General features: G+C 42.0%; 103 protein-coding genes, 1 other RNA gene and 2 riboswitches (1 of these 106 running past the window's edge). Of the genes, 38 read left to right on the plus strand and 66 right to left on the minus strand.

Annotated elements, in window-relative coordinates; genetic code table 11:
* The 4 genes from ACTUJY_RS07445 to ACTUJY_RS07460 all read right to left on the minus strand — a co-directional run.
* On the minus strand, positions 1-4,502 hold a 4,502-nt coding region (locus ACTUJY_RS07445; RefSeq protein ID WP_463615443.1), incomplete at its 3' end, for an Ig-like domain-containing protein.
* 54 nt (positions 4,503-4,556) lie between these two features.
* Positions 4,557-5,318, minus strand: coding sequence for a DsbA family protein (locus ACTUJY_RS07450; RefSeq protein ID WP_463615444.1), 762 nt, complete (start codon positions 5,316-5,318; stop codon positions 4,557-4,559).
* Between the two features lie 234 nt (positions 5,319-5,552).
* Positions 5,553-6,455, minus strand: coding sequence for a hypothetical protein (locus ACTUJY_RS07455; RefSeq protein ID WP_463615445.1), 903 nt, complete (start codon positions 6,453-6,455; stop codon positions 5,553-5,555).
* A 9-nt stretch (positions 6,456-6,464) separates the two neighbouring features.
* Positions 6,465-12,308, minus strand: a complete 5,844-nt coding sequence (locus tag ACTUJY_RS07460; RefSeq protein WP_463615446.1) for a carboxypeptidase-like regulatory domain-containing protein — start codon at positions 12,306-12,308, stop codon at positions 6,465-6,467.
* Positions 12,309-12,596: 288 nt separating this feature from the next.
* Between ACTUJY_RS07460 and ACTUJY_RS07465 the strand changes: the two genes are divergently transcribed.
* The 3 genes from ACTUJY_RS07465 (at position 12,597) to ACTUJY_RS07475 (ending at position 19,057) form a co-directional block, all read left to right on the plus strand.
* On the plus strand, positions 12,597-16,112 hold the full coding sequence (locus tag ACTUJY_RS07465; RefSeq protein WP_463615447.1) for an FG-GAP-like repeat-containing protein: 3,516 nt from the start codon (positions 12,597-12,599) through the stop codon (positions 16,110-16,112).
* Between the two features lie 6 nt (positions 16,113-16,118).
* Positions 16,119-18,179: a multiheme c-type cytochrome gene (locus tag ACTUJY_RS07470; RefSeq protein WP_463615448.1), complete on the plus strand. Its 2,061-nt coding sequence runs from the start codon at positions 16,119-16,121 to the stop codon at positions 18,177-18,179.
* A 236-nt stretch (positions 18,180-18,415) separates the two neighbouring features.
* The gene (locus ACTUJY_RS07475) at positions 18,416-19,057 is read left to right on the plus strand and encodes a hypothetical protein (protein ID WP_463615449.1); all 642 of its coding nucleotides are present in this window, start codon (positions 18,416-18,418) and stop codon (positions 19,055-19,057) included.
* Between the two features lie 114 nt (positions 19,058-19,171).
* Here the strand turns inward: ACTUJY_RS07475 and ACTUJY_RS07480 are convergent, their stop codons facing one another.
* The 5 genes from ACTUJY_RS07480 to ACTUJY_RS07500 all read right to left on the minus strand — a co-directional run bounded on the left by ACTUJY_RS07480 (position 19,172) and on the right by ACTUJY_RS07500 (position 25,676).
* Complete coding sequence (locus ACTUJY_RS07480) at positions 19,172-19,834, minus strand: class I SAM-dependent methyltransferase (RefSeq protein WP_463615450.1); 663 nt, start codon at positions 19,832-19,834, stop codon at positions 19,172-19,174.
* Between the two features lie 252 nt (positions 19,835-20,086).
* Positions 20,087-22,681 carry a bifunctional aconitate hydratase 2/2-methylisocitrate dehydratase gene (acnB, locus tag ACTUJY_RS07485; protein WP_463615451.1) on the minus strand — a complete coding sequence of 865 codons (2,595 nt, stop codon included), beginning with the start codon at positions 22,679-22,681 and terminating at the stop codon, positions 20,087-20,089.
* 238 nt (positions 22,682-22,919) lie between these two features.
* Positions 22,920-23,495, minus strand: coding sequence for a nucleotidyltransferase family protein (locus ACTUJY_RS07490; protein ID WP_463615452.1), 576 nt, complete (start codon positions 23,493-23,495; stop codon positions 22,920-22,922).
* Positions 23,496-23,644: 149 nt separating this feature from the next.
* Complete coding sequence (locus ACTUJY_RS07495) at positions 23,645-24,820, minus strand: acyl-CoA dehydrogenase (RefSeq protein WP_463615453.1); 1,176 nt, start codon at positions 24,818-24,820, stop codon at positions 23,645-23,647.
* A 235-nt stretch (positions 24,821-25,055) separates the two neighbouring features.
* Positions 25,056-25,676 carry an SGNH/GDSL hydrolase family protein gene (locus ACTUJY_RS07500; RefSeq protein ID WP_463615454.1) on the minus strand — a complete coding sequence of 207 codons (621 nt, stop codon included), beginning with the start codon at positions 25,674-25,676 and terminating at the stop codon, positions 25,056-25,058.
* Between the two features lie 97 nt (positions 25,677-25,773).
* On the opposite strand from ACTUJY_RS07500, the gene tsaA reads away from it, so the two are divergent.
* Positions 25,774-26,508 carry a tRNA (N6-threonylcarbamoyladenosine(37)-N6)-methyltransferase TrmO gene (gene tsaA, locus ACTUJY_RS07505; protein WP_463615455.1) on the plus strand — a complete coding sequence of 245 codons (735 nt, stop codon included), beginning with the start codon at positions 25,774-25,776 and terminating at the stop codon, positions 26,506-26,508.
* Positions 26,498-27,583: a phospholipase D-like domain-containing protein gene (locus tag ACTUJY_RS07510; protein WP_463615456.1), complete on the plus strand. Its 1,086-nt coding sequence runs from the start codon at positions 26,498-26,500 to the stop codon at positions 27,581-27,583. The genes tsaA and ACTUJY_RS07510 overlap by 11 nt, the downstream gene beginning before the upstream one ends.
* 228 nt (positions 27,584-27,811) lie before the next feature.
* On the opposite strand, the gene ACTUJY_RS07515 is transcribed toward ACTUJY_RS07510, so the two are convergent.
* Complete coding sequence (locus tag ACTUJY_RS07515; protein ID WP_463615457.1) at positions 27,812-28,927, minus strand: TolB family protein; 1,116 nt, start codon at positions 28,925-28,927, stop codon at positions 27,812-27,814.
* 96 nt (positions 28,928-29,023) lie between these two features.
* The gene (locus tag ACTUJY_RS07520) at positions 29,024-29,851 is read right to left on the minus strand and encodes a winged helix-turn-helix domain-containing protein (protein ID WP_463615458.1); all 828 of its coding nucleotides are present in this window, start codon (positions 29,849-29,851) and stop codon (positions 29,024-29,026) included.
* Between the two features lie 90 nt (positions 29,852-29,941).
* On the opposite strand from ACTUJY_RS07520, the gene ACTUJY_RS07525 reads away from it, so the two are divergent.
* A complete protein-coding gene (locus ACTUJY_RS07525; protein WP_463615459.1) occupies positions 29,942-30,436 on the plus strand; it encodes a DUF4019 domain-containing protein in 495 nt (164 codons plus the stop codon).
* A 406-nt stretch (positions 30,437-30,842) separates the two neighbouring features.
* Here ACTUJY_RS07525 and ACTUJY_RS07530 read toward each other — a convergent pair whose 3' ends face one another.
* From ACTUJY_RS07530 to ACTUJY_RS07545, 4 genes are all read right to left on the minus strand, one after another.
* On the minus strand, positions 30,843-32,288 hold the full coding sequence (locus ACTUJY_RS07530; RefSeq protein ID WP_463615460.1) for a bifunctional 2-methylcitrate dehydratase/aconitate hydratase: 1,446 nt from the start codon (positions 32,286-32,288) through the stop codon (positions 30,843-30,845).
* A gap of 296 nt (positions 32,289-32,584) precedes the next feature.
* Complete coding sequence (prpC, locus tag ACTUJY_RS07535) at positions 32,585-33,730, minus strand: bifunctional 2-methylcitrate synthase/citrate synthase (RefSeq protein ID WP_463615461.1); 1,146 nt, start codon at positions 33,728-33,730, stop codon at positions 32,585-32,587.
* 1 nt (position 33,731) lies between these two features.
* Complete coding sequence (gene prpB / locus ACTUJY_RS07540; protein WP_463615462.1) at positions 33,732-34,622, minus strand: methylisocitrate lyase; 891 nt, start codon at positions 34,620-34,622, stop codon at positions 33,732-33,734.
* 137 nt (positions 34,623-34,759) lie between these two features.
* Positions 34,760-36,277, minus strand: a complete 1,518-nt coding sequence (locus ACTUJY_RS07545; protein ID WP_463615463.1) for a fumarate hydratase — start codon at positions 36,275-36,277, stop codon at positions 34,760-34,762.
* 221 nt (positions 36,278-36,498) lie between these two features.
* Between ACTUJY_RS07545 and pabB the strand changes: the two genes are divergently transcribed.
* From pabB to ACTUJY_RS07560, 3 genes are all read left to right on the plus strand, one after another.
* Positions 36,499-37,866 (plus strand): aminodeoxychorismate synthase component I, encoded by a 1,368-nt coding sequence (gene pabB, locus ACTUJY_RS07550; RefSeq protein ID WP_463615464.1) that lies wholly within the window; start codon positions 36,499-36,501, stop codon positions 37,864-37,866.
* A complete protein-coding gene (locus tag ACTUJY_RS07555; protein WP_463615465.1) occupies positions 37,863-38,483 on the plus strand; it encodes a CoA pyrophosphatase in 621 nt (206 codons plus the stop codon). The genes pabB and ACTUJY_RS07555 overlap by 4 nt, the downstream gene beginning before the upstream one ends.
* Before the next feature lie 132 nt (positions 38,484-38,615).
* The gene (locus ACTUJY_RS07560) at positions 38,616-39,995 is read left to right on the plus strand and encodes an L-serine ammonia-lyase (RefSeq protein ID WP_463615466.1); all 1,380 of its coding nucleotides are present in this window, start codon (positions 38,616-38,618) and stop codon (positions 39,993-39,995) included.
* Here ACTUJY_RS07560 and ACTUJY_RS07565 read toward each other — a convergent pair.
* From ACTUJY_RS07565 to ACTUJY_RS07575, 3 genes are all read right to left on the minus strand, one after another.
* On the minus strand, positions 39,992-40,654 hold the full coding sequence (locus ACTUJY_RS07565; protein ID WP_463615467.1) for an esterase/lipase family protein: 663 nt from the start codon (positions 40,652-40,654) through the stop codon (positions 39,992-39,994). The genes ACTUJY_RS07560 and ACTUJY_RS07565 overlap by 4 nt on opposite strands.
* A 261-nt stretch (positions 40,655-40,915) precedes the next feature.
* Entirely contained in the window at positions 40,916-41,890 is a 975-nt protein-coding gene (locus ACTUJY_RS07570; RefSeq protein WP_463615468.1) for a LysR substrate-binding domain-containing protein, read from the minus strand.
* A 296-nt stretch (positions 41,891-42,186) separates the two neighbouring features.
* On the minus strand, positions 42,187-43,104 hold the full coding sequence (locus tag ACTUJY_RS07575; RefSeq protein ID WP_463615469.1) for a 5'-nucleotidase: 918 nt from the start codon (positions 43,102-43,104) through the stop codon (positions 42,187-42,189).
* Positions 43,105-43,363: 259 nt separating this feature from the next.
* Between ACTUJY_RS07575 and ACTUJY_RS07580 the strand changes: the two genes are divergently transcribed.
* From ACTUJY_RS07580 to ACTUJY_RS07590, 3 genes are all read left to right on the plus strand, one after another.
* On the plus strand, positions 43,364-44,992 hold the full coding sequence (locus ACTUJY_RS07580) for a response regulator (protein ID WP_463615470.1): 1,629 nt from the start codon (positions 43,364-43,366) through the stop codon (positions 44,990-44,992).
* A 1-nt stretch (position 44,993) separates the two neighbouring features.
* Complete coding sequence (locus tag ACTUJY_RS07585) at positions 44,994-45,683, plus strand: sensor histidine kinase (RefSeq protein ID WP_463615471.1); 690 nt, start codon at positions 44,994-44,996, stop codon at positions 45,681-45,683.
* A gap of 104 nt (positions 45,684-45,787) precedes the next feature.
* The gene (locus ACTUJY_RS07590; protein WP_463615472.1) at positions 45,788-46,552 is read left to right on the plus strand and encodes a hypothetical protein; all 765 of its coding nucleotides are present in this window, start codon (positions 45,788-45,790) and stop codon (positions 46,550-46,552) included.
* Between the two features lie 25 nt (positions 46,553-46,577).
* On the opposite strand, the gene ACTUJY_RS07595 is transcribed toward ACTUJY_RS07590, so the two are convergent.
* A complete protein-coding gene (locus ACTUJY_RS07595; RefSeq protein WP_463615473.1) occupies positions 46,578-47,069 on the minus strand; it encodes an STAS domain-containing protein in 492 nt (163 codons plus the stop codon).
* Positions 47,059-48,276, minus strand: a complete 1,218-nt coding sequence (locus ACTUJY_RS07600; RefSeq protein WP_463615474.1) for a SpoIIE family protein phosphatase — start codon at positions 48,274-48,276, stop codon at positions 47,059-47,061. The genes ACTUJY_RS07595 and ACTUJY_RS07600 overlap by 11 nt, the downstream gene beginning before the upstream one ends.
* 387 nt (positions 48,277-48,663) lie before the next feature.
* On the opposite strand from ACTUJY_RS07600, the gene ACTUJY_RS07605 reads away from it, so the two are divergent.
* Positions 48,664-48,969: a PilZ domain-containing protein gene (locus tag ACTUJY_RS07605; RefSeq protein WP_463615475.1), complete on the plus strand. Its 306-nt coding sequence runs from the start codon at positions 48,664-48,666 to the stop codon at positions 48,967-48,969.
* A gap of 219 nt (positions 48,970-49,188) precedes the next feature.
* Here the strand turns inward: ACTUJY_RS07605 and ACTUJY_RS07610 are convergent, their stop codons facing one another.
* From ACTUJY_RS07610 to ccmA, 13 genes are all read right to left on the minus strand, one after another.
* Entirely contained in the window at positions 49,189-49,899 is a 711-nt protein-coding gene (locus ACTUJY_RS07610) for an MlaA family lipoprotein (protein ID WP_463615476.1), read from the minus strand.
* A gap of 94 nt (positions 49,900-49,993) precedes the next feature.
* The gene (locus ACTUJY_RS07615) at positions 49,994-50,758 is read right to left on the minus strand and encodes an HvfC family RiPP maturation protein (RefSeq protein WP_463615477.1); all 765 of its coding nucleotides are present in this window, start codon (positions 50,756-50,758) and stop codon (positions 49,994-49,996) included.
* Positions 50,751-51,602, minus strand: coding sequence for an HvfB family MNIO-type RiPP peptide maturase (locus ACTUJY_RS07620; RefSeq protein ID WP_463615693.1), 852 nt, complete (start codon positions 51,600-51,602; stop codon positions 50,751-50,753). Before ACTUJY_RS07620 ends, ACTUJY_RS07615 begins: the two co-directional genes overlap by 8 nt.
* 6 nt (positions 51,603-51,608) lie before the next feature.
* Entirely contained in the window at positions 51,609-52,049 is a 441-nt protein-coding gene (locus tag ACTUJY_RS07625) for an HvfA family oxazolone/thioamide-modified RiPP metallophore (RefSeq protein ID WP_463615478.1), read from the minus strand.
* 252 nt (positions 52,050-52,301) lie between these two features.
* Positions 52,302-53,543, minus strand: a complete 1,242-nt coding sequence (gene ccmI / locus ACTUJY_RS07630) for a c-type cytochrome biogenesis protein CcmI (protein ID WP_463615479.1) — start codon at positions 53,541-53,543, stop codon at positions 52,302-52,304.
* Entirely contained in the window at positions 53,543-54,010 is a 468-nt protein-coding gene (locus ACTUJY_RS07635) for a cytochrome c-type biogenesis protein (protein WP_463615480.1), read from the minus strand. The genes ccmI and ACTUJY_RS07635 overlap by 1 nt, the downstream gene beginning before the upstream one ends.
* A complete protein-coding gene (locus ACTUJY_RS07640; RefSeq protein WP_463615481.1) occupies positions 54,010-54,552 on the minus strand; it encodes a DsbE family thiol:disulfide interchange protein in 543 nt (180 codons plus the stop codon). The genes ACTUJY_RS07635 and ACTUJY_RS07640 overlap by 1 nt, the downstream gene beginning before the upstream one ends.
* On the minus strand, positions 54,552-56,498 hold the full coding sequence (locus ACTUJY_RS07645; RefSeq protein ID WP_463615482.1) for a heme lyase CcmF/NrfE family subunit: 1,947 nt from the start codon (positions 56,496-56,498) through the stop codon (positions 54,552-54,554). The genes ACTUJY_RS07640 and ACTUJY_RS07645 overlap by 1 nt, the downstream gene beginning before the upstream one ends.
* A gap of 17 nt (positions 56,499-56,515) precedes the next feature.
* On the minus strand, positions 56,516-56,971 hold the full coding sequence (gene ccmE, locus ACTUJY_RS07650) for a cytochrome c maturation protein CcmE (protein ID WP_463615483.1): 456 nt from the start codon (positions 56,969-56,971) through the stop codon (positions 56,516-56,518).
* A gap of 15 nt (positions 56,972-56,986) precedes the next feature.
* Positions 56,987-57,163, minus strand: coding sequence for a heme exporter protein CcmD (locus ACTUJY_RS07655; protein WP_463615484.1), 177 nt, complete (start codon positions 57,161-57,163; stop codon positions 56,987-56,989).
* A complete protein-coding gene (locus tag ACTUJY_RS07660) occupies positions 57,160-57,897 on the minus strand; it encodes a heme ABC transporter permease (protein ID WP_463615485.1) in 738 nt (245 codons plus the stop codon). The genes ACTUJY_RS07655 and ACTUJY_RS07660 overlap by 4 nt, the downstream gene beginning before the upstream one ends.
* Positions 57,898-57,906: 9 nt before the next feature.
* The gene (gene ccmB / locus ACTUJY_RS07665; RefSeq protein WP_463615486.1) at positions 57,907-58,569 is read right to left on the minus strand and encodes a heme exporter protein CcmB; all 663 of its coding nucleotides are present in this window, start codon (positions 58,567-58,569) and stop codon (positions 57,907-57,909) included.
* The gene (gene ccmA, locus ACTUJY_RS07670) at positions 58,570-59,199 is read right to left on the minus strand and encodes a cytochrome c biogenesis heme-transporting ATPase CcmA (protein WP_463615487.1); all 630 of its coding nucleotides are present in this window, start codon (positions 59,197-59,199) and stop codon (positions 58,570-58,572) included.
* Positions 59,200-59,283: 84 nt separating this feature from the next.
* Between ccmA and ACTUJY_RS07675 the strand changes: the two genes are divergently transcribed.
* The 4 genes from ACTUJY_RS07675 (at position 59,284) to bfr (ACTUJY_RS07690) (ending at position 62,594) form a co-directional block, all read left to right on the plus strand.
* Complete coding sequence (locus tag ACTUJY_RS07675; protein WP_463615488.1) at positions 59,284-61,227, plus strand: flagellar hook-length control protein FliK; 1,944 nt, start codon at positions 59,284-59,286, stop codon at positions 61,225-61,227.
* Between the two features lie 2 nt (positions 61,228-61,229).
* The gene (locus ACTUJY_RS07680; RefSeq protein WP_463615489.1) at positions 61,230-61,514 is read left to right on the plus strand and encodes an EscU/YscU/HrcU family type III secretion system export apparatus switch protein; all 285 of its coding nucleotides are present in this window, start codon (positions 61,230-61,232) and stop codon (positions 61,512-61,514) included.
* A gap of 133 nt (positions 61,515-61,647) precedes the next feature.
* Positions 61,648-62,112 carry a bacterioferritin gene (gene bfr / locus ACTUJY_RS07685; protein WP_463615490.1) on the plus strand — a complete coding sequence of 155 codons (465 nt, stop codon included), beginning with the start codon at positions 61,648-61,650 and terminating at the stop codon, positions 62,110-62,112.
* Between the two features lie 14 nt (positions 62,113-62,126).
* Positions 62,127-62,594, plus strand: coding sequence for a bacterioferritin (bfr, locus tag ACTUJY_RS07690; protein WP_463615491.1), 468 nt, complete (start codon positions 62,127-62,129; stop codon positions 62,592-62,594).
* A gap of 54 nt (positions 62,595-62,648) precedes the next feature.
* On the opposite strand, the gene ACTUJY_RS07695 is transcribed toward bfr (ACTUJY_RS07690), so the two are convergent.
* From ACTUJY_RS07695 to ACTUJY_RS07720, 6 genes are all read right to left on the minus strand, one after another.
* Positions 62,649-63,233 (minus strand): Slp family lipoprotein, encoded by a 585-nt coding sequence (locus ACTUJY_RS07695; protein WP_463615492.1) that lies wholly within the window; start codon positions 63,231-63,233, stop codon positions 62,649-62,651.
* Positions 63,234-63,405: 172 nt separating this feature from the next.
* Positions 63,406-63,747 (minus strand): hypothetical protein, encoded by a 342-nt coding sequence (locus tag ACTUJY_RS07700; protein WP_463615493.1) that lies wholly within the window; start codon positions 63,745-63,747, stop codon positions 63,406-63,408.
* A gap of 152 nt (positions 63,748-63,899) precedes the next feature.
* Positions 63,900-64,640: a tRNA (adenosine(37)-N6)-threonylcarbamoyltransferase complex dimerization subunit type 1 TsaB gene (gene tsaB / locus ACTUJY_RS07705; protein WP_463615494.1), complete on the minus strand. Its 741-nt coding sequence runs from the start codon at positions 64,638-64,640 to the stop codon at positions 63,900-63,902.
* Positions 64,637-66,553 carry an ATP-dependent DNA helicase gene (locus ACTUJY_RS07710; RefSeq protein ID WP_463615495.1) on the minus strand — a complete coding sequence of 639 codons (1,917 nt, stop codon included), beginning with the start codon at positions 66,551-66,553 and terminating at the stop codon, positions 64,637-64,639. The genes tsaB and ACTUJY_RS07710 overlap by 4 nt, the downstream gene beginning before the upstream one ends.
* Positions 66,553-67,023, minus strand: a complete 471-nt coding sequence (locus ACTUJY_RS07715; protein WP_463615496.1) for a hypothetical protein — start codon at positions 67,021-67,023, stop codon at positions 66,553-66,555. The genes ACTUJY_RS07710 and ACTUJY_RS07715 overlap by 1 nt, the downstream gene beginning before the upstream one ends.
* A 13-nt stretch (positions 67,024-67,036) precedes the next feature.
* Positions 67,037-67,345 (minus strand): hypothetical protein, encoded by a 309-nt coding sequence (locus ACTUJY_RS07720; RefSeq protein WP_463615497.1) that lies wholly within the window; start codon positions 67,343-67,345, stop codon positions 67,037-67,039.
* Positions 67,346-67,507: 162 nt separating this feature from the next.
* On the opposite strand from ACTUJY_RS07720, the gene ACTUJY_RS07725 reads away from it, so the two are divergent.
* From ACTUJY_RS07725 to lon, 5 genes are all read left to right on the plus strand, one after another.
* A complete protein-coding gene (locus ACTUJY_RS07725) occupies positions 67,508-68,104 on the plus strand; it encodes an RNA polymerase sigma factor (protein WP_463615498.1) in 597 nt (198 codons plus the stop codon).
* The gene (locus tag ACTUJY_RS07730) at positions 68,104-68,478 is read left to right on the plus strand and encodes a hypothetical protein (protein WP_463615499.1); all 375 of its coding nucleotides are present in this window, start codon (positions 68,104-68,106) and stop codon (positions 68,476-68,478) included. Before ACTUJY_RS07725 ends, ACTUJY_RS07730 begins: the two co-directional genes overlap by 1 nt.
* Positions 68,459-68,857, plus strand: a complete 399-nt coding sequence (locus ACTUJY_RS07735) for a hypothetical protein (protein ID WP_463615500.1) — start codon at positions 68,459-68,461, stop codon at positions 68,855-68,857. Before ACTUJY_RS07730 ends, ACTUJY_RS07735 begins: the two co-directional genes overlap by 20 nt.
* Entirely contained in the window at positions 68,850-69,314 is a 465-nt protein-coding gene (locus tag ACTUJY_RS07740) for a DUF3106 domain-containing protein (protein ID WP_463615501.1), read from the plus strand. Before ACTUJY_RS07735 ends, ACTUJY_RS07740 begins: the two co-directional genes overlap by 8 nt.
* Before the next feature lie 405 nt (positions 69,315-69,719).
* A complete protein-coding gene (gene lon / locus ACTUJY_RS07745) occupies positions 69,720-72,119 on the plus strand; it encodes an endopeptidase La (RefSeq protein WP_463615502.1) in 2,400 nt (799 codons plus the stop codon).
* Between the two features lie 348 nt (positions 72,120-72,467).
* Here the strand turns inward: lon and ACTUJY_RS07750 are convergent, their stop codons facing one another.
* The 9 genes from ACTUJY_RS07750 to ffs form a co-directional block, all read right to left on the minus strand.
* Positions 72,468-72,734 (minus strand): hypothetical protein, encoded by a 267-nt coding sequence (locus ACTUJY_RS07750; protein ID WP_463615503.1) that lies wholly within the window; start codon positions 72,732-72,734, stop codon positions 72,468-72,470.
* 61 nt (positions 72,735-72,795) lie between these two features.
* Positions 72,796-73,767, minus strand: coding sequence for a ferrochelatase (gene hemH, locus ACTUJY_RS07755; protein ID WP_463615504.1), 972 nt, complete (start codon positions 73,765-73,767; stop codon positions 72,796-72,798).
* Between the two features lie 25 nt (positions 73,768-73,792).
* Complete coding sequence (gene adk, locus ACTUJY_RS07760; protein WP_463615505.1) at positions 73,793-74,446, minus strand: adenylate kinase; 654 nt, start codon at positions 74,444-74,446, stop codon at positions 73,793-73,795.
* Between the two features lie 239 nt (positions 74,447-74,685).
* On the minus strand, positions 74,686-76,581 hold the full coding sequence (htpG, locus tag ACTUJY_RS07765; RefSeq protein WP_463615506.1) for a molecular chaperone HtpG: 1,896 nt from the start codon (positions 76,579-76,581) through the stop codon (positions 74,686-74,688).
* A gap of 312 nt (positions 76,582-76,893) precedes the next feature.
* A complete protein-coding gene (locus ACTUJY_RS07770; protein ID WP_463615507.1) occupies positions 76,894-77,229 on the minus strand; it encodes a hypothetical protein in 336 nt (111 codons plus the stop codon).
* Between the two features lie 146 nt (positions 77,230-77,375).
* On the minus strand, positions 77,376-77,975 hold the full coding sequence (gene recR, locus ACTUJY_RS07775) for a recombination mediator RecR (protein WP_463615508.1): 600 nt from the start codon (positions 77,973-77,975) through the stop codon (positions 77,376-77,378).
* Positions 77,975-78,295, minus strand: a complete 321-nt coding sequence (locus ACTUJY_RS07780) for a YbaB/EbfC family nucleoid-associated protein (protein ID WP_463615509.1) — start codon at positions 78,293-78,295, stop codon at positions 77,975-77,977. The genes recR and ACTUJY_RS07780 overlap by 1 nt, the downstream gene beginning before the upstream one ends.
* A gap of 3 nt (positions 78,296-78,298) precedes the next feature.
* A complete protein-coding gene (gene dnaX / locus ACTUJY_RS07785) occupies positions 78,299-80,254 on the minus strand; it encodes a DNA polymerase III subunit gamma/tau (RefSeq protein WP_463615510.1) in 1,956 nt (651 codons plus the stop codon).
* 140 nt (positions 80,255-80,394) lie between these two features.
* Positions 80,395-80,491, minus strand: an RNA gene (gene ffs / locus ACTUJY_RS07790) — signal recognition particle sRNA small type.
* 602 nt (positions 80,492-81,093) lie between these two features.
* Here ffs and ACTUJY_RS07795 point away from each other — a divergent pair.
* From ACTUJY_RS07795 to ACTUJY_RS07820, 6 genes are all read left to right on the plus strand, one after another.
* Complete coding sequence (locus tag ACTUJY_RS07795; protein WP_463615511.1) at positions 81,094-81,621, plus strand: hemerythrin domain-containing protein; 528 nt, start codon at positions 81,094-81,096, stop codon at positions 81,619-81,621.
* A 182-nt stretch (positions 81,622-81,803) separates the two neighbouring features.
* Positions 81,804-83,780 carry an FAD-dependent oxidoreductase gene (locus ACTUJY_RS07800; RefSeq protein WP_463615512.1) on the plus strand — a complete coding sequence of 659 codons (1,977 nt, stop codon included), beginning with the start codon at positions 81,804-81,806 and terminating at the stop codon, positions 83,778-83,780.
* 51 nt (positions 83,781-83,831) lie between these two features.
* Positions 83,832-85,103, plus strand: coding sequence for a cytochrome c3 family protein (locus ACTUJY_RS07805; protein WP_463615513.1), 1,272 nt, complete (start codon positions 83,832-83,834; stop codon positions 85,101-85,103).
* A 23-nt stretch (positions 85,104-85,126) separates the two neighbouring features.
* On the plus strand, positions 85,127-85,690 hold the full coding sequence (locus ACTUJY_RS07810) for a Tll0287-like domain-containing protein (RefSeq protein WP_463615514.1): 564 nt from the start codon (positions 85,127-85,129) through the stop codon (positions 85,688-85,690).
* A gap of 166 nt (positions 85,691-85,856) precedes the next feature.
* Positions 85,857-86,294: an ATP-binding protein gene (locus tag ACTUJY_RS07815; RefSeq protein ID WP_463615515.1), complete on the plus strand. Its 438-nt coding sequence runs from the start codon at positions 85,857-85,859 to the stop codon at positions 86,292-86,294.
* A gap of 52 nt (positions 86,295-86,346) precedes the next feature.
* Positions 86,347-86,655 carry an STAS domain-containing protein gene (locus ACTUJY_RS07820; RefSeq protein WP_463615516.1) on the plus strand — a complete coding sequence of 103 codons (309 nt, stop codon included), beginning with the start codon at positions 86,347-86,349 and terminating at the stop codon, positions 86,653-86,655.
* An 84-nt stretch (positions 86,656-86,739) separates the two neighbouring features.
* Here the strand turns inward: ACTUJY_RS07820 and ACTUJY_RS07825 are convergent, their stop codons facing one another.
* The 5 genes from ACTUJY_RS07825 to ACTUJY_RS07845 form a co-directional block, all read right to left on the minus strand.
* On the minus strand, positions 86,740-88,458 hold the full coding sequence (locus tag ACTUJY_RS07825) for a sodium:solute symporter family protein (protein ID WP_463615517.1): 1,719 nt from the start codon (positions 88,456-88,458) through the stop codon (positions 86,740-86,742).
* A gap of 12 nt (positions 88,459-88,470) precedes the next feature.
* The gene (locus tag ACTUJY_RS07830; protein ID WP_463615518.1) at positions 88,471-88,737 is read right to left on the minus strand and encodes a DUF4212 domain-containing protein; all 267 of its coding nucleotides are present in this window, start codon (positions 88,735-88,737) and stop codon (positions 88,471-88,473) included.
* 211 nt (positions 88,738-88,948) lie between these two features.
* The gene (locus ACTUJY_RS07835) at positions 88,949-89,758 is read right to left on the minus strand and encodes a DUF4097 family beta strand repeat-containing protein (protein ID WP_463615519.1); all 810 of its coding nucleotides are present in this window, start codon (positions 89,756-89,758) and stop codon (positions 88,949-88,951) included.
* 170 nt (positions 89,759-89,928) lie between these two features.
* Positions 89,929-90,783 (minus strand): metallophosphoesterase, encoded by an 855-nt coding sequence (locus ACTUJY_RS07840; RefSeq protein WP_463615520.1) that lies wholly within the window; start codon positions 90,781-90,783, stop codon positions 89,929-89,931.
* Positions 90,780-91,424 carry a DUF3592 domain-containing protein gene (locus ACTUJY_RS07845; RefSeq protein WP_463615521.1) on the minus strand — a complete coding sequence of 215 codons (645 nt, stop codon included), beginning with the start codon at positions 91,422-91,424 and terminating at the stop codon, positions 90,780-90,782. The genes ACTUJY_RS07840 and ACTUJY_RS07845 overlap by 4 nt, the downstream gene beginning before the upstream one ends.
* Positions 91,425-91,628: 204 nt before the next feature.
* Positions 91,629-91,718, plus strand: a riboswitch (cyclic di-GMP riboswitch).
* 82 nt (positions 91,719-91,800) lie between these two features.
* Here ACTUJY_RS07845 and ACTUJY_RS07850 point away from each other — a divergent pair.
* Positions 91,801-94,119: a hypothetical protein gene (locus ACTUJY_RS07850; protein ID WP_463615522.1), complete on the plus strand. Its 2,319-nt coding sequence runs from the start codon at positions 91,801-91,803 to the stop codon at positions 94,117-94,119.
* Between the two features lie 71 nt (positions 94,120-94,190).
* On the opposite strand, the gene ACTUJY_RS07855 is transcribed toward ACTUJY_RS07850, so the two are convergent.
* The gene (locus tag ACTUJY_RS07855) at positions 94,191-94,610 is read right to left on the minus strand and encodes a hypothetical protein (protein WP_463615523.1); all 420 of its coding nucleotides are present in this window, start codon (positions 94,608-94,610) and stop codon (positions 94,191-94,193) included.
* Between the two features lie 415 nt (positions 94,611-95,025).
* On the opposite strand from ACTUJY_RS07855, the gene ACTUJY_RS07860 reads away from it, so the two are divergent.
* A complete protein-coding gene (locus ACTUJY_RS07860; RefSeq protein WP_463615524.1) occupies positions 95,026-95,556 on the plus strand; it encodes a hypothetical protein in 531 nt (176 codons plus the stop codon).
* A 28-nt stretch (positions 95,557-95,584) separates the two neighbouring features.
* The gene (locus ACTUJY_RS07865; protein ID WP_463615525.1) at positions 95,585-96,829 is read left to right on the plus strand and encodes a S8 family peptidase; all 1,245 of its coding nucleotides are present in this window, start codon (positions 95,585-95,587) and stop codon (positions 96,827-96,829) included.
* An 84-nt stretch (positions 96,830-96,913) separates the two neighbouring features.
* On the opposite strand, the gene ACTUJY_RS07870 is transcribed toward ACTUJY_RS07865, so the two are convergent.
* Both ACTUJY_RS07870 and ACTUJY_RS07875 read right to left on the minus strand, forming a co-directional pair.
* The gene (locus ACTUJY_RS07870) at positions 96,914-97,519 is read right to left on the minus strand and encodes a hypothetical protein (RefSeq protein WP_463615526.1); all 606 of its coding nucleotides are present in this window, start codon (positions 97,517-97,519) and stop codon (positions 96,914-96,916) included.
* 343 nt (positions 97,520-97,862) lie between these two features.
* Positions 97,863-99,224 (minus strand): phenylacetate--CoA ligase family protein, encoded by a 1,362-nt coding sequence (locus ACTUJY_RS07875; RefSeq protein WP_463615527.1) that lies wholly within the window; start codon positions 99,222-99,224, stop codon positions 97,863-97,865.
* A gap of 1,127 nt (positions 99,225-100,351) precedes the next feature.
* Between ACTUJY_RS07875 and ACTUJY_RS07880 the strand changes: the two genes are divergently transcribed.
* The 3 genes from ACTUJY_RS07880 (at position 100,352) to ACTUJY_RS07890 (ending at position 102,867) form a co-directional block, all read left to right on the plus strand.
* Positions 100,352-101,176 carry a transposase gene (locus ACTUJY_RS07880; RefSeq protein ID WP_463615528.1) on the plus strand — a complete coding sequence of 275 codons (825 nt, stop codon included), beginning with the start codon at positions 100,352-100,354 and terminating at the stop codon, positions 101,174-101,176.
* Positions 101,177-101,216: 40 nt separating this feature from the next.
* Positions 101,217-102,197, plus strand: coding sequence for a transposase (locus ACTUJY_RS07885; RefSeq protein ID WP_463615529.1), 981 nt, complete (start codon positions 101,217-101,219; stop codon positions 102,195-102,197).
* Between the two features lie 355 nt (positions 102,198-102,552).
* Positions 102,553-102,867 (plus strand): hypothetical protein, encoded by a 315-nt coding sequence (locus ACTUJY_RS07890; RefSeq protein ID WP_463615530.1) that lies wholly within the window; start codon positions 102,553-102,555, stop codon positions 102,865-102,867.
* Positions 102,868-103,280: 413 nt separating this feature from the next.
* Here the strand turns inward: ACTUJY_RS07890 and ACTUJY_RS07895 are convergent, their stop codons facing one another.
* The 8 genes from ACTUJY_RS07895 to ilvY form a co-directional block, all read right to left on the minus strand.
* Entirely contained in the window at positions 103,281-103,508 is a 228-nt protein-coding gene (locus ACTUJY_RS07895) for a hypothetical protein (protein WP_463615531.1), read from the minus strand.
* 32 nt (positions 103,509-103,540) lie between these two features.
* Positions 103,541-104,353 carry a DUF6615 family protein gene (locus tag ACTUJY_RS07900; protein WP_463615532.1) on the minus strand — a complete coding sequence of 271 codons (813 nt, stop codon included), beginning with the start codon at positions 104,351-104,353 and terminating at the stop codon, positions 103,541-103,543.
* Positions 104,354-104,431: 78 nt separating this feature from the next.
* On the minus strand, positions 104,432-104,767 hold the full coding sequence (locus tag ACTUJY_RS07905) for a hypothetical protein (RefSeq protein ID WP_463615533.1): 336 nt from the start codon (positions 104,765-104,767) through the stop codon (positions 104,432-104,434).
* A gap of 92 nt (positions 104,768-104,859) precedes the next feature.
* The gene (locus tag ACTUJY_RS07910; protein WP_463615534.1) at positions 104,860-105,195 is read right to left on the minus strand and encodes a hypothetical protein; all 336 of its coding nucleotides are present in this window, start codon (positions 105,193-105,195) and stop codon (positions 104,860-104,862) included.
* A 92-nt stretch (positions 105,196-105,287) separates the two neighbouring features.
* Entirely contained in the window at positions 105,288-105,698 is a 411-nt protein-coding gene (locus ACTUJY_RS07915; RefSeq protein WP_463615535.1) for a hypothetical protein, read from the minus strand.
* An 84-nt stretch (positions 105,699-105,782) separates the two neighbouring features.
* Positions 105,783-106,046 carry a hypothetical protein gene (locus tag ACTUJY_RS07920; RefSeq protein WP_463615536.1) on the minus strand — a complete coding sequence of 88 codons (264 nt, stop codon included), beginning with the start codon at positions 106,044-106,046 and terminating at the stop codon, positions 105,783-105,785.
* A gap of 432 nt (positions 106,047-106,478) precedes the next feature.
* The gene (locus ACTUJY_RS07925) at positions 106,479-106,898 is read right to left on the minus strand and encodes a DUF4304 domain-containing protein (protein WP_463615537.1); all 420 of its coding nucleotides are present in this window, start codon (positions 106,896-106,898) and stop codon (positions 106,479-106,481) included.
* A gap of 320 nt (positions 106,899-107,218) precedes the next feature.
* Positions 107,219-108,112, minus strand: a complete 894-nt coding sequence (ilvY, locus tag ACTUJY_RS07930; RefSeq protein WP_463615538.1) for an HTH-type transcriptional activator IlvY — start codon at positions 108,110-108,112, stop codon at positions 107,219-107,221.
* Between the two features lie 158 nt (positions 108,113-108,270).
* Here ilvY and ilvC point away from each other — a divergent pair, with 158 nt between their 5' ends.
* The 4 genes from ilvC to ACTUJY_RS07950 all read left to right on the plus strand — a co-directional run bounded on the left by ilvC (position 108,271) and on the right by ACTUJY_RS07950 (position 113,872).
* Complete coding sequence (gene ilvC / locus ACTUJY_RS07935) at positions 108,271-109,746, plus strand: ketol-acid reductoisomerase (RefSeq protein WP_463615539.1); 1,476 nt, start codon at positions 108,271-108,273, stop codon at positions 109,744-109,746.
* A 120-nt stretch (positions 109,747-109,866) separates the two neighbouring features.
* Positions 109,867-111,645: an acetolactate synthase 3 large subunit gene (locus ACTUJY_RS07940; protein WP_463615540.1), complete on the plus strand. Its 1,779-nt coding sequence runs from the start codon at positions 109,867-109,869 to the stop codon at positions 111,643-111,645.
* Positions 111,642-112,142, plus strand: a complete 501-nt coding sequence (gene ilvN, locus ACTUJY_RS07945) for an acetolactate synthase small subunit (protein ID WP_463615541.1) — start codon at positions 111,642-111,644, stop codon at positions 112,140-112,142. Before ACTUJY_RS07940 ends, ilvN begins: the two co-directional genes overlap by 4 nt.
* A gap of 173 nt (positions 112,143-112,315) precedes the next feature.
* A riboswitch (cyclic di-GMP riboswitch) is annotated at positions 112,316-112,415 on the plus strand.
* 155 nt (positions 112,416-112,570) lie between these two features.
* Positions 112,571-113,872 (plus strand): HD-GYP domain-containing protein, encoded by a 1,302-nt coding sequence (locus tag ACTUJY_RS07950; RefSeq protein WP_463615542.1) that lies wholly within the window; start codon positions 112,571-112,573, stop codon positions 113,870-113,872.
* 99 nt (positions 113,873-113,971) lie between these two features.
* Here ACTUJY_RS07950 and ACTUJY_RS07955 read toward each other — a convergent pair whose 3' ends face one another.
* Entirely contained in the window at positions 113,972-115,054 is a 1,083-nt protein-coding gene (locus ACTUJY_RS07955) for a CNNM domain-containing protein (protein WP_463615543.1), read from the minus strand.
* A 90-nt stretch (positions 115,055-115,144) separates the two neighbouring features.
* Positions 115,145-115,343 carry the end of a phosphoadenylyl-sulfate reductase gene (locus tag ACTUJY_RS07960; RefSeq protein ID WP_463615544.1) on the minus strand. 539 nt of this gene lie beyond the right edge of the window, so the window shows 199 of its 738 coding nt (coding positions 540-738); the start codon falls outside the window, past its right edge — the gene reads right to left on this strand; it ends in the stop codon at positions 115,145-115,147.

Below are 115,343 nucleotides of genomic sequence, written 5' to 3' on the forward strand. Positions count from 1 at the left end.
TAAAGTCGAAGGTTGATGCGAGTACTGCCTGGTAAGTCATTGAGAGGTGTAAAGGTTGCCACAGTACCATTCACACTCCAATCACCTGCAATGTTGCCACCGTTGGTGTATACCCGAACGTTACTCTCCGAGACTCTTTGGGCGAAACGGATCGGATCCAGTGGTTCATTGTATTCCACACGGATCGTACTGTTGGCAGCGACTTCCGTACTGTTATGCGCTGGCGTAACAGAAACCAAGGAAGGTCGAGTGGTATCGTCACTGTCACTGGTGGTAAAGCTCAAGGAAGCTGCAGACATGATTTGCCCAGTTAAACTGCACACACCATCCAGCTCCAGCGTGTATTGCGTATTGGCCGCCAAACTTTCAGACGGGTTAAACGTAATCGAGCGTCCATCACTGCTTAAGGAAACACTGCCTTCGATGGTATTCACACCATCGGTCAAACGCACGGTTTCTGTGGTCACACAAACCGAACTGACCACTCGATCCAGCCGCACAACAACCGATGCATTGCGCGCCACAGCATCCTTCACCTGCTCAATACTGCTACCCGTAATACTGGCTTCGCCTGTTTCGGTATCGTTGCCAGTGTAGAAATAGAGGTTATCGTATGGAAATCGATTCCCACCCAAATCATACAATCCGGCACCGTAACTGATAACCGTTCTAAAACGATGCCCTGTAGGTAATAATGTTTTGGGAGTAAGCGTTATAAGAGTGGCGTCTTCACTGATGTTTAAATCAACGTCAACCCCTCTGCCCTCGGTTTCATTTATTAAATAAAATGAGCCGTTATTCAAAGAAGTAAGATCGATGGCCTCATTCACCTTATAAGTGACAACGCCATTACGTGGAAACTCTCTTTGGTTGCTGACTGGAGAACGAAGCAACACAGCTCCTCTTGTTACATCGTTGGCATTACCAGTGGTAAACGAAAAGGATTGATTACGTGCGAGTAAATTGCCGGCAAAATCTTCGATATTTTCAATATGCAGCTGATATTCAGTATCTGCGGTTAACGCAACTCTTGGCTTAACAGTTACTGTAGAACGATCTGCGTTTAAAGTATTTTCTGTTAGGATTTCATTGCCATTAAGTGTCAATCGAATGTTCGCAATTGTCAGAGAGTTAATCGATTCTGAAAAGCGGACTTTAATTTTACCGTTCAACGGAAATTGTTCCTGACCATCGATAAAACTTGTGGTCACAATTGCCGGCGCTGTACTGTCCTGCTCAAAACTGGTTGTAAAATAATGATAAACAGTATTCATAGAATTACCGAACAGGTCTTTCAAACCATTGTTCAGTACTATTTGATGTCTGCGTCCTACTCGAAAACTGATCGCTGGCACAAATTCGATACTTTGCCCGTCTTCTAACAGGTTGATATTTCCCGCAATTCTTTCATTAGTCGTAGTATCTACAATATAAAACGAATCCGCAGTAATTGAATCGGGATCCATACGTTCATTAAACACCACACTCAATTTTGTATTTACGGGTATACCAGAACTGTTGTTAGTAGGCGTAACAATCGAAACATAAGGCTTTTCAGTATCCACTGTATTTCCGGTAGTAAAAGAAAAGCTAAAATCATTTGCCAACGGATTTCCAGCGGCATCTCTTACACCCACTACTCTTACAGTATACTCGGTATAATCTTTTAAAAGTTCATTGGGGAAAATGACGATGTCACTATTGTTATTGACTAACCTAATTCTTCCGGACACTTCAATTGAATCTTGCTCCAATAATTTCACCGAAACAGAGCTTACTGATTTTTCCCTTAAAGGTTCATTAAACGCAATTTGAATTGGAGCATTCTCAGCGATGTCGATGGCGTCAGACGCTGGAACAGTTAAAACAACCGTTGGAGCCTCGGTGTCTGGGTTATTAGGATCGGTGTCATTTTGAATTTCAATGCCATCGCTAATTCCGTCAGCGTCAGTATCCGGATTAGTTGGGTCGATACCACGATCCACTTCTTCACCATCAAGTACACCGTCATCATCCGTATCCGCATCATTAATATTCGTATTCCAATCTAATTCTTCTTCATTGCCGAGACCATCTTCATCGTCATCGGGTTGCACCTCTATCCAATGGACAGCAGAATTAGACCAGTTACCTCCTAAATCGATCGCGCGCGAGAAAATTTGAAAAGAACTGATGTCCTTTGCTACTTGATAATCGATTGAATAAGGAAAAGTGGTATCTTCACCCACTTTTTCGAGATCAATATAAAACTCAACTTTTGCTACTGCTATATCATCCGAAGCGTTCGCTGATAATTTTATTTTCTCTTGCTCAATCACTACAGAATTGGCTTTAGGGTTCACCAATTCTGTGGTGGGTGATATACCATTGTTATCAGAAATATCACGATATTGCGCAATGAATAATTTTGTATTGCCAGTTCTACCGTAGTCACTTCCAACGACAAAAGTTAACTCGGTAATATAGGCAAATGCGTTATCGACCGCTATTCCCGTTCCGGCATAATCGCCCAAAGAGCTTAAGTCTATGGTTCCTTGGAATATTGGTGTTTGGGGATTTTTCTTATTGACATAGGCAACAACATTAGGAAATAACTGCTCTGCAAAAAAAGCAAACCCATCAGTCACCGCAACACTTCTAGGAACTATCTGTCGCGAGCCACTAACAAACTCTAAAGTTTGTTCATCGGTAACGCGATAAGACTGCCACCCAGTCGAGTATGCAGCAATAAAGACGAAGCCATTATCAAGCTCAATGTCTTTTATGTTGCCAACATTAATTGTGTCCAAAAACAGAGGGTTGTGACCTTCGGAAACGTCGTAAAGCGTCAAGCTGGATTCGGTTCCAACGGCCAATAAATTACCTTGTGCCGATACCGAAACCGCTTTCGACTGCGCTTTAATAACATTACGAGAAAAGGGTTTAGAGACATCGGAAATATTTATAATTTCAACACCACCGACTTCATCAGCAACATAAATCAAATCGTCTTTAAGTGTCAGATCCCTTGCTACACCAGCAGTATCTACTGTCGCTACCATCTGCGGAGAAGCGGGGTTAGATACGTCTAATATCACTAGTCCGTTATCAGCATCGGCAATATAAACAATGTCACCTTTAATTTTAACGTCAATAGCAATACCGGCAGTATCAAATGCCCCAATAATTTCGGGTGAGGCACGATCGGACACATCAACTACTTGTAACCCCTGTTCACCGCTCGCTACATAAGCATAATCACCTTGCACATCCACGTTATTGGCATAACCAGGAATAGTGATTGCCGAAAGCGCGACAGGATCAAATTGCGTCACACCGACATTAACGTTAAATGATTTTCCACTGTTTGTAACAACGATCTGAGTCGTACCTTCTTGCCCAGCAAATACTTGTCCATCACTTAGTCCGAAACTGACAATTGATATGTCATTCGAGGTGTAATTAGTTCCCGTCGTACGCGAGGTTAAATTCATTTCGCTTCCATCGAGCATATGACCAGTTACTTGCAACTGAGCACTGCTTTCACCATCAATGGTGTTGTAACTTAAAAAGATATTTTCAGGTGTTACAGTAATAAAATTGAGGCCTGCAGAAATACTGCCACTGTTAGCATCGTTAGGATCTGTACCGGTTAACACTTCCAAACCGTCGTTGAGGCCATCACCGTCAGTATCAAATAACAAAGGATCGGATATGACGCCATCTTCACCAGCTACTAATTCTTCACCATCATTAATACCATCGCCGTCGGTGTCCGAGACTACAGGGTTAGTGCCCAAGTTGTATTCTTCGAGTGCTGTTAGACCGTCGTTATCTTGATCTTCGAATGCATCCACAGGATCATCAGGGTTAAGGCCATATTCAACTTCGATTCCATCTGGTATTCCGTCGCCATCCGAATCTCCCGTCAAGTTAACAAAAACGGTGGTCGTCGTTACAACACCATCAATACGTACAGTAAGTAGCGCGACGCCAGAAGAATTGGCCTTTAAAAGTCCAGCAGAGTCGACGGATGCAACCAGAGGGTTGGTTGAGGTGTAATTCACACCTTGCGAGGCTTCTCTTAAAACCGCTTCATCGCCATTCGGGTATGTCACAAAAGGTAGCAGCTGTACCTGATTTTGATCCGCCGTTAGTTCAATTCGAGAACCGTTTAACAAGCGCACACTGGTGGGAATATTAGAGACCGCTTTGTAAAACTTTCCAACATTCACTTTTCCATTAGTGACGACCGAAAAATAATCGGTTTCACCCGACTCGGTTTTTCCATTTCGAGTACAAGTTGCCCGAGCTCTAATTTGCCCCATAAAGGAAGGAACATTGGGTAAAGCAAAACGACCATTTTCATCAGCTTGCACCGTGCGGTTAAGAATATTGACCACACAGTCCGGACCAAGTATCAGTTCTTCTTTGGCAGCATTAGCACTTAATGAAGTAGCACCAAATAAAGCTACTGATGCCAATGCCAATTTGAGTTTCAATTTACCCAATTTCAAATACATTATGAATTCCCTGAAGTTGTTCTTATCGCTATTTTATTATCGATTACTTGATTATTATGACTCTTTTGACAAAGCGTTAATCACTCGCTCAAAAGCTTGATACGATTGAGCACCACTTAGTGGTATTGCATCAACTAATTTATCACCTTTTATTTTACCGACGAAAAACTTAGGTGTACCGGTAACACCAGCACGTTGCCCTAGCACCATGTCGGCATCGACTTTCTCTGCAACCTCTTTATTATTTCTGCAGGTATCAAATTGCGGTTTATCTAAATTAAATTTGGATGGAACTGTATCGAACAGTGAAGCGTTAAGCTGTCGTGAGTTTTCGAACAAATACTCATGCACCTCCCACTGCTTGCCCTGTTTACCTGCGCACTCAGCGACTATAGCTGCGTCACGAGCTTGTGCATGAAAGCCTAACGGAAAATGGCGCACAAAATATTGCACCTTACCAGTTTCCACAAAGTGCTTTTTCAACTTTGGATAAACCTGTTTTGCGTGCCGAGCACAATAAGGGCACTGAAAATCGGAAAATTCGACTATGGCAAGTTTTGCTGAGTCTTCGCCTAGCGCAGTATGCTTTTCAATCGGTAAAGAAGTTAATTGACGAGCGGGGGCTCGACCACCCACTTTACCAATATCATCTTTAATCGACTTTAGCTCATTTCGTAATGACTGAACTTCTTTACGCAGCTCAGTTAACTGAATTAGCACTTCATCAGCCGCCCATGACTCTGTTTTTTTCTGCTCGGAGCAGGATATTAGAAAGCAGCTTAAAACTAGACAATAAATCAATTTAATATAACTCATAACAACTCTATTCTAATAACAACAATGCGTATAAAAACACTCAATAAATCCAATTACTATTATTTAACAGTATGGCTTTTTTCAAAATCACAATAACAAACACTTCGATTAATTACCTTTTAAGTTTGCCAAAAAGTAAACCTAAACTTTACTTAAACTCGTAATTAAACCTCGTACGTCTTTCCTATTATTAAATAACTTACAACCACTTTACCTGATAAATTTAAACGATCTTTAAATCCCCTCAAGTATTTTTAAAACAGGTTCAGATAGCAAAATATCATTTACCGGTGAATAGTAATTAACATCAAAATCAAAACCCTCATTTGACTTGAAAAAGTAAACCAAATATTTATCTTTGCCTTTATTTTCAAGAATCAAATTTTGATTTTCCGAAATATCATAAAATACAATAACTACTTCACTTGAGTTAATATAGTAAAGCGGCTTTCCATTAATCTGCTCTGAAACATCAAGATTAATTATTTTCTTCAACGTATTGTTCGATAAGTCCTTAATTAACCCAAAGTCGTCTATAGCAACTCCAACTCCATTAAATATTTCATTCAAGCCATCACTTTTATTAAAGCTAAAGCTTCTACTATATTCAAAATCCGAGTTTTTACGAAGTGCGTTATAGTTCATACCCAAAAATCCGTTAATTGGATTTTTTGAGTTAACTTGATTTATAAAGTATTTCTCACCAACTTTTTCCAGTTTAAAATGAAATTTTTTCGATGAGTTATTTGCATAATAAATATCCATAATTATATTTACAAAACCATCATAGGCTAAGGAGCTTACAACTTTAGTTGACACTGCATTTTTGAATAAAGCTATAAATGACTTTTCAATGATTTCAAATGTCATATTCGACTGCTCGACATTTAACAATTTGAAAGCTTCTTTTGACTTTTCAGATTTAGCTAAATTGACAAACTCATCAACTATTTTCGCTGCAGCAGCTTCGCTATTTTTTTGACGTTTAAAAGTAAGGTATACCCCAGAGTTATAATACTTCTTATCTTTTATTAATGGCAAAGGTACTCTAATCGATTCAGTTAAAAAAAGTGTACCGAAAGCGATTAAAGAAATTAAAAGCCCTAGAGTGACAAATAAAACAGTTTTTCTAGTCATAACGAATACCTATAAACACTTTCTGAACGCACCATCAACAAATTTATACTCGTACTTAAATCCAAACATCGTATCACCATCAATATCCTTGCCAGTAAACTCTAGTTTTCCAACTAGATCTATACCGTTAAAGCAAGCACCAGAGCCCTCTAAACCACTTTGACAGTTGTAACTTACCGAACCACCAACTGAACCCGATGCTTCTAAAATTCCTGCCACAGTAGCGCATCCTTCCATATCCCAAAAAGAATCAATTAAAAAGCATGAGTTTGCAGAAATTCCACCTTTGGCACCCAATTTTAAAGAAGGTGTTAAACTTGCGACTAAACAATAATCTTCATTTTGACAATTATTGACAGATGCTCTCACGCTACCATTAACAGAAAGCTCTCCGAACACTCCGATTCCGGCGAAAAATTCCACATCTGCATAAAAGTCGCCGGCCCAAGACTCAAACCATATTTCTCTTTTAAAAGTCTGTGCAGGAGGTGGTGGAATAAGTTGTACATCAATTGCTATTTTACCCGCAACTGACGAACTTGCCGTCCAAGCACCGGTTCTTAATGAAGGCTCTATTATACCTAAGTCCTTATTACAACAAGCTTTGAGAGTCGCCTCTACTGGATTAACCTCTACCGACAATTGAGCATTAACTCCGGGTATAGCACTTACTAGTGATTCAATTTTTTCAGGTAAGCTTTGTGGAATTTCTATCGATAAAGAAACCTTTTCTTCGTTATATTGAGATAAGTCAATGTCTCTAACCCCCCCCATTCCATCACACTCTTTACATTGATTATCTTTATCCGGCCCCTCCTGAGGTACTGCTCCAACAGGAAGGTTTTCCTCTTTTTCTACCTGCTCACCTTTGTATAAATCAATAAACTTACATTCATATTTAGTAGTTTTACATGCTTCTTTTTGCTCGAAGCTAGAGTCGTAATCTTCGGCTGCATAATAACTATTGTCAGGACTATCTATCCCGCGACAAGTTGGTTTTCGACAATCAAACGGAACATCTTCAGGAAGATCGTAAGAGTCAAACACAAGTTCAGCTGTAGGCGGCTCAAAACCCGTGCATTCATAACTTGCACAGTTTCCTGGCTCGTCACTTTCTGGTGTTTGCCAACTGGCTAATACGTATTCATTCTCGGTACCGTTACAAACTGCCATTTTACAATCATTAAAATCAAAATCCGGCTCCGGGTCATTAAAAGGTTCTTCCGAACCATCGCATTTAAGTTGCTTACAGTCACCAACAACTTGTGAGGATTCCGGCATCGGCTCTTCAGGCGCATCTTCGTGATTGCCATCGCAGAACAAAACTTTACAATCATCTGGTAATTGTTCTCGTCTCTCAACATGGTCAGTAACAGGCTGCTTACCATTGTTACACTCCATGCAATCCTCTTCAGGCGTTTCGGAGTTATCGTATACGTAACCAGGAACAGGAAAACAAACGTGATCTTGACAGTCATTTGGCTGATCCTCTTCGGGATCATGATAAGGCGACTCACTGCCGCCACATGTTTCTAAAGCACAGTTCCCAACGACCTGATTTTCAGGTTGCAATGGTTTATCTTCATCAATTTCGCACCCTGCATCACAGTCCGAACTCGGAACCGCACAATAATCATCACACTCACCCGGTCCAGAACAACATCCGTCGCCACCCGGTTGTGCACCACAGTGCCATCCAGCTTTAACGACACCTACACCTGGGTTCGATTGAATGGTTAAACCATCTTGACTTACGGTTCCTAGACCAATCGCGACAAACTCTTCCAAGTCGTGATCATAAGAAAACATTTCCACTTGCGCACCTGCAGGGTGTGCATCCACATTCGGTAAAGTTAAGCGAGCTGGAGGATCGAACATCGCTCCAGTCGGCTGAATGGTGACGATAAATTGAGGTTGCATGCCATTTGGCGGAGCCATAGGAACTTTCGCACTATTCACCACAGTAACCGAAAGATAACCTTCTTTAGAGCCATCTGGAAAAGTGACGGAGCCGGCTGGTACTTCTAATTTAAAGCCAGGCACTTCTTTTAAAGTCAGCTCTACATCTTCTTCACCGGCGTACACCATGCTATCGGTGTTCAACTTCACCATATATACGGGAGCAGGCAAAGGATTATCCACTCCAGATACCGTTACCAGGTTATAACTTAAGCTGGGGTATTCTCCTTCTGCCGTGGTAGTCGACCCATCAACAATTAAATGCACCGGACCAACGGGTACGTTTTCAATTTTAAACAGGCCTTCTTCATTAGAAACCGCCGTACGGTTGGTACCTTCAACCAACACGGTTACGCCCGGTAATGGTTTATCTTGATTGTCCAAAACGGTACCACTAATAGAGGTTTCACCGGGGTTTCCTAATACAAAACCCGAAGCGGTGAAAGTTGCCGTTAAGGTTTGTCCTTCAGGAGCGTCGATAAGAGTGGCTTTGACCCGCTGCTTATCAAGCCCGGTAACTCCACCAAGCGTATAATGCGCGGAAGCGCGACCATCACTATCAGTGGTCACCGTGATGCTTTGCATATCGTTTTGGAAATGACCGCCGCCTTCAAGCATTTCAAACTGAACACGTGAGTTGGCAATAACATTACTCCCTGCATCAGTTACCGCAACGACAAACGGTGCTGGCAAAGGCTCGTGGATACCGCCGCGTTGATTATTGCCCGAATTAACGCTCAGTTTGTTACCTAAGTTAGGTGATGCACTGGCCAAAAATAAAGCATCGTCTTTAAAACCAACTACACGCACGCGAACTTTATGATTACCTACACCGGCACGTTGCCCTAACTGGTATGTCACACTCGCCTGTCCATTTTCATCGGTTATTGCAACAAATCCTTGACCTTTCAAATCATCTTCCGGCATTAGAATTCCAGAGCCTTGAACCACACGATAAACCACCGGTTTATTTGCCAAAGGCTGACCATCTGCATCAAGTACTTCAACCACTAATGGATGTTCGAGTGTTTGATTGATAATACCTTTTTGATCTTGGCCACTAAGAATGGTAACCGTGCCACCTACATTCGGTTCAAAATAAAGATTGATGCTTTCCTGAGATTGATTCCCTGCTTGGTCTCGACCAATAATCTCTATGGTATTTTCACCCTCTTCTAGCTCAATATCACGAGCCATATAACTTCTATTTTTAATTTCTGCCGAAACGCCATTTACAAGAACAACCGCTTGGTTTTCTTCAATGGTACCGCGAACTATGTCATTAACCAGCCCAGTTATGGTCACGGTTGGTTCGTAAACCGTTTGTCCATCGGTATGTGACTCTACCGTTAAATATGGCGGGGTTAAGTCGAGCGAAATGGAAATAGAAGCCGTAGATACAACGCCTGTGGTATCAACCATTCGAGCAACAACAGTATTGTGCCCTTCTTCCAAGGTCACAAAACCACTGTAACTTTCACCATTCAATGGAATGTCGACACCGTTGAGAGTAAGAGCGACAGCAGATGGATCAACCGTCCCCGAAACCAGCACTGGACTCACACCAACTGTGGTCAATGTTTTAGGAGTTTCTATAGTAATACTGGGTAATTTATGACGATTAGGATCATCTGGGAACGCATCCGACTCATTATCAAAGCCGTCACCATCACGATCGGTATCGACATTGTCACCAATACCGTCCTGATCAAGATCACTCGACTCGGTGTTGTCTTCTGGAAAGGCGTCTTGATCGTTAGGTACGCCATCACCATCGCGGTCAGCGTCTGAATTATCGCCCAGACCGTCACCATCTAGATCGCTCCATTCAGTACCATCGTGTGGAAAAGCATCTTCAGTATCGATCACACCATCTCCGTCGGTGTCTCTTTGCGTCGGATCGCAACCATCTTCAGCGACAGGCGTGCCAGGTACAGTGTTAGGACACTGATCGTCAGTATCAACCACGCCATCATTATCAGTGTCTTGCGGTGCTAATGGACAGCCTTGCTCATTCACTGCTTCGCCCGGTGGGGTGTTAGGACATTGATCTAACGCATCATTAATACCATCGTTGTCACTATCCAATTGAGTTGCCGAACAACCTTGCGCGTTAACGGATTCACCAGCATTTGTATTTGGACACTGATCCAACGCGTTATTCACTCCGTCATTGTCGTCATCCAATTGCGAGGGTGAACACCCTTGTGCATTAGCTGTTTCATCGGCTGGCGTTGAATCACACTGATCAAGGTGGTCCAAAACAGAGTCACCATCAAGATCCGTAAATAATGTAATGGAATGCGTGCTTGTCCTTCCTGCAAAATCTTCGATGGTTACCTTTACTGAGTTTTGCCCTTTGACCAAGCCCTGGTTAATTTCGCAATTGCGTACACTGCCTGTTCCATTACAATGAAAGTCTACTTGATTGCCATTGATGAGAGTTTTTGTTTGGCTGAAATCTATACCAACATCGTCATTTGCAGTAAAACTTAACGATGCAGTTAGCTGGTTTAGCGTTGAATTGTCTGTGGGCGCCGTAATTTGTAGTGATGGAATGGCTAAATCGATATTAATTTTATCGAGAAAAGTTTGAACATTATCAGCTTTATCTGATGCAGTAGCACGAACTTCAACATCGCGGCCAGCATGGTTAATGGTTATTGGAGCCGTACACTCTGCAACACCGCTTAAAGCATCATGACATTGAAAGCTTGCCGTTACTGCCTCGGTAATCCAGCCCTTACTGTTCGCCGCAGTGGAATAATTAACCGCTATACTTGGCGCTGTTTTATCCAATTGAACATTCATATTCAATGCAGTCGAATGATCGGCATTATCAATAGCTTCCACCGACAAATTGCTTGTTCCTTCCTGAGTGATAACTTGAGCCGACGGGCAACTTTTTACGCCACTCAAGTCGTCATTACACGCGAAGCTAACGGAGATATCTTGATTGTGCCAGCCCAACGTATTGGCTGACGGTGTAATACTTTTAGTAATCGTTGGTGGTGTAAAATCCAAGCTAAACGCTTGAGAGAGCGTTTTCGTATTTCCAGCTTTGTCACTGACTGACTTATTGATCACCTGATTCTGACCTTCATCAACCAAAACTTGAGAAGGTAAACAATTGTCAATACCGCTCAACTCATCTGAACATAAAAAGTTCAATGTCACTGGAGCATTAAACCATCCCAATGAATTAGCGTTAATTGAAGTGTTATAAGACAAACTAGGAGCCGTTAAATCTATATTAACGGAAGTTGTAATTGTAGCTTCGTTACCTGCTCTATCCTTAGCCGTTCCAATAACGGTTTGATTAAGTCCTTCATTTGTGAGCGTACTTGGGCTGCTACAAAATGCGACTCCACTTTGCGAGTCCGCACATTGAAAGGACACTTGTACGGATGAGTTATTCCAACCAAAACTATTCGCTTCAGGATGAGTTATTGAAGTGATTGAAGGCGCTGAATCTTCATAACCAACGATAAGTAAAGTGACCAACCCACCAGGCTTACCTTTCAATGTCACATTTACCGTATTATTTGAAGCTAATGCAACGGGAACTTCCAAATAAGAAACTTTTTTATTGAAGTTGGATGAACTTGCTACCGTTTGCCCGTTGAAAACAACCGTGGAAGAGCTCACTTTTTCACCAGTTACATCGCTGTCTTCCATCCCTCCGTTATAAATTTTCAATAACGCGCTGTCGGGAAGTCCACTTAAGTTGAAAGTGCGTGTTTCCGTTATGGGTTTGCCACTGCTTCTACTGAAACTCTCCGCACCCCAAATGGTATATTCACCAGCTAACAATGGCTTAGTAACACAGATTAACGACAAAAATAATAAAACTTTATTTGCGAATTTCGCACATCCCCTGAAAATGAATTGCACTACTCAACTCCTAATAATTCCCATATTTTCAATAAGTTGGCTATGTAATATCAACCAATATTTTTCGAGCTATTATATTATTGGCTTGAGATTATAATGAATTGTTACATTAATATCCATTATTAGATACAATACGCTTATTAATTAAACAAATAATGGTAGTCTTGACTCATTTACGTTATGGAATTACTTTGATCGATAAAGTAGTATTCTTATATTTTTCAGAATGTTGTACTTTCCGTTTATCGTAATCAAAATAGATACTATCAATTTATTAAACATATTTTTATGAAATGGTCGATTCCAGCTGTTTTTGTCACTTTATTCCTACTTTGCTTTCATTTACCCAATAATAAGTTTGAGATTAAGAATACAACATTCACAACCACCGAAACCGCGCTTAACCCAACTAATATCGAGTTCGAAGAACAGTCTTTAGACTGGAATTTATTTACTGTCCATGAGCAAGGGACTCCATTCATTTCTGGTATTACTGATGCCTTAAGCGGAGGCGTTTGTGTATTCGATTTTAATAACGATGGTTGGGAAGATATATTTATCATAGGGGGAAGTGGAAACCATCGATATTTTGGGCGGCCATCTTGGTGGTCACATCGTAAACAAGGAAACTCATTATGGATAAATATAAACGGCTCAAGATTCGAAGATATTACTGAGTTTGCCAACATTAAAACGCATAAATGGCCTATGGGTTGTGCTACAGCAGATTTCGATAATGATGGTGATGAAGATTTAGTCGTATCATATATAGGTAAAATTCAATTATTGTCAAACTCAGGCAATGAGAAATTTGTCGATGTAACCTCAACTTCGGGGTTCATTCAAAATCCAAAAGTCTGGTCAATGTCAATGTCGGTTGCCGATTTTAATAAAGACGGTTTGCTGGATATCTATGTTGCCAATTTCATCGATTACGAAAAGCACAAAAAAACATTTGAACTTCATAGTGGCTTTACCGGTGATACCGATCCCAAATTTAGCCCAGAGTTATTTGATAGCCAACCGAATTACCTTTTTAAGAACAAAGGAAATTTAAATTTTGAAGAGGTTGCTTCTCAATATGGTGTGGATGATAAATCCGGCCGAAGTAAATCAGTGCACTGGGGCGACCTTAACTTAGACTCTTTTCCTGATTTAATAGTTGCGAATACTAAAGGCACAGTAAGCCGATTTTTTCTTAATGATCTAAATAAGACAGGAAAATTCATTGATATTTCAGAATCCATACTGCTAAGCAGCACCGTTGGTTCGAACCATATCGCAATAGCCGACGTTGACAATAACGGTAAGAGTGAGCTATTGGTCTCAACGACACAAGGCTTACCTCCAAAGTTAATAAGAAATAAAAATAACAATGATTTTAATAAATTAAACTTTATTGATGCCGCTTGGGAAACCGGGTTGTTCAATTCGAGTAAGTTTTATTCAAATAAATGGGGCTCTTTACTCAAAGATTTTAATAATGATGGGTATAAAGATATTTATTTCGCTACCGGTTTAGGAAGCGTCGACGAAGACTCTAAATTTCATACCTCATTACAAAAAGACTTAGTCTGGCTGAACGATAATGGTTATTTTAAATCAGTTGACAATAAGGCGTTTAATTTAACGAGCACACGAGGCTTTGCCAGTGGCGATTTTAATAGAGATGGGAAGTTAGACATAGTCACCACGCAAAATAATGGCCCAGTCCAGCTTTTTATTAATCACTCTAAGCTCCATACTAATTGGATACAGGTTGTATTAGACTCCACAAAAAATCCTGCCATTGGTTCAGAAATTGTATTTTCATCTGGAAGTTTTTATCACTCGCTAGTTTTAAACGCGGAAACTGGATACCTTTCGCAAAACTCTAATGTCATTCACATTGCAGTACCACAATCGGTGCATAATGTGGATATTAATGTTCTTTGGCCCAATGGAAAAAAAGTAGCGTATGAATCAATCGGGTCAAACCAACGTGTAAAACTGTTTAAAGATGGAAAGGTGGTATCATTTAATCGAACGCGAAGTAAAAGAAACAAGTCTTTGACACTTCACTATATTGAACACACATTTCTCGAGGAATTAATAGCTCGCGCTAAGGAATCTAATGATTCAGAACTTCAAAGCTTAATTTTTGAGTCTATTTATCAGAAATATCTAACGAGCTCTACTGAACAAAAAGTAGAAATACTGAAAGTCACACCATTATTAAACCCTCTTTATGCACATAAACTTGCAAAACTTGGAATTAATGAAGCCAGCAAAACTTTAAAGAACGTTGCACTTGATGCACTGTGGAAAATGGAGTCCGACCTTACGATCCCTTGGTTATTGGCTCTTTTCCAGTCACTAGATGAAGAACTAAAATGCCGTGTAGGTGAAATTTTCGAACACTTTTTTAGAGAAGAAGAAGCGGTCATTAAATCGAAGTACCTAGCCGTCCCGGAATTACTAAAAATCCTCAACGCTAGCAAAGATTCTGAAATCGTTAGCATTTGCCTGATAAAAGCGCTTGGTGAGTCTGAAAGCTATCGAGCGTTAAAGCCAATGATTAAATTAGCATTGGATGAAACTCAATCTTCCGCAGTAAGATATGAAGCAATATGGGCAATTGGACAAATTAAAGAGTCCGAGTCGATACCTCATTTACTGAACATTGTAAATTCAGTCACATCTTCTCCAGAACTGATTTCGGTTTCATTAGCATCCTTAAATAGATTAGGTTACCAAGAAACGCACTCGATACTTCGTAAAACATTAAGGTTCGACTTTGATGATACCATTAAAAAGTCGATTCAAATTGGTTTGCACATTGTTAGAACCCCCAAGCTTCTGACAGAGCTAAACGCTGACTACTTGCAAAAGCATTACTCAGCTTTAATCCATAAGATACTTAACAAATCAATCGATAATGACATTTTGCTAACTGATGCGCTTAGCTTACTTTTCCAATTGAATCATAAAGAGCTGAAACCCATTTTAAGCAAACTAAAACATCATAATAACACTTCAGCATCCCACATCGCACAAATACTTTTAGCAATATCTACTCCTAAAAGTAAGATCAACTTAAAACAACTGGGATTTTTTAATACCCCTATAGATTTTCAAATAGAAGTTTTAAAACACCTAATTAAAAACCAGCACATTTTTACTTATGAAGAGGCTCAGTTATTTGTTAGCAATCAAAGTTTGAAAAAGTTAATACATAAACTGCCTATAACACTTAGTCGTAAAATAAACTTTGAAAAAATAGATATTTCCATACTAGAAGCATGCACAGACAAAAAGCTCACTATAACCAACCCAAATATGATTACTATTAACAACTGGGACAATTCATTCGCTTACTTAGATTGCTGGCCAAACCTTTACGAATTAGAAAATCACCTAACGCAAGATATGTTCAGCAAGTTACTTAACAGCGAAGACATTAATGCATCATCCTTCGCATTAAAAGCGCTACTTAATATCAACACACAAGAATCCAAACTTCGAGTACTCAACCACATCAAAGAAAACCATACTTCTCCGGCGATAAAAAACGAAATACTGTTAGAGTTAATTAGGCGAGACTCAAAGCTTGGACTGGAGCTCGTTTTTATGTTAGCCAACACAGAGTCAGGTGATGCCCAAATGAAGGCTATCGAGATACTTTCACTACACAGCATAAAAAAGTCTCATGTGGAATTTTTAATCGGCTCTTTAAACAACTTATCAAACTCCTCCGATTTATACTGGAAAATAGTAAAAAATCTATCGATCAACAATCAAATAAACATACTAAAATATTTATAATGCATCATGAAACCTAACGTTCAAAAAAGTTTATTAGAAAAAGAAAAACGCTCGAGTTCTATTTATTACTCATTATTTTTTATATTATTTATAAGTGGACTAATACTTTACTCTACAACATCACTATCAATCTTGAGACAAGTAACCACGCTAGCCCATATTTTATGCGGATTAATATTCTCGTATTATACAATTAAATTTATCTCAGCCCACTTTTTACGTACATTAGGACAAAGAAAGAAGTCAATTATAATTTCGGGCTTAATACTCGTTTTCTCTATCACTCTGACATTATTATCTGGCATATGGATTTCCTTTTTCGGAGTGACCGAAACACTAAGCTGGATTTCCGACATTCATCATTACAGTAGCTATTGTGCTTTGATTTTAATTGTGATTCACATCATTCTCCATCTTTTCAAAGCAAAGACTAAACTTTCGAGTCATGAAGCTTATTCGACTAAAGATAAACTAGAGCGCTTATTTCCATCCTTTACATACAATACCATTAAACTAACAGCTCTTATTGCATCCACCTTTGTTGTAACTATTATTGTCAGCACTATTGCGTCCAACTTTAAGAGTTCAAACATCCCAACTTTACCTAAAGTATCAAACTATAACTATCCGTACGGCGAGCATCCTTTCAGGCCAAGCCAAACAGAAACCTCTACTGGAACATTTGTTACCGACAACGAAATAGCAGGATCTTCACAATGTGCCGATTGCCATGAAGAAATTGCAGAGCAATGGAAAAGCTCGATACATAAACAAGCGGCATCTGATCCGACTTACGTAACAAACATTTCGCTTCTGTCTCAAAATAAAGGAATAGAAGCTGCAAGGTACTGTGAAGGATGTCATGCACCCGTTGCACTCTTAACTGGGCAGCTATCAAAAGGAGGAACTCACGGAGGCATTGAAAATACAGTAGCTTTTAATGAAGGTGTCGGTTGCTTAAGTTGCCATAATATTTCTTCAGAAACTCATTTAAAAGGTGTAGGCAGTTACGAATTTTCACCCCACGAAAAGTACTTGTTTGAGAGAAGCGATAACATTTTTCTCAGATCGATACACAATTTGTTGGTAAAAGTTAATCCCAAACAACATAAAAATGACATGGCACGTGATATTTTGAAAAAACCAAAAATGTGCGCAACATGCCATGTTCAGTTTATGGATAAAGATATGAATAACTGGGGATGGGTTAAAATGCAAGATGAATATTCCGCTTGGCTAAATAGCCCCTATTCTCAGCAACATGATCAAATTTTTGCAAATAGCAAAGTAACTCGCTGTCAGGATTGTCATATGCCTTTGGTTGCAGGAAATGATCCTTCTGCAGATGAAAATGGAATGATTCGTTCGCATCGATTTCTAGGTGCGAATACCGCAATACCCAAAATCAATAATGATATAGAACAACTACAGCAAACGATTGAATTTTTGCAAAATGGAAAAATGAGGTTAACCATTGAGCCACCATACAAAAAAGATGCGACTCAATCAGGACAGCAAATTGACGAAGCCATCAGAAACAATGTTGAGCGCCCAGCATTGGTATATTTAAACGAAGAAGTTTCAATTAAAGTAGTCGTATCAAATCTAGGTGTTGGACATAACTTTCCAGGCGGCACATTAGACATAAACGAAGCCTGGATTTATTTTCTAGTACAAGATGCTACAGGTTCGACAATATACGAAAGTGGGCACTTAGAACCAGACCACAGTGTTGAACCTGATGCTTACTTTTACCGTTCTTTGCCAGTCGATAAAAAAGGAGAGTTAGTTTGGAAGCATGACTTATTTAATCGAATTGGCGAAACGTATAAAAAAGTTGTTCCTGCTGGCCAATCAGATGTCGTTTATTTTAGTTTTGATATTCCACCTTGGGCTAAAAGCCCATTAACGATTAACTCTATCTTAAAATATCGAAAGTTTAATAACCGATATGCTCGCTGGGCTCTAAAAGATAAATACCAAGAACTACCTATTGTTGACATGGCTCGCGACACAATTAAAGTTCCAGTAAAAAAGAAGCCTAATGCATTAACAACAAACCAATAAAGAAATAACGCCATCAACTTGTTTTGTTTTACGTATTGGCGTTTTTTCATGCGTGCAATTATTGTTCAAGTTTTGCACCAGCATATCTCTTATTTGAGATTGCCCCATTAAAAGCGTTGTACTTGAACGGACTATACGTATAATCAACTTCGACTATATCAATCTTTATTCGAGATACATTAAGTTTAAACTCGATTGATATATGATCAGTTTAAAATTTTAAAATAGGAAATCTAATGAAAAAAAAATTATCTTTAGTAGCGGGCGCAATAATTAGTGCGCTTTCCATGCACACAGCAGCTAACGCAACCGAGCATACGAACCACTATAGCCAGGTAGAAAAAACGGCAAGTGAATTTCGTACCACTATCAATTGGTATAACGGCACAAATGCAATGTACATATCAAGTACATTTGAATGTGTCGATAAAGAAACCATTCATGAGTTCCACAGAATTTACGCGAACTCTTCTAATGGCCAATGGTTTGGAAACGACTTTGATTACGAATTTGTAATACTGAGCCCAAACCCCGAAGTTCCCTATATCTATAGCCCTTACAAATATTCATTTAATACCGATATGCTTCATTATGATGATGGTACTGTCATCCCATCTGGATTTGCAGTCGAAAATTATCGCCCCTATACTGCCTTAACAGGTAGAGCCGAAAGAGTGGTCATACCGTCTTGGCCCGACAACGCAGGCTGGGGAATTGCTAGTTACGTTTCCGCTGATTTAAAATGTAACGAAATGTCGACTGATAAACCGGATATCATTTTACCTCCACCACCTCCTGAGTGCTACGATGTGCGTTCATCTGAGCAAACTCAAACTCGCTATACGAACAGCTTTCGCCCACCTCGTGAGTGCTATTAATGACACTGTTTAAATAAGCCTGTACAACAAGCTTGCTTTTTAAAAAGTAAGCTTGTTGTACTTAGCCGACTGTAAATATTTAGCGATTCCGCAGCTAAATAATGCGGTTAAGTACTAACTCTCTTTACTCTTCTGAATCAAAAACGAATGAAACAACTGCTCCGAATGCCATGGCGTAATATGAACATATTTTTGTTCTTCAATTAACTCAAATTGTTTGCCTAGTAATATCATAATGCGTTCAGGATCAAATTGCTGGATCGGCAAACCGCTACACTTTTCAGGACCACCCACAGCAAACGTAGAAATAACGGCGTAACCACCAGAATATAATGTATCAGCAATACACTTTTGATACGCTAATTGCTGCGAGCTTTCAGTTAAAAAGTGTAGCACCGCGCGATCATGCCAAATATGAAATTGACGTGGGGGTTTAAACTGCGTGATATCACCATCCCACCAATCCACTTTACTCCCTAAATCCCCCATGTTCTTTTTATTATTGATTAATGCCTGTTTGGAAATATCGATAACGGCACAGCGATCCAACTGTGAATGCTTTTGCTGTAAGTGAAACATGAGTCGTGAAGTGCCACCACCTACATCAATCACACTGGGAGACTCAAACTCAGCAATCACTTTTTCTATAAAAGCTAATGATTCTTTTGGAACTTCCTGATGCCAACTGAGTTGTTGCTCTTCTTTGTTCTGATAAACGTTCTGCCAATGAGTTTCAGCTGAAAAGTGTGGCGCTTTATTTGGTGTTTGCTTCGACATAGTTGAATAGGCGTTCGATACACTGAACATCATTATGAGAAGAGCGCTAGATAATTTCAACGAAAAATGAGCGGCAAATATACGTTACAACAAAAGGAAAATTATGGAAGACTATCAAAAAATGTAAATGGCACGGATGGATTCCCTGCGATTTTCCGATTATCCATCATGGTTTTCATATTAAATACGTTTCGATACACCAATAAAAAACCCGCTTCGGCGGGTTTTTTATGCGAATGGCAATAACTAAAACTAAGCGTCTACCGTTACCTGGTTCACCACAGGAATCGTTACCGTATTCGCTTTAGCTTTGTACTCTTCCATTTGATGGAAATTCATGTACTTATAAATATCATTCGCCATGCTGTCGATGTCTTTCGCATAGACCATGTACTCTTCAACTGACGGTAATTTACCCATAACCGCTGCAACAGAAGCCAATTCGGCTGACGCCAAATAAACATTTGCGCCCTGTCCTAATCGATTTGGGAAGTTTCTCGTTGACGTAGAAACCACCGTAGAGTTAGGAGCGACACGCGCCTGGTTCCCCATACACAATGAACATCCGGGCATTTCCATTCGCGCACCAGAGCGACCATAAATGTTGTAATAGCCTTCTTCCATTAACTGGTGCTCATCCATTTTGGTGGGAGGAGCCAACCACAAACGAGTTTGCAACGTACCCGGCTCTATTTTGTCGAGTAATTTACCGGCCGCTCGGAAATGCCCGATGTTGGTCATACAGGAACCGATAAAGACTTCGTCAATTTTGTCGCCCGCCACTTCACTCAATAAACGAGCGTCATCCGGATCATTCGGCGCACATAAAACAGGCTCTTTTAAATTCGCAAGATCAATTTCGATCACGGCTTCGTATTCAGCATCGGCATCCGCTTGCATTAGTGATGGATTCGCTAACCACTCTTCCATCTTCTCAATACGTCGACTGATGGTTCGCTCATCGCCATAGCCGTTAGCAATCATCCACTTAAGTAAAACAATGTTCGACTGTAAATATTCAGAAACAGAGTCTTCAGAAAGTTTAATGGTACAACCCGCGGCAGAACGTTCAGCCGACGCATCCGACAATTCAAATGCTTGCTCAACGGTCAGATCTTCCAAGCCTTCAATTTCCAAAATGCGACCAGAAAAAATATTTTTCTTGCCAGCTTTTTCTACGGTGAGTAGCCCTTCCTTAATGGCATAATAAGGAATCGCATGCACGAGGTCACGCAATGTAATACCAGGTTGCATTTCACCTTTAAAGCGAACCAAAACCGACTCTGGCATATCCAATGGCATAACGCCTGTCGCAGCAGCAAAAGCCACCAAACCGGAGCCCGCTGGAAACGATATACCCATTGGGAATCGCGTATGCGAATCACCACCTGTACCTACGGTATCAGGCAATAACATTCGGTTTAGCCAGCTGTGAATGATGCCGTCGCCAGGACGCAAGGAAACACCGCCACGGTTACGAATAAAGTCAGGAAGTGTGTGCTGTGTATCCACATCAACCGGTTTGGGATAAGCCGCTGTATGACAGAAGGATTGCATAACCAAATCGGCAGAAAAGCCTAAGCAAGCTAAATCTTTCAACTCGTCGCGCGTCATTGGACCCGTAGTGTCTTGCGAACCAACCGTGGTCATTTTGGGTTCGCAGTATTGACCAGGACGAACGCCTTCAACACCACACGCTTTACCCACCATTTTTTGAGCCAACGTGAAGCCTTTACCGGAATCAACAACATCGCCCGGTTTACGGAAAAAGTCAGCTTCCGGTAAACTTAAAAACTCACGTGCTTTCGCGGTTAAGCCACGGCCAATGATCATTGGTATACGACCACCCGCTTGAACTTCATCCAACAGCACATCCGTTTTTAAACTGAACGTTGCAATTTCTTTTCCGTCTTTTTCAACTCGACCTTCGTAAGGGTAAACATCAATGACATCACCCATATTCATATCGGTAACGTCAACTTCGAAAGGCAGCGCACCAGCATCTTCCATCGTATTAAAAAAGATAGGCGCAATTTTACCACCTAAACAAAAACCACCCGCTCGCTTGTTCGGTACATAAGGGATATCGTCACCGGTACACCAAAGCACAGAGTTAGTGGCCGATTTACGTGAAGATCCTGTGCCGACAACATCACCCACATAAGCAACGGGATGCCCCTTCTTTTTCAAGTCTTCAATAATTTCTAATGGGTTGCCGTCGATTCCATCACGTGGATTTTTTAACATTGCTAACGAATGGAGAGGAATATCGGGACGTGACCAGGCGTCTTGTGCAGGAGATAAATCGTCAGTATTGGTTTCGCCAGGTACTTTAAAAACAGTCAATGTGATTTTATCAGCCAGTGCGGGCTTACTTTTAAACCATTCGGCATCGGCCCAGGATTGAATCACAGCTTGTGCAACATCGTTGCCGGCTTTGGCTTTATCGGCAACGTCGTGGAAGGCGTCGAACATCAACAAAGTATGCTTTAGCTCTTCACCTGCTAATGGAGCCAAATCTTTATCATCCAACAACTCGACTAAAGTAGCGATGTTGTAACCACCAAGCATGGTTCCCAATAGCTTTACCGCTAACTTTTTATCAACTAAAGGAGAAGTTGCCTCTCCTTTCGCAATGGCCGATAAGAAGCCGGCTTTAACATAGGCGGCTTCATCAACGCCTGGAGGTACACGATTTGTAAGCAGCTCAACCAGAAACGCTTCTTCTCCGGCCGGTGGATTTTTCAGCAACTCGACTAACTCATTGACTTGCTCAGCGCTGAGAGGCTTGGGCGGAATACCTTGAGCGGCGCGCTCTTCAACATGCTTACGATAGGCTTCTAACACGTGCTGTTCCTCATTTTTAACTACATTTGTCGATAAAGATGTAGATGACTTCTAAACCAGTTTAGACGTGAACCATAGATTTTCACGTCAACTTGATGAAATTTGGGTGCATAATTATACCGGATCTGGGAGGGAGAATAAATTGCTTCCAGGTGCTTAACTTATTCTAAATATTCAGTTTTTTGATGAAAAATCGTTCAGGACTGCACCAAAAAGCACCAATTGGTCGTCATCATCATTAATTTTCTCGCAACACCGCCATATCCGCTGCGGTATCCACACTGAAGGCGGCTTCCTTACAAGGAACAGAGCGTAAATCGGCCAGGTGTTGATTAATCAACTCGTCGAGCTCTTGTTCTGATTTTAACGCGGTCAATTCATAAAAAAATCGACGTGGGAATATCGCAGGTATGGTAAAGCGATCCTCACATTCCGTAGCAATGATGCAATTGCTTTCTTTTTCTGCTTTCTCAATCATTCTTTTGTAGTGCTCAACAGGAATAAGTGGCTGATCACAGTACATTAGCAATACTTTGCCACTGTTAAACTCGTGTTTGATAGCCAAGCCCACGGAGCTATTAATCCCCTCTTCCCAATTGGCATTATACAAATTGTTAACTTTAAAGTGAGTTAGCTCGGCATCGATTCGATGGTGATTGGCGCCGGTTACCACCGAGACATTATCCGATAACTGGCACGCCTTATTACAGGCATGAGCGATTAAGGTCATTCCATGAAAATTTATCATCTGCTTAGAAACGCCCAGCCGACTCGAAGGCCCAGCAGCTAAGATCACAATGGACAAATCAATCATAAATCTCCGTTTTTATAATCAATCAGTATATTGATCAAAGCATAGCAGATAGTTTAAAAAGCGCAGCAAACAATTGGATTGCGCCAAAAAGAGAAAGTAAAGAAAAGAGAACTCCCGGGGTAAGAAACTCCGGGAGAGATGAAACTCTTTTAAAACGCGGCCAACCCTGTTTGCGCACGCCCTAGAATTAACGCGTGAATATCGTGCGTCCCTTCGTATGTATTCACGGCTTCCAGGTTCATCATATGGCGGATCACATGAAATTCGTCATTGATGCCATTGCCACCGTGCATATCTCGCGCCGTTCGCGCGATTTCGAGTGCTTTGCCACATGCATTGCGTTTTACCAATGAAATCATTTGCGGTACAAAACGTTTTTCATCGATCAAGCGCCCGACTCGCAGTGAAGCCTGCAGCCCTAAAGTGATTTCGGTTTGCATATCCGCCAGCTTTTTTTGCACCAACTGAGTCGAAGCTAATGGTTTACCGAATTGTTTACGATCCAAAGTGTATTGACGTGCCGCATGCCAACAAGCCTCAGCAGCGCCCATAGCTCCCCAAGAAATCCCATAACGAGCCATATTCAAACAACTGAATGGGCCTTTTAATCCGGTCACCTCTGGGAACATGTTTTCTTCCGGTACGAACACTTCATCCATTACGATTTCGCCAGTGATAGACGCTCGCAAAGAAAACTTGCCTTCGATTTTTGGAGCACTGAGTCCTTTCATACCTTTTTCAAGCACAAAACCGCGAATTAAATCGTCTTCGGTTTTAGCCCAAACCACAAACACATCGGCGACTGGCGAATTAGTGATCCACATTTTAGTACCGGTTAAAACATAACCACCATCTACTTTCTTCGCACGTGATTTCATGCTGGCCGGATCGGAGCCCGCATCCGGCTCGGTTAAACCGAAACAGCCTATGTATTCTCCGGTCGCTAACTTAGGTAAATACTTTTCGCGTTGCGCTTCAGTACCAAACTTATGGATAGGATACATAACCAGCGACGATTGCACGCTGCACGCAGAGCGGTAGCCAGAATCGACTCGCTCCACTTCGCGAGCAACCAAACCGTAGGCAACGTAACTGGTTCCGGCACAACCGTAGCCATCTATGGTAGAGCCTAACAAGCCTAGCTCGCCTAACTCTCGCATAATTTCCACATCGAAATGCTCATGGCGATTGGCTTCCATTACGCGGGGTAATAATTTCTCTTGCGCGTATTGATGCGCCGAATCGCGGATCATGCGTTCTTCTTCGGTTAACTGATCATCCAATAACAGAAGATCGTCCCAATTCGATAAAACTCCACCTGACATAGTGTGCCTTCCAGTAATGATTAGATTTGTTGTGATTATAAGGTTCTGAGTTATTGTGTGATACTCAGACCAGTTCGTTTTATAGTGCGCCGTATTATATGTTAATTCAGCAGCAAATTCGAAGGGCAAAATCCACTGTGCGTGAACACAAGCGGTTTCGACAGCCTATTGATTTAAAACGCTTTTCCAAAGCGTTTTATGCTGTAATGCAATATTAACGAGCGCAATGTCGTCTTTAACGACTTAATAATAAAGTATCTAATTTATGCCGAACCTTTTTGTAAATGAACTCGTGTCCCGCTTCATTTGGATGCAATCCATCGGTTGCTAACATAGCATCAACATCAAACTCTCCAATCAGATCAATCATTGCGACTTCGTTTTTACAAGCCAAATTCTCCAACTCACAATTATAAAGCGCAATATCTCGACTAAAACGCAATTGCTGATAAACATTAATCTCACCATCATCGGCATTTGCTATAGGTAAAATATTCAGCAATAAGGGTACCGCATTCATTTGCTGACAAATCGATAAACAATGTTGAATGTGCGAACCAAAAATACCCAATGGCACTCGGTTTTTATCTTTGTGGATCACCAAATCATTAATGCCGTACTGCAGTAAAACCAGGGTATTTGCCTGCCGAAAATAACGCCCTTCAATTTCAAATTGAAAACGACGCTTTAGTCCATCGGTTGTCTCACTGCCAACACCAAGGTTATAAACACTGACTTTCTGTTCAATTGATGTCCGTGTTTGCATCATAAATTGTTTTAACCGATCGGCCCAACCTCCGTAAGGATCCGACTCTCCTAAAGTAATGCTGTCGCCAAAACATAAAACTCGATTCATCGTACCATCTGTACTCCATTATTCGTGTGCAAATAAACTGGACGAATAAATATCTATCTGCAATCATTTTAGACATTGAAAATGTACCATTCACTTTATGACTATTCTGTTTGAAACTATAGGTATTCTTCACTCACCCTACAAAGAAAAATTTGCGATCCCTCGTCAGCCCGGACTGGTCACAGAAATAAAAGCAGAGTTGGAGCTTATTCCACCTTTCAATCAAAAGGAAAGTTTAAAGGGCATTGAGCAGTTTTCACACCTGTGGATATTATTTCAGTTTCATCAAACCGCGGACAAGTCATGGTCGCCTTTAGTTCGACCTCCACGCCTGGGTGGCAACGAAAAACTGGGAGTGTTCGCTTCGCGCTCAACCTTTCGCCCAAATCCTATTGGCATGTCGGTTTGCAAACTGGAATCGGTTGATTTTCAACAACCCAACCCGAGATTAATTTTATCGGGTGTGGATATTCTTGATCAAACACCTATTGTAGATATTAAACCTTATTTACCTTACGCCGACGCCATATCCGACGCTCACGCAGGTTACGCACAAAAAGTGCCAGATGTATCCAAGTCCGTTGAGTTTTCAAGACAAGCACAACACCAGCTGATACAACTGGATAAACAGTACCCAAAACTTGAAAAGATTTTAACTCAAATATTATCGCAAGATCCACGACCGGCTTATAAGCGATTTCAAGCGGATGAACGCATCTACGGTTTCAAACTTTATGATTTGAATATTCAGTGGCATGTAACGCAAGAAACCATTCAAGTATTAACTATCGATGTTTTAGAGCAAACAAAAAACGAGTCCCATGACAACTAATGATCAACATACCGATGAATCATTTGTTGTTTACGACGAAGGCGATACTTTGTATCGCGCCATGCTCGATGCGATTAAAAACGCAACGTCTTCCATTTCTATGGAAAGTTATATTTTCGCGGCCGATGAAGTCGGCTGGATGTTTGCTGATGCGCTAGTCCGAAAAGCACAGCAAGGTGTGTTGGTTCGTTTACATATCGACGCTGCTGGCTCAAATTTAACGTTTAGTCGACAATTAAAAAAACACCTGAAAAAGAATGGCGTTAAACTCAAATTCTTTCATCATTGGCAATGGCGACGACCACTCAGGTACAACCGGCGCAATCATCGAAAGCTCTTAATAGTTGATGAAGCCACCGCTTTTTTAGGCGGATTTAATATTCATCGCGAAAATTCATTGGAATACTTTGGAGAAGCGCGTTGGCGTGATACACACATACAATTGACTGACGGCATTGTGTCAAAGCTTCAACTCAGCTTTGACAGTTTTTGGTCGGCTCGCACTCACAAAAACTGCAACGTATTAGAAGATAGATTTGATATTATTTCAAATAATAACAGACGATTACGCCGTGTATTTAAACGTCGCATTCATCAAATGCTGCTATCGGCTAAAACATCCGCATTTATTACCACACCCTACTACGTTCCCGACTTACGATTACAACGCTTATTGATCGCAGCAGCTAAACGAGGTGTCGACGTTCGCTTGCTGGTACCTTTTAAATCAGATTTCAAGCTCACCAGTTGGGCAGCGCAAGCAGCTTATACGGAACTGTTAGCCGGCGGGGTTCGCATTTTTGAATATCAGCCGCGTATGCTTCATTCGAAAACCATTGTGGTCGACAATGAAAAAATTATGATTGGTTCCGCTAATTTTGACTATCGTAGCTTCTTTCTTAATTACGAGCTTACTTTGTTTTCGTCACTGCCATCACTGGCTAAAAAACTCACCTCATTGTTCGAAGATGACCTGACTCACTCTGATGAGGTTGAATACGAACTTTGGAAGAACCGACAGCGCTTGCGTTATATTTTTGAGTTTATTGGTTGGTTTATGCGACGTTGGTTGTGAGCTATTTGTGCTTCTATTTTAGTTCTTAATTGCACAATTATGTGTAGGATGGGTGGAGCATTGCGTAACCCATCTCTTTAATTCATTAAAATGATGAGCTAGCAACTACCCACACTACTTTAGATTGAACTAATACTTTAATTTCCAATGTTTAGCTGCAACTATGAGGTAATTAAAATGGTGTAAAGCCCTCCAAATCGGATACGCAATTCAATTGCAATACTTATTTTACTTCTGATATTTCCAAATACTTCCCTTCGCTTCTCGATACTCGCCATAAATCACAGAAGTTGCATCTTCAGAAACATCAAACAAACTCGCATTCTTTTTATCGTATGGAAAAAGTAATTCAACCATTTCACCGTTTCTAAGATATTGGTACACCCCAGGAGAATCCATCGATAATCTTTCGATGTAAATTCCATTTTTATGTAACTGCCACCATGAATAATCATCACGCTCTTCTTCTGAAATTATTAGCTTTTTAGTATTTAACAACAACTGCTTCCGCCACACTCCTTTGTCATGATACTTAGTATAAAAAAGTGCCTGTGAGGCATCATCCAACTGACCATAATAGCCACCGGAAAACGTCAGTCGCTGTAAGTTATTTCCGTTACTATCAACGGCCCAAATATCCCAATCGCCGCTCTTATAACTACCAAATGTTATTAATTTTTCCTCTGTACTAAATCGAGGAAAAGTAATTGATTGACTGGACTCAAATATCAATTCGGTATGGCCGGTTTCATATGCTACAGACCATATTTGGTTACTAGTACTCTCCCAAACGATGAGTTTCCGTTCGCTTTTCGACCAATCCAAAGACGTAAAATTGAACGATTCTTTAAAAGAAGATAAAGGCTTTTGATTACTACCGTCCAAATTAGAAACCCAAATTTGCTGTTTACCACTTCGATCAGAAATAAATCCGAACTTACCTTCGCCATCCAGGAATATTGGAAAACTATCCTTTGCGTCGGACTCTGATAACTTGAGCAAACTCTTGTGTGTATTGTCATGTACCCAAATACTCGAAAATTTGGCGGATTTTACCACCGCGATGCTGTTATCACTCGGTATAAACGTTGCGTTTTTAAAGTGCTCACCGTTCAAAACAGTATTTAAGTCTCCAGACTTAGTGTCCAATGAGGCCAATTTGTTCTTCCAAACAAGTAATAGCTTGGATGTTTCCAAAGACCAACTAAGTGACTTAACACCCCATTCAGAAATATGAAATTCTTTTAGATCTTTGCTGACTGCATCGAGTACAAATACCTGCTGCTTATAAGGACTCCACCGAATAAACGCTAATTGATTGGAAAGATAGCTAAAATCAAACACTCTGTCTCCCCAACTACTATTAGCAGGAAAAGAGAGTTGCTCTTTCGAACCTGAACGAAAATCAATTTGATTTAGTTGAAATGGGGACTCTGCGCGTTACTTTTCGGCTAGGTAGAGGATATTCCCATCTTTCCCCCACCGAATCATTGAGGGTGGAAATTTGGGATTACAGTTAACAAGTTCTTTTGGTTTGAACTGATTAAGCATCAAATCATCTATTTGAATCTGCTTGATACTACAGTAATCTTTGTCCGCACTTATATAAGTGATTTGTTCAGAATTTGCGCTAAACGTTGGGGATAGAAACTTTGAAGTATTTACAGACGGATACTGCCAGGTATTTTTTGACTCAAGTGATGTTAAATGTAAGCCTGCATACTCTCCTTCTTCGTTTTTGTGCGAATAAACCATATATCGGCCATCTCTAGAAATTGAAGGCTCGTATTCAGTACCAACTTCATTAGTTAATTTAGCAGTTTCTGAAAATGTGTATTCAGACTCAATTTTTAGAAAAAAATACAAAGCAATTGCTAAAAGAGCTAAGAATAATCCAACTAATGCAATCATTTTGTGATTATCTAGAGAGCTATTTTGGTTTAACAGGAAGCTTTCTTCTTCAACCGATTCTTTGAAGCGATATCCTCGCTTATTTATCGTTTCGATATATTTGGGCGACCTAGCGGTATCTTGAAAAACCTTTCTAAGTTGCGCAATCACCCGATTTACCGACGAATCACTTATTATCGCACCTTTCCAGGCTAGCTCTATCAGCTTATCTCTACTAACAACTTGCCCTCTGCATTCGAGCAAAACCACCAATACTGCCATTGCTTTCGGCTCAAGACTTGTAATTTCGTTTTTATAATGTATTTGATTACTTTCTGGACAGATGATTCTTTGACCAACTTGAAACTGCTTTGTCATTATTTTCATATAATTGAACGTGTTGGTACGAATAATACCTAAAACCTGCTTAAATAACGAGCATCAGAATGCTTTCCGAACATTTTCATCATGACTAAAACCATTCTTTTAACTGAATATTTACCCCGCAATATTGCAATCACTCAATTTAGAATCGGAGACGTTATGAAAAGTTTATTTTTATTCGTGTACTTAAGTATTGCTTTCACTACTATCGTTAAAGCAAACGCTCAGGTCGACGACCACACTACGGCTTATCAAACCGTAGTTTCTTGGCAAGAACTTTGGGATTCCAATAATGGAGCTAGTTCAAATCAATATGTTTCTGAGGAAATGATTTCAGCGGTTCCTTTAACAGAAATTATACAATCTCTGACCGAACGACGCGTAAAGCTGGGATCAATTGAGAAACGAAAACTGATTAAGTCTGTGCCTCACGGTAAAATATATAGCTTTCCAAAAGCTGAATATGTCGCCTTCCATTTTATAGCAGATTACGAAAACCAAAAAAACGTAAAAGAAGTGGTCCGTGTCATAAAGGAAAAAGGGAAGTGGTTGATAATTAGCGATTTAATGCAAGATTAAATGCTGTCTTTCGTCAATGTATAAAGTTTAGACTTTAGCCACCTTATCGCGAGCTACCCTGTTAGTCTCGCGAAATTATCCGTCATCGGTCCTTCAGCCCAGAAGCTATCGCCTATTGCCGAATCATTGTCTTTATAACTGCGCAAACATAGGTATTTTTGAGTGAGTATTTCAGTAGTTTTATGAACCTTTCATACACTCCTGACTTATCTTCTTAATAGTATTCGCGGTGTGATTCGATATACTTCCATTCATCGTTTTTATTTTTTTAGGTATTTCCGTTAAAATTAGATCGCCTGTATATCTCATGAAATATTCCTTAAAGTACAAACTCTATTTGTAGGATGGGTAAAGCAGTACGCAACCCAACTTTTAAATACTTAAAAGATGGGTTAGCGCCTATTCTTTAAATAACCAACAAGTCCATAAACTCATTAACAGGAGTTGCCTCCAACTCTTCCGGATCCATGAAAAGGTCAATGATTTGTTGACCATGTTTCCGAGGAAAACGCGTAAACACATTGCGTTTAAATTTATCGACTAAAACAGGAATGCCTTCTTCGCGGCGATTACGATGACCAATAGGATATTCCACTTCAATAATATCGGTACTTGAACCATCGTTAAAAAAGACTTGAATGGCATTCGCTATACTGCGTTTGTCTGGATCATGGTATTCATTAGAATATTTTTTATCTTCAGCAACCACCATTTTTTCTCGCAAAGCGTCTATGCGTTGATCGCTGGCAAATTCATCTTCGTAATAATCCGCTTTTAGATCACCGTACAGTAAACCGACAGCAACCATATATTGTAAACAGTGATCGCGATCAGCGGGATTATAAAGAGGTCCTGTTTTACTAATAATGCGAATGGCAGATTCCGTTGTTGCTATTTCAATGCGCTCAATATCATTAATGCGTTCCTTAACCAAAGAGTGTAACCGAACCGCACATTCCACTGCGGTTTGCGCATGAAATTCCGCAGGAAACGAAAGCTTAAACAATATATTTTCCATCACGTAACTGCCGTAAGGCCGCTGAAACTGAAACTCGTTACCTTTAAACAGCACGTCGTAAAAGCCCCACCCTTTAGCAGTGAGGGCGCCAGGGTAACCCATTTCACCGGTCATGGTAATCAGCGCCAAACGAACCGCACGGCTGGTTGCATCACCCGCCGCCCAGGATTTTCGTGAACCGGCATTTGGGGCATGTCGATAAGTTCGAAGCGCTTGTCCATCTACCCAAGCTTGCGAAACCGCATCGATAATTTCGTCACGGCCACCACCCAACATGTGAGTTACTACTGCTGCTGAAGCAACTTTTACCAAGACGACGTGATCGATGCCAACACGATTAAAGCTGTTTTCAAGCGCCAACACACCTTGAATTTCGTGAGCTTTCACCATGGCTTTTAACACATCGCCCATGGTTAAAGATTCGTAACTGTTTGCAATATTTTGGCGCGAAATAAAATCGGCAACAGCAAGAATGGCCCCTAAATTATCCGATGGATGTCCCCACTCGGCGGCAAGCCAGGTATCGTTAAAATCCAACCAACGAACAATACACCCAATATCAAAAGCCGCTTTAATAGGATCTAGCTCAAACTGTGTGCCAGGAACACGAGCGCCATTGGGAACCAAAGTTCCCGGTACAACTGGCCCAAGGTGCTTAGTGCATTCCGGATACCGCAACGCCAACAAACCACAGCCGATGGTATCCATTAAGCAATAGCGCGCTGTATCAATGGCTTCGTCACTATCAATAACATAGTCGGTTACATAGTCAGCAATATCCGTTAAAACCGGATCCGGATCGGGGCGGGTATTTATATCAACATTTGCGCTCATAGTTGTTCTCGGTATTTTTATGAGCTTTTAAAATGGACCGAGATGCGAGAATTGTCCAGAGGTTATCTCAAAATTGGGATTGAATGAAAGAAAGTTGCGAGTTGCGAGTTGCGAGTTGCGAGTTGCGAGTTGCGAGTTGCGAGTTGCGAGTTGCGAGTTGCGAGTTGCGAGTTGCGAGTTGCGAGTTGCGAGTTGCGAGTTGCGAGTTGCGAGTTGCGAGAATTATGAAGTTTCACTCTGCACTGTCAAGTGAAACTTCTTGGTTTTAGTTCGCGACTCGAAACTCGTAACTGCTTTTAACGATTTTCGATATCTACCCACTCTAAATCTTCTGGACCAACATAGTTCGCACTTGGACGAATGATTTTTCCGTCCACTCGCTGCTCCATAATATGTGCGGCCCATCCAGTAATACGCGACATAACGAAAATAGGTGTGAACATTGAAGTAGGAATACCCATTTGGTGATACGACACAGCTGAAAACCAATCAAGATTCGGGAACATTTTCTTTTCTTCCCACATCACCGTTTCCAGTCGCTCAGCAATGTTATACAGGTTCATGTCACCCTGCTCTTCCGACAATTGCTTAGCCACTTTTTTGATCACTTCGTTTCGAGGATCAGAAACCGTATAAACCGGATGACCAAAACCAATCACAATTTCTTTGCGAGAAATACGTTCTTTAATGTCTTTTTCAGCTTCGTCCGGATTCGCATAGCGCTTTTGTATTTCTAACGCCACTTCGTTGGCACCACCGTGCTTAGGACCACGTAACGCACCAATAGCACCACAAACGGATGAGTACATATCGGAATTGGTTCCAGCTATGACACGGCTGGTAAACGTTGATGCATTAAACTCATGCTCAGCATACAAAATTAATGAAATATGCATGGCTTTTTCCCAGGACTCGCTGGGCTCTTCGCCGTGCAATAAATGTAAAAAGTGTGCGCCAATGGAGTCGTCATCGGTTTCCACATCGATGCGTTTACCGTTGTGACTGAAGTGATACCAGTAAAGCAGCATTGAACCAAAAGACGCCATTAAACGATCAGCAATGTCTTTCGCATCGGCTTCGTTGTGATCGTCTTTTTCAGGTAAAACCGTTCCCAGAACAGAACAACCCGTACGCAGAACATCCATAGGATGCGCAGCAGCTGGAATGCATTCTAAAGCATCTTGAACCGCTAAAGGTAAACCACGCAGCGATTTCAACTTTCGTTTATAATTTGCCAACTCCGCTTTGGTTGGTAGTTTGCCATGGATCAACAAAAAAGCGATTTCTTCGAATTCCGCTTTTTCGGCAAAGTCGAGGATGTCATAACCGCGATACGCCAAATCGTTACCGGTTCGGCCAACAGTACAAAGTGCTGTATTACCTGCAGCGACACCCGAAAGCGCCACCGATTTTTTTGCTTTAGGAAGAACCTGCTCTGCCATATTATTTCTCCTTATTCTGTGCGAACAGTGAATCGAGCTTTTGCTCGTAGCTGTGGTAATTGAGGAAGTCGTACAACTCTTCGCGGGTTTGCATAATGTCAATTACATTGCGTTGATGACCTTCATTTTTCAACGCTTCGTAAACTTGCAATGCACCTTTGTTCATAGCGCGATAAGCGCCACAACAATAAAGCACAATGTCCACGCCTACTTCACCCAATTCCGGGGTTGAAAACAACGGTGTTTTACCAAATTCGGTAATGTTCGCCAAAATAGGCACTTTCACCGCTTCTTTAAAAACTTTGTACTGTTCTAAAGTATTGATCGCTTCCGGGAAGATCATATCCGCACCGGCTTCAACACAGGCTAACGCTCGCTCAATCGCAGCATCCATACCTTCTACTGCTAAGGCGTCGGTTCGTGCCATGATCACAAATTGATCATCCGTTTTTGCATCAACCGCGGCTTTAATACGATCGATCATTTCATTTTTAGAAACAATTTCTTTTCCAGGTCGGTGACCACATCGCTTTGCCGCAACTTGGTCTTCAATATGACAAGCCGCTGCCCCCGCTTTGGTTAAAGATTTAACGGTACGAGCAATATTAAATGCGCCACCCCAACCGGTATCCGCATCCACCAACAATGGCAAATCACACACATCGGTAATGCGCCGCACATCAATAAGCACATCTTCTAAAGAACTGATCCCAAGATCAGGCATACCCAATGAATTAGCGGCCACACCACCACCAGACAAATAGATCGCCTGATGGCCAACACGTTTCGCCATATGTGCAGTATAGGCATTGATGGTCCCAACCACTTGCAGTGGCTTGTTATTTGCCACAGCTGCGCGAAATTTTGCGCCTGCGCTTTGTATTTTTGTCATAGTTTTTCTCTTTATGTGCTGTTCTAAATCTGGTTTCTTTAACAATCTCAGAAAAGGTTACTTTTCATTTTTTAAACCATGAACTCTTAGTCCTGACACCGTCTAATCATGTTCAAACCAAAAAACAAATGGCAGCGTTAACTGGCTGCCATTTCTTCAATTTTCACTTTCCAGGTTGCAGGCCCGGTTTTATGTACGGACTCTCCAGCAGCATCTACTGCTACCGTCACGGGCATATCTTGTACTTCAAACTCGTAGATGGCTTCCATTCCCAAATCTTCGAATGCGACAACCCTCGATTTTTTGATCGCTTTCGATACCAAATAAGCGGCACCACCTACAGCCATTAAATAAACGGCTTTATGCTTTTTAATAGCATCAATGGCAATATCGCCACGTTCGGCTTTACCAATCATACCCATTAAACCAGTTTTATCGAGCATCATTTCGGTGTATTTATCCATGCGTGTAGACGTAGTTGGGCCGGCGGGACCAACCACCTCGTCACGCACAGCATCGACTGGACCAACGTAATAGATAAACTTGCCGTTAAAATCGACGCCTTCGGGTAGCGATTCGCCTTTGGCAAAAATATCCTGTATGCGCTTATGGGCAGCGTCTCGGCCGGTAAGAATTTTTCCAGAAATCAGCAAGGTTTCTCCAGGTTTCCAGCTGGCAACTTCTTCGGGTGTGATACCGTCCAGATTTACTTTTCGTACACTTTCACCAACTTCCCAGGTGACTTCTGGCCAGTCGTCTACCGACGGCTGCTCCAGCTCTGCCGGACCACTGCCATCCAAGGTAAAATGAGCATGGCGAGTTGCTGCACAATTGGGAATCATCGCAACGGGCAAAGATGCGGCGTGTGTTGGACAATCTTTGATTTTGATATCGAGCACCGTGGTTAACCCGCCTAATCCCTGCGCTCCGATCCCTAACTTGTTTACTTCTTCAAATATTTTAAGGCGCAACTCTTCAACCGGCGATTGTGGGCCGCGCTCTTGCAGTTCCTGAATATTGATAGGGTCCATTAATGATTCTTTTGCCATTACCATGGCTTTTTCAGCTGTTCCACCAATCCCAATTCCAAGCATACCGGGTGGACACCAGCCCGCTCCCATTTTCGGCACCGTTTCCAGAACCCAGTCCAAAATCGAGTCGTTTGGATTGAGCATGACAAATTTTGATTTGTTTTCCGAACCACCGCCTTTTGCGGCAACATCAACCGTCACTTTCTCGCCTGGAACCATATCAATATGAACCACAGCGGGTGTGTTATCACGAGTGTTTTTTCTAGGGCCAACAGGATTTTCAACCACCGAAGCGCGTAATGGATTATCGGGATTAGCATAGGCGCGGCGCACACCTTCATCGACCATTTGTTGTACCGTCAAATCGGAATCCCACTGCACCTGCATTCCTATTTTAACGAAAACAGTAACAATACCTGTGTCCTGGCAAACGGGACGATGGCCCTCGGCTGACATACGAGAATTAATAAGTATTTGGGCGATAGCGTCTCTCGCGCCAGGGTTTTGCTCTTTGAGATAGGCTTCGTGCATTGCGTCTACAAAATCCTTAGGATGATAATAGGAAATAAATTGCAATGCGCTTTCAACGCTGTCGATAAAGTCGGCTTTTTTAATGACCGCCATGGAATTCCTCCGATTAACAGGGGGTGCTGTGTGCGGCTGATCCAATATGAGCCCCTTAAACCTTGAACAGGAGCTTTTAACATATTGCACCGCACAACCTTACAATAATAATAAAAAGGGTTCAATAATCAGGTAAGAAACTTTGGTATTATAGCCGATTCAACTTGTCCGGGTCAGCTACCGGGCATTGAGTCGCACAAGAAAAGTAGAGAATTCTTCGTATGCAGTTTTTTGAGTTTGACTACCTTGGTCATAATTCAGGCAAATTATTTTTCGATAAAGTGGTTAACAAGCCCTACGCTCTGTTTTTGGACAGTGGCAACAGTCAGAATCACAATGGCCGTTACGACATTATTTTAATTGAACCTGAGCAAGTATTAGTCAGCAAAAATGATCGGCATTTCGTTTTAAACAATAACGATAAATCAGAAACGCTTATCGACAATTGCTTCGAAGAGTTAAACGGTTGGTTAAAGTCAGGAGCCAATCCGAATGCCGACAAAGATTTACCTTTTACCGGTGGTCTTGCCGGAGCATTCGCTTACGACTTAGGAAGACAGCTTGAAGAGTTACCGCAATTAGCAAAACGTAATTCTAAACTACCTGACCTTGTAGCCGGACTGTATCTTTACCCTTTAATAATCGATCATAAAAAGCAAACCGTACGTTTATACTCTTTCGGAAACGATACAAACAAATTCACTCAGTTAATAAAGCTTTTCCAGAAACAGATTACTCCAAAACAACGCAAAACATTTAAGCTTCAGAGCGGTTGGCAGTCGAACATGAGTGCGGAAAGTTATCGAGAAAAGTTCAATCATGTAAAGGAATATATTCGCGCTGGCGATTGCTATCAGATCAATTTAGCTCAAAAGTTTTCTTCCAACTTTTTAGGCGATGATTGGTTCGCTTATCAATATCTATCGACCATTAATCAAGCCCCATTTTCGGCTTACTTTAATTTTGTCGATGGCAATTTACTGTCGGTCTCACCAGAGCGATTTATTTCGATAAATAACCATAAAGTAATCACACAACCGATTAAAGGCACGCGTCCTCGAAGTGAAGATGCCACTCAAGACGCCGTGTTTAAAACAGAATTGCAAAACAGTGAAAAAGATCGTGCCGAAAATCTGATGATTGTCGACTTATTACGTAATGACTTGGGGCGAACCGCTGTTGCCGGAAGCGTAGAGGTTACTGAATTATTTGGCTGTTATTCGTTTCCTTCCGTACACCACCTTATCTCAACGGTTCAATCGACAATTGACGCCAATACGACCACATTGGACGTATTTAAAGCGGCATTTCCTGGTGGCTCGATCACTGGAGCACCAAAAATACGAGCCATGGAAATTATCGAACAGTTGGAGCCGGATCGCCGACATTTTTATTGTGGCTCTGTTGCTTATTTCAGCTTTAATGGCAATATGGACAGTAGTATTTTGATCCGAACACTGATTACGGACCATAATAGTATTTATACCTGGGCTGGTGGAGGCTTGGTTGATGATTCAGATTGCGAGCTCGAATACCAGGAAACCTTCGCCAAATTAAGCAAGATATTAACCCCTATGGCTGAGTTATGATTTTATCTGCGAATCGATTGTTATCCCTGTTTGAACAGCCCATTGAACAACCGCAAACTGCCGATATTGCGTTGGAGTACAAAGAAGATCTGCTCACTCCTGCCGGGGTGCTGGTGCCATTAATCGAGCGCAAGTTGAGTAAGGGTTCTGGCTTTCATGTACTGCTAACACGTCGTGCCCAACACTTAAAAAATCACGCTGGTCAAATCAGCTTTCCCGGGGGCCGACATGAGGACCACGACAACAACCTGCTCGATACTGCCTTGCGTGAAACCTATGAAGAAGTTGGCATTACACCGTCTCAGGTGCAGGTAATCGGCGAATTACCGCCTCATGAAACCATAACCGGCTACCGCATGACACCCTATGTGGGCATCATTCAAAGTGACTATCAACTCAAACTGGACCCTCAAGAAGTGGATGAAGCCTTTGAAGTACCGCTTGGCTTTATTTGCAACCCGAACAATCAAAAACTGCAGAGTGCCTACTTTCAAGGACAAAAACGCTACTACTATTGCTTTCAATATCAGGAGTTTAAGATATGGGGCGCAACGGCCCGAGTTCTCGTAGAGCTGTCGAAACACATTCGCAAAATAGCGGACACATTCGACCACTGAAAATAGATCTTTTTATTACTGGTCCGATATTTCATTCCTCCTTTAAAATAGTATTCAAAATAAAATATTTTCTGGTCAAATTATGGTCGAATTGACTGTCTGTTTGATCGACACAAAGTCAAGGTGAACACATTGTCTATCAGTACGTTTGAAATTTTTACTATTGGCATTGGCCCCTCCAGTTCTCACACTGTGGGTCCTATGCGTGCTGCACGACGTTTTATAACAGGGTTAAAAAAGCAACAGCAATTAGAAAAAGTCGCTCGCATCAAAAGTGAACTTTTTGGCTCCCTCGGCCAAACTGGAAAAGGTCATGGCAGCGATGTAGCTGTATTAATGGGGCTTGAAGGAAATCGTGCTTCACAGCTCGATCCCGATATTGTGCCCGATCGTATGGAGGCCATTCGCAATGAAAAAGCCATGCGACTTAATGGTGAGCACACCATTCCCTATAATGAAAAAACGGATTTGATCTTCCACCGTCGAGAAGTACTTCCCAAACACGCCAATGGCATGCGATTCAGTGCTTTTGATACTGAAGGAAACCTCATTAAGTCAGGCGTTTATTATTCCGTTGGCGGTGGCTTCGTGGTAAATGACGACGTATCTGCCGACGATCCTTTTGTTGAAGACACTACCGCTCTTAAATACCCCTTTAAAACCGCGACCGAATTATTACGGTTAGTTAATGAGCATGGACTTTCCATTTCCAGCTTAATGTTAGCCAATGAAAAAGCTTGGCGCAGTGAACAAGAAATTCGTGATCAACTTTTACACATCTGGAATACCATGCGTGCCTGCGTTGATCGCGGTTGTCAGCGCGAAGGCATTTTACCCGGTGGATTAAAAGTGAAGCGTCGTGCGCCTTCTCTGTTCCGCAAACTCAAAGCAAGCCAAAACCAAACGGATGAATTATCGGTAATGGACTGGGTAAACCTTTACGCATTAGCGGTCAACGAAGAAAACGCCGCCGGTGGTCGTGTTGTAACAGCACCCACCAATGGTGCAGCCGGCATCATTCCTGCCGTACTTTTTTATTATGTTCAACACTATTGCAAAGGCCAACCAGAAGAAGACGCCATTGTTCGCTTTTTATTAACCGCCGCGGCTATTGCTATTTTATACAAAGAAAACGCCTCTATTTCCGGTGCCGAAGTCGGTTGTCAGGGTGAAGTGGGTGTGGCCTGTTCGATGGCAGCAGGTGCATTAACGGAAGTGCTCGGCGGTACGCCTGAACAAGTTGAAAATGCCGCCGAAATTGGAATGGAGCATAACCTTGGCTTAACCTGTGACCCGGTAGGCGGTTTGGTTCAGGTTCCTTGTATTGAGCGTAATGCCATGGGCGCCATTAAAGCGATTAATGCCTCTCGATTAGCACTGCGTGGCGATGGCAGTCACAAGGTTTCGTTAGATAAAGTAATAAAAACCATGCGTGAAACCGGCGCCGATATGAAAACCAAATACAAAGAAACCGCACGTGGCGGTTTGGCGGTCAATATTATTGAATGTTAACTGGCGTCATTTTGAGCCGATATCGTAAATAACTGCTCACAGGTATCAATCATGACCTGTGAGCTTTCATTTTCAGCAATATCAAAGTCTCCGTTTCGCAAAAAGTTTAAGATTTGCTGATGCACTCGGCGATCAAAATTAATCAACGTATGATTGGTAGGGATCACCAGTAAGCTTTTCATCTCTTTCAGGCAACTGCTTTGTAGCGAAACTTTGCCATCATCATCTCCTGGTAACCACTCTGAAAACCTTGGGTTGATGGATCGATTACCGGCAATAACACCAATTTCTGCAGCAACAGGTTTTAATTGGTTCACGTAGGAGCTGTCATCTGCAGACAGTTCATGAAACGATTGAAATAGGTTTTCAGCGAGCATTTGATTTGCTAGAAAATGGTCAACAACTTCACTGCCTTGATTGGGCGGCGCCAGCATAACGACGCGTTGTAGTTTTTCGATTTCCCGTTCTTGCAAATAACTTCGAACCAGAATCCCCCCCATAGAATGAGTCACAATATTAATTTTACCATCGGATAATTGACGACACTGCTCCAAAGCCGAAGGTAACGTGTCAGCTGCCAACTCTTTTATTGACTTTGAAGTAGACGCATAATCCTGATTAACAACGTAATAGCCGTTTTTTTTCCAGAAATCGCTCAATAAACCACATAGACCAGGCGCTTCTCGCTAGCCCATGCAATAAAATGACACAGTCTGGCTTTTCAGTCACTGCAGACTTTGAATTAGCCCAAGTTGTTTCGGTAACAAAAATAGAAAGGAATAGTAAACTAAAAACAATGCGTAAAAGAACTCGTTGCATAAAAAGCTAATGAATAATCCGACAAGACCATCATTAAAACGCAAGCAACACCTTTATGTCAGTGTTAGCTTGATAGGTATTAAAACGTAATACGAAGCGTATTAGCGCTCCGGTAGTATGTCATCACTGACCAGGTTGTGCATTTCATTAGACGACCGACATCGTGCAACTTTTTTCAACATTTCGTCATTCATATGCGGGGCTAACATTTGCACAAAGTCAGTCACATACTTACGAAAGAAAAAGTTTTTATGGAATACTATTTTGGCGCGTAATGGTGAAAAAAGATGATCAGCATTTATCAGCTTTAGGTCGCTGTCTTTATCGGGGTTATAGGCCATTCGTGCAATCAACCCGACTCCCATCCCCATACGAACATAAGATTTAAGAATTTCCGAATCGGTTGCCGTAATGACAAAGTCAGCTTCCAACCCTGCGTCTTTAAACACCCTCTCCACTTCCGAGACCTTAGTATCCGGTGAAAGTTTTGCTAGGAGCGGGAACGAAGCTAGTCGCTCTAACGTGATATTGCTGTCGTGGGTCAAGGGGTGATCACGCGGCACAATAATGCACTGATGCCAAAGAAAACAGGGCACCTGTACTTTATCACTAAACCAGTCATCTCGTTCGCCAAAAATAACAAGGTCAATGTCTCCATGGTCAAGCATGTGATCCACATGAGCATTAATTCCTTGGTGCAAATGCAATCTCACATCAGGGTATTTTTTAATAAATGACTCAATTATTCCGGGAAGCAAATACCGAGAAAACGTGTGAGTGGTCGCGATTCGAAAAATACCTTTGTCTTCACATACAAAATCCGAAGCAATATCCTGGATTTTTCTGGTTAACTGCAATATTTCTGTGGTCACTTCCAAGATCCGCACACCGGCTGGGGTAACATTGGTCAGATGCTTGCCACTTCGGGTAAAAACCTGTACTCCAAGCTCATCCTCCAACAGCCTGATCTGCTTGCTGATTCCTGGTTGTGAAGTGTAAAGACTCTCCGCGGTTGCAGACACATTGAGGTCGTGACGAGCCACCTCGTAAATGTATTTCAATTGCTGGAGCTTCATGCTTTTTAACTCCCGATCAAGGATAGTCAGACTTTTTTATTCCGCTTGTTTATTAAGCGTAGACGCAAATACAAATTTCACCAGTAAGGATGGCGCTTTGATAATCACGTGCTATGAGCGACTTTAATATCGACTTGCGAAAGCCAATTCAGAGGTTGAAAAAGTCTTAAGGCGCTCCTGGTTTAGTAACAAACCCTGGTTTTTATGAGCTTCCTTTATTAAGGTATTCCACATCTATAAAAAGAATGATTTGCTATATAAAACATACTTATAGACGATTAGTACATATAAATATCTTATGCTTCATTCGCAACACCATGTGGAACATGGCCCGTCGCCACTAACTCCCTAGCCGATTGACAATGATCCTGCTGATCATCAAAAAAGACGTCAGCATCGTAGGCTTTTAAAAACTCCGCTTTTCGTAGTCCACCTAAAAACAAGGCTTCATCAATCCGAATATCCCAACTGCGCAAGGTTCTGACTACGCGCTCGTGAGCCGGAGCAGAGCGCGCGGTTACCAATGCGGTGCGAATAGGACAACTTTCTTGTGGAAAGTCTTTTTGAATCTTATGGAGCGCAGCTAGAAAATTCTTAAACGGACCGCCTTTAAGAGGGCTTTTGGCAGCCTGCTTTTCACTTGCTGCAAAAGCCTCAAGCCCTTGTTTTTTATAAATAACTTCAGCTTCATCGGAAAAAATTACCGCATCGCCATCAAACGCAATTTTAAGCTCTTTGTTTTTAAGGTTTTCGCTATAGGAAGTTGAATCTTGCGAAATAATGGTCGCAGCAGCATAACCGCATTCCAGCGCACTTTTCACATCTTCTGGATTCGTGGATAAAAACAAATGCGCATTAAATGCAGACACGTATTGGTACGGATTGCGGCCACCGGTAAACGCCGCACGAACAATGTTCAGCTTATGTGCTTCGATAGAGTTAAAGATCCTAAGCCCGGTATCTGCACTGTTTCGAGAGATCAAAACAACCTCAACCCGAGGGTTGTTACTGGATCCGGTATGGTTGAGATCGAGCAATTTTTTCACCAAACCAAAAGCAGCGCCTGGGTTTAGCGGTTGGTCTTCATGCTCAATCTGGTATTCGGAATAGGCCTGCACGCCTTGCTCCACAAATATACGATGGCTCTCTCTTAAGTCAAATAATGCGGTTGAGGAAATCGCAATAACCAATTTGTCACCTAGTGAAACTGCCAACTTAGAACGCCCCGCTTAATTCATTGAAAAGTATTACTATTTTGAAATTAACATCTATACTTTTGACAATACTACCTACATTACATTTTATCCAGAAAAACATGACGAGTAACCGCTTCCTAGGTGGAGAGTTTTAAAAATGAGTGGTAGAAAACTGTATTGGTAAAGTCATTATCAGGCCCCAATAACTTTCGAATTGACTCATTGACCAAGGAATCTTCAATCGGAGCAACTACTCGTGGGAGTTGTAGCAAGAAAAATGATTGATTACGAACGAAAATCAGCTTTGATTATTGAAGACTTCGCTGAGTTTGCACGCTCACTAAAAGCCATGCTTGGAGAAATTGGTATCGACAATGTTGATTTAGTGAATACTGGCGAATCAGCGATTCGCGCCTGCATGGAAAAGGAATACGATATTATCTTATCGGATTATAACCTTGGCAGCGGCAAAAACGGAATGCAGGTTTTGGAAGAACTCAACTTTCATAAACGCATTCGATCCGATGCGGTTTTTATCATGACGACGGCTGAAAATACAACGGACATGGTCATGGGTGCGATCGAAAATCAACCGGATGCCTATTTAACCAAGCCGTTTAATAATGCGCTATTAAAGTCTCGACTGAACAAAATCGTTGCAAAAAAAGAAGCACTCAAGCCCATTTTATCCGCTTTAGATAAAGGCAAAATTAAACAAGCACTTGAACAATGCGATAGTATTTCCGAGGCTTATCCGAAATACAAAATGGCGATTCAAAAAATTAAGGCTGAATGTTTAATGGCAAAACGACAATACAATGAAGCCATTGCCATATACGATGAAATTTTAGCCACAAGAGCCATTCCGTGGGCAATGATTGGATTAGCTCATGCACAAATTGCTCGCCGTGACTTTATCAATGCCGAAAGCATACTCAAAGAAACGATTAAAAAGTTTCCTATGGTTCTCGAAGCTTATGATTTACTTGCCGACTGCCAAATAAAATCAGATAACTTTGGAGAGGCTCAACACACTTTACAAGAAGCAATCAAAAAATCACCAAGAGTTATTAAGCGTCAAAATAAACTTGGTGAAGTCGCAGTAGAAAACGGTGACTTTGATATTTCCATTCATGCATTTAAACAATCTATTCGATTAGGCAATAATTCAATATTCAAATCACCTGACAGTTACATCAATTTCACTAATAGTGTTTCGAAGAAGATTGCGTCAGATGAACTAAGTAAAACTAAAAATCTAATTTCCGAAGCGGAAAGCTATTTGAAAGATTTTTACAAAGAATATAAAGACAATAAAATTTGCAAATTACGCGGAACCGTTGCTGAAGGCAACTTTTTTCAAAGCCAAGGAAAAAAGGAAGAAGCCGAAAAATGCGTCGCTTCAGCCAAACAAATTTACCAGTCCATTGATACTATGTTACCAGCTAATGCAGGCTTGGAAGTCGCGCAGGGCTTGCAGAACCTGGGTGAAGAAAATATTGCTGAAGAAATCGTCAAAGATGTAGTACAACACAACTTTGACGACGCATCGTTTTTGGAAAAAGCACTGCCTCACCTGAAAGACAAAAGTATTCTAGAGAAAGGAAAAGAAGCTCAAAAATTTAACTCGCAAGGCATTAAATACTTTGAAGGTAAAGAATACGATAAAGCCATTGATAGTTTTGTCAAAGCGGTTGAAGCGTCGCCTAAAAATATTTCCATTATATTAAATACGGTTCAAGTATTACTTAAAGTACATCAAGCGGGTAATGCCGATGACTCCATTGTAGACAAGTGCATGGACTACCTTAACTCCATAAACACCATTTCACCTGAAGATAAACGATTTCAAAGATTCAGTGAGTTACTTAGATTAACTCGCATGATACAGCAAGAGAATTTCTGATATGGTAAACCCCGATGAACAACTGGACTTTTCAACCATACTCGCATCTGCTGTGCATGATATGAAAAACTCCTTAAGCATGCTCATCGGTGCAATCAACACATTGGAAAAACGCTATCCTGCCAAAAACGATGAAGACAAGAAACAACATACGGTTCTGCAATACGAGTCGAGCCGATTGAACTCAGCATTAGTACAATTACTTTGCATTTATAAATTAGAAAACCAGCAACTTCCTCTCAATATTAACTATTACGATGTAGAGGACTTTATTTCTGAACAAGTGGCGCAATATGAACCACTTTTGCACGCCAAAAACATAGTAATAGAATCCGAAATTGAAGACGGTTTAGGCGGATATTTCGACTTTGATCTAATCGCGAGTGTCTTTAACAATGTATTAGGCAACGCCATTCGTTACACCAAAAATTGCATAAAAGTTTCAGCTTACTATAACGAAGGCCTGGTTATCGAAATCGCCGATGATGGTGACGGTTATCCGGAAAACATGTTACAACAACAGAAAAACTTTATTAAATCATTCGACTACAGTACCGGAAGCACGGGTCTAGGTTTGTATTTCGCTGGACAGATTGCTCAATTGCACAAACAAAACGACACTGCCGGCAGCATTTTATTGCTAAATGGAGGCGAGTTAAGCGGGGGAATATTTCGACTAACGCTTCCTTGACGAGCCATTAGAAGGCCTTTTTAGATGATACAATCAGTAAATGTGTTACATTCATGTCGATAGACATCATAATTAATAAAGCAGGTTGGGCGATCGAATAGAATATGAGTACTTCAACAATTATAGTCTTAATCGTCATATTACTGGTAGTCGCCGTTGCTGCCAGTGCCTATGTACAATATCGAGAACAGCTTAAAGCAGAAAAACGTCAGCAAATTTCAAAATTCCGTTACCGCGCTCGCGAAGGACAAGAGCTTTACGACCGATTTTTCGACTTTCCTATAGGCGTGCAAGTTCGCCAGGTTATTTTGCAATATATAGGGCAAAACCTTGCCAAGGCACTTTCCGTCGATCCCAGTCAAACCGACCTGAAACAGTCGCTGGAAATGATTAACGAAAAGCTGCAATCGCCAGATGCACCTTCAGACAAAGAAAGATTACAAATTCCCGGTGATCCACAAGAGTTGGTCGTACTCATGGGCCGCTTTAAAAGTTTGATGCGCTATGTACATAAAATTGGTCGCACACCGGGTATTGATATTAATGCCGCGAGCAAAGGCTTGTCACAACTAAAAAAGATATATTTAAAATTACAAACGCATACCTTTATTTCTGTCGCCAAAAAGCGTGTAGCTGAAAAAAATTACACACAAGCCTTGCAGTATATCGATAATGCTAAAAAGATGTTACTAAAACAAAACATAGCCGATCCCGAAACACAATCTACTTTGAGTGAGTTAGAAAAATTGCAACAAGACATCAATATGCAAAAAGATCGCCCCGCCAATCTTGAAACCAATGAAGACAGTGAAGAATCGCTCGATTTAGGAGATACTGATGACTTGTTTCAACCAAAGAAAAAGTGGTGAGCCTGAGTCGAATTACTTGTATTACCTATTTTACTTTTCGCTCGCCTTGTGCTCTTAAAATCTGATTCACATCTTTAAACAGCTCTTTATTTGACTCACTGATCTCAGACAGCAGTTGGTGTGCTTGAGATACCGTTTTTTCGAGCTCTTCAACAGCTTCTGGCTCATTTTTTAACTGCGTTAATTGGCTGACATCTAGTTTTGCATCTTCGCTACGAATATCGAAAACCATGTCGAAGCAAACACCGTATAAAGCCTCTTGCACGACTGGATTGGTAACGTAAATTATTGGTTGTTCTATCTCGACATCCTTGCATTTTTTAGCCACCAGAGCCAAAACGCCTAAAGCAGTGCTATCAAGATGAGAACAAAATGTTAAATCGATGATGCAGGGACTTTCCACTTGTATTTGTTCTACAAATTGCTGTAGTGCCATCACATCGCCATACCGAACGTCTCCAGACAGTCGGAAAATGTGGGCGTTTTCTAGCTGTGCGTATGCGACTTCAGCGTTCATATTTTCTTATAATAAAAATCGATACATCATCGGGGAGTTTATCCAACTCTCGAATGTTTAATTGCGACACCAATGCCTGAACGTGCGTTTGAGCATCCAGTTCCAATGCCAAAAGTGTCTCTTCTTTCGCAATGCCCTGCTCTGCGATACACTCTAGAACACCATCAGAAAATAAAAACATTGAAAAAGTATCGTTCAGCTTTAATTGGTGTTGTTCAAACATAGCCCATTCGAACATCCCAACCGGTAATCCTCTTTCCTCAAGTATCCAACGTTTATCGTTCATTACAATCACTGGTCTCGGAAAGTGTCCACCAATGCTGTAGGTCAGTGTATTTGTTTGCGTATCAACGACACCAAAAAACAAAGTCACGTGTTTATTGATGTTGGCGGTGATAATTTCTTGATTCAAGTAATCCAACACCTTTTCAGGGTGCAAAATCGTTGAATCTCGACTGACTCGATAATTTCGAATGGGTTGGTTAAACAAACTCTTGAGCATGATCGTTATAAACGCTGACGCCGATCCATGTCCGGAAACATCAGCAATATAAAATCCCAAATAACGCTCATCAATTTCAAAGTAATCCAGGAAATCACCACTGATATTAAGTGAAGGTATCACCGTGTGCTCAAACTGATATCCTTTAAACCCACCAACTGGTGGTGGCAACAGCTGTAACTGTGCGCGTCGGCCCGCTTCTTGATCATCCTGAAGAGTCTTCAGGTGCTCCTGCAACTCTTTGTTGGCTTTTTCCAGTTCAGTTCGAAACAGCTGGTTTTCGTATTCCAACTGTTTCTTATTGAGAGCCTGAGTAACGGCGTGGCCCAGTACATCCAAATCCGAAATAGGCTTTACCAAATAATCCAGCGCACCCAGTCGTAAAGCCTCAACTACATCATGAATCATCCCTGCTCCAGATATCATAATTACCGGGGTATCTGGAGATTCTTTCGTTACGATTTCCAGCAATTGCATACCATCCATTTCTGGCATACGCAGATCACACAAGATCAAATCCGGTTGACTATCTCTAAAAATAGACAACCCCTGTTTTCCATGTTCGGCTTCCAACACATCATAGCCACAATCCTCAAGATACATAACAACGCTTTGACGAACCAGGGGATCATCATCGATGACTAGAATTTTAGGGAGCTTACCGGTGATCCAGTGTTGCTCCTCAGTAAATGAGCGAGTATCCAAAAGTTGTAATAACCACGAGTTAGAATTGAAGAGAAGTATCCTTACACTTGTATAGCATATAGAAATTATCAATCAAGGTGATAATTACCACATTGCCAACCCGCTTCGATTGAAGATTGACCTGCTTGTGTTTATTCCCTACTATGCTGAGTTAGGATCTGACTATCTCCAGCGCACTACGAGCTTGTGAGCTAGAGCGAGTTTATCTTCCATTGCTCGACGCCAGCCATTGTTCGTCGGATATTGGGAACGACCAAACCGCATTTTCTCGCCTTAATTATCTAAATTTGGGCACAACCGTGACGATCAATGGAAGATAAGCACGCTCTAGGGGGATACAGGATCTTAGGGGCAGATTAACGATTAGGGCTTAAAGAGGTTCTCATTATGTCGTCTATAGAAAGAGAATACGAAGAAAAGCGAGATTTTATTCGCATGTTTGTGGATGCCAAAGTGGAAATTACTGTTCCGGATACCGGGGAGCGTTTCAGCGGTGACAGTAAAAACCTGAGTGCAGGAGGGGTTGCTTTTATTTGCGAGCAAAAGTTTGAAGTCGGTCAAAAACTGACTGTAAAAGTCAGCTCAGTACAATCTAAATTACCGCCACTGCAAGCGGATATGATTGTGATTCGAGCTGACTTACAAGGGGATGATAGTTATGAAATTGCCGGCGCCATAGAAAATGTGAACTAGTTAGCATTTTCAAAAATTGAGAAACTCTTCTCAGAAGTTGTATAGACTTCATACTATGATTAAGCTCCTGTTGTTTGGAGCTTTTTCATGCACAAGTCGTATCCATCTCGCCGTTTGTTTAAGATTCAATTTGATCCGATGACCACATTGCCTCTGGTGTTACTAGTAGGTGTATTAATTAGCAGCCTGTAGGTAGTCAGTAGAGTTCAGAATCAAGGACTAACAGTCTTCATATTCCGGATCACAACCAAAGTCATCTTCTAAAGGAAGATCACCATCGTATATTTTGTATTTCCGATTTTGCAAATAAGCATCTCGAATAAAGGAATATTCATCCAAAGCAGCTTCCAGTTGTGCCTCTAAGTCCAACAAACTCGCTCTATCAATTAATAATCGCGTTGCTTTATAGGAATACTGAGTTGGATCGTGGCTAATAGTACTCAGTGGATCCAGATAATTGTCGGCTGGTAAAGTAGCAGTATCTCGTAATGTCGATGGTCCTAAAAATGGCAACATTAAATAGGGTCCATCACCCACGCCCCATGTCGCTAATGTTTGCCCAAAGTCTTCATCATGCTTTTCCAAACCCATTGCCGTCGCGGGATCAAAAAAGCCGACAAGCCCCAGAGTAGAGTTGATTACAAATCGCCCTAAATCGCTGGTTGCGTCCAACAGTTTAAACTGCAGTAAGTTGTTGAACATATTGCCAACATCACCAAGGTTAGAAAAAAAGTTATCGAATCCGGTTTCTACCGGATCGGGAGTGATTGCCTGATATCCTTTAGCTACAGGTTGCAAAATCGCTTTATCAAGCGAACGGTTAAAAGAATAAACTTTGCGATTAAACGACTCATAGGGATCGACCTTATTGCCACTGGTGGCGCAACCAGACAATACCAATATTACAATCAGAAAAGCGAATGGCTTCATATACTCAAGTTACCTTTATTCATTTGGACGTTATTATAATGAGGATTTTACATCGGGTCTAACTGAACAAAAACTGAATGAACTTTATCCTTACTTAAGCAGCAACACCCAAAATTATGTCGCGCTTCATTAATTTCAAAAGAATATTTAATCCGTTATCAATCAATGTCTGTTGTGGGATCTGAGGAATTTGCTGGGCTAAAAGCTCGAGTAATTGTTGACCGGCTTTTTTCGGGTGCGCCTGCATAAGCTGTAACAAAGCAAAGGTCGCAGCATTGACTTCAGTGAACTCGACGTTGTCCGCTTTATTACGATAAACAACAATAAAGGAAGCTGTTTCCGGTGGTTGTTGAGGTTGGTAATCTTTACTGATGTGATGCACATCAAACTGATAGGCCAATGGCCAGGCTACCGGCGAAAGGATCGGACGCTCATGCATTAAGTCAACTGAACTTTTAATCGATACCTCAGACGGATCAAAAGGATCAATCATTAACGCCAGCTCTACCCATTCATAATGAGCCAGCTCCAACATAAAAGGGTATTTTTGAGTGATTGCCGGTTGCTGCTCTTCTAGGTAACGATAAAATTCGTGCGATACATCAGCAAAATAAGGCGACTTTGCTTTGTGCTGGACAAGAAAGTCACGTACCATTTGTTGCCATTCTTGAGGCTGGATAATCGAGTGTAAAACAGGAAACCCCGACTCAATAAACCCTGCTACATTATTGAAAATAAGATCGCGATAAATTGCCATTCGTCGATCTTCGATATTTTCCGGCGCGGACTGATGTTCAGGATCACGCAAATGCATCGCAAACTGGAGCTGTGTTTGTTGGAAAGATAATGATTCAGCCATGTTCACGATGTTCGGTTAATTGAAATTTGTTTTGAATATCTCGAATGGACTTCACTTCACTTAGTAACTCGTCAAGTGGAGGAAAGTTAAAATCACGCTCAAGCAACGTCGGAAAAACGCCAAACGCCTGATAAGCAACTTCCAACAACTGCCAGACATCCGGTTTAACATCAGCGCCGTGAGTATCCACTTTCAGATCGTCGGCTTCATCATAGTGACCGGCGATGTGACCATAAACCACACGTTCACCAGGTAATGATTTGAGAAAAGACTCAGCATCATAGTGGTGGTTAATGGAATTGACATAAATATTGTTCACATCAAGCAATAACTGGCAATCCGCTTTTTTCAAAACAGCATTAATAAATTCCAGCTCAGTCATTTCTTGCTGAGGTGCTGCATAATAAGAAGCATTTTCCATAGCTATTGGGCGTTGCAAAACATCCTGGACTTGCAGAATACGCTCTGCAACATAATTCACAGCCTCTTCCGTAAATGGTATAGGCATCAGATCATAAAGATGGCCGCCATCGCTGCAATAGGTTAAATGTTCGGTATAAATTTCAACGTTGTGTGTATCCATCAATTGCTTGATGTTTTTTACCAATTCAATATCAATAGGTTCAGGACCACCTATAGACAAAGATAAGCCATGAAAAACAAAAGGAAATCGCTCAGTAAAATAGCGAAAACGCTTTCCAAGTCGCCCACCAATGTTAATCCAGTTTTCCGGAGCCACTTCCATAAAGTCAATGAGAGGTTGCTGGCTCTTGGCCAGGTCTTGCATCAAATCACGACGCAAACCTAAACCAGAGCCAGAAATGTTTTGTTGAAAGATTGTCACGGTCAATTAGCCGCCGCACTTACCTTCGCCACATTTACCTTCTTTTCCTTTTTTATCTTCACCGCACTTACCTTCGCCACATTTACCTTCTTTTCCTTTTTTATCTTCGCCGCATTTGCCTTCGCCACACTTACCTTCCTTACCTTTTTTATCTTCACCACACTTACCTTCACCGCACTTGCCTTCCTTGCCTTTTTTATCTTCGCCGCATTTGCCTTCGCCGCACTTACCTTCTTTACCTTTCTTGCCTTTTTTATCTTCGCCGCATTTGCCTTCGCCACACTTACCTTCTTTGCCTTTATCGCCCAAAAATTGAGCTATCTGGTAACCACCGGACATATCTTCCAATGCGAACGGGTCAGCTTTCGCATTCGCAGAGGTCACTGTTAAAGATGCTGCTAAAGAAGCACCCACCAATGTCGCCAGTTTTTTCATATCTTTATTCATAACGATAGTTCTCCGTAGATTAACGATTAAACAACCCATAAATATTGCACTTGGATTACTTCAAAGGACGACCTGAATTTCCTTTTGTTACATTGGTTTATCGTTTTTTTGGAAATTCAGCCAAAGGTGCACTTTCTTGAACAAGAAGACCGCTGCAAGAAAATAAAGATGCAGTAAAATCAGCTGTTTAGCAAGTCTAATTTGTCGATTTGCTCACAAAACAGAGGGCTGGTATAAAAGTTTGTCTAGGACTCAAGGAATTTGATGCGTTATCAACAACTTGACTTCTGAAGATTGATCCGAGTCCCACTCTACCAATTCAGAAGTCCAGTCACCGGATTGCGCTTTTGCAGTACCAGACAATGAAATTCGCGCTGAAATAAACAGCTTAGACATACCACTCATCACTCGCCCAGGCATCATTGCATCGGCGTCTGTTAGGTTAAGGGAAATTGGTAAGTCAGCCACTTTTAAGGGTTTCACCGCCACTGGGGCAGGCATGCCATCATCACCTTTCACCACCACAAATACCCGAGTATTCGGATTGAGTTTACCTTTCAACTCATCGGCTAATTTAACTTCAGTGACTAAACTGAAAGCGGCCTGGGTAAGGTGCTGTTTTTCCTGCATCAACAACTTGGCCTGCTTTACTTGATGCTTCAATAAGTCGATTCCTTTACCTTCTCCTTGACCACGACTTTCCCGACGAGTGATAAGCTGCTCCCAAGTATCAATAGCCGCCTGATAGTTTTCGTTCTGAAACTGAATAAACCCGTTAACGGCAACAGCCCCTTCGTGTTCAGGTTGTTGCTTAAGAACCGACTGAACCAATTGTTCAGCCATTTGCACCGCTTTTGCTTGCCCAATACTCATGAGCACATGAGCACTGCTGAGTTTCATTTCAATATCCTCAGGTGCGATTTGTACAGCTCGTGTTAATGCATCAATTGCTTGTTGTACAACGCCCAACTGCGCCAACGTCTGTCCTAAAATAAACCAGCCACGGCTATCGTGCGGATTGTCGTGCAATCGTGTTCTTAATAGCAGTATCAACTCTTGATTGGTTAATTCTTCCAGCCACTTTGTATCTTTACTGTTATCGAGTTGGTAAGCGTCATTTTTCTGTTTAAGATCTTGCCAGTGAAAAAATGCCTGCCAATCAGACAGCGATAAATAAATGGTTAACGCTAATAAAGGTATAAGCGCAGCACTCGCCCAATACACTTTTTGTTGAACAGGAGATTCTAATAACTGTATATGCGATAAATGCGCATCTTCCAGTAGAGACTTTTTCAGCTCCCGATCCAGCGCTTGAAACTCTTCGTTGGTGAGCCGCCCTTCTTCAAGCTCCTGCTTCAGTTCAGCTACGCGATCCTGGTACACTTTTTTGTTCAACTCTAATCGCTTCACCGACGTGCGATGATTTCGTTTTAATGGCATCACCAGTATCAACATCGCGACTAGTGCTATCAGTAGAAACAGCCCCCATAACATTAGCGTTTCTCTCCATTTGTTGAGTCATCCAGTAATTGCTGCACTTCTTGTAATTCCTGCTCGCTGATTTCAACAGATTGATTGGTTTGCGCTTTTTTAAAGTAGCGATAAAACAAAAGAGCCAAAATAAGCGTCATAACACCCACTGGGCCGAACCACAGCAGTAAATTCGCACCGCCTGTTTCCGGTTTATAAAGTATAAAGTCACCGTAGCGTTGCTTTAAAAACGCTTTTATCTCTTGATCAGAGTGTCCATCTCGAATTTTTTCGTAAACAATGTTACGCAAATCTTCTGAGATACCAGCATTGGAGTCAGCAATTGATTGGTTCAAACATTTCGGACAACGCAATTCGTTGATCATTTGGAAATAACGCGCTTCCTGCTCGCTGTTAGCAAACTCTAACAATGTATCCGCAGCATATCCGTTAAGACTCAAAATAAAAAATAAACTAATTAACCAACGCATCAGTTCGCCTCCTCCATTAAAGGACGCATCGCCTTATTAAATACATCGGGCGTCATTTCACCAATTCGATGAAACAGAACTTTTCCGGAAGGTGAAATCAGGAAGGTTTCCGGTGCTGCGGTGATGCCCATTTCTATGGCGATATAACCTTTGGGATCAAAGAATGAAAACGCATAAGGGTTTCCCTGAGAGCGTAAAAAACCGGCAGCATCGGCTTCAGTATCTTTGTAATTCACACCGACAATTTTTACACCTTGTTGTTTGAGTTGCATCAAGTAAGGATGCTCAACATAACAAGTTGGGCACCAGGATCCCCAAAAATTTAACAAATAATATTCACCGCGTAATTCACTCGATTTCATTTCGTTGTCTTGAAATAAAATTCGGGCAGAAAACTCAGGTAAGGGTTTATCGGAACGCATGGAAGGTACCAGCTTTTTTTCGCTAAAAAGCGCCGAGTAAAACAACCCGCCTAACAAAGCCACAACAATAAACAGAGGTACGGCAATTTTCTTGAGTGTATTTCCGGAGTTTTCCGACATCACACGCTCTCCCTAGTTTTAAGCGCTATGCGATATCGACCGTCACTGATTGCCAATAGACCACCAAGCGCCATTAAAATAGCACCCAGCCAAATCCAGCGTACAAAGGACTTAATATAAATACGCACGGACCAATCTTGTTCGTTTAACGGCTCGCCCAACGACAGATAAACGTCTCGGGTAAAACCGGGATCAATCCCAGCTTCAGTCATCACCTGACCAGACGCGGTATAACGTCGCTTTTCGGAGTAAAGCTCGAATTGGTTACCCGCTTCATCGACACTGAAATCACCGCGTGTGGCCATGTAATTTGGTCCTTTTACCTCGGAGATTCGATTAAAGGTAAATTGATATCCTTCCATTTGGTAGCTTTCACCAGGCGCCAGTTTGATTAACTTTTCTTCACTGCCAAACGACACCATTAAAATACCCACCAAACAAACCGCTAAACCACTGTGAGCAAGATGCATTCCCCAATAACCCGCCTTGAGCCTTTTTAAGGCCTGCCAGCGATGACTGGCATGGCGTATTTTATTGAGCACATCATGAATGATGGATGACAGGATCCAAAACGCGATAAACACACCAAACCAAACATAAACTTGAGAAAAAGCATTCAACCAATAAGCAGTGACTAGCATCAATACAGCGCTTAGCAACAATAAGTTACGTGTTCCTTTTAATAATCGATCGATGGGTTGACGCTTCCATTGCATCCAATGACCAATACCAAGCAAACTCAATAGTATTAACATTACTGGCGAAAACATGGCATTAAAATAAGGTGCACCGACACTGACCGAACGATCAAAGGCTTCCATAATTAACGGAAACAAAGTTCCGAATAAAACAATCGTTAAAGCCGATATTAATAAAATGTTATTTCCTAGTAATGCGACTTCTTTCGACAGCAACTGATATCGCCCGGTTGACTTAACCGCACCACCACGAAAAACAAATAGCAACAATGAAACCGTCACCACCACACTGATAAAAATTAAAATATATAGCCCACGGACCGGATCTTGAGCAAAAGAGTGCACCGAAGTGATCACCCCGGAACGCACAATAAATGTCCCTAATAAACTCAGACAAAAAGTGATTAACGCTAAAAACACCGTCCAGGTTTTAAACACACCACGCTTTTCACTGACTGCCAAAGAATGAATCAACGCAGTGCCCGATAACCAGGGCATAAAAGACGCGTTTTCGACGGGATCCCAAAACCACCAGCCTCCCCAACCCAGCTCGTAGTAAGCCCACCAACTTCCCAACGCAATTCCAACAGTAAGAAACATCCAAGCCGAAACCGTCCACGGGCGTGACCAACGCGCCCAAGCCGAGTCTAGCTCTCCACCAATCAAAGCCGCTATTGCGAAGGCAAAAGCAACAGAAAAGCCTACATAGCCCATATACAAAAACGGCGGATGAATAATAAAACCCACGTCTTGTAATAAGGGATTTAAGTCGCGTCCATCAATAGGAAAAAATGGCAAGATGCGCTCAAAAGGATTGGAAGTAAATAAGGAAAAAGAAAGAAAACCGACCGCAATAAAGGACATGACTGCTAGCACGCGGGCAACCGCTTCGTCAGGTAATTGCTTACTGAAAATGGCAACTGCGGCTGACCAACCGCAAATCATCAAAATCCAAAGCAACATGGACCCTTCGTGTGCTCCCCACGCCGCACAGATCTTGTATATCAACGGTAATTGGCTGTAAGAGTGCGATGCAACGTAACTCACGGTAAAGTCATCAGTGACAAAGGCATAAACCAAGCCCGCAAAAGAAAGAAACACCAAAATAAATTGCAAAAATGCACTGCTTCTCGCAAATCGAATGAGACTGCTGTTCTGATAAAAACTGCCCCAAAGCGGTAAAACGGTACCAAAACCAGCAATTACCAACGCCAGGATTAGGCAAAAGTGCGCTAATTCAACAATCATTCGTCGCCTACCTGGTTTTAATTATCAAAGTCTTTATTTTTAATCGGATGACCAGACTCTTCCAAAGCTCTGGCAACTTCCGGCGGCATATAGTTTTCGTCGTGCTTAGCCAATACTGAGCTGGCTTTAAAGTCTCCGGCGGTCGTTAATTGCCCGGTGGCAACAATGCCCTGACCTTCCTTAAATAAATCTGGTAACACATCATTGAAATGAACCGTCATCTGATGCTGGTTGTCACGAATCACAAAATGCACGTCTAAAGGATTTTCTCCTCGAGCGACAGTACCGGGCACCACTAAGCCACCTACCTTGATGGTTTTTCCTTGCGGCGCTTTGCCAGCTACAATATCTGACGGTTTATAAAACAGGTTTATATTTTCTTCTAAGGCAACCAATACCAAAGAGAGCGCAATAGCAACACCTGTAACAGTGGCCAAAATAGCGAAAAGTCGTTTTTTACGATGGGGTTTCATAACCAGTTAGACTACCTAATCTTTTGAATTCAACAGTTTTTGCCGACGGTAATAGTGCTTCAGTTTAACATCGAGCTTTTTACGCCAAATAATGGGCACCAAAATCAACAATAAAAACACAAAGGCAAACGCTCCATAAGAGCTCCAGATAAAAAACCAGCGAGTAGGATCGCTGACAGCCGCTAATATCATGACTCTATAATCTCCTTAACCCAACCAGCATCTCGCTCTCGCCACAGTATCTGGTTTCTGAGCCAGGGTAAAATCAATGAAATAAAGAACAACTTGAACGATACGATCATAATCAGCAACGGCCAAAGCATCGAATCATCGATGGACGGCTTTTCAAACTTGCTCAGAGATGCCGCTTGATGCAGACTGTTCCACCACTCTACCGAAAAGTGAATTATTGGAATATTCACCACACCCACTATTGCCAGAATAGCCGCAGCTTTATCGGCCTTTTTAATGTCATCAATCGCACTAAAAAGCGCCATGTGACCAAAATAAAGGAACAGCAATATCAATTCTGATGTCAGTCGAGCATCAAAGACCCAATAAGTCCCCCAGGTCGGCTTGCCCCACAAAGAGCCAGTTACCAGAGCGAGAAACGTAAAGCCAGCGCCAATCGGCGAACAACTAATAGACACCATAAAAGCCATTTTCATGCGCCAAATCAGCCCGATTGCGCCGGAAACAGCCATCACCACATAAGTAAACATCGACAAATAAGCGGCCGGCACATGGATGTACATAATGCGTTGCAGATCCCCTTGATAGTAATCAGGCGGAGCAATAAAGAGACCCCAGACGCAACCGGTCCCTAGCCCAAGAAAAGTCAGGGTCCAGATCCAAGGTTGCCAGCGGCCAGCCGTTTGATAAAACCAACGGGGTGAGCCTAATCGAAAAAACCAGGTCCAAGCCATAAATTACTGTTACTCGCTAATCGAAATTTTTAATGCCGCACCAGCAGCCCAAGGCGCCAACGACACCGTTAATGCCAAGGCGGCAGCCAACAGCGCCAACTGTCCGGTATATTCATGCCCTTGAGTGGCCGCATTAACCGCCATAGCACCAAATATTAAAATGGGGATATAAAGCGGCAATACTAACAAGGCAAGCAGTATACCACCTCTTCGTAACCCAATAGTTAAACACATCCCAATTGCGGCGATAAAACACATGCTGGGTGTTCCCAATAACAATGAAAAGATCATTGCTGGAAAAGCTTCGGAATCGAGATTTAATAAAACACCAATCAGTGGCGATAAAAGAATCAAAGGTACCGCTGTAAATAACCAGTTTGCTAATGCTTTGGCGCTTATTATTGCAACGGGGGATACACCTGTCATTAACATTTGTACCAATGAACCATCATCGAAGTCTTCTCGATATAACGCATCGAGCGATAACAAAATGGATAACAAGGCACATACCCAAATCACTCCTGGTGCAATTTGTAGCAAAAGTTGAGGCTCGGGAGAAACGCCAAAAGGAAACAGACTCGTAACCAGTAGAAAGAAAAATAATGGATTGAGCACTTCCGATTTTTTACGGTTGATTAGCCGGAGCTCACGGAACAACAGTACTTGAAACATTTAGGCTGCCCCCAAGTCAAGAACTGAGGGTTCTTTGTTCAAGTTAACCCGTTGGTGGGAGGTGAATATCACTGCGCCACCACGTTCTGTATGTGTTTCGATAACATGGCTCAACCAGCTTTGTCCGGAAGTATCGAGCGCAACGAAAGGTTCATCCAAAACCCATAAACTGGCGCGCTCAATCAACAATCGCGCGAGACCGACCCTTCGCTTTTGTCCTTGGGACAGGTAAGCCGCATACTCCTTCTCGTACCCGGCTAAACCCACTTGATGAATGGCTTCAAGAAATGACATTTGCGCTGGCGTTTGCCGTAGCTGACTGTAAAACGTTAAGTTTTCAAGTACAGTCATGCGTTGTTTTACACCCAGTTGGTGGCCCAGGTATAACAGGTTTGAATAAAAGTCATTACGTTGATGCTCTAGGTTTTCACCGTTCCAGCTGAGATCGCCTGCGTCAGCTTCAATGATTCCGCACAATACTCTCAATAAACTGGTTTTTCCGGCACCATTTACACCTCGGATCTGCAACACAGAGCCATTGCAAACACTGAAGCTGCATTGCTTAAATAGCAATCGCTCTCCTCGCATTAAAGCCAGATTGTTACTGTTTAATGTAAACTCCGAGTACATCCCCTAACCTGCAGCAATGGCCTATGCCAATTGCGCGCTATACTAATACAAAGAAGGGAGCATTACTATGATTGACAAAATCTGATGACCGACTCTTTAACGCAAATACTAAATAGGATTCCCCTAGCGGATGCGAATGTACGTCATTTGCAAATGATTTTTAAGGCGTTGGACGGCCAAACGTCCCATGTTCTACTCAACAAGAATGAAGGTGAAGAAAAACCCTCCCCTAAACTTCAGATCCCACTTAGCGAAAACAGTACGACTCCAAAGCCTCAACTTGAATTAAAAGTCGACGCTCAACCTCTGGTTAAACTGCTCAATCGGTTGAACGAGTCACTTTTAATTCCGTTAAAAATTGAATTTAAGCAAAATCGTGTTTCTTTTGAGGTAATACAACAGAGTTTTCTTACTCAAGTTGCTGCTAAGCATGAAGCTTCCACCATAAAAGCCCTTTTACCCTTATTACTCCAATGGGTTCAACAAAGCCACCCCATCATTCGTTTTAAACTGGTTCAAGGTGAAGCCGCAAAATTAATGGCATCATTGCAACAAGAAAAGTCGCTCACTGTAACGAAGCCGATAAGCCCTAATGAAACGGTCACAGGTAAGCTCAGCCCACATTCGTCCGCGGGTACGGCCCATCCGATTAAACCGGAGCTGACACAAACCGTATCTCGAGTGCCAAACGAATTGATTCGTGATTCAAACCTGAATATTGATAACAACCGTAAACCCTCGAATGAGTCGATACATGGAATCAAAAACCACTTAACTCAAAGTCCAAAAGTCGATGAATCTCTATTAAAGCCAAATACACAAACAATAATACCACCCGTTAAAGTGGCGCAAATTATCAAAGCACTCGATAACTCAACTTTATTACAAAGTATGTTTAAAAACAGCAAATTAACACCACAAGCGAAAGCTTTACAACCAACAACCTCTCCTTCCATAGCGTTACAAGCAAATACCGCAAGTAGCAAGTCAATTCTTAACTACGTCATTAATAACGTAAGCGAAAAAAATGAATCGCCTAAAAACACCAAGTTATGGCAACAATTGAGCCAGCAATTTAATAACGATAAGCAATTACAACGCCCTATCCAAACAGTATTAAATTCCATTCAGAAGAGGTTACCTCAACTGGAAAAAATGCCTCTTCCGGATGATGCGATCAAACCGCTTAAAACATTAATCGAATCGATCCCAAGTGGTTCTAAAGTTACACCACAAACATTAAAGCAATTAATTCAAAACTCCGGTATATTTAGGGAAAAGCAACTGGTAAACCAGCTTTTTCAATTACCAATAAGTGGTCAATCAACTACACCTCAACAACTCGCTCAATTGAATGCTGGCGGCGACATTAAATCACTGTTTTCCGCGCTTCAACACTTACTTCTGGCTGCTACCGCTTCTTCTACTCCGTCATCCGCTCAACTAGCGTCTGGACAAGTATCAACGAGTAACTTTACTCACGAATTATTCCAAAGGTGGATGCCTCTTTTAAAAAATAAATTGCTACCTTTGAACCATCAAAGTCAATTTTCAGCGGGGCAGCAACAGGTAATAAAACAACTTTTACAAGATGTCGAAGCAGGCATGTCGCGTACCCGACTCACACAGTTTCAAAACTTAGGCAATGATTCCAGTCAACCACCTCAATGGACATTTGAATTGCCTTTATTAATCAACAAACAGTTTTCGAGCGTTCAAATTCAATTTGAACAACAAAATAAAAATACGAACGCGAAACGAAAAGCATGGCGGGTCACCATAAGGTTTGACTTTGAAACGCTTGGCGCATTTCATGCGATTGTAGAATTGAAAAAAGAGCAATTCAATGTCCGATTCATTGCTGAAAAGTTATCCACTCAAGAGTTGTTACTGCAACAACTTCCTGAACTCGAAGACAGCCTAGAGTCCATTGGCATCAACATCAGAAAGCTAAAAACCGAACTTGGTACGGCGGAAGAATTGATTGATGTGAAAGACCAGGAGGGATTCGTCGACATGCGAATATGACCATGACCGAGCAAAAACCCGATAAGGCTACAGCGCTTAAATACGATGGCAAAACGGCGCCTAAAGTTATCGCCAAAGGGCTCGGCACAATTGCCAGTGAGATCATTCGGCTTGCCGAGGAGCACAATGTATTTATTCATGAAGATCCCGTCTTGGTAGAAGTGTTAAGCCAACTGGAACTGGACGATGAAATTCCTGAGCAACTGTATCTCGCGGTCGCAAAAATTATTGCATTTGCCTATATGTTACAAGAAAAAGCACCTCAACAAGAGCCGAAACAACAATAAGAATGAATTACATTTTCATTCGTAAATTATTGATATAAAAGATATTTTTGACTTTCAGAATATTGTGATTTATTCTAGAACTTTATCGTCTATGTGCAGAACTCTTCTGCAAAACCAATAAGCGAGAACTGAAATGAAAGGTGATAAACAAGTCATCGATATTCTCAATAAAGTATTAACATCGGAACTCACATCCATCAATCAGTTTTTTCTTCACGCACGAATGTATCGTAACTGGGGGCTCGATAAACTCAATGAGCGCAGCTATAAAAAGTCGATTAAAGATATGAAGCAGGCCGATGATTTGATCGAACGTATTTTGTTTCTGGAAGGATTACCTAACTTGCAAAAACTTGGCAAACTTCATATTGGCGAACATACCGAAGAAATGCTGAAATGCGACCTCACTTTCCAACTGGAAGAGATCAAGCTATTAAAAGACGCTATTACGCTTTGCGAATCGAAACAAGACTTTGTGAGCCGAGATCTACTGGAAGACATTCTTGAGTACGAAGAAGAACATGTTGACTGGTTGGAAGCCCAAGAATACCTGATAACCAATACTGGGCTGAATAACTATCTTCAATCACAGGTTTAAACCAGGAGTTCATCATGAAAGGCAACAAAAAAGTCATCAAGAGTTTAAACCAGCTTCTTTCGCTGGAACTTACGGCGATGGATCAGTACTTTATACATTCTCGTATGTACGACGACTGGGGGCTGCATAAGCTTTTTGAGCGTATCGATCACGAGTTTGACGACGAAAAAGGACACGCCTCTGCTTTGATTGAGCGTATTCTTTTTCTCGAAGGTTCACCGGATATGATAACGCGTCATCCGCTTAAAATTGGCAAAACCGTCCCGGAAATGCTGGAAAATGATCTTGAAGTCGAATACACCGTCGACAAGGCATTAAAAGAAGCGATCGTTTTGTGTGAAAAAGAGCAAGATTTTCAAAGCCGAGCCGTGCTGCAACAATTGTTGGAAGACACTGAAGTGGATCATGCCTACTGGTTGGAAAAACAATTAGGTTTAATAAAAAAAATGGGACTTCAAAATTACGTGCAATCTCAAATGTGATCGCATTGTGTTTAGCAAAAATTAAAAAGGCGTCAATGTGGCGCCTTTTCTTATTTATTTTTCTTTTTCCTTTTGAGGCTCTACATCAGGTTTTCTTATTTCCTTTTGACCTGCTTTCATCTTGCCTTTCGGATAGTAATGCCAATGAGGGTGGTAATAGTAATGATGAGGAAAAACAGGCCAATAGCTCACGCCCCAATAATGCACTTCTTTTACTAACGGTCGTTTTTTCCACAAGTGATGCCCGGTAACACGAACCACCGGAAACAGGTATTTCATTTCACCAACTTTCCCTTCCACCATATCGGATAAATTACCAACAACAGTTAATTCTCGCCCTTTTTCATAAACCAAAGGATCAATAAATTCTGGAACGATTGCCAGGAAGCGACCACCGGTTGAGTCAACATCATGCGGGCGAGCCGAAGATCCTAAAGGCTTCGCAACAATTTCAATGACCGACTGCTTCTCCTGATTATCGACTTTTGCAATAACCCCGCCCCAACGTACTGTGGGCGAACCATCCGTTTTCCTTGCTTGCTCAACCGTTAGCGGACGATAGTCACCTTTAATGGCGTAAGGGACAGTATTACAGCCCGCTAAAATCAAAACACCCGCTATCAGAAATAATGTGCGCATCGCAAAACTCGCTTCAAATAATCTATGGTTAGTATGACAATAAAAATACCTTTTTTCTCAACCTACTACAATCGACGGCTAGAAAATAAGTTTATTCCGTTACAATAAACGAGCCCAAGAATAAAAAGTTGACGCAGAAATTAACCGATTAAAGAAACGCAAACAAAAGCCATTAAGCGAACGTATCTATACCTAACAGCTCAGAAACGTCCTGACGTTGCTGCTGATCATTGAGATCATTAAACGTATTCACTGCTCGCCGCGCTTGAAAACTCAGTTCCGAATCATCGTCCCGACGAACTTGGGTATTTTCTTGCTCCAGCTGTTGCAATGCTTCTGCTCGACGTACCTGTTGCTCCTGTTCGTTTTGTTGCTCTTCAACTTGAGTACTTTGCTGAGCTTGTTGATTATTGCGCTGTTCGGTACGTTGCTGATCTTGTTGTTGCCGTAAACGACTATCGGCAACTTGCTGAGGATTATTGAGGGAACTGGATGTATTGAATTCAACAGGCATTGACGTCACCTTGTCACTTTTGCCATAAAGACTTTCAATGTTTTATTATAGTGCTAATTGTTGTTTTTTTCACCAACCTCTTTTTGTTACCGAAAAATATCTCAAAGTATTTCATCAACGATTTTAATGAGTCGTCAATTTATAAATAAAAATTACAAAAACCCCGGCTTTTTAGATTTTTCCGCTACATTATTTCGTAGATAAACAGGAACGGCTTGTTCTGGAGAATGAAGGTGATGCTGATGGGCTTTTAACGTGGACAACAGCAATGCGGACTTAGCGTTGGGAAAGCGATCCGATAAAATCGTAACCGGCGCAACCTCCAAAGCATCCGTCAGTTGTTTCTGGTAAACCGACCAGCCACTACCTATCGCGACCACCTGGCTACTTTGATCAAGCTGAGCGGAAGATAACTGCTCCGGAGCAACGACTTGCTCTTCAAGTATCACATGCGGACAGCACCCCGCCAGACTATCCCGGTTGCGTTTAAAGCCAGCGAAGTAGACTTCTCCCATACGCGCGTCCATAGCCACCAAAGCAATATCGGCAGAGGTTAATTGAAAAGCCTGCAGCGCCAAATTTTCCAAACTCGAAACCCCTATAACCTGACACCCTGCGCCCATGGCAAGACCTTGTGCTGCCGATATAGCAATGCGTACGCCGGTAAATGCCCCCGGACCTTGGCCGTAAATAACTTGCTGCACGTCATGTATGGTCGATCCAGCTTCACGCAATAACAAATCAATAGTACCGAGTAATTTTTCACCATGCTGTCGCGGTGCAATCTCAAAGTGACTGAATATATTTTCTTCTCTAATTATTTCGCCCGGAACTTGCCGAGTAACCGCGACAGAAAACGCTTCTGTTGATGTATCGAGTGCCAGTAATGTCATAAGTGACTTAAAAACTCCGTAACCAATGGTAAGTTTCGCGTGGGTAACATATTGGGCAAATCGGTTAAAAACGCTTTGCCGTATTCACGAGCAACTAAGCGAGGATCGGCAATCATCAACACCCCTTTATCTTCGATGCCACGGATCAACCGCCCTGCTCCTTGCTTGAGCGCAATAATAGCATCCGGCAGCTGAAAAGTACCGAAAGCGTCTTGCCCTTGCTGCTTTAATGCATGGATCCGAGCTTGATTGACCGGGTCTCCCGGCGATGAAAATGGCAGTTTATCAATGGCCACCAAGCATAAAGCATCTCCAGCCACATCCACACCTTCCCAAAAACTGAATGTACCGAGTAACACACTATTGGGCGTAACACGAAACTTTTCCAATAACCAAGACTTACTCGCTTGCCCCTGAATGAATAAATGGTATTCTCTGTGTCGCTCTAACAACTCAGCTGCCTGGTTTAGCGCACGATGGCTGGTAAATAATAAAAAAGCTCGGCCCTGCGATGCTTTTAGCAATGGCAAAACCTGCTCAATAAAGTTTTGTGTATGTTCAGGCGATGAAGGATTTTTTAAATGGCGCGGTAAGTAAAGTAACGCTTGCTCCTGATAGGCAAAAGGTGAAGCAAAAACTTCTGTTTTCGCTTTATCCAATCCCAGCTTTTGTTGAAAGTGCTGAAAATTCTGATTCACCGCCAGCGTTGCCGAGGTAAAGACCCAGCTGGCATTGTCGTAATTAGCTCGAGCCTTTTGAAAGGATTCAGCAATATTGAGTGGCGTGGAATTTAAACTGAAACTCTTACGATAAATTTCTATCCACTGTACCTGTTCGGTTTCATCGTTCATTAAGAACTTTTCGCAGCGGCTGTTTAAAAGTTCCGAGCGCTCATAAAGGTTTTCCAACTCCCGACTGCGAATCTGCAATTCTTGCAGTATTTCCGTCAAAGCGAGCAATGTTTCGTTGAGTTGTGCGAACGCTGCTTCTATTTCCGACTGTCGAATGTAGTTTCGCCAAAATTGCCGTTGCACTTCTTCGCCCAACAAAATGCGTAAGTCGGAGGTTTGCAAATCAAGTTGTTCGGCAATCGTTTTTAAATCTTTACTATCGGGCGCATCGGAGTGATAGGCGATCACGCAATCTTTCGATAACTCTCTGAGTTGGCGTGCGGTAAACGCTTCGCCAAAAAAAGCCGAAGCCACATCGGGCAGTTGATGCGCTTCATCGATAATGTACGCATCCGCACGTGGCAATAACTCGCCAAACCCATCTTCTTTTAACACCAGATCAGCCATCAACAAATGATGATTAATCACAATAATGTCGCTTTCCATTGCTTGTCGCCGCGCTTTAGCAACGAAACAATCGTTATACACCGGACAATCTCGACCCAAACAGTTTTCTGCGGTACTGGTTACAAAAGGTATTGCGCTGGCATCGTCTTGCAAAAAATTGACCTGACTTAAATCACCATCTCGCGTTTTTTCACTCCAGTCACGAATTTTTAAAATTTGCTCCGCAGTTTCCTTCATGGCATAACGCGCACCTTGCAAGTTGACTTCCATCCGATATAAGCAGAGGTAGTTTTGTCGCCCTTTTAGCAAGGCTACTTTGCGGGTTTTCCCTAATACTCGAAACACGGTGGGTAAATCTTTCAAGAATAATTGATCCTGCAAATTTCGCGTGCCGGTAGAAATAATGCTTTTACCATCAAACTCAATCGCCGGAACCAGATACGCAAACGTCTTTCCAGTACCGGTTCCCGCTTCTATCAAAAGGCTCGAACGCTGTTCCATGGATTGCTCAATGGATGCAGCCATTTGCATTTGTGAAGGTCGCTCAGTATAACGATTAAATGCGGCGGCAAATGGCCCCTGTTGAGACAACAGAAAATTGGCGTGAGAGTTCATTACAAAGATTCGTCAGAAGAGGTCGATTCAGCTTGCCATAAAAGCTCGCCGAGCGCTTTGAATTTAGCAACCGTCATGGATCCGCGTTTACTGACTGGCTGCAGTGCAAGCTGTTGCTCAACCTGCTCTCGAGATAATTGATAAATAGCAACTGGCTCGTAACTCGGGTTATAAATGACCAACAAGGTAAAGTCCCACTCTGATTTAAGATTAAGCTGCCCAACCCGTTGGCGTGACTTTCCACCCGGAAAAATCACTCGTCCTTTAATCTGGATGTGCTTTTGCCCATCGTCTTCATCACGAAAAGCTTCGGACTCAGTCGACTCCTTTTCTTTGAGCCCCAAAAGCGTGATGGCATCAAAACGCGCCAACTCCACCGTTACAGGTAACGACTGCCCCGTTGCTTCTCGATACTGTGCAGCTAATGACCGAGTTTGAGCCATTAATGCTGAAAAATCATAAATACTCATACGTGGAGATTTTTTATACTTCTATGTCCAATTGGTGCGATTGTGGTTCTAAGTTCTCCCGCACCACATGATGATCATCCGTTTTAGTATACAGCCCGAAATCATCTTGTGCCTGCTCCTGCTTACTGGCCTTACGTTTTCGTCGATTGGGTTTCGATGCCTTGTGCTCAAGCTGTTCGAGCTGCCGTTGCAGTGGTTTGCCACCTTTTTCAACGTGCAACGACTCGATACTGCCCGACTGTTCGACCATACGCGTAGAGCGTGATGACTTAACTTCGGTCATCGGTCGATTCGTATCGAAAGGTACCAGATTAATGGCCATGACTCATCACAAAACTTTAACCTGCTGTTTGAATATTATAGTACTCCCTCACTTTTATATCGGCAAATCAAAGGCTTACTTAAGTTGTCAACCAATTTAATCCATATACGTTAATTCACTCATGTACTCACTAAAATCCATTCAACTATGACAGGACTCACATTGACACTGGCATTAGAACCAGACTATAAACAAAGCGAAGAAAACAGTGGGAGAAAAGTTCTGGAAAATCGCCAGCAACTGAATCATTTTTTAACCACCGTGGAACGCAAAGCTTATCGCATGGCACATATTGCCACGAGCAACCCAGACGATGCGTTAGAACTGGTACAAGAAGCCATGATGAAACTGGTAGAAAAATACAGCAAACGACCTGAAAACGAATGGACACCGCTGTTTTATCGAATATTAAACAGTAAAATTAACGACTGGTATCGTAAACAAGGTGTTCGTAATCGTTGGTTGGCCTGGTTGCCCGGTAAACAACAGCTGGATGTTTATTATGATCCTATTGAAAATGCAGCCGATAACCGCCATACGCCCGCAGAGTCGTTGCATCAAACCCAGGCAACCGACAAATTGATTCAAGAACTAAAAAAATTATCGCCACGCCAACAACAGGCTTTTTTATTGCGTGCCTGGGAAGGATTAAGTGTTGAAGAAACCGCTTTTGCGATGGGTTGTACACAAGGGTCGGTAAAAACACACTATTCACGTGCTGTTCACATGCTAAAATCGCAGCTCGAGGAGTTTCACTAATGTCAAAGCAACATCAAGACGACCTCTGGTTAAACAATGTTAAAAAACAGCTCGATCAAAGTAACGATTCGTTGGATTATGCGACTCAACTGAAATTACAGCGTGCGCGAGAAAAGGCTCTTGAGCAAACACCAAAAGCAGAACCTCGTTATCAGTGGCTTAAAATTGCGATCCCGTCCTTTGCTGCCGCAGCCACAGTCGCGGTAGTCACAATGCTTATTTTTTTACCACAACACGTTACTGAAAATGGCTATGACTCGGCTTTTTTTCAAGATATTGAATTGCTGGCAATGGATGAAGAATTGGAAATGATTGAACAGTTGGAGTTTTACGAATGGTTAGAGAGCGACGCCAGTGACGAATTGGAAAGTTAAAAGCGGTTATCTGGCCAGTCTTTTGTTTACGACGCCGTTTTTTGTTGACTTTGCTCACAGCAAGGAAAAGAGACAAGAACCAGAGCTATCATTGGAGTTGTTGGAATTTTTAGCGGACTTCAGTGATGAACAAGGCACTTTTGTAGACCCGGAAACGATGGAGCCTATGAGCGTAAAAGCAACCCTTGAGTGTCCATCAGGTAATGTCAGTAAGCGGCAAGATGAAGCGGCTAAAGAAATAACTGAATCAATCACCGCCTCAGGTCAACCACAAGACGAGGCAAACGTTTTGAATGGTAATGGCTGTAATTTGGAATCAACACCCGACTCGAGCAAACCTGAGAGCAATAAAGTTACAGAGAGCACAGACAATGTTTAACGATTTTCTAAGACTTCTCAGACAATTTGCAATTTGCATTGTGATGCTCAACACCACCACTTCTTTTGCTGAAGAAAACGTGAAATTTGAGCAATTAACCGAAGCTCAGCAAAAGCAACTCGCTCCCTTTAAACAAAAATGGCAGACACTGTCTTCTAAACAACAGCAGAAAGTTTTAAGCGGTTTGGATAAATGGAATAATATGAGCCAGGATCAAAAACAAGCGGTTAAACACCGCTTCAAACAGTGGCGTGCGCTTCCTGCAAATGAGAAACGTCAATTACGACGTATGTTCCATCGCTATAAGCAACTCGAACCTGACCGACGTGAAAAAGTCAAACGCGCTTTCCAGCGTTTTCGCTCTCTGCCTGCCAATCGTCGACAAGAACTTCGAGAGCGCTTTTTTCGCAATCATCCAAACAAAAAACCACAACGAAATTTGCAACGTAAAAAGTGAGTTGGCTAAGCTTCTGCTTTAACACCGTCCCAAGGCGGCTCTTTCCATTTCGGAGCCCTCTATTATTTTAATCCGCTTGAAAAACCAGGTATCTTATCATAAAACTTTCCCGTTACCGCTTTCCTCAACAATCGCATTTCGCGTTTATACCCCAATCACAGCAATGCAAGTCATTGCTCTCACTTGGTTAAAACAAAGTCGTTTTTTTGTACGGTACGCAAAAGATGTTTCATAGCGCTCAAAATACTTCACGCATCAACTTTTGCTTCCCGTTTTACCTTCTTAAACTCAGAATACCCCATAAAATATTTTTTAAGACAATTTTCCAACCAGCTCCTTATTCTCTTGTCACACTGCTATAATGTCTCTCAATATCTACCTGATTTGATTAAGGAATAATCGTTCATGGCTTCAGACCGCGATTTCGGTGAACCCGACATTGAATTTACGATTGAGTCCACCAGCGAAAATAAAGATTTATCACCCTCCGAAGATGTTTTACCTTCGGAGATTTGTTTGTTGCCTCTATCTGAGCGACCTTTCTTTCCGCCACAAACACTTCCGATATTAATGAATGAAGAAGTCTGGCGTGAAACCATTGAATACATTGCCGATACGAAAGAAAAAATTGCCGGATTGGTATTGGTACGTAATCCCTACCCAGAAGAATCATCTCCCGATGAGTTTCACAATATTGGAACGTTGGTGCGCATTCATCACCCAGTACTTTCTGCTGGAAAAATACAATTCATAGCCGAAGGCATACAACGTTTTCGTATTAAGCGATGGCTGACACAAGAACCACCATTTTTAGTCGAAGTTGAATACCCACAAGAGCCCGAATATTCCGATATCGATGAGTTGAAAGCTTATGCGGTAGCCATAATCAATACTTTGAAAGAGCTGGTGCCACTCAATCCGCTCTATTCGGAAGAGTTGAAGTTTTTCTTGAACCGATTTAATCCGAATGAACCATCGCCACTCACTGATTTTGCCGCCAGTTTAACCACAGCCACACGCGAAGACTTACAACAGGTACTGGAACAAGTGCACTTACGTAAGCGCATGGAAAAAGTGCTGGTAATGATCAAAAAAGAATTGGAAGTAGCGCAACTGCAAAACAGCATTCAAAGGCAGGTTGAAGACAAACTCAGTGAGCATCAACGCAAATTCTTTTTACGCGAACAGTTGAAAGCCATTCAAAAAGAATTGGGCATCGCAAAAGACGATAAAACCGCCGATATTGACCGTTTTAACGAGCGTATTAAAGCCCTTAAAATTCCTGAAGATGCTAAAAAGAAAATCGATGACGACATCGAAAAACTGTCTATTCTCGAGCCCGGCTCACCTGAGTATGCGGTGACTCGTAATTATCTAGATGTGGTAACCGATTTACCCTGGGGGGTTACCACCAAAGACAAACTGGATTTACGTCGAGCAAGACGTGAACTCAACAAAGAACACGCTGGTCTTGGCGATGTTAAAGATCGTATTGTTGAATTTCTTGCAGTGGGCGCATTAACCGGTGAAATTGCCGGCTCGATTTTATTATTGGTGGGTCCACCGGGGGTCGGCAAAACCTCGATCGGTCGCTCCATTGCCAATGCGCTGGGAAGAAAGTTTTTCCGTTTTTCCTTGGGTGGTATGCGTGATGAAGCAGAAATCAAAGGGCATCGACGTACTTACATCGGTGCAATGCCGGGTAAGTTGATTCAAGCCATTCGTGATACTCGCTCGTCCAATCCGGTGATCATGCTAGATGAAATCGATAAAATAGGAAGCTCCTATCAAGGCGACCCAGCCAGTGCCCTGCTCGAAGTGCTGGATCCAGAGCAAAACCAGAACTTTCTCGATCACTACCTAGACGTTCGCTTTGACCTGTCGAAAGTACTCTTTATTTGTACAGCGAACCAACTCGACACTATTCCACGCCCGCTGCTCGATCGTATGGAAACCATTCGACTGTCCGGGTACATCACTCAAGAAAAAATAGACATTGCCAAACAATACTTGTGGCCACGCCAATTAGAAAAATGTGGCTTGAAAGCGTCACAAGTAAAAATCAGCGATACAGGTTTTCGTAAAATTATTGAAGACTATGCTCGCGAAGCCGGCGTACGTAACCTCGACAAACAGTTGGGACGAATTGCTCGCAAATGCGTAGTCAATATCGTTACCGGTAAAGCAAACAAAATCAACGTGTCGCAAAAATCGATTCCCGACTACTTGGGCACCCCTTGGTTTCAAATGGAAAAGCCTGGCAACAGTTTGGGTGTCGTTACCGGACTCGCTTGGACTGCATTGGGAGGCTCCACTTTAAACATAGAAGCTGCAATTGTTCATAGTAAAACCCGTGGCTTTCGTTTAACCGGAAAACTCGGCGATGTAATGAAAGAATCGGCAGAAATTGCTTACGCTTATATTGCCGCCCACCTTACTGATTTTGGCGCCAAAGCCGACGCCTTTGATCAGCAAATGCTCCATTTGCATGTGCCCGAAGGTGCAACACCTAAAGATGGGCCATCTGCTGGGATCACTATGGCAACAGCATTGCTTTCGCTGGCAAAAAAGAAAGCCCCCAAAAAAGGCATTGCCATGACGGGCGAGCTCACATTAACCGGAAAAGTATTGGCTGTTGGTGGCATTCGCGAAAAAATCATTGCCGCTCGTCGTGCCAATATTAAAACGGTTTTATTACCGGAAGCTTGTCGAGGTGACTATATTGAATTGCCTAAACACATCACCGAAGGAATGAAGGTACACTTTGTTTCTGACTTTGAAGAAGTTGCAGGCATTATGTTTTAAGATTTTAAAGGTTTTGAAGCCCTCAAAACCTTTCTCGGAATTTAATTCGGATCGGCGCTATTTTCGAACCCGTTTCAACAGGAATAAAAAGCATTTCACCAACTCACCATTCTAAAAGCTCCCCCTACTTTAGAGGTCCCAATGCTTTCATTTGGCCAGCCTCTAAGACAGGCTGAAACGACTCATCACAATGACAAACTTCCCTCCCATATCTAAGAGAGATCCTCCGGCGCTTTCTCTGGTTAAAGCAGCGGCTCGGTAGAGGGTAACTGGATATTTAAAAAGATGGTTCAGCCAAAAAGAGATGCTGTAAAAGCAAATGCAGCAAGAAGGACTATGTTTTTAAGCTCATTCCTGACTTTGTACTTTTAATAAAGGGACTTTTTGCTTAGAAACCCAGCAAAAATGTTTTTGTAAAGCCGGTTCATTAACAATAGCACTCAGAGAGTTCAATCGTTTAGCCAAAGTCATTTCATCAAAATATTTGTGTAGACCACGGTGGCATTGGCGACAAATATCAATGCCTTGATTAAGCTCATCTTTACTGTAAAGCTTTTTAAATCGGTTACGACGGTGAACCTTACGGGGAATTAAATGATGAAATGTTAAAGGCACTTCACGCCGACATAAAGGACACAAACCGAACTTTTTATTCGTTGACATTAGTGTGTATAAATTAAAAAATCTTCGATGTCACAATATCAGCTAACATATCAATATGCTTGCCTTCAGCATTCAGACAGGGAATATAGTGGTAAGCTGCATCCGAATATTGGCGAAATATCGACTGGTTTTCGTGTTGGATCTCTTCTAAAGTTTCGAGGCAGTCTGCCGCAAACCCTGGGCATATCACATCAACCGAGCGACCCGTTTTACCGATTTGTTCCAAAGTCACATCTGTATAAGGATGTAACCAGGGCTCACGTCCAAACCTCGACTGATAACACAGTTGCCAGCGATCAGGTTCCAATTGCAACGCTTCGGCCAGCAAATGCGCCGTCGTTGAACACTGCTCAGCATAGGGATCACCATTATCCACCAGTCGTTTGGGTATGCCATGAAACGACATGACTAATACATCACCAGGTGGATGCTTCTGCCAATGAGTTTTCACGCTGGCTGCGAGCGCTTCAATGTACAAAGGGTGATCATGATAATCTTTTGTCAGATGAAGTTCGGGTAAGTTAAGCGATGCTCGTTGACTGTTAGCCACACCATCGTAAACCGAAGCGGTCGATGCCGAACAAAACTGTGGATAAAGCGGCAATACAATCACTTTGTCGCAATTTTTGAGTTGTTCAAGTCCCGCGGATATAGAAGGGTTTCCATAAGTCATAGCCAACACCACTCGAGCATTGATGGCTTGGTCATCAAGTTTTTGTTGCAGCTTTTTCGCCTGATTTAGAGAAATGGAAAGTAAAGGAGAGCCCGACTCGGTCCAAATGGATTGGTAAAGTTTGGCCACGCGTGCTGGACGCACACGTAAAATGAAGCCATGCAAAATGGGATACCAAATCCAGCGTGGCAGGCTCACGACTCGGCGATCACTTAAAAACTCCGCCAGATAACGGCGAACCGCAGATGGAGTCGGTGCATCTGGAGTCCCTAGATTAACCAGCAAGACTCCCAGCGGCTTGTTGTTACTCATGAATAAAAACTAAAAACAGCAAGCTTTAGTCCAACGCCTTGAAAATGTTATCTCGAATATCGGTCATGCTGCCCAAACCCGCAACCTTAACGTATTGAGGCGCATCTTCAACGGCTTCTTTCGAATAAGCCGTATAATACTCAATTAACGGTTTAGTTTGTTCATGATAAACATCAAGACGTTTGCGAACTGTCGCTTCCTGATCGTCATCTCGCTGGATCAAGTCTTCACCAGTTTGATCATCTTTACCCTCAACTTTTGGTGGGTTGTAAATCACATGGTAGGTTCGTCCTGAGTCTGGGTGTACGCGTCGACCACTCATACGCTTGATGATTTCGTTGTCATCAACGTCAATTTCCACAACGTAATCCACATGGATTCCATTGTCTCGCATTGCATCGGCCTGAGGAATCGTTCGCGGAAAGCCGTCGAGTAAATAGCCATTGATGCAATCGGGTTCAGCAATCCGCTCCTTCACCAAACCAATAATAATATCATCGGAAACAAGCTTACCCGCATCCATTACTTTTTTCGCTTCCACCCCCAGAGGAGTTTCCGCTTTAACGGCGGCTCTCAACATGTCTCCGGTAGATATTTGCGGAATACCGTATTTTTCTTTGATGAATTGGGCTTGAGTGCCTTTTCCTGCGCCAGGCGCACCCAGTAATATGATTCGCATCTACTCTTCTCCGGGAGTCTTTAGGGATCCTCTAAAAGGCGTCTTTAGAGGTGACCTTAATTACAATCCGAGCTGTTACGGATTTCGTTCATCAATTAGTAGTCGTAAAGATACCTATCACGACTGCCTAACTCAAGAAAATAATTCGATTTTTCAACTTGATACTATTCTTTAAAACAAAAAAGCCAGAGGTATTGAACCTCCGGCTTTTTTAAAAACGACAACGAAGAATAAATAAATTATTGACCTAGCAACAATTTATTCAAACGACGAGTGAAAGTTCCCGGATCATTGAGTGATCCACTTTCGGCCAAAAGAGCTTGGTCAAATAAAAACAAGGCCCATTCTTTGAAGTCGTCGCCCGACTTTTCAGCCGCTTGTTTTACCAAAGCATGCTCCGGATTAATTTCAAACACGGGCTTAACTTCAGGTGCAGCTTGCCCTGCAGCAGCCATCAATCGCGCCATTTGGGCAGACATTTCGCCTTCGGAACCAACCACACAAGCCGGTGAATCGGTGAGACGATGAGTCACTTTAACCTCTTTAACCTTATCGCCCAGCACTTCTTTGAAACGCTCCACCAAAGGTTGGCTCTCTTTTTCGACTTGTTCGCGATGTTGTTTTTCAGTTTCGTCTTCCAGTTCACCCAGATCCAGATCACCTTGGGTAACGGATATCAGTTTCTTTTCTTTGTACTCTTGAAGGTGCGATATGGCCCACTCATCAATCCGATCGGATAACAGCAATACTTCAATGCCTTTCTTTCTGAAAACTTCCAAATGTGGGCTGTATTTCGCTGTTTCAAAACTTTCAGCGGTTATGTAGTAAATTTTATCTTGCCCTTCTTTCATACGCTCAATGTATTCATCAAGCGAGACATTCTGTACCTTGTCATCGTTGTGTGTTGAGGCAAACCGCAACAATCCAGCTACGGATTCACGATTGGAATAATCTTCGCCCAGCCCTTCCTTTAACACATTGCCAAATTGCTCCCAGAAAGATTGGTATTCATCTTTATTATTTTTCGCCAACTTTTCCAACATGGAAAGGACACGTTTAACACAAGCATTTTTCAATGACTGAGTGACTGAGCTGTCCTGTAAAATTTCACGAGAAACATTCAGAGGTAAATCATTTGAGTCAAGAACACCACGCACAAAACGCAGATAAACAGGAAGAAACTGCTCAGCATCATCCATAATAAACACGCGCTGCACATAAAGCTTAACACCGCGACTGCGATCACGATTCCACATATCGAATGGCGCATTTTTGGGGATGTACAACAAGCTCGTGTATTCTTGCTTTCCTTCAACTTTGTTGTGTGCCCAGGTTAATGGTTCGGCAAAATCGTGCGAAATATGTTTGTAAAACTCTTTGTATTCTTCGTCAGTAATATCACTTTTACTGCGCGTCCATAATGCTGTTGCTTTATTAACCGCCTCAAACTCGGTTGAAGGTTTTGCTTCTTCCCCTTCTTTTGCAGGCTCAGCAGGTTTTAACATTTCAACCGAAACGGAAATATGATCGGAATACTTTCCAATTATCGAGCGTAACCGCCAGTCGCTTAAAAACTCCTTTTCAGCCTCTTTTAAATGTAAAATCACATCGGTACCACGGTTGGCTTTGTCTGCTTCTGCAATTTCAAATTCACCTTCACCCGATGAAACCCACTGAAAACCCTGCTCGCTTCCGGCAGCTCTTGAAACGACTGTAATTTTATCGGCAACGATGAAGCCTGAATAAAATCCAACACCAAATTGACCAATCAAATTGGCGTCTTTTTTCTGATCTCCGCTTAACTGCTTAATAAACTCGGCCGTACCGGATTTAGCAATGGTCCCTAGATTATTGATTAAATCGTCTTTGCTCATACCAATGCCGTTATCACTAATTGTTAGTGTACCAGCGGCTTCATCGGTTGTTATTCGAATACGAAATTCAGGATCATCGGCGATCAGTTCACTGTTATCCAGTGATTTAAATCGAAGCTTATCTACCGCATCGGCTGCATTCGATATCAACTCTCGTAAAAATATTTCTTTATTGCTGTATAAAGAATGCACCATCAAATGCAATAGCTGCTTTACTTCTGTTTGAAAGCTGTGTTTTTCCATGGTCGCAGAGTCACTCATTTCCAAATACCTCTAAAGTTTTAACTTAGGTCAATCAACCTCTGTTAGGGATAAGCACCTATCGGTTAAAAGTTCGGATAATGTTTTATTTTTGGTTAAATCCAAAAGCGATTTTTAGGTCATTGATTCCCGAAATCACTTTATTGACAGTCAAAAACAAAACATTGACCGGCTTTAAACACCGATGTTAAACCCGTAACGAGGGTAAAGTTTCGTTTTTGGGCGGTTGCCCTGATTGTTCAATGCATGAAGTGATGCTTTTATGGGGATGGAATGAGTTTTTTCAACACATAACGTGAAAATAAAACCCGATTAACCTTGCATGCGCTTGATTAAAAACTGAACTTCTCGGTTCAACCAGTGCTGTACACCAACCGACTCCATTTCAGCGGCCTTAAACAGCCTCTGTTGATCTTCAGGGGCAAGACAAATGGTAAAACGCCCGACAAATGGGCTGACTGTAGACATTTTTTGAGCCTGGGAAAGTTCGAGATATTCATCAATGACGCTGGCGAAACGCTGCTTAAGCTGTTCGAGATTTTTACCTTCGAAAATTAATACATCCTCTGCATTTATCACTTCACCAACAATGCAATCGGACTCTGGCTCATACTCCAATTGAGCAACAAAACCTTTATAAGTTAACAACGATCGACTCCCGTTCCTGGTGTGTCCATTGATAACTATAGCAGTTGTCGGCGTTGTTTCCGGCTTATTCTCGGGCTTTATTAAATTATTTATTCATCGAATTTAGGCATTTTTATAAAGAATTGGTTTTAAAACACACGATATCACTAAACCAAGGTACGACGCTCCGCAATCGAGCGCGCTAATGTGTTTGCATCAAGATATTCCAACTCCCCTCCCATAGGTACGCCTTGCGCAATACGGGTAACAGCAACCTGGTACTGCGCAACCATATCACGAATATAATGCGCCGTTGCTTCGCCTTCTATTGTTGAACTGGTCGCCATAATCACCTCTTCAACACCACCCGCCGCTAATCGCGTTTCCAGAACCTCCAACCCTAATTCTTCCGGCCCAATGCCATCCAGTGGTGATAAATGCCCCATCAAAACAAAATAAACACCGCTGTAAACCGAAGAGTTTTCTATCGCAATAACATCGGCAGGAGATTCCACAATGCACACCAGTTTATGGTTGCGTTTAGAGTTGGCGCAAATGGCACAAAGATCATTTTCCGTAAAGTTTTTACACTGCTGGCAATGATGGATATTACGCATGGCATCGTTGAGTCGCGTGGCCAAGTGTTCACCACCCGGCCGGTCTCGTTCGAGCAAATGGTACGCCATGCGTTGAGCACTTTTTCGCCCAACCCCCGGTAAACAGCGCAAAGCTTCTATCAAGCTTTCCAGTAATGAAGTCTGTTTCATTAGAAGGGTAATTTAAAACCAGGAGGAATGGGCAGTCCAGCAGTCACCGACGACATCTTCGACTGAGTTTCCGACTCTACTTTACGAACAGCGTCGTTTACCGCAGCGGCGATCAAATCTTCGAGAATTTCTTTGTCGTCTTTCATCAGTGAATCGTCAATTTCGACTCGGCGCACATCGTGTCTACCGGTCATCGTCACTTTTACCATTCCGGCACCAGACTCTCCAATAATTTCCATATTGGCAACTTCTTCCTGCATCGACTGCATTTTTTCCTGCAGTTGTTGCGCCTGCTTCATCATATTGCCTAAACCTTTCATGTTTTACCTCTGTGTTTGAATTTGAATGTCTTTGATATCAATGTTGCCGGAAAATGTTTGCAGCAACCCGGCAACTTTTTCATTGGACTTAAACTGTTCCAGCACCTGTTCAAGGTGTTGTTGGTGACGTTGTTCGCTAATCACCCTGGGGGTCAGCAGGTTATCGTCGCCCGTTTCGGTGAATAGCTTGCAGTGAATCTTTAACTTCTCATTAATTGCTTGCTCAATTTTTTTAATAGCAACGGGCGTACAAAAATTTTCAACGGAAGGTAACAAAAGAATAGTGAGTTGTGCTTCACCGGCTGATTTTACCTGACTGTTGTTAATCACCTGAAAAATAGACCCTGACAAATCGAGCTGCTGAATAAAATCGTGCCAGTGGTTTGCCTCTGTCAATTGTTCCAATTCAAAAGTTAAGTTTTCACTTTTCTTTTGAGCTTCTTTAGTTTCAACGGCTTCTTCAACTGAAGCTTCAAAAGTTGAAGGTTGTTCTACTTTTGCTACGTTCAAATGCATCCACTCTTCAGTGTGACTGCGAGATTCTGCAACACTATTTTCCTTAACCGCTGGCTCTACTTGAACGTTCGTCGAAGGTTGTCCTGTTGGTTGATTATTGGCGATTTTATTGACGTCGGTGGTTAAACTTTCGGATGAAGAATCGGTTTTTACTGCATCATTTTTTTTTTCGTCTGTAACTTGTGGCGTAGGAACATTGTCTGGTGTAACAGACTCAGTTTTTTCATTTACCGATGCAGAAGGCATTGCATTTAAGTTAGTTGAAACTTGTGACGATGCATTGCTTGTTGCCGGTTGCAACTTGCGGGCTCCTTGCGCTGACGCATTTTCTGCACCCAGTGTTTTTCGCTTACTACCCGATGTTGTCCCCGTTTTGGGACGAAACGTCAGCATTCGGAGCAGAGCCATTTCAAAACCTTGTCTTCGATCGGGTGACAAAGCCAGATCTTTTCGCGCATGGAGAGCCAGTTGATAAAACAATTGAATATCATTGGCACTGAATCGTTCTACAAAAGGCAGTAATTTTTCATCATGGATTGATTCTACACCAACCAATTGCGCCACGGCCAAATGATGCAAAGCTGAAATAATTTCTGCTAAAACATCCTGATAATCTGGAGCCAATTCCGACATGCGCTCGGTGATTTCCAACAACGCGTTGGCATTGTGTTGACTAAATGCATCGAGAAATTCATACACAAACTGTTGATCGACAGTCCCTAACATATCAGCAACGTCTTGATAGCTAAGTTTCCCCCCACCAAAAGCAATGGCCTGATCGAGTAAGCTCAATGAGTCGCGCATACTACCGTCGGCGGCACGCGATAACAACGATAAACTCTGAGGTTCAAAGTCTATATTTTCCTGCTGTAGAATACTGGAGAGGTGCCCTTCAATATGTTGAGGACTCATACGCTTCAAATGAAACTGCAAACAGCGTGATAGAACAGTCACAGGTAACTTTTGTGGGTCGGTAGTGGCCAACAGAAAGATCACATGCGGAGGAGGCTCTTCAAGCGTTTTTAACAGCGCATTAAAACTGCTGTTCGACAGCATGTGGACTTCGTCAATAAGATACACTTTGTATCGGCCACGAGATGGCCGGTATTGAACATTATCGAGAATTTCTCGGGTATCCTCTACTTTAGTTCGCGATGCTGCATCAATTTCCAGCAAATCGACAAAATGCCCCTGCTCAATTTCCTGGCAAATAGCACACTCACCACAAGGATTAGCAGTAATACCAGTTTCACAATTGAGGCACTTAGAGAAAATTCGGGCGATGGTGGTTTTGCCCACACCGCGTGTACCGGTAAAAAGGTAAGCATGATGTAATCGGTTCTGCTCAATCGCGTTTACGATGGCACGTTGCACGTGCTCCTGTCCCACAAGTTGGGAGAAATTCTGCGGACGCCATTTTCGCGCGAGTACCGTATAGGACATGAATAACCGTTTTTCAAAAAATTATCGATAATCACCGCATTATAATCAAGCCGCAGCAGGAACTCTAACAAAATGATTTTTGACGATTTTTTGAACGAAAGGAATGAATAAAAGCGCTTATTAGAAAAGTTTCGGGTGGGACCTGCCAGCCACACCCCGGCACACGAGTCAGCCACTACCGTTGCTCCCTTCCGGGCCTGGCGGGGTTCGTAGCCTATCGTTGCGGGGGAACCAGCAGGTACCCATAACGAAAGAGCGCGCATTATCCCTAATTTCAGGCCAGATGAAAAGAGCTGCTTGAAAAGATTTTTTGTTTATATTTCAACCAGCTAAAGTAAATTATCTCAATCTTCGCATTGAACCGAATCAATACCAATCGCAGTATGTACCTTTTTCGAAATTCATTCGGCTTCAAAAGGTGTAGCAGTAAAACACCGGTTAAAGTCGCATTGAATGAGATGATTACTCAATAATTAATGCCACTTGAAAACCCCAAGCGTCACCTAAATTAAAGACTCTGTAGGAACTTCGAAGTACTCATTTTGGAATAGGTCAATTAGGAATAAAGAAATTGGATATAAAAAAGATCATTATCTATTCTTTAAGATTATATATATTCGTTTTCTATAACTTTCATCGCCCTACCGAAATATTAAACATAATATAATGACCAAGATCACGCTTTTGGAATTTTTATTCTGATTTTTATGTTCCTATTGGCAGATTTTCAATTACGCTTTTATTGATCAGGGTGCCAAAGGCATCCTATGAATGCTTGGCGTTTAAGCGTTGAACTGAAGCCAATGTGATATCGAGTGTAATTGAATGAGGTTATTATTATGTTTGCCTTCATTGCTGATTTTTTTAAGGGCCGTCCAAAAGAAGAGACTCGGTCAAAGTTGCATACAGTTAACGACAATAAAGCGCAATCAGCCCGAACCATTAAATACGATCCTACTCTAATCGAGACCCTTAAAAAGGATCATTCCAAGCTGGTTACAATTTACGGTCATATGTGGAAAGAAGGTTTCGAAAAGCGAGACTATAAGAAGCTATCCAGTATGATCGCTGAGTTTAAAGCCGGTTTTCAATCTCATCTGTTAAAAGAAAACGTGAAATTTTACGTTTATTTGGAGCAGTCACTATCGAGCGACCTTCACACGCTTCAAGTCGTTAAGGATTTTCGTACCGACATGAACGAAATTGCAAACGCGGTTATCCAGTTTTGTAAGAAGTATTCGCATCAAGCGTTTACCACAGAAATGGAACAGGAGTTCGAGCGCGATTATATAAAGATAGGTGAAGTTTTAACTCGACGAGTCAGTATGGAAGAAAACGAACTCTACCTACTTTACCAACCTGAATAAAACATTCCAATTTGCAGTAATGCTCTGTTCGAAAACTTTCGGAAGAGTTTTGCAAATACAGGAAAACGCGACTGAAATTTCGCTCAACATAAAAACAATAAACCAGTTGTCATTTCAGGGATCCAAATGTTAATCATAATGCATTCGGTGTATGGCATCAGTCGGTGTGCTAGGTGAGTGCCATGACTGCAGCACAACCCGAAGCAACAACGACACTCGACCAACCTGTCGCCGAAAATCCAATTGTCATTATTGGTAACGGACCGGTTGGTGTTAAAGCTGCACAACTGATCCTGAAGCAGTCTGAGCTTCATCACGTTGTCATTTATGGTGATGAAAAAAACGCCCCCTACAACCGAGTCCAACTTTCACTTTACCTTTCAGGAAAAGTCGATCGGCAGCAATTAGCCAATCCCGTTTCGCTGCATAAGTCGGAACGACTGCATGAGTTTATCGGTCGACGAATCATTCATATCGACTTTCAATCGCGTATTGTTATAGATGATAACAATCGCGAGCAACCCTACAGCAAACTGATCATTGCGACTGGATCAAGCGCTTTTGTTCCTCCCATTAAAGGATTGAACAAAAAAAATATTTTTACTTTCCGATCCATTGATGATGCGAACGAATTAATTCGCTGTCGTGAAACCTGTCAGCAAATTTTTGTCGTTGGAAGCGGTGCACTAGGGCTCGAAACAGCGCTTGCAATGAAAACACCTTCCAATAGGGTTACTTTGGAAGTGCGAGACCGTTTGCTGTCACGGCAGCTTGATCAATGCGCCAACAGTATTTTACGTGAACGTATTTTATCATCTGGCATCGATATTATTCATCGCGATCCAGTTACTGAAGTGTTTGGCCACAATCAGGTGGAACGAGTTTGTCTTTCCAGTGGTCGTTTGATTGAAGTTGATACGTTGGTTATTTGTGCCGGGATCCGTCCCAATGTTAAATTAGCTCGCGACAGCGGACTCGACGTTAAATCCGGAGTATTGGTTAACAACTTTATGGAGACCAGTGAAACCGATGTTTACGCCATCGGTGAATGTGCCGAGCACAATGGAGCTACTTACGGTATTGTCGCACCTGGATATGAGCAGGCCGAAACCTGCATCGATCACATCCTCGGAAACGACAATCAATACCAAGGCAGTATTAATAACCTGCAGCTTAAAATCGATCATCATAAAACAACCATCTACGGAAACATTAATCAACCTACCGAAAAAGTTTATACCTACAGCAATCGCTTAAAAGGCATTTTCCGTAAATTACTGATCGATCAAAATCGAATTACGGGGATGATTGCTATTGGCGAATGGAACGAAGAAATTCGTATTCGCGACAGTATTCAGCAACAAGAGAAAATTAGCAGTCGACTGTTTAAGGCTTTTGAATCCCGTGGGTTTCTTTGGAGTAACGAAACCCAATCGGATGTACTTTCGCAACCTTCTGATTATATTGTGTGCCTGTGTCAAGGAATAACTCGAGGCGAATTATCCAATGCAATGGACGAAGGCAATCGAACATTAGAATCGTTATGCCATAAAACCGGTGCTGGTTTAACCTGCGGTTCATGTAAACCCTTACTTGGGCAAATGCTCGACAGCCCATTGCCCAATTTGGTAATGCGCCATCACAAGCTTATTTACGCCAGCTCTATTGCGGCACTGTTACTCATTTTACTGCTGATTTTTAGCGAGCCGCTCGCTGCTTCTTTCAGCGTTCAAGCCAGCTGGAAAATTGAAATGCTTTGGTTTGACAATTTCTGGAAACAAGTCAGCGGTTATACATTATTGACACTGTGTGTATTAGGCGGAGCCCTTTCGGCACGCAAACGATTAAAAAGTTTCCGCATTGGAAACCTCGATAACTGGCGACTGTTTCACTCGATTATCGGTGTGATCGCGCTAATCATATTGATTGTGCATACTGGATTTCGATTGGGTAACAATCTGAATTTGGTTTTAATGCTGGTCTTTCTTGCAGCCACTACTACCGGCTCGCTGGTTGGTATATTCATGTCTAAAAACCATCATTGGACTGATTTAAAACTTCGCGAACACCGTAAGTGGTGGTCACGTGTTCACTATACGCTATTATGGTTATTGCCCGCCCTTTTAGGCTATCATATTTTCGCGGTTTACTTTTTTTAATCTATGAAAAAAATAAAAATAAAATTTTGGCATTATGGTGTATTCATCACATTGGCTTTATCTTTTTTTCTCGGCCATAATTTGTTTAAAGGCGATAAAAGTTATTTTCTGGCAGGTGAAACCAGTTACGGACATTATCAAATAGAAATGGAGTGCAGCGCATGTCACACCGAGTCTTTTTCTGACAAAGACGTTATTCAACAAGCCTGCGAAAGTTGCCACCAAAAAGCACTGGACCGCTTTAGTGATTCACACCCCAAAAAAAAGTTTCAAGATCCACGAAATGCTGCCTTATTGGAGCAACTGGATTCTCGTTACTGTGTTACCTGTCATACCGAACACAAACCTGAAATCACACGTAAATCGGGCGTAACCATCGCTGCAGACTTTTGTTTTCATTGTCACCAATCTATCGCTGAAGAGCGCCCTACTCACAAAGACTTTGCGTTTGATTCCTGTGCTAGCTCCGGTTGCCACAATTATCACGACAACTCGATGTTGTATGAAGACTTTTTGATTCGTCATATGGGCGAACCCAAAGTTAAGGCTAAAGCACGGCTAAATAATCGCACCGCGCTGCAACGTTGGTTGAAAAAGAATGATGATGTAAAGCCCTTATTAAAAACCGAGCACGATGCACCGACTTGGCTAGCCAACAATTTAATACTGGAGCAATGGGCGATTAGCACGCACGCCATAACCGCCGTCAACTGTTCCAGCTGCCATGCAGAAACGAAACATAGCGATCGTCCAAATGATCGATGTATCAACTGTCATGAACGGCAAGTCGAAAGTTTTCAGCAAAGTCATCATGGCATGCGAACGAAACTGGGTTTAACCCCGTTATCCACTGAGCAGGCACGACTAGAGATCGATCATTCAAAACACAAACTACTTAATTGCAGCAGTTGCCATAACCCACACCTTCCCGATCTTAAAACTGCAGCTGTCGATGCTTGTTTAAACTGCCACCAAGATGAGCACTCGAAAAATTATAAAATATCAAAGCATTTTCGTTTATGGCAACAAGAGCAACAAGGTCTCGTAGAAGAAGGCACTGGTGTAACTTGTGCCAGTTGTCACCTGCCTCGTGTTAAAAAAGGCAAACGCGTGTTTGTCGAGCACAATCAAAGTGCCAATATCAGACCGAATAGCAAAATGTTAAAAGGTGTTTGTATGCAGTGCCACGGAATGGAATTTTCGTTAAGCGCCCTCGCTGATGATGCGTTGATAAAAAGCAACTTTAGTCAGTTACACGCCGTTGATTTGGAAACTTTTAATTTAATAAAAAAGAGAATAGAAAAACGTAGACAGAAACGATGAACCTTAAACTAGAGGAACTTCACATGATAAAACCTAAACTTGTAAAACTTGGCGTATTGTCCTTACTATTTACTGCACCTATATGGATACTGGCCTCGACAATTTCCCCCCAAAAAATGGCTGATGCAATATTTGCCGTCATCGAATCGGATCGAACGGTGTATACACGAAATGTTGTGAATCGTTTGCAAAATGAAGAAGAAATTTTGGATGCCAGTGAACATTGGAAAGAAGAGCAAGCACTGCCATTACCCGCTCAAATGCTTCGCATGGGTTCAGAGCGCATCAACGAAAAAAACGCCGGGTTCAGCTACGCCTTGCTTTCATTATGGGCCATTAATAAGCAGAACAATCCAAAAACAGAAACGGAAAGAAAAGGACTAGAGTTTGTTGCAAAAAATATGGGTAAAAATTTTTACGATGAAGAAACCCTTGGCGGTAAAAAGTACTTTACCGCGGTTTATGCCGACATTGCGGTCTCAGAAGCTTGTGTAAAGTGTCATAACAAACACATCGACAGCCCCAAAGCCGATTTCAAACTGGGTGAAGTTATGGGCGGCATTGTCATTCGTATTCCTTTACAATAATTTCAATCGAAACTGCCGGGTACTTTGCCCGGTATTTCCTTTTGAGTTTGTCGCAGAAGCTGGCCTAATCCATTTTACTTGGTAACGGAACTGATTTATCTTTTATAGTCGACTCACATTTAATTCACTCAACTTATATTTTTTCTTTATAAGCCCTAGATTTATCATGAATGACTCCTCAACACTGCTCCACCAACAATTTAAAGCGCAGCCTAAATATCTCAAAGTAATCCGGGGCAGCTTATGTAACTTGTTGAAAAGCAAAGGCTTTGATGAAAACTATCGCTCTGACGTTGTGATAGCGGTTGATGAGGCATGTCAAAACATTATTCGACACGCTTATCATTTTGATGACCGTGGAATTATTGATCTAGGGGTATATTTGGCAAATAATGTATTATCAATTGAGCTGATTGATTTTGCCGAACCGGTCGATCCCCAATGTTGTCAACCTAAGCCAGGCAATAAACTGCAGCCCGGTGGACTCGGAACTCTGTTAATGAGCAAACTGATGGATTCTGTCCATTACGAATGCCCACCACCAAAAGGTGTTGGTAATAAACTGGTGATGAAAAAAACGGTCAAACCAATAGCATCTAACTGAAGTAAAATGACTTACCGCTGAACTTTACTTCCTGTAAATAAAGGAAACGTGAATGAATTATTCAGTCTCGCATAATGGCAACGAAACGACAGTGTTTTTAACCGGAGATGTTGATCTTGAACGTTCGCCTGACGCCCGTAAAGTGTTACTCGAGTCTGTCGATAAAGGTCAAAATCTATTGGTCGATATGTCAGCTGTTGAATACATCGACTCATCCGGTGTTGCCAGTTTAGTCGAGGCATTACAAGCATCTCGCAAAAAAAACCTAGACTTTGCTCTTACCGAAGTCAGTGAACCGGCACTCAAAGTTTTTCGTCTAGCCCGCCTTGAAAAAGTATTTGAAATACGCAATAAAACTTAATCAAACGTTTTAGTAAAATGCTCAATAGAAGGTCTGGAGTTTTGGTGAACTCCAGAGCACCTTTCATGCATAGAAATACAGCACTTAATGTTGATGAGCGCCCGCAGTAGCGCCTTTTGGAAAACGTATATCTTCAACAATATGTTTAACATCTTCCGGTACTTCACTTGTAAATTGACTCACCAAAAAAGCAACCGCAAAATTTAGTAACATACCCAGTGCGCCTATACCTTCTGGTGAGATACCAAACAACCAGTTTTCAGGCCGATTATCAATGAGAGGCTCAAAAAACACGCCTTTAAAAACCAGTATATAACCCGCCGTAAACGTAATTCCCACAATCATTCCGGCAATGGCACCTTCTTTATTCATATGCTTATTGAAGATCCCCATTATGATTGCAGGGAAAAAACTCGAGGCAGCCAGACCAAAAGCGAACGCCACTACCTGAGCAACAAAACCAGGTGGATAAATACCGGCCAGTCCGGCGACAACAACGGCAAGAGAAGCGGCGATTCGAGCAAACAGCAGCTCTTGCTTATCACTGATGTTCGGCATTAAATTTCGTTTTAACAAATCGTGTGAAATGGATGTGGAAATGACAAGCAGTAATCCAGCAGCAGTCGAAAGCGCGGCGGCTAAACCACCTGCAGCTACTAAGGCAACGACCCAGTTAGGTAACTTTGCGATTTCAGGGTTGGCTAAAACCATGATGTCACGATCTATTTGCATTTCGTTACGTTCGTCTCCGGAATAAAACATACGTCCATCTTCATTTTTGTCCTGCCAACTGATTAAACCGGTTTGCTCCCAGTTTTTTATCCAACTGGGGGCTTGCTCGTACGCTATTCCTTGATTGTCTTTACCATTAATGGTGTCGATCATATTCACTCGCGCGAAAACGGCAACTGCCGGTGCAGTCGTGTAAAGCAACGCGATAAAAACCAACGCCCAGCCGGCTGACTTGCGTGCGTCTCGAACTTTGGGTACGGTAAAAAATCGGACGATAACGTGCGGTAGTCCAGCGGTTCCTAACATCAATGCAGCAGTAATGAAAAATACATCCACGGTACTTTTCGAACCATCAGTATAAGCAGCAAAGCCTAGTTCGTTAGATAGCCCATCCAGTTTATCCAGTAAATACATACCGCTACCATCCGCTATTTGTCCGCCAAAACCGAGTTGAGGGATGGGGTTATCGGTCATCAAAAGAGAAATAAAAATTGCAGGTACCAAATAAGCAAAAATCAACACACAGTATTGGGCGACTTGCGTATAAGTGATCCCTTTCATGCCTCCCAGTACGGCATAAAAGAAAACGATTGCCATACCAATCATTACGCCAACGGTCACTTCGACTTCCAGAAAACGAGAAAACACAACTCCGACACCACGCATTTGCCCTGCTACATAAGTAAACGAAACGAAAATGGCACAAATAACGGCGACCGTTCGCGCGGTTTGTGAGTAGTAACGGTCACCAATAAAGTCAGGCACTGTGTATTTACCAAATTTTCGCAAATAGGGTGCCAGGCAAAGCGCCAATAATACGTATCCGCCGGTCCACCCCATTAAATAAACACCACCGTCGTATCCCATGAAAGAGATCAGTCCGGCCATGGAGATAAACGACGCGGCCGACATCCAGTCAGCTCCGGTCGCCATTCCGTTTGCTACTGGGTGTACGCCCCCCCCTGCAACATAAAAATCGTTTGTAGAACCAGCGCGAGAGGCAATGGCAATGGCGATATAAAGTGCAAACGTAACGCCCACGAAAATAAAAGTTAGAGACTGAATATCCATTGCATTCGCACCTCAATCTTCATGAACATTGTATTTGCGATCGAGCTTGTTCATTTTATGAACATACACAAAAATTAAAAGCACGAATGTATAAATGGCTCCTTGTTGTGCGAACCAAAATCCCAATTTAAATCCAAAAAATCGAACGGCGTTTAATTGCTCAACCAATAAAATGCCGAACAGGTAAGACACAATAAACCAAACAGTTAACAATATTGCCATCAATTTGAGATTTGCTCGCCAGTATGACTGTGCGTCTTGTGGGCTTTTAAATGCCATGCCATTCCCCATTTTTTATTGTTCTTACATGATTTTTAAGGCGTTAATTGGAGCTTGTTGTTTTGGTATTTTTAAACTTCTGCGGTTGCAAGATATATCAGAAAATGATTAAAGAACCAACCTTTATCGAATAATTACGTATTAAAAAAGGGCGAGTAAATTTGCCCTTTTATAAACGATAATAAAGTAGTAAACGGAATCGAATTATTTTTTATCGTTTATTAATTTTACCTTTCACATTTTCCATTGATAATCCACCACTCCCCTCATTTATAATGGTTACACCGTCTTCCAAATCGATTAAATCGATACCACCGGAGCCATCATCAAGCGTTACATGGCCTTTAACGCTTTTAATTAAAATACTTCCTGAACCGTCGTCAATGTCCAGAGTACCCCCTGCATTTTCGACACTGATTTCACCAGAACCGTCGTCGATTTTAATCGCCCCCTGAACATTCTCTATAGCAATACTGCCCGAACCATCATCGATGGAAAGCATACCTAATACGTCATTAATTTCGATACTTCCCGATCCGTCATTCACTTTTAAATTACCACCAATTTGTCTGATTTCAAGCGAGCCAGATCCATCTTTCACTTTTGTGTGATTGTTTATATTTGAGATTTTAATAGCGCCTGAACCGTCTTTAACGTATAGCTCAACATTCGCAGGTACTCTCACCGTTAAATCAATAGAAGGACTGTTACCGAACCAGCTGCTTTCATTATTAGGGTTAGCATCTGCGATTAACTCGCCTTGATCGTTGTCAATATCCAAAACCAGTTTAAAGTTATCATCATCGACTTTCAGGTCCGCCTCAACTTCTACGGTTCTCAAGCCTTTTTCACCAGTCACGACCAGAAAACCCGCACCTGCATCGATCGTAAATCGTTTGAGTGACTCTGCATTTTTGGAGAGAGTGCGCTTTTCTTCAACATCGAATGCAAATACTGGAACACCTGAGATAAGCGTTCCAAGAATTAACGTCATTATAAAATTTGAGTATTTGAAGTTCATCGTTTTTATCCTGTATTCATTATTTCAGACACAACAAGGCAATCATCATGCCAGCGAATAATTGACTCAATTAACGCGTTTAGACGGCGTTCAAGAACAAAAGGTTTAAATCATTTAGCGAAATTGACGAAAAACCGAAAAATCTCACCAAGTCGCATTTTTATTGCGGTCTATCGAGTTATGGTTACCAACGTAATTTCTGGCCAAACGCGAAACCGTACCGGAAGAATACTGGTGCCAATACCGCTACTCACCAGTAAATGTTTATTGTCTTGAACAATATGTCCATACGCATAGCGTTCGCCGTAAGCTGAAGGAACAATGGGGCGTCCAATGAAAGGTATGTTGACTTGGCCTCCGTGAGTATGCCCGGCGATAGTGAAGTCTACAGACCGCGGAAGCTCTGGAAATACATCTGGGTTATGTGTAAAAGCGACGATAAAACTATTATTCGGAACATCGCGTAATGCTTTACGAACATTATGCGGCGCTTCCCAGTAATCGCTGATACCAACCAGATAAAATTCACATTCAGATTGGCGGATCACAGCTGACTTATCTTCTAGCAAATGAATCTTCGACTGCTCAAAAGCCGCAATAACGCGCGGTCCGTCATACCACCAGTCGTGATTTCCCAACACCGCAAATACGCCTAAAGGTGCGTGCAAATGTTCCAATTCGGTAACGATTTCTTCGGGTGGTATCGTTTCGCCTCCAAGAACTTCTGTCGTCATAAAGTCTCCTGGCAAAACAATCATGTCAGGCTTCATTGCGTTGGTTTTCTGAACTATTTTCCGGAGACGTGTGATATCTTGAAAGGGAGAACCAACATGGAGATCGGATAGTATCGCAATCGATATTTCAGGGCACTGTTTTGGCAGACGTTGTAAACTGATTTTATAAGTACTCGTTGTAAGCAATGCCGGTTCGATAAAGAAAGACCAAGTCATTCCAATTAAAATAATCAGTACAAGCCCTAATTTAAAATGAGCTTTTACACCCAATAAGCGCTTAGAACTGTTCATCGATAATCACGTTTATTGTTTTCATCCAATTCAAACAAGTCTTCGTCAAACTGAAAGCCTATCACACCACCCTGCTCTTGTTGATACAGTGCTGCTCTTTCTTCCTTAGCTTTTGCCTTTAGAAACTGAATAGCTGCTCTTATACCGTGAATATTTTGTTTTTCCCACTTTGTTTTTGCATCGAAATAAATTTTTGTCAATGATATCAGTAAAAAACACAGTGAAACGGCCAACCCAATCCAACTGAAGCCCCAAATCCAAAACTCTACCGATAAACATATGCCTCCTAAGAGACAAAGAATAACACCCAGAGAAATCACACCATTGCCTTTTATTTTGGCATTAAGCGGATCATCCTCCATGAACAGTACGGGTACGCGCTCCCCAACTTGATACGGTTTTTTATTTTGAGATAAGCGTGACTTAAACCGGTATGTTTTTTCAAACTCAAATTCAACCACTGGCGCAAAGAGAGAACGATTCGTTTGCTTACGCTTTTTAAATTTAGAGCCCCCTACCGCATACCCAACAACCGTTCCGGTGGTCTCACGTGCAAAAAGCCTAAAATTTAACGCATAAGTTAATATACCGATTCCCAAACACAACAATAAAAAACCGAATGTGAATAAGCCTACTTCCATAATTTTCAGATCAATTTGAAATAAAAATATTTGTGTTTTATACCATTTAAATTAAAAACGGCCAATTTCTCTAAAAATGAGACCGATTTCATCACTTTAAGAAAAAAATGGTCTCAATCACAGTTTTCTAGAAATTATCGATATTTGATTGTTTTTTGTTCAACACCTAGTATTACCCACTCACGTTGTTCACTTCGTTGAACAATTTGAAAAAGGCAAGTCGAAGCGAAAGCTCCGATACGCAAAGCTACCGGTCTAAGGGCACCAAAAGCCTATGACAGCGGGGTTGCCAAATAAACGTGCTTCAGTCGTCTGTTCAGACACTGCTCTTTATTTGGACCCTATTTCGATAAATAGTTAAGTAGAGGTCTATCTCATGAAAAACAAACTTTGGTGTTTGTCTCCTATTGTACTCGCGTTAGCCGCCTGCAGCGGTGGCAGTGATTCCGTTACCGAAGAAGATGTCGTTGCTAACGATCCCCCACTCGGAAAAGTATCTCCACTTGAGTTACCAAAAGAAATTGCAATCCTACTGGCTAATGAAGAGTCTGGGTACTTATCAAAACGTGCTTCAAACAAAGCACCTGGCGATTTTGACAACGATGAAAAACGCATCCATGTTTGGGATGAAGCCATGGAACCACTAACCATGGTAAACGAAATTCTGTGCTACGTCAGCCAAACCGGCGCCGACCAAATTGTCAACGAAACCTATACCGCCTTAATTGATACCGAACGCTGCGAAACCGACTTGGAAAGCGATGAAGATACCGGTCAGTCTTCAGGAAACAGTGAAGAATTCCAACTCTGGACGATAGAGTCTACGCGAGAGTCAAACGACGCACCGCAAATCGTTAAAATTTGGGTTCCTGCCGAAAGTGAGCACGGTGACGAACCAATGGATCAGCAGCGTATTTTAGTAGAAGTCACCATAGATTCTGCGGGTGACGAAGAAAACCCCTATGGTCAGTTTGTTATGAACTGGAAAGGCGTTTACGACATGCAAGGCAATGAAATTGAAACCATGCATGGTACCATTCAAGCCACGCTAGACGCTGATGGCCGCCCCAATATTTTATTCTTTAACGAAGGTGGTTCCGATCAAATGGGATTCTCCTTCTCAGAATCAACCAATATATTGGTTGATTCAGTGGGTGCCGACAGTGGCGTTGCGAAAACCGCGTTTCACCACAGCAGCCCACACGGTGATTTCGGCGCAGAATTTAGCGTTGCCTATGATCCAACCTATTACTTACGAGGTAAAGATGAAAACCTCGACGGAACTGCCGATGCACAAATGTGTTTCGCTCGTGACGAGTTTGACCAATACGTTTGGCGATACAACTTGTACCAAAGTGACGACGGTTCACGTGTAGAGCTGAACAGCGGCTTCCCATTTTACGCAGACGTTAACGGCGAACGATATTTTGGCCATATCGGCTACTGGGGAATGTGGCTGCCTGAAGACGTCGATATGAGCCAAGTTTCTCAAATCGTTCGTCAAAATTTTGAAGACGACACCGAGTCAACTTACGATGTCACTCACGCTCCGGGCAAACTGATCAAACGTTCCAAAAGTACCATTGCTCTCGAAGACATTGAAGGCAGCTATTTGGAATACGGTGATCTGAGAGTTGAGTACACTCACGACTTTGAGTTAAACAGCGGTGACCAAGTTGGAGAGGCAGGCTTCTATGCGATTGCACAACGATTTGAAAACAGTGCAGGCATGGTCGACTATGAACCGATCGAACCTTATCGCTTAGCTGATGAGCACATGTTCTTCTGGTCTCAAAGCTTAGGCGGAGGCGTTAACTACGATGCCTATCACGATGCTTCGGTAGTAACGGTTTATCAAGAAAGCTATGTACGAAGCCTCGCTGATTTAGACAATGGTGCAGACAGTTTACAGTTAGATTGTTATCACCAGTGTTTAAAAAGCAATATCACCAGCGATCAAATCAATTACAACAACGACTCACCCTATTTAGAAGAGTCGCAAGGTCAAGCCACTGCAACTTATACGTTTAACTTCTCAACGCTCACATTAGAAGATGCAGAAGGTAACTCCGTTGCTTTAGCATCAGATGCTCAGGTCGGTGAAAACAGCCCACACCACTGGGGAATTCACTCAGGCGCGATGCTCGTATCGGGTACTCAAGTGAACGACGGACGTGATGTTTGGAACGCCGAAGTCTCATACGTTTGGGAAACGGGCCACAATCACTGGAATCAAACCACCGTCGTTAGTGAGTCAGGCAGTAATGACATTGTTGAGTTTGATAAACCACTGAACTTTGTTTACACCCACAGCACTGCGAACGACTTAAATGCGGATGAAACCAATCCATCACCTTATGACGGACAATCATTCATGCTGCATTATGGTGGAGCTGGCGAACTTTGGGGCATTCCTCACGAGCAACAAGGCAACAACCGTTGGAGCCCACTCTTTTCACTTGCTGATGGCACACTACTGGGTGACGGCCAATACATGGTGAAAGGTATTGATGTTGAACAACGATTACGAAGTGTTGATGAAAGCGAGTGTTCAGCCAATAACTTATCTCTCGACAGTACGGCAAATTTAGAATTACCGAACAACGACGACATAACCCCCGTATCCATTAACTGGAGTGATAAACCGGTTGTAGAAGACCCTCCACGTGTCATTGGCGGAGAAGTGCAAGGATAGCCTTTACTTTGACCTCGGCGCCGAAAGGCGCCTTTTTTTTTGACTCAGTTTTTAAAAGAATGTCCCCATTTTCATAACTCATTCGTTAAATTTCTTTTTTTAAATATCCCCCATAAAATAAGCCATGATGCGATTGCCGGACCGGTTCCCAATATCCAATATATTCCAATCGAATCACCTCCTCCTAAATATTTCGCGGTACTTGAAAATAAAAAGTACACCCAACTGATATGGCCACATAAAATTCCAAGCAAAATGGCAACGGGAATGAGAGAGAACACAACTTTATTGAATTTAAAAACAAGCCACCAGACAGAAAACAATCCATATGAAGGAAGCAGTACATAAAGCGTTATTAAAAGTAACCCACCTGGGCTTTCGAATAAAATAGAAATACCGAACGTTCCCCAAAAAAGCACTGCCACAGTACTTGGCAAAAGAAAAATCAATGCCAAAATAATTCTTATATACATTTTGCTAAACGCTTGCATGACGCCCCCACCTTAACAAGAATGAATATTGACTCAATATGACTCAAATCATTGTTGCGGCGAACCAAACATTACTGAGTAATATTTTCAAACCAACAATATCTCATACAAAGTTAATTCATATTTTTTTTATAAACTCACCCTCTGCGCTTAAAAGGCGCATAAAAAATTTTCATTAGAGATAATTAAAGTCACATTCTTTTAATAAATCTTTATTTAAAGCCCTCAAAACGCGAAATAAACTTTGAGAATAAGTTTATCCAGCTTTCGTGTCAAACCGTTAAACACCTGTCTGTTTTTCTAGTTGACGATGGTGTTCAACGTCTTTATAAAATTCTTCCGGGCGAATGTAATCTGGAGATTTTTACGAAAGCTCGCTCAAAAAAACCAAATAAAACAATTGTAAGGAGTAACAATGAATAAAAATCGAATAATGACAACTCTAGGAATTGCCAGTGCGTTGGTAATAGGCGGTTGTGGTCAACCCGTTAAAGTAACGGGAGGTGGGAGCATGCACTCAGCGGGTGGTAGTGAAAAAGCCATCTTTACGTTTAACGGAAGTTCGTGCGACTCAGAAAGCGTAAAAGGTCAAGTCAACTTTCATGATAAAAGTGCGATCGACTTTTCTGATTTAGGCGGCGTAAAACTGCACGGAGAAATCAACGAAGCATACTATTGTACCTTCGATGACATCGACTTCGACGCCCCCCTTTGTGCCTGCGACGTGGGTTACAATGAAATCAATTTCACTTATCGCTCCACTAATCCTGCCGCTTCCGGCGAAGGCGAAGGTATTGCCTGCTTAGCCGACTTTGGCGAAGGAAAAAAAGCTTTTCTTAATGGCCTATCGGTCATTCAAATCAACTCAGGGCCATTCAGTGGTTATTACAACGCAGGAACTCTCAACGGTAACGTTCAATATCACGAGTGCAACAGTGACAGTTAATTAAATAATAAATAAAAGGATAAACCCTATGAAAATGAAAGCAATTACCTCAGCAATATTGGCCACATCACTCATCGGAAGCGGATTAACATTTGCCGATGCGCCGAAACTAGGAAGTGATTTACTCGGCAATCGCTTTATCGTTTATGCTAAAAACAATCAATTTGCCCAACTGAAAAAAGCACTTTCGAATATTGAAGCAGAAACACATGTGGAGCTTAACGAGTTCGAAGCAATATCAACTTCGTTGAATATTGAACAAATGAAAGCATTACAAGAAAGTGGCTTACTAAAAAGTGTAGAAATTGATGCAAAAAGAAACTTTCAAGCAGTGAGTATCGAGCCATCTTCGTTGGACACACAAAGCCTGGGAGATTGGAAAAACGATGACTTTTACCCTTACGGGATCACCGCCGTACAAGCAGAAGAGATAGCTCCGAACCCTAACTTTCCGCGAAAAGTATGTATCGTCGATACTGGATATCAACTGGGTCATCCTGACCTTCCGGAAATAAATGTCGACGGCCAAGACGAAGGCGCTGGGCCTTGGTATCAAGACGGTCATGGTCATGGTACACACGTAGCAGGCACTATTGCAGCGAAAGGTGGAAACGGCGGCGTTATCGGTGTTTTACCTAACGACGATCAAAACCTTCATATCGTACGAGTCTTCAACGATGCAGGTGGCTTTAGCTACGCTTCCGATTTAGTTGGCGCAGTTCAAGATTGTGCTAATGCGGGCTCACACGTTGTTAGCATGAGTCTCGGTGGTGTTGTCAGCACAAAAGCAGAAGAACGAGCTTTTGAAAAAATCAGAAAAGACGGTGTTCTAATTATTGCCGCAGCAGGTAACGGTGGAAGTGCCACGCATTTATACCCTGCGTCCTATGATTCTGTTATGTCGGTTGCCGCGATTGACTTTGACAAACAGCACGCCGGCTTCAGTCAGCGCACAACGCAAGTTGAAGTATCCGCTCCTGGGGTTGATGTTGTTTCCACATACCCGTCCAATTCTTTTGCTATCGCTTCTGGTACCTCTATGGCAACCCCTCATGCTTCCGGCGTTGCGGCATTGGTTTGGTCGCATTATCCAGCTTGCTCTAATTATGACATCCGTCATGCAATGCGAATGTCATCACTGGATCTTGGCGATGCAGGTCGAGACGCGAAATACGGATATGGACTAGTACAAGCCAAAGCTGCTTTCGATTATATTGACGCACACGGTTGCACAGGTAGAGTCTGTACAGGAAAAGATTGTAAAGCCGATTAACGGTCTTTCGTTAGAGTTAGCCAGTGCTTTTGCACTGGCTATATAAAATATGAGTTTTGGTTCATTCGAATGCTCAAAACCACCTTACTCCAAATCTTTCATTCGAGATGCAATTATTTGTGTCCAAGGCGAATCGCGGTATTTCTCCATTACCATTTTCCAAGAATCGGCTTCGCGCTTTTTATCGTATTGAATACTGATTTTTCGATCGGCTGATCCAAATGGATGTTCCACCAAAATTTGACCAAAATACATCGGTTTACCCGCTACAACTTCAATATCGAACTCTTGTGTGGGTGGTAATAGCAGCTTTTCCCAAACGTTAGCATTTTGCGTTTTTATTTTAGTAATTTTATATTTTCCTGGTTGAAGATTAGGTATCACAACAACCCCACTTTGCAAACTTAAAATCCCTACTTTATTAAACGAACCAATTAGTATTTCTTTATTTGGCTCCTGCGCACTCGCAATAACCACTCCAGACAAAGACATCGTATTAAGCGCTTTTTTGGTTATCGCATCTATCAATAAAACACCTGTATCTTGCGTACTTCCTTCCAGCTTTTCGGGTACACGATATATCTCACTAGGTACTTGAAAGCTTTTTTGAACCGACTCTGTCACAGCGCAACCTGAAAGTACGACAAAGAACACCAACTGAATGCTTCGAATCACGATTTGCCAGCTCATTTTTACTCTCCTTTAAAAAGAACCAAGCCGTTCAGTGAAAGGGGCTTTTAACAGTTAAAATGTAGTCTTCTTCCAATCACAATACAATGTCTATTGAACAAAAGACAGGTTAAATTGAACAAGGTATTGGATTGTAGAAAATGCAAACGAACGAAAATGTGATTTTTATATTGAATAAATGTTGTGCGACAGCTTTGACATCCGAGTTGCCATTCGTCTCAAACCAGCCTAATTCACCATCTGACTATTTCGTTTTATACATCCCGTATTTAAAGTCGATAGCGATTGAAATTTAACTTTAAAAGCTTTTGAAGTGACTTTTAATAGCTCAATTCTTTTCTCGTTAAAAAACCTGCTGTGCAACTTGAGAGTTAATGTACCGGCGCTTTCCAGATTCAGGTACAAAAATTTCGTCCACTTGCTCCACCTGAATGATGGCTTTACCACCTGCCATATTTTGAATCGTTTGAATAATCTTCGCTTCTGTATCAGCGTTATAGTTTTCTTCGGGTACAACGTTTAAAGTCATTTCATTCACCTTCTCCTGAACAACTTGAAATGCGCGTATACCAGGTAACTCGCTTAAGATGGTTGTTAAGTTTGGCGATGTTAATACCCGATCTTCCATAATGATAAAGTCAGGAATTCTCCCTTCAATTTTCTCTAACTTAGGAAGCGTGACACCACACGCACAATAAGAAGCTTCAGAGAGTACGCCCATATCTCCAATTTCATAACGTATAAATGGAAATGCGTGGTTTGAAAGATCCGTTAAAATGACTCGGCCCAATTTGCCCGGTTCACATGGATTGCCTGCGTGGTCCAGAATTTCCAATAAAACAACCTCGCTGTGTATATGATAGCCATCGTGTTCCCGACATTCCGATGCCATATACATTTCTCGACTGCCGTAATGATCAAATACTTTTTCTCCACCAAAAACTTGGTTAATACGGTCTCTATAAGCCGGCAATAACATTTCTGAGCTGGTGATAATGGCTTTAACAAAGCTGAGATCAGCCTCTGGATGTTTATTACCTATGTAATCTGCGAAAGTATGTACGCCTCCTGAATACCCCCAAATGTTGGTCGGCTTAATCTTACACAAGTACTGATAATATTCTTCTAGCACATCCTCTGTGAGGTAAGCAGTCGACATAACATGATAACGCTGTAGAAAGTACATGAAGCGATTAAGTAATTGGCTTGCTTGGGTTTGATCAAAATGGCTCCCCGACATTTGTACAGAGGGTTCTCCTAGGTAGGTTCCACTCCATTCTTGAGAACGATAAACGCTGGCTCGGTTCCAATCCATGCCAAACTTATCCCAGCAGTAGCGTGTGGGTTCTCCAGTAGAGCCTCCCGTTCTTGCTGGCACAAAGCGCCATTCCGGAACACCTTGGCACTTAATCTGTTCGTAATGATTCCGTATCTGTTGCTTTTTCAGAACAGGCAGTTGGTGCATTTCGCTAAGACATTTAAGGGGCAATTTTACCGAAGCAAGCGCTTCCCTGTAGTAAGGAGACTGACTCTTTGCGTGTAATAACAAAGTATTTAGCCGGTCTAACTGCCAGCTTCTGAGTTGATCTTGAGTCCAATACTGTGACTTTCGCAAAAAATGCAAGCGGTTGATCGTGTTTCTGCGACGAACCAGATCCATGCTACGAAAAAAAATATCTTGATAAGCTCGGGTCCAAAATGTCATCAGATCTCCTGAAAATAGAGCATTTCCTGCATTGTAGATCACTATCGAATAAGACTTAACATTAATATAAGATTTAGCTTTATTGTGAGAAAGTTAAGTTAATACGAGCCATAAAAAGAAGGTGTATAAAATACACCCACTTTACCAACTCCCTCCTTCCTTGCTCTCTCAAGACCTGTCCAAGATATTGGCAAATACCAAGTCGCTAACAAGAGTCAAGCTTATATGCTATTTATACACAATTTTAGAAATCTTGAAAAGTGTATTGAGTGGTTCACACTTTCTCCCGACTGAAATGTCCGTTTGCAGCTCTGGAGGCCCTGCTCAAAATACCCTCAACTTCATCTTTAACGCACTACATCGAAAAAATTGCACTAAAAGTTGAATTCGGACTAAAAGTTAAAGCAATGATTAAATTTTTCCGCGGATTAGCACTCATGCTGCGCTGGCAGATAAGCCAGAACCTAGATGCAACTGACTGTCCTAAGTTTAAGAACTTATCCAGGTTGCCTACGACAAATGGCCAAGTGCCACATTCTTGATTAGACCAGTGCTTTGTCATCCTATTAAGTATTAAAGCTACTGCTCCATAGCCGTGCTCTTTATATTTAATTTTGGGAATTAGATGTTATGTGTTTAATTGATTTCGACAATGTGGTCTCCAGATGAGTCAATGCGTAAAAATTGAGATGGTGCTAGATGTTGTTCGCACGGGTCACACAAAACAGGCAACCCAATATATTTATAAGCGGCTCTTGCACATTCCATATTTGTCCTCCAAGGTGTAATTTCCGAATTAAACCACACGCCAAAGCTTGAAGTTTGGCCTGGAATAGGTTGAATGGTTATCGGAACCCAACACCCTTCGAATAGCCCATGATATATTTCCATATCATTTTCTTCTATCAATTTTAATTCAAGTTCATTAAAAACTGATTTTATCCAAAGTAGAATTTTGGATTTATCTGAGCACTCAATGTAAATTTCCATTGTATTTATTAAACATTATTCTTTCTTTCGGGACATCCACAACTCAAAACCAATAATCACAGATTTCACCTTGACCAACAAGTGCGAATTGATTAAGTTACGTTCAGGACTTAAGTGAAATATACGGACATAACACCATGACACGCGCTAGAAATACGCTCATCGATTTAAATCAAACCACCTATTATCATTGCATCGCCCGTTGTGTTCGACGCGCTTTTCTATGCGGAGAGGATTCTGTTACCGGTAAGAGCTTTGAACACCGTAAAAACTGGGTGGTGGAACGGTTGGACTATCTGGCCAAAACCTTCGCCATTGAAGTGGCCAGTTACGCGGTTATGTCCAATCATTATCACGTTGTTCTACGTGTCGATGTTGAAAAAGCAAGAGATTGGAGTGAAGCCAACGTTGTTCGCCGCTGGAAACGCGTTTGTAAAATTCCACTTCTCGTACAGCGGTATCTAAAAGAAGAAACCACACCCGCCCTATCTAAAATGGCTCAGGACATCATCGAAAACTGGCGTCAAAGACTGATGGATATTTCCTGGTTTATGCGGTTGTTAAATGAGCACTTGGCTCGCAAAGCCAATAAGGAAGACAACTGTACTGGTAGGTTCTGGGAAGGACGTTTCAAGTCACAAGCTTTGCTCGACGAGGCCGCTGTTTTAACCGCCATGGCTTATGTTGATTTAAATCCCATTCGTGCCGATATGGCAAAAACACCGGAAAAATCGGATTTCACTTCCATTCAGCAACGCATCAAACAAAAGAAGAACCTGCCGCTTGAAAACAAAGTAAAGCTTATGCCACTCACACAATCGAAACACCCAGTGCATCAACATGGCTTTTCATTTTCAACTCAAGATTATTTTGATTTGGTCGATATTCTTTCTTTCGGGACACCCACAGCTAAAACCAATAATCACAGATTTCACCTTGACCAACAAGTGCAAATTGATTAAGTTACGTTCAGGACTTATTGAGATATACGGACATAACACCATGACACGCGCTAGAAATACGCTCATCGATTTAAATCAAACCACCTATTATCATTGCATCGCCCGTTGTGTTCGACGCGCTTTTCTATGCGGAGAGGATTCTGTTACCGGTAAGAGCTTTGAGCACCGTAAAACTTGGGTGGTGGAACGGTTGGACTATCTGGCCAAAACCTTCGCTATTGAAGTGGCCAGTTATGCGGTTATGTCCAATCATTATCACGTTGTTCTACGTGTCGATGTTGAAAAGGCAAGAGATTGGAGTGATGCCAACGTTGTTCGTCGCTGGAAGCGCGTTTGTAACATTCCACTTCTCGTACAGCGGTATCTAAAAGAAGAAACCACACCCGCCCTATCTAAAATGGCTCAGGACATCATCGAAAACTGGCGTCAAAGACTGATGGATATTTCCTGGTTTATGCGGTTGTTAAATGAGCACTTAGCTCGCGAAGCCAATAAGGAAGACAACTGTACTGGTAGGTTCTGGGAAGGACGTTTCAAGTCTCAAGCGTTACTTGACGAGGCCGCTGTTTTAACCGCCATGGCTTATGTTGATTTAAATCCCATTCGTGCCGATATGGCAAAAACACCAGAAAAATCGGACTTCACTTCCATTCAGCAACGCATCAAACAAAAGAAGAGCCAGCCGCTTAAAAACAAAGTAAAGCTTATGCCACTCACACAATCGAAGCACCCAGTGCATCAACATGGCTTTTCATTTTCAACTCAAGATTATTTTGATTTGGTCGATACCACCGGTCGTATTATCCGAGACGACAAACGCGGTTATATTCCAAGCAACTTGCCTCCCATTTTAGAACGTCTCAATCTCGAGCCTGACGGCTTCTTAAAGCTGATGCGCCGTAAAGATGATATTGCCGGTTTAAATGTTGTCGGCTCACCTTCTTCCTTAACGCACTACATCGAAAGCATTGAACAGAAGTTTATTAAAGGTATTGGGATTAGCCGTAAGCTTTATACCTGATCTGAAAATAATAAATCCACTCAAATAATCCTTCAGATTAGTGCTGCGAATTACTGATGCTCGCTTCCTTAAAAATCGACTGTTTTTCGAATATTTCCAACTAAATTTCCTGATGTTCACTCCGAAATAACCAACGCAAGCCAGCGTAGTAGAAAAACAAGCTTAGTTATTACCAAAATTTTCGATTTTAAATTATGGCTGTCCATATTTATCTTTCTCCGAAATAACCAACGCAAGCCTTCGTTGTAGAAAAACAAATTTAGTCATTACTAAAATTTTCGATTTTAAATTATGGCTGTCCCTATTTATCATCAAACAAAAGAAGAGCCAGCCGCTTAAAAACAAAGTAAAGCTTATGCCACTCACACAATCGAAGCACCCAGTGCATCAACATGGCTTTTCATTTTCAACTCAAGATTATTTTGATTTGGTCGATACCACCGGTCGTATTATCCGAGACGACAAACGCGGTTATATTCCAAGCAACTTGCCTCCCATTTTAGAACGTCTCAATCTCGAGCCTGACGGCTTCTTAAAGCTGATGCGCCGTAAAGATGATATTGCCGGTTTAAATGTTGTCGGCTCACCTTCTTCCTTAACGCACTACATCGAAAGCATTGAACAGAAGTTTATTAAAGGTATTGGGATTAGCCGTAAGCTTTATACCTGATCTGAAAATAATAAATCCACTCAAATAATCCTTCAGATTAGTGCTGCGAATTACTGATGCTCGCTTCCTTAAAAATCGACTGTTTTTCGAATATTTCCAACTAAATTTCCTGATGTTCACTCCGAAATAACCAACGCAAGCCAGCGTAGTAGAAAAACAAGCTTAGTTATTACCAAAATTTTCGATTTTAAATTATGGCTGTCCATATTTATCTTCCTGATCTGAAAATAATAAATCCACTCAAATAATCCTTCAGATTAGCGCTGCGAATTGCTGATGCTCGCTTCCTTAAAAATCGACTGTTTTTCGAATATTTCCAACTAAATTTCCTGATGTTCACTCCGAAATAACCAACGCAAACCAGCGTTGTAGAAAAACAAGCTTAGTTATTACCAATAATTTTCGATTTTAAATTATGGCTGTCCATATTTATCGTCAATATATCCTCGCTCTACTCGTGCTTTAGCTTCGGGAATTGTAATTGATAAAGCAATTTTTTGTCGGATAAATGTAGCCAGAACATGATTTGAAATTTGTGAAACTGGGACAGTCCAATTGTTTCTACAGCGTTGAATTAACCCAGAGTTTAATTCTGGCTCTATCCATGGGCCTTCAATATCTGCAACACATTTTTCTTTCATCTCGAAACCTAACGCCCAAAGCAGCGGCGCGTTTACGCGTCCGACTGCCTTTGCTTGTTAAATTCACTTTCTCCGGTTTCTATCAGCAGTATTCTCTTTGGATATAAACCAAGTTCATGATTGTAAAATTCACCAGGCATTTGGGAATGGCTCGATAAGTGTCCCATCTCACTAATCCAACCCCATGGCCTTTCATAGACCTTTGCCTCCATCTGAAACCTTTGCAGAAATACTTTATTGTTTTTTGAGCGAAGAAAAGCAATATTAGGGCAATCCGCAAGACAGCGTAACGGCACAGTTTCAGGAAAGGCATGTATTCGATCAAAAGTTCGCCAGCCTCTTTTGGATATTGCCTTTTTAACATTCGCTAGTGGTGTAACAGTGCATCCCAGTTTGGAGTGCTCCATTGGCAACGGGCAGTTCCATTTTTTTGGCAAGTTCGGAGCATCGATGTAATTATAGAAAGCGTATAAGGGGATGGCATTGTTGCCCTTTGCATACCGCTCAAGAATATCATGCTGAAACTCAGCTGATGCACCACTGCCCACCTTGTGATTAAGAGAGGAATAGCGGCCTGTTTTTAAGTTCAGTTTTTTTGCTTGAACTGCATAGCGGAGATAACCTGTTGCTCTATTTCCAATCCACCATTCCCAATCTGTACCCTTTACGCTCTCCTTATCCTTCGGAGTTTGAATAATTCGAATACTCGATAGACTTTGAGATGCAAGGTAAAGCAGCAAATTGTCTGTAAGAGTTTCTTCGCCTTGGGAAATGCCAAACCGCTGGGAATTCTCCAATCTTTTCCAGACATCATCGCATACGATATTTAAGTGATGCTTTAGCACTTACTCTCCTTGTGAATTTAACGCTTTTAATAAGCGGCGCGCTTTTCAGCGTCCGCTGATTTTTTTGTTAAGTTTATTTTACTTCAAGTCAATATTATATAACTTACAATATTTGCCACTACTCCCTCCCCAAAGTTGATCTGGTAGCCCGTACACAACGACTGGATTTTTTGCCTGATAGGCAGCAAGCAATATACTTAGATTTGCACTAAATCCGGCATCACTCTTTGTGATCCAATATCCACTTGAACATGCTGCAATAGGGTTTTCTATTTTAAATATTACATCTCCATTCCCATATTGGTTATATGATGAAATAGAACTTATTTTAGTTGCACCATTAGTACCGACATAAGAAGCAGAATACACGAAAGATGGGATAAGAATAGAAGTTAAAATCAACTTTTTAAACATGGGATTGCCTTTTATCATTAACTTAACGCGTTACTTTGCGGCTTTGATTAACGACCGCAAGGAGCGGTTCAAAGTCGCGCAACAGTTTATTGTTAGCTTTGACATAAGCCTTCAAATACAACCTTCGCATTTAAAGCTCTAGCCAAAGCAGTTAATTCTTCATTAAAAGGATCTTCATATTGTACAAAAACAATAGTTTCACTACTGAAATGTATTACTACAGAGCCATCATAAGGAAATCGTTCTTTATTATTATCGCCTGGAACCCAATAACCGCTACCAGGAATATCAACTTCAAAGAACTCTTTAGTAAAAGGGTTCTGCTGCTTTCTCTTATTAGTCACATTGATATTTTTCAATGACGCAGTGGCATTAATCCATTCATCAATTGAAATTGGCTTACTTCTTTTCAGTGCGCAGTGTTTCATAAATTTCTGAGAGAGCTAACGCCTACATAATTTGACCAATACCATAGCGAAAGCGGCGGTATTTGGTCAAATTAATGTTATTGTTAAATACTTTACTCGAATTCAAAAAAACGTTTCCTTTTTATTACTAGAGTTGTTAGCGTAACTAAAGCCAAGACTGTACCAAAAGGCATCATAAGCAAGCCTAAAATACTCGCAGTTAGCGATACCCAGTAGACCCATGGTTTGAAATATTTAAATATAGCTATAGACGTAACCATGCAGATTAATGCTGGAACAACTAATACAAGGCCAAGCACCACCGGTACCAAAGCATTTGAAATACCTTCAGACATTCTCTGCGTGTCACCGGCCCCATACAAAGTAGTTTCCTGAAATAAGAAGAACATATTCACAATAAATATGACGACAGAAGTTGGAACTGCTAACAAAAGTAAAGAGCCAAATACGGCCAAATATTTACCAGCAGTTGATGTTTTATTTTTTACTCTATGTTTTTCCATATATGTATTTAACGCCAAGCTTTGGGGCAACCGAAGCAACGCGTAGGTTGTCCCAGCCGCGGTAGCGGCGACAAGAGCGCCTTGTTAAGCATTTTTGCCCCACGCCCCTCGATCTAGGCTTGACTGTAAGAATTTTTGGAATTCGTCATCTTCTAGATTGAATAAGTCGAAACCAGTTTTCTTAAACCCATCAATTTCAGGACTTTCTACTTTACCGAGACCATCATTAGCCTCTGAATATTCTGCCTGAAGAATATAAAGGAGTTGATTAAATCGGAAGCCGGGATTTGCCTTCCAAATCCTGCCAATAAGATCCAGTATTTCATCTACTCTTTTGAGGTCTCTCATGATCTATTTTCTTTTTATGCTTAACGCTCACCGCAGCGGCCGAGCACGCAGTGCGAAGGTCGCGACTGACGGTGCTTGTTAAGCGATTTAACTTTTACCAAAGATTTTACCTAAAAAAGATTTTTTTGGTGAATTAGATTGAACTAATGCTAGCCTAGCATATTCAGGAACAAAAGCTTTTGAGCCGTGCTGCTCGAAGTTGACTCTAATAGTACTTTCTCCAGATTTCTCAAATTGAAATAATGCTTCAACTTAACCATTGCCGAAGTACGGGTGCGAAACCGACATGCCTGGTTTCAGTAGCCCAATATTTTCTACTTCCAATTCACTCAGTTCATGGGCATCCATTTTCTTACTCACAATAACTCCTTTGATAAAACTCTCGCATAACGCCTCAAACAGTAGTTCATCTACTGCTTTGACTGGTTAGGGCTAGAAGGTGGATATATTCGCTCCTTTTTCATTTTCCTCTAGCCATTTATCAATTTGAGGTAAAAGCTCAACAACTGCTTTTGCAAGCTCTTCACACTCTTTTGTTTCTAGATCATCGAAACGAAACCAATGCTCTCGATCAATACTACGACTATCTATCGCTTGTAGGCGTGCTCGATTGCCAGCAGCCACATGAGCGATAGTCAATTCAGACTCTGGGACAACTTCGCCCCAAGACATTTTTTTGTCACCGCACTCAGTAGTCCCAAAATCAAAAAAGAAACCACCGCCAAATTTATCGAACTCAATAGATAGCAAATGAAGATTGCCGCCTACATTTCTTCTAAAGTGCGGAAACTTGCCTGCAAAACCATTAACCTCTAAAGCTGGTACCAATATACGTTTAAGCTGATTTCGCATTATTTGATTGCTACTTGCCATATAGTCCTAACAGTTTCATAGAAGGAGTCCGTATTTTACGGAACTAGAAGGAGTCCTTCTAGTTATATTTCGCATTTGAGATTTCCAATAAGAAAAACCGACACCACATCTCCAACTCCTTTTCAATTACCCCTTTAAAAACAATATATTACAATCACAATTTCAAACTAGCCAGTCTCCCAAACCGTTCAATACCCACGCGCGATTCTAGGGTTGCTAAGACAAAAACAGGAAACCAGCCGCAACACCAATACAACCCAACAAGTTGATTTTTCATATAAATTTACCAAACTTTAAACCTACCCCCTATTAAAATACCGAATAACCACCTCCCAAAAAGCCTCAACCAAAGGATTGTTCTTTCGTCGAGCTAAGCAAACCACACCCAACTCAAAAGGCTTGGGCGACATCGCCACCGGTAAAATTTTTATTTTATCCTTTACCGGGCTATGCTCCAGCACCGGAAGAGGCACCACCGCCACGCCACAACCCAAAGCCACCATACTCACAATGGCTTCATGCCCGGCAACCTGAGCGTAAACGGTCGGTTTTATTTTCATGCGCTCTAACCATTCTTGCGTGTGCTTTTTTGCAGGGCCAGACTCTGGCATTACGAATGGTAGCTGATTGAATTTGACAGGCGCTTTATCCAGCAAACTGGAAAAAGAGGTATTCACTTTCGGTGCAATCACTTTCAGTGGAATGGTGTCGATGTATTGAAAGTGAAATTTTTTCGCTAAATGATCAGGGGCAACGGCAAAGGCAATATCCACCGCTTGCTTATCAACTTTTTGATAAGCCGATGCAACATCCCCCGTTTCAAGAATGATCTCTACCTGTGGGTGCTGTGTACGAAAGGTTTCGAGTAAATGCGTTAAATAAAGGTGAGCGGCCGTCACTGTGCAATAGATGATCAACTCGCCACTTAATTGCTGTTGTTCGTGACTGAAATCCTGTTTTAGCTCATACCACTGCTGCAGTACCTGTTGTGCAAACCGAGCGAATCTTTCGCCCTGTGGTGTGAGTTGCACACTTCGGTTATCACGCTCGAAAAACACCTGATCAAACTCTTGTTCCAACCGTTGCATCATACGGCTGAGCGTCGAAGTACTGACATGAATTGCCTCTGCTGTTTTAGCAAAGTGTAACGTTATTGATAAGTGGACAAAGGCGTCTAATTCGCGAAAATTCATCGTCTTCTTGGACTCACACCCAATGTTGCATAATACGCAATACTATATTGCATTTATATCATTTTACGCAACACGAGTTTTTTCCTATTCTGACACCATCGCACTTCAATCTAAATGGATGTGCTCTATGTTCAACAGCGTGACTTGGTGCAGTATTTATGTCGAATTACTTCAATAGCCTGAACTTACGGCAACAACTGGCGCAACTGGGTGTGTGCCGTTTTATGGATCGCAGCGAATTCAGCAACGGCTGCAATTATCTCAAAGATAAAAAAATAGTAATTGTGGGTTGTGGTGCCCAGGGTCTCAACCAAGGGTTGAATATGCGAGACTCCGGTCTCGATGTTCGTTATGCACTCCGTCAGTCAGCGATTGATGAAAAACGAGCGTCTTACCAAAAAGCAACCGGCAACGGATTTACTGTTGGCAATTACGAATCACTCATTCCCGATGCTGATCTCGTGTATAACCTGACACCCGATAAACAACACAGTAACGTTGTGGAATCCGTTATGCCGTTAATGAAACAAGGTGCAACGTTGGGTTATTCACACGGCTTTAATATTGTCGAGCAAGGGCAAAAAATTCGCGACGACATCACCGTAGTCATGTGCGCACCGAAATGCCCGGGCACCGAAGTTCGAGAAGAGTACAAACGAGGGTTTGGCGTCCCTACATTAATTGCCGTACATCCCGAAAATGATCCAAAAGGCGAAGGCTTCGAAATCGCAAAAGCCTTGGCGTCTGCCACGGGTGGTGATCGTGCAGGCGTGCTCGCTTCGTCTTTTGTCGCGGAAGTAAAGTCTGACCTAATGGGCGAACAAACCATTTTGTGTGGCATGTTGCAAACTGCGGCAATTTTAAGTTTTGAGAAAATGACGGAAAATGGCATAAGTGCCGGTTTTGCCGCAAAGCTGATCCAACAAGGTTTGGAAACCATTACCGAAGCGTTAAAAATTGGCGGCATTACGCAAATGATGGATCGACTTTCTAACCCTGCAAAACTGAAAGCATTCGAGCTTTCCGAAAAAGCAAAACAATTGTTACGACCACTGTTTGCCAAACACATGGACGATATTATTTCCGGAGAGTTTTCTCGCACCATGATGCAAGACTGGAACAACAATGACAGAGACCTTTTAAGATGGCGAGAGGAAACGGCAACAACTGGATTTGAACAGGCGCCTGCAAGCGATGAGTTTATCGATGAGCAAAGCTACTTTGATAAAGGCATTTTGTTGGTTGCTTTCGTTAAAGCAGGCGTTGAACTGGCATTCGATTTAATGGTTGAAGCCGGGATTTTGCCCGAATCGGCTTATTACGAATCGCTGCACGAAACACCTCTGATAGCGAATACCATTGCCAGAAAACGTCTATACGAAATGAACGTCGTCATTTCCGATACGGCAGAGTATGGCAATTATTTGTTTGCTCATGCGGCAGTGCCACTATTGCGTGAAGCATTCATGCCCAATATAAAAACCGATGTGATTGGAAAAGGTTTGGATTTATCCAGCTACTCGGTCGATAACAAATTGTTAGTAGCCGTTAATGAAAAAATTCGCAATCATCCGGTTGAAGTGATCGGAAAAACTTTACGCGCTTATATGACGGATATGAAAGCCGTCGTATAAGAATAAAAATTTCAGTTGCTCAACATCCCTGTTGTGTAGTTGCTAGCGAGCCTGCCCTTCGCAGTTTGAGGGGCCTTTTTTGATCACGAGTCAAAACAAACAGCTTTTCCGGAATAAAACGTGACCGAACAAATCAGTAAAACGGAGTTCCAATCGAGCAATAAAGTAATAGCCCCTTTATTATCGGGTGCCGAAATGGTGGTTCAAACACTCATTGATCTCAATGTGAAGTTTGTATTTGGTTACCCTGGCGGTGCTGTACTTGATATTTACGACGCTTTATTTGCGCCGGAAAATGACCAACAACTCAAACATATTTTGGTACGCCACGAACAAGCCGCGGTTCACGCCGCAGATGGTTATGCTCGCGCTACTGGTGATGTCGGCACGGTTTTGGTCACCTCCGGGCCAGGTGCAACCAATACCATTACCGGTATTGCAACAGCGTATATGGATTCGGTTCCTTTGGTTGTTCTTTCTGGCCAAGTGCCTACTTCTGTGATCGGTGAAGATGCTTTTCAGGAAACCGATATGGTGGGGTGTTCTCGTCCCATCGTAAAACACAGTTTTCTTTGTACAAAAACCGAAGACATTCCCTCCACCATTGCAAAAGCCTACCACATTGCGAAAACCGGTCGCCCTGGTCCAGTAGTGGTTGACCTTCCGAAAGATATTGTTAACCCAAAACATAAAGTACACTACCAATTGCCGAAACGCTTAAAATTACGATCGTACAATCCAACACTGAAAGGTCACCCTAGACAAATTAAAAAAGCCATATTGGCGTTTACCGATGCGAAACGCCCAATTTTTTATATTGGCGGTGGTGTTGTCGCAGCGAATGCAAGTGCGGCACTCACTCAATTAGCAGAACGATTAGACGTTCCGGTAACCAGCACTTTAATGGGACTGGGCGCATTTCCAGGTGACCATCCGCAATTTTTAGGTATGTTAGGCATGCATGGCACGTTAGAAGCCAATAAAGCCATGGGCAACGCCGATTTAATTGTTTGCTTTGGTGCGCGCTTTGACGACAGGGTTACTAACAATCCGAAAACTTTTTGTCAGAATGCAACCATCATTCACGTGGATATTGATCCGGCTTCCATTTCCAAAACCATATTTGCACACATTCCCATTGTCGGCTCTTGCGATGTAGTGATAAAGCAATTTTCCGATTTAATGGATCGTGCCGACTTGCAGCATAACCCTACCGCAATGAAAAATTGGTGGAAGCAAATCAATCGATGGCGTGAGCAAAAGTGCCTGAGTTATGACAAAAGTCATTCAGTAATCAAACCGCAGCATGTGATTGAAACGCTATACCGTGTGACGAATGGTAATGCCTACATTACTTCGGATGTAGGGCAGCACCAAATGTTCAGCGCGCTTTATTACCCTTTTAAAAAGCCAAGGCAATGGATTAACTCCGGCGGACTCGGCACAATGGGTTTTGGTTTACCTGCCGCAATGGGCGTAAAGTTGGCGTTTCCCGAAAGCGATGTCATTTGCGTTACCGGTGATGGTTCCATTCAAATGAACATTCAGGAACTCTCAACGTGTTTGCAATACAATATTCCAATCAAAATTTTATCGCTGAACAATTCCGCTTTGGGTATGGTTCGCCAATGGCAAGATATGATTTACGATGGCCGTCATTCCCACTCTTATATGGAATCCTTACCCGACTTTGTCAAACTGGCCGAAGCCTATGGTCATATTGGAAAAAGCGTCGAAAACTTTAACGACCTGGAAGATGTGCTAGTACAAGCTCTGGCCATGAAAGATCGATTAGTTTTTATTGACGTGAAAGTCGATCAAAAAGAGCACGTTTATCCCATGCAAATTAAAGGCGGCGCTATCGACGAAATGTGGTTAAAAAGTGGAGTAAAAGCGTGAAGCGAATATTAACCATATTGATGGAAAACGAGCCCGGCGCCCTTTCTCGTATTACCGGACTATTTTCTCAACGCGGATACAACATTGACAGTTTAAGCGTTGCCAAAACGGAAGACCCTACCCTTTCAAGACTTACCATTACAACTTCTGGCGATGAAAAAATTCTGGAACAAATAACCAAACAGGTGAATAAGCTCATTGATGTGTTACGGGTAATGAACATTACTGAAAAAGAACACCTGGAGCGCGAATTGATGTTAGTGAAAGTACAAGCACTGTCTTCACAAGTACGTTCCGAAATAAAACGCACGGCAGATATTTTTCGCGCGCATATTATTGATGTTTGCAGTCACAGTTACACGGTTCAGATGGTAGGTCCACCAAAAAAGAATAAAGCTTTCATTGCTGCTATGCAGGAAGAAACCGAAATTTTAGAAGTGGTTCGTTCGGGCACCTTGGGCATACTTCGCGGAAAAAAAGCACTCAGGAGTGCATGAATCAATGCTTTGAATTTGAGAGCTGAGTCACACTTTAAAGCAATACCATAATCCAACTATACGACTTACCAATTTATTGCTTATTTAACAATAGGTTAGAGAATATGTACAAGTGTACAACTTAATAATACCACTTGCACATCTCACAAAGAGAACCTAAACTCAGAAGTAACGTTAGACAAAGGCTACCCCGACGAAAGTCTGGGCACGCAAAGCTACCGGTCTAAGGGTTGTGGCTCTTGAGTTCACACCTACGACGGCGGAGTTACCGGGACGTTTGTTTCACCTCCCTCCTCTGCAAGTCGGTCCGGATTCTGACGGCTGACAGAGGTCAAACCTTCCTCTCAACCGTTTACCGAATCCTTCGACTGATACTCGGGATTGAAGCAATCGCCCTTTTATTGTGTATGTAAAGTGCGAGAGTCGTCATGCGTAAAGTGATCACAACACATAAACTTGATGTGAACCAGTTACAGCTGGGAATGTACGTATCACGTCTCGATATTCCTTGGAGTGAAACCGATTATAGTTTAAAAGGTTTTTACATTGAATCGCGCAAAGATTTGGAAAAACTCAGCAGTTATTGTCAACATGTTTACATTGATGTAAAGCGAACGTTTGAACACTCTTCCTTAATACTTCAACAACCCAGCGACGAAGACTCTACCGAAATCAAGATAAAAAGTCGTCACTGGCATCAACAATGCAATCATCATTACACAAAGTCTTCCGCATTTGAGCAAGAATTAAAGCAAACCAGTGAACTTCTCGACTATGGGTTTATGGTTTTGAAAGAACTGGCTCAAGATGCAAGGTGCATTTCACCCACTCAGATTAAACAAGTGGATGAGGTCAGTCATTCTATTACGCAGTCGATTATTCGAAACTCCGATGCCTTACTCTGGATGACAAAAGTACATAACGACAATAAAAAAGTTTACGATCACGGTTTAAGAGCAAGTGTTTGGGCTGCTCTTCTGGCTAAAAATTTAAGACTTGCACCAGACAAAATAAATGCGTTAACACAAGCCATCATGTTATCGGGCGTTGGTAAAGCCAAGCTTACACAACAAGACTGGTATGATTACGATGGCATTCACTTAACAAAAGCGTATCGCAGCTACGTTCCTTTAACACTGCATGCGGTTCAGCACTCGAAAATTGAACCTAAAGTATTAACCACCATCAAATACATGACTGCTCGACTCACCGACTTTGAAAAAGAATCTGTCGATAAGAAACGACGCAGTATTCCTTTGTTGTCACAAATCGCCGGACTGGTAGAGTCTTTTGAACTATTAACCAACCCCATGTTTCCAAACGCCAAAAACTCAGTATCCGTTGCTTTTTCTCAAATTTATATGCAACGTGGCGTCTTGTTTGATGAAGTGTTAGTGGATGCATTAATCAAGTCACTGGGAATTTACCCCGTAGGTACATTGGTCGAGCTAAGCGATCACTATAAAGGCATTGTGATTGAACAAAACCCTTCTCAAAGATTGCAGGCCAAAGTTGTGTTAACCCATGATCCGGAGCTCAATCCACTCGATAATCCTCAGATTATTCAACTGGGCAAGGGTAAATTGAAAAACACCGTTATCATAGCTGAGCAAACAGGCTTACGCGTTCATGAAAGTCTGATGCGTGTTATCAATAAAAAAGTTCAGAAGCACTTATTAGGTCGTGCGGGTTATTATTTGGGAAGTTTACGCAGTAAATTGGCCTTTTAACTCAACATAACTTGGCTTAATTTTAGCGACATTTTAACCAACTAAACTAAAAGGTGTATTTTGAAACCGTTGCTTCGTAATACACCCTAAAGTATGCACCTATGATGGTTCCGATGAGCCTTCAGCGACATCAGGTTCGTGCAATTTCAAGCCGACTCGCATTGCGCGCTTTTTCCACTGCCGCCGGGCTAAATGCTGCATATCTTCTATAGTGTCCACTTCGTCCATGATTTCCTGACCAAGTAATGTTTCGAAAATATCTTCTAATGTAACCAGACCGACCAACCCGCCGTATTCGTCAACGAGAACGGAAATGTGCTCACGTCGATCCATTAATTGATCAAATAATGATTTCACTGAGGTTGTGTCCAGAACCACCAACAGTTCTCGTTTAATGCTGGTTAATGTTTTTTCAAGATTTCCTTTGGCGGCTTCCAGCAGCACATCCGTTTTCAATACGTAACCCGTGATATCTTCTGCATGACGATTGTAAACAGGAAAGCGAGAAAAGTGTTTGTTCTCCAGTATTGAGACTAACTCCCCAATATTCTTATTTTGATCCAATGAAACAACGACTGGCCTTGGAGTCATTACGTCTTTCGCTTGTAGCGATTCAAAGAACACCAGGTTTTTGAACGTTAACGCCTCTTTTTCTTCAAATACGCCTTGTTCCAAGCCTCGATCTGCCATAGCCGCAAACTCTTCCCGCGTGAAACTGATGCTATGGCCACCTTTACCCATTGCTCCGGTTATTTTTTGGCAAAACCACACCAAAGGCGCCAAAACGATTATCATTATTTGTAACAATTTTGTTGCAGGATAGGTTAGGTGACGCCAATAACGCGCGCCTAATGTTTTAGGAATAATTTCAGAAAAAACCAAAATTAAAAAAGTAAGTACCGCGGAAGTGATACTCAAATAAGCATTACCAAAAACCACTTGCGATTGAGCACCGACACCCGCAGCACCAACGGTATGAGCAATGGTATTTAAGCTAAGAATGGTCGCCAACGGCTTATCGATATCGGCTTTCATTGCTTTAAGCATTTCACCGTGCGGTTTTTGTTCGCTTTCGAGCATGGCGATGTAAGAGTCGCTCACACTCAATATCACAGCTTCTAATATTGAGCACACAAATGAAACGCCAATAGCGAGTATTAAATATACGATCAATAAGGTCATTGATGCAGTCCAAATAAATTAGGACTGACATACTACTCAATTCGCAAATTCATTTGCAAGCTTAACGCTAATTTGAGCGTTTTCAGTAGCTCATATCTCATGAATTCCACATTCACGCTTCAACCCAAAAAAGCGCGTTTCTTCTTCACTCTGAGCTTCTGAAATAGGGCGAGTCGTGTGCACATCACCAATAGACACATACCCCTGTTCCCATAAAGGATGGTAAGGTAACCGGTGCTGCTTTAAGTAAAGATGCAGATCTCGATTACTCCAGTCGGCAATTGGATGC

It is taken from the genome of Pleionea sp. WD8-19, assembly GCF_055326765.1.

Coding starts and splice junctions, on each gene's coding strand:
- ACTUJY_RS07580 (WP_463615470.1), top strand. CDS start 43,364: ATGATTGATTACGAACGAAAATCAGCTTTGATTATTGAAGACTTCGCT.
- ACTUJY_RS07875 (WP_463615527.1), bottom strand. CDS start 99,224: ATGACATTTTGGACCCGAGCTTATCAAGATATTTTTTTTCGTAGCATG.
- ccmE (WP_463615483.1), bottom strand. CDS start 56,971: ATGAAACCCCATCGTAAAAAACGACTTTTCGCTATTTTGGCCACTGTT.
- ACTUJY_RS07490 (WP_463615452.1), bottom strand. CDS start 23,495: ATGATTGATTTGTCCATTGTGATCTTAGCTGCTGGGCCTTCGAGTCGG.
- ACTUJY_RS07915 (WP_463615535.1), bottom strand. CDS start 105,698: ATGGAAAAACATAGAGTAAAAAATAAAACATCAACTGCTGGTAAATAT.
- prpB (WP_463615462.1), bottom strand. CDS start 34,622: ATGACAAAAATACAAAGCGCAGGCGCAAAATTTCGCGCAGCTGTGGCA.
- prpC (WP_463615461.1), bottom strand. CDS start 33,730: ATGGCAGAGCAGGTTCTTCCTAAAGCAAAAAAATCGGTGGCGCTTTCG.
- ACTUJY_RS07500 (WP_463615454.1), bottom strand. CDS start 25,676: ATGAATCGAGTTTTATGTTTTGGCGACAGCATTACTTTAGGAGAGTCG.
- ilvY (WP_463615538.1), bottom strand. CDS start 108,112: ATGAATTTTCGCGAATTAGACGCCTTTGTCCACTTATCAATAACGTTA.
- dnaX (WP_463615510.1), bottom strand. CDS start 80,254: ATGTCCTATACGGTACTCGCGCGAAAATGGCGTCCGCAGAATTTCTCC.
- ACTUJY_RS07695 (WP_463615492.1), bottom strand. CDS start 63,233: ATGCGCACATTATTTCTGATAGCGGGTGTTTTGATTTTAGCGGGCTGT.
- ACTUJY_RS07655 (WP_463615484.1), bottom strand. CDS start 57,163: ATGATATTAGCGGCTGTCAGCGATCCTACTCGCTGGTTTTTTATCTGG.
- ACTUJY_RS07660 (WP_463615485.1), bottom strand. CDS start 57,897: ATGGCTTGGACCTGGTTTTTTCGATTAGGCTCACCCCGTTGGTTTTAT.
- ACTUJY_RS07605 (WP_463615475.1), top strand. CDS start 48,664: ATGTCGTCTATAGAAAGAGAATACGAAGAAAAGCGAGATTTTATTCGC.
- ACTUJY_RS07845 (WP_463615521.1), bottom strand. CDS start 91,424: ATGGAAGTAGGCTTATTCACATTCGGTTTTTTATTGTTGTGTTTGGGA.
- ACTUJY_RS07715 (WP_463615496.1), bottom strand. CDS start 67,023: ATGAGTATTTATGATTTTTCAGCATTAATGGCTCAAACTCGGTCATTA.
- ACTUJY_RS07920 (WP_463615536.1), bottom strand. CDS start 106,046: ATGAGAGACCTCAAAAGAGTAGATGAAATACTGGATCTTATTGGCAGG.
- ACTUJY_RS07465 (WP_463615447.1), top strand. CDS start 12,597: ATGAAATGGTCGATTCCAGCTGTTTTTGTCACTTTATTCCTACTTTGC.
- ACTUJY_RS07475 (WP_463615449.1), top strand. CDS start 18,416: ATGAAAAAAAAATTATCTTTAGTAGCGGGCGCAATAATTAGTGCGCTT.
- ilvC (WP_463615539.1), top strand. CDS start 108,271: ATGTCGAATTACTTCAATAGCCTGAACTTACGGCAACAACTGGCGCAA.
- ACTUJY_RS07450 (WP_463615444.1), bottom strand. CDS start 5,318: ATGAGTTATATTAAATTGATTTATTGTCTAGTTTTAAGCTGCTTTCTA.
- ACTUJY_RS07730 (WP_463615499.1), top strand. CDS start 68,104: ATGTCAAAGCAACATCAAGACGACCTCTGGTTAAACAATGTTAAAAAA.
- ACTUJY_RS07820 (WP_463615516.1), top strand. CDS start 86,347: ATGAATTATTCAGTCTCGCATAATGGCAACGAAACGACAGTGTTTTTA.
- ACTUJY_RS07885 (WP_463615529.1), top strand. CDS start 101,217: ATGACACGCGCTAGAAATACGCTCATCGATTTAAATCAAACCACCTAT.
- ACTUJY_RS07545 (WP_463615463.1), bottom strand. CDS start 36,277: ATGGCGGTCATTAAAAAAGCCGACTTTATCGACAGCGTTGAAAGCGCA.
- ACTUJY_RS07645 (WP_463615482.1), bottom strand. CDS start 56,498: ATGATTGTTGAATTAGCGCACTTTTGCCTAATCCTGGCGTTGGTAATT.
- ACTUJY_RS07795 (WP_463615511.1), top strand. CDS start 81,094: ATGTTTGCCTTCATTGCTGATTTTTTTAAGGGCCGTCCAAAAGAAGAG.
- ACTUJY_RS07710 (WP_463615495.1), bottom strand. CDS start 66,553: ATGAACTCTCACGCCAATTTTCTGTTGTCTCAACAGGGGCCATTTGCC.
- ACTUJY_RS07860 (WP_463615524.1), top strand. CDS start 95,026: ATGAATAAAAATCGAATAATGACAACTCTAGGAATTGCCAGTGCGTTG.
- ACTUJY_RS07840 (WP_463615520.1), bottom strand. CDS start 90,783: ATGAACAGTTCTAAGCGCTTATTGGGTGTAAAAGCTCATTTTAAATTA.
- ACTUJY_RS07635 (WP_463615480.1), bottom strand. CDS start 54,010: ATGCGTTGGTTAATTAGTTTATTTTTTATTTTGAGTCTTAACGGATAT.
- bfr (WP_463615490.1), top strand. CDS start 61,648: ATGAAAGGTGATAAACAAGTCATCGATATTCTCAATAAAGTATTAACA.
- adk (WP_463615505.1), bottom strand. CDS start 74,446: ATGCGAATCATATTACTGGGTGCGCCTGGCGCAGGAAAAGGCACTCAA.
- ACTUJY_RS07615 (WP_463615477.1), bottom strand. CDS start 50,758: ATGGCTGAATCATTATCTTTCCAACAAACACAGCTCCAGTTTGCGATG.
- ACTUJY_RS07455 (WP_463615445.1), bottom strand. CDS start 6,455: ATGACTAGAAAAACTGTTTTATTTGTCACTCTAGGGCTTTTAATTTCT.
- ACTUJY_RS07525 (WP_463615459.1), top strand. CDS start 29,942: ATGACTAAAACCATTCTTTTAACTGAATATTTACCCCGCAATATTGCA.
- lon (WP_463615502.1), top strand. CDS start 69,720: ATGGCTTCAGACCGCGATTTCGGTGAACCCGACATTGAATTTACGATT.
- ACTUJY_RS07825 (WP_463615517.1), bottom strand. CDS start 88,458: ATGGATATTCAGTCTCTAACTTTTATTTTCGTGGGCGTTACGTTTGCA.
- ACTUJY_RS07865 (WP_463615525.1), top strand. CDS start 95,585: ATGAAAATGAAAGCAATTACCTCAGCAATATTGGCCACATCACTCATC.
- ACTUJY_RS07835 (WP_463615519.1), bottom strand. CDS start 89,758: ATGAACTTCAAATACTCAAATTTTATAATGACGTTAATTCTTGGAACG.
- ACTUJY_RS07520 (WP_463615458.1), bottom strand. CDS start 29,851: ATGACAAAGCAGTTTCAAGTTGGTCAAAGAATCATCTGTCCAGAAAGT.
- ACTUJY_RS07905 (WP_463615533.1), bottom strand. CDS start 104,767: ATGTTTAAAAAGTTGATTTTAACTTCTATTCTTATCCCATCTTTCGTG.
- ACTUJY_RS07870 (WP_463615526.1), bottom strand. CDS start 97,519: ATGAGCTGGCAAATCGTGATTCGAAGCATTCAGTTGGTGTTCTTTGTC.
- ACTUJY_RS07610 (WP_463615476.1), bottom strand. CDS start 49,899: ATGAAGCCATTCGCTTTTCTGATTGTAATATTGGTATTGTCTGGTTGC.
- ACTUJY_RS07570 (WP_463615468.1), bottom strand. CDS start 41,890: ATGAAGCTCCAGCAATTGAAATACATTTACGAGGTGGCTCGTCACGAC.
- ACTUJY_RS07675 (WP_463615488.1), top strand. CDS start 59,284: ATGACCGACTCTTTAACGCAAATACTAAATAGGATTCCCCTAGCGGAT.
- recR (WP_463615508.1), bottom strand. CDS start 77,975: ATGAAACAGACTTCATTACTGGAAAGCTTGATAGAAGCTTTGCGCTGT.
- ACTUJY_RS07880 (WP_463615528.1), top strand. CDS start 100,352: ATGACACGCGCTAGAAATACGCTCATCGATTTAAATCAAACCACCTAT.
- ACTUJY_RS07555 (WP_463615465.1), top strand. CDS start 37,863: ATGATTTTATCTGCGAATCGATTGTTATCCCTGTTTGAACAGCCCATT.
- ACTUJY_RS07850 (WP_463615522.1), top strand. CDS start 91,801: ATGAAAAACAAACTTTGGTGTTTGTCTCCTATTGTACTCGCGTTAGCC.
- ACTUJY_RS07510 (WP_463615456.1), top strand. CDS start 26,498: ATGACAACTAATGATCAACATACCGATGAATCATTTGTTGTTTACGAC.
- ACTUJY_RS07720 (WP_463615497.1), bottom strand. CDS start 67,345: ATGGCCATTAATCTGGTACCTTTCGATACGAATCGACCGATGACCGAA.
- ACTUJY_RS07595 (WP_463615473.1), bottom strand. CDS start 47,069: ATGAACGCTGAAGTCGCATACGCACAGCTAGAAAACGCCCACATTTTC.
- tsaA (WP_463615455.1), top strand. CDS start 25,774: ATGACTATTCTGTTTGAAACTATAGGTATTCTTCACTCACCCTACAAA.
- tsaB (WP_463615494.1), bottom strand. CDS start 64,640: ATGACATTACTGGCACTCGATACATCAACAGAAGCGTTTTCTGTCGCG.
- hemH (WP_463615504.1), bottom strand. CDS start 73,767: ATGAGTAACAACAAGCCGCTGGGAGTCTTGCTGGTTAATCTAGGGACT.
- ccmA (WP_463615487.1), bottom strand. CDS start 59,199: ATGTACTCGGAGTTTACATTAAACAGTAACAATCTGGCTTTAATGCGA.
- ccmB (WP_463615486.1), bottom strand. CDS start 58,569: ATGTTTCAAGTACTGTTGTTCCGTGAGCTCCGGCTAATCAACCGTAAA.
- ACTUJY_RS07640 (WP_463615481.1), bottom strand. CDS start 54,552: ATGTCGGAAAACTCCGGAAATACACTCAAGAAAATTGCCGTACCTCTG.
- ACTUJY_RS07680 (WP_463615489.1), top strand. CDS start 61,230: ATGACCGAGCAAAAACCCGATAAGGCTACAGCGCTTAAATACGATGGC.
- ACTUJY_RS07890 (WP_463615530.1), top strand. CDS start 102,553: ATGCCACTCACACAATCGAAGCACCCAGTGCATCAACATGGCTTTTCA.
- ACTUJY_RS07585 (WP_463615471.1), top strand. CDS start 44,994: ATGGTAAACCCCGATGAACAACTGGACTTTTCAACCATACTCGCATCT.
- ACTUJY_RS07810 (WP_463615514.1), top strand. CDS start 85,127: ATGATAAAACCTAAACTTGTAAAACTTGGCGTATTGTCCTTACTATTT.
- htpG (WP_463615506.1), bottom strand. CDS start 76,581: ATGAGTGACTCTGCGACCATGGAAAAACACAGCTTTCAAACAGAAGTA.
- ACTUJY_RS07625 (WP_463615478.1), bottom strand. CDS start 52,049: ATGAATAAAGATATGAAAAAACTGGCGACATTGGTGGGTGCTTCTTTA.
- ACTUJY_RS07590 (WP_463615472.1), top strand. CDS start 45,788: ATGAGTACTTCAACAATTATAGTCTTAATCGTCATATTACTGGTAGTC.
- ACTUJY_RS07495 (WP_463615453.1), bottom strand. CDS start 24,820: ATGTCAGGTGGAGTTTTATCGAATTGGGACGATCTTCTGTTATTGGAT.
- ccmI (WP_463615479.1), bottom strand. CDS start 53,543: ATGTTATGGGGGCTGTTTCTACTGATAGCACTAGTCGCGATGTTGATA.
- ACTUJY_RS07815 (WP_463615515.1), top strand. CDS start 85,857: ATGAATGACTCCTCAACACTGCTCCACCAACAATTTAAAGCGCAGCCT.
- ACTUJY_RS07830 (WP_463615518.1), bottom strand. CDS start 88,737: ATGGCATTTAAAAGCCCACAAGACGCACAGTCATACTGGCGAGCAAAT.
- ACTUJY_RS07950 (WP_463615542.1), top strand. CDS start 112,571: ATGCGTAAAGTGATCACAACACATAAACTTGATGTGAACCAGTTACAG.
- pabB (WP_463615464.1), top strand. CDS start 36,499: ATGCAGTTTTTTGAGTTTGACTACCTTGGTCATAATTCAGGCAAATTA.
- ACTUJY_RS07780 (WP_463615509.1), bottom strand. CDS start 78,295: ATGAAAGGTTTAGGCAATATGATGAAGCAGGCGCAACAACTGCAGGAA.
- ACTUJY_RS07800 (WP_463615512.1), top strand. CDS start 81,804: ATGACTGCAGCACAACCCGAAGCAACAACGACACTCGACCAACCTGTC.
- ACTUJY_RS07740 (WP_463615501.1), top strand. CDS start 68,850: ATGTTTAACGATTTTCTAAGACTTCTCAGACAATTTGCAATTTGCATT.
- ACTUJY_RS07895 (WP_463615531.1), bottom strand. CDS start 103,508: ATGAAAGAAAAATGTGTTGCAGATATTGAAGGCCCATGGATAGAGCCA.
- ACTUJY_RS07910 (WP_463615534.1), bottom strand. CDS start 105,195: ATGAAACACTGCGCACTGAAAAGAAGTAAGCCAATTTCAATTGATGAA.
- ACTUJY_RS07700 (WP_463615493.1), bottom strand. CDS start 63,747: ATGCCTGTTGAATTCAATACATCCAGTTCCCTCAATAATCCTCAGCAA.
- ACTUJY_RS07530 (WP_463615460.1), bottom strand. CDS start 32,288: ATGAGCGCAAATGTTGATATAAATACCCGCCCCGATCCGGATCCGGTT.
- ACTUJY_RS07470 (WP_463615448.1), top strand. CDS start 16,119: ATGAAACCTAACGTTCAAAAAAGTTTATTAGAAAAAGAAAAACGCTCG.
- bfr (WP_463615491.1), top strand. CDS start 62,127: ATGAAAGGCAACAAAAAAGTCATCAAGAGTTTAAACCAGCTTCTTTCG.
- ACTUJY_RS07925 (WP_463615537.1), bottom strand. CDS start 106,898: ATGCGAAATCAGCTTAAACGTATATTGGTACCAGCTTTAGAGGTTAAT.
- ACTUJY_RS07855 (WP_463615523.1), bottom strand. CDS start 94,610: ATGCAAGCGTTTAGCAAAATGTATATAAGAATTATTTTGGCATTGATT.
- ACTUJY_RS07480 (WP_463615450.1), bottom strand. CDS start 19,834: ATGTCGAAGCAAACACCAAATAAAGCGCCACACTTTTCAGCTGAAACT.
- ACTUJY_RS07955 (WP_463615543.1), bottom strand. CDS start 115,054: ATGACCTTATTGATCGTATATTTAATACTCGCTATTGGCGTTTCATTT.